Source organism: Chitinimonas arctica (assembly GCF_007431345.1).
GTDB classification, from domain to species: Bacteria; Pseudomonadota; Gammaproteobacteria; order Burkholderiales; family Chitinimonadaceae; genus Chitinimonas; species Chitinimonas arctica.
Window position 1 is genome coordinate 284,945 of the sequence record NZ_CP041730.1, and the last position, 115,343, is coordinate 400,287.

Annotated in this window: 100 protein-coding genes, 1 other RNA gene and 6 pseudogenes (1 of these 107 cut by a window edge); 47 read left to right on the forward strand and 60 right to left on the reverse strand. The window is 58.4% G+C overall.

From position 1 onward, the window contains the following. Position 1: 1 nt before the first annotated feature. The 7 genes and pseudogenes from FNU76_RS01290 to ftsB all read right to left on the reverse strand — a co-directional run bounded on the left by FNU76_RS01290 (position 2) and on the right by ftsB (position 5,983). The gene (locus FNU76_RS01290; protein ID WP_143856020.1) at positions 2–475 is read right to left on the reverse strand and encodes a hypothetical protein; all 474 of its coding nucleotides are present in this window, start codon (positions 473–475) and stop codon (positions 2–4) included. Positions 476–478: 3 nt separating this feature from the next. Next, on the reverse strand, positions 479–793 hold the full coding sequence (locus FNU76_RS01295) for a hypothetical protein (RefSeq protein ID WP_143856021.1): 315 nt from the start codon (positions 791–793) through the stop codon (positions 479–481). Between the two features lie 11 nt (positions 794–804). Further along, positions 805–1,446, reverse strand: a complete 642-nt coding sequence (gene leuD, locus FNU76_RS01300) for a 3-isopropylmalate dehydratase small subunit (protein ID WP_143856022.1) — start codon at positions 1,444–1,446, stop codon at positions 805–807. A gap of 17 nt (positions 1,447–1,463) precedes the next feature. Next, positions 1,464–2,870 (reverse strand): 3-isopropylmalate dehydratase large subunit, encoded by a 1,407-nt coding sequence (gene leuC, locus FNU76_RS01305; RefSeq protein ID WP_143856023.1) that lies wholly within the window; start codon positions 2,868–2,870, stop codon positions 1,464–1,466. Positions 2,871–3,034: 164 nt separating this feature from the next. Continuing rightward, entirely contained in the window at positions 3,035–3,616 is a 582-nt protein-coding gene (gene pgsA, locus FNU76_RS01310; protein WP_143856024.1) for a CDP-diacylglycerol--glycerol-3-phosphate 3-phosphatidyltransferase, read from the reverse strand. 27 nt (positions 3,617–3,643) lie between these two features. Beyond that, positions 3,644–5,460: pseudogene (uvrC, locus tag FNU76_RS01315) on the reverse strand (excinuclease ABC subunit UvrC). Positions 5,461–5,473: 13 nt separating this feature from the next. Continuing rightward, on the reverse strand, positions 5,474–5,983 hold the full coding sequence (ftsB, locus tag FNU76_RS01320; protein WP_143856026.1) for a cell division protein FtsB: 510 nt from the start codon (positions 5,981–5,983) through the stop codon (positions 5,474–5,476). Between the two features lie 342 nt (positions 5,984–6,325). On the opposite strand from ftsB, the gene FNU76_RS01325 reads away from it, so the two are divergent. Further along, positions 6,326–6,847, forward strand: coding sequence for an Rpn family recombination-promoting nuclease/putative transposase (locus tag FNU76_RS01325; RefSeq protein ID WP_143856027.1), 522 nt, complete (start codon positions 6,326–6,328; stop codon positions 6,845–6,847). A 146-nt stretch (positions 6,848–6,993) separates the two neighbouring features. Here FNU76_RS01325 and eno read toward each other — a convergent pair whose 3' ends face one another. The 4 genes from eno to ppsA all read right to left on the reverse strand — a co-directional run bounded on the left by eno (position 6,994) and on the right by ppsA (position 13,533). After that, the gene (gene eno, locus FNU76_RS01330) at positions 6,994–8,292 is read right to left on the reverse strand and encodes a phosphopyruvate hydratase (RefSeq protein WP_143856028.1); all 1,299 of its coding nucleotides are present in this window, start codon (positions 8,290–8,292) and stop codon (positions 6,994–6,996) included. 115 nt (positions 8,293–8,407) lie between these two features. Further along, complete coding sequence (gene kdsA / locus FNU76_RS01335) at positions 8,408–9,259, reverse strand: 3-deoxy-8-phosphooctulonate synthase (protein WP_143856029.1); 852 nt, start codon at positions 9,257–9,259, stop codon at positions 8,408–8,410. A 113-nt stretch (positions 9,260–9,372) separates the two neighbouring features. Then, on the reverse strand, positions 9,373–11,025 hold the full coding sequence (gene pyrG, locus FNU76_RS01340) for a CTP synthase (RefSeq protein ID WP_143856030.1): 1,653 nt from the start codon (positions 11,023–11,025) through the stop codon (positions 9,373–9,375). A 123-nt stretch (positions 11,026–11,148) separates the two neighbouring features. Beyond that, positions 11,149–13,533 carry a phosphoenolpyruvate synthase gene (gene ppsA / locus FNU76_RS01345; RefSeq protein ID WP_143856031.1) on the reverse strand — a complete coding sequence of 795 codons (2,385 nt, stop codon included), beginning with the start codon at positions 13,531–13,533 and terminating at the stop codon, positions 11,149–11,151. A 282-nt stretch (positions 13,534–13,815) separates the two neighbouring features. On the opposite strand from ppsA, the gene ppsR reads away from it, so the two are divergent. Next, on the forward strand, positions 13,816–14,640 hold the full coding sequence (gene ppsR, locus FNU76_RS01350; protein WP_143856032.1) for a posphoenolpyruvate synthetase regulatory kinase/phosphorylase PpsR: 825 nt from the start codon (positions 13,816–13,818) through the stop codon (positions 14,638–14,640). On the opposite strand, the gene FNU76_RS01355 is transcribed toward ppsR, so the two are convergent. The 3 genes from FNU76_RS01355 to FNU76_RS01365 all read right to left on the reverse strand — a co-directional run bounded on the left by FNU76_RS01355 (position 14,637) and on the right by FNU76_RS01365 (position 17,325). After that, the gene (locus FNU76_RS01355; RefSeq protein WP_143856033.1) at positions 14,637–14,876 is read right to left on the reverse strand and encodes a hypothetical protein; all 240 of its coding nucleotides are present in this window, start codon (positions 14,874–14,876) and stop codon (positions 14,637–14,639) included. The genes ppsR and FNU76_RS01355 overlap by 4 nt on opposite strands. Then, a complete protein-coding gene (locus tag FNU76_RS01360) occupies positions 14,873–15,511 on the reverse strand; it encodes a hypothetical protein (RefSeq protein ID WP_143856034.1) in 639 nt (212 codons plus the stop codon). The genes FNU76_RS01355 and FNU76_RS01360 overlap by 4 nt, the downstream gene beginning before the upstream one ends. Before the next feature lie 113 nt (positions 15,512–15,624). Then, positions 15,625–17,325: an ABC1 kinase family protein gene (locus FNU76_RS01365; RefSeq protein ID WP_143856035.1), complete on the reverse strand. Its 1,701-nt coding sequence runs from the start codon at positions 17,323–17,325 to the stop codon at positions 15,625–15,627. 257 nt (positions 17,326–17,582) lie between these two features. On the opposite strand from FNU76_RS01365, the gene FNU76_RS01370 reads away from it, so the two are divergent. Further along, positions 17,583–18,242 (forward strand): C40 family peptidase, encoded by a 660-nt coding sequence (locus FNU76_RS01370; RefSeq protein WP_143856036.1) that lies wholly within the window; start codon positions 17,583–17,585, stop codon positions 18,240–18,242. 70 nt (positions 18,243–18,312) lie between these two features. Here FNU76_RS01370 and FNU76_RS01375 read toward each other — a convergent pair whose 3' ends face one another. From FNU76_RS01375 to FNU76_RS01385, 3 genes are all read right to left on the reverse strand, one after another. Further along, entirely contained in the window at positions 18,313–18,744 is a 432-nt protein-coding gene (locus tag FNU76_RS01375; RefSeq protein WP_143856037.1) for a hypothetical protein, read from the reverse strand. Positions 18,745–18,848: 104 nt separating this feature from the next. Beyond that, entirely contained in the window at positions 18,849–21,392 is a 2,544-nt protein-coding gene (gene mutS, locus FNU76_RS01380; RefSeq protein WP_143856038.1) for a DNA mismatch repair protein MutS, read from the reverse strand. Positions 21,393–21,964: 572 nt separating this feature from the next. Continuing rightward, a complete protein-coding gene (locus FNU76_RS01385) occupies positions 21,965–22,555 on the reverse strand; it encodes a leucine-rich repeat domain-containing protein (RefSeq protein WP_143856039.1) in 591 nt (196 codons plus the stop codon). Positions 22,556–22,919: 364 nt separating this feature from the next. Between FNU76_RS01385 and FNU76_RS24275 the strand changes: the two genes are divergently transcribed. Then, positions 22,920–23,819, forward strand: coding sequence for a PEP-CTERM sorting domain-containing protein (locus FNU76_RS24275; RefSeq protein WP_223879182.1), 900 nt, complete (start codon positions 22,920–22,922; stop codon positions 23,817–23,819). A 73-nt stretch (positions 23,820–23,892) separates the two neighbouring features. Here the strand turns inward: FNU76_RS24275 and FNU76_RS01395 are convergent, their stop codons facing one another. After that, positions 23,893–24,672: an inositol monophosphatase family protein gene (locus tag FNU76_RS01395; protein ID WP_143856040.1), complete on the reverse strand. Its 780-nt coding sequence runs from the start codon at positions 24,670–24,672 to the stop codon at positions 23,893–23,895. A gap of 166 nt (positions 24,673–24,838) precedes the next feature. Between FNU76_RS01395 and FNU76_RS01400 the strand changes: the two genes are divergently transcribed. The 4 genes from FNU76_RS01400 to FNU76_RS01415 all read left to right on the forward strand — a co-directional run bounded on the left by FNU76_RS01400 (position 24,839) and on the right by FNU76_RS01415 (position 28,531). Next, positions 24,839–25,594: an RNA methyltransferase gene (locus FNU76_RS01400; protein WP_143856041.1), complete on the forward strand. Its 756-nt coding sequence runs from the start codon at positions 24,839–24,841 to the stop codon at positions 25,592–25,594. A gap of 192 nt (positions 25,595–25,786) precedes the next feature. Further along, on the forward strand, positions 25,787–26,281 hold the full coding sequence (locus tag FNU76_RS01405) for a hypothetical protein (protein ID WP_143856042.1): 495 nt from the start codon (positions 25,787–25,789) through the stop codon (positions 26,279–26,281). Positions 26,282–26,565: 284 nt separating this feature from the next. Beyond that, the gene (locus tag FNU76_RS01410) at positions 26,566–27,366 is read left to right on the forward strand and encodes a hypothetical protein (RefSeq protein ID WP_143856043.1); all 801 of its coding nucleotides are present in this window, start codon (positions 26,566–26,568) and stop codon (positions 27,364–27,366) included. A gap of 283 nt (positions 27,367–27,649) precedes the next feature. Next, the gene (locus FNU76_RS01415) at positions 27,650–28,531 is read left to right on the forward strand and encodes a hypothetical protein (RefSeq protein WP_143856044.1); all 882 of its coding nucleotides are present in this window, start codon (positions 27,650–27,652) and stop codon (positions 28,529–28,531) included. Positions 28,532–28,652: 121 nt separating this feature from the next. Here FNU76_RS01415 and astE read toward each other — a convergent pair whose 3' ends face one another. From astE to aotJ, 12 genes are all read right to left on the reverse strand, one after another. Beyond that, positions 28,653–29,630, reverse strand: a complete 978-nt coding sequence (gene astE / locus FNU76_RS01420; RefSeq protein WP_223879183.1) for a succinylglutamate desuccinylase — start codon at positions 29,628–29,630, stop codon at positions 28,653–28,655. Between the two features lie 5 nt (positions 29,631–29,635). Further along, entirely contained in the window at positions 29,636–30,982 is a 1,347-nt protein-coding gene (astB, locus tag FNU76_RS01425) for an N-succinylarginine dihydrolase (RefSeq protein ID WP_143856046.1), read from the reverse strand. Positions 30,983–31,008: 26 nt separating this feature from the next. Then, positions 31,009–32,475, reverse strand: a complete 1,467-nt coding sequence (gene astD, locus FNU76_RS01430) for a succinylglutamate-semialdehyde dehydrogenase (RefSeq protein WP_143856047.1) — start codon at positions 32,473–32,475, stop codon at positions 31,009–31,011. A gap of 42 nt (positions 32,476–32,517) precedes the next feature. Beyond that, positions 32,518–33,537 carry an arginine N-succinyltransferase gene (gene astA / locus FNU76_RS01435; RefSeq protein WP_143856048.1) on the reverse strand — a complete coding sequence of 340 codons (1,020 nt, stop codon included), beginning with the start codon at positions 33,535–33,537 and terminating at the stop codon, positions 32,518–32,520. Between the two features lie 34 nt (positions 33,538–33,571). Beyond that, entirely contained in the window at positions 33,572–34,579 is a 1,008-nt protein-coding gene (gene astA / locus FNU76_RS01440; RefSeq protein WP_143856049.1) for an arginine N-succinyltransferase, read from the reverse strand. A gap of 83 nt (positions 34,580–34,662) precedes the next feature. Then, complete coding sequence (locus FNU76_RS01445; RefSeq protein ID WP_143856050.1) at positions 34,663–35,874, reverse strand: aspartate aminotransferase family protein; 1,212 nt, start codon at positions 35,872–35,874, stop codon at positions 34,663–34,665. A 132-nt stretch (positions 35,875–36,006) separates the two neighbouring features. After that, positions 36,007–36,996 (reverse strand): GlxA family transcriptional regulator, encoded by a 990-nt coding sequence (locus FNU76_RS01450; RefSeq protein WP_308418592.1) that lies wholly within the window; start codon positions 36,994–36,996, stop codon positions 36,007–36,009. A 22-nt stretch (positions 36,997–37,018) separates the two neighbouring features. Beyond that, on the reverse strand, positions 37,019–37,834 hold the full coding sequence (locus tag FNU76_RS01455) for an ABC transporter ATP-binding protein (RefSeq protein ID WP_143856051.1): 816 nt from the start codon (positions 37,832–37,834) through the stop codon (positions 37,019–37,021). A 15-nt stretch (positions 37,835–37,849) separates the two neighbouring features. Then, on the reverse strand, positions 37,850–38,968 hold the full coding sequence (locus FNU76_RS01460) for a succinylglutamate desuccinylase/aspartoacylase family protein (protein WP_143856052.1): 1,119 nt from the start codon (positions 38,966–38,968) through the stop codon (positions 37,850–37,852). Between the two features lie 3 nt (positions 38,969–38,971). Continuing rightward, positions 38,972–39,685, reverse strand: a complete 714-nt coding sequence (locus FNU76_RS01465; protein WP_143856053.1) for an ABC transporter permease — start codon at positions 39,683–39,685, stop codon at positions 38,972–38,974. Then, positions 39,685–40,386, reverse strand: coding sequence for an ABC transporter permease (locus FNU76_RS01470; RefSeq protein ID WP_143856054.1), 702 nt, complete (start codon positions 40,384–40,386; stop codon positions 39,685–39,687). Before FNU76_RS01470 ends, FNU76_RS01465 begins: the two co-directional genes overlap by 1 nt. Positions 40,387–40,543: 157 nt before the next feature. Then, on the reverse strand, positions 40,544–41,320 hold the full coding sequence (aotJ, locus tag FNU76_RS01475; RefSeq protein ID WP_143856055.1) for an L-arginine-binding protein AotJ: 777 nt from the start codon (positions 41,318–41,320) through the stop codon (positions 40,544–40,546). A gap of 587 nt (positions 41,321–41,907) precedes the next feature. Here aotJ and FNU76_RS01480 point away from each other — a divergent pair. Together FNU76_RS01480 and FNU76_RS01485 are read left to right on the forward strand one after the other, a co-directional pair. Further along, positions 41,908–46,671, forward strand: coding sequence for an NAD-glutamate dehydrogenase (locus FNU76_RS01480; RefSeq protein ID WP_143856056.1), 4,764 nt, complete (start codon positions 41,908–41,910; stop codon positions 46,669–46,671). 46 nt (positions 46,672–46,717) lie between these two features. Continuing rightward, positions 46,718–48,070, forward strand: coding sequence for a leucine-rich repeat domain-containing protein (locus tag FNU76_RS01485; protein ID WP_179958304.1), 1,353 nt, complete (start codon positions 46,718–46,720; stop codon positions 48,068–48,070). 32 nt (positions 48,071–48,102) lie between these two features. On the opposite strand, the gene FNU76_RS01490 is transcribed toward FNU76_RS01485, so the two are convergent. Further along, positions 48,103–48,861 (reverse strand): leucine-rich repeat domain-containing protein, encoded by a 759-nt coding sequence (locus FNU76_RS01490; protein WP_179958305.1) that lies wholly within the window; start codon positions 48,859–48,861, stop codon positions 48,103–48,105. Between the two features lie 454 nt (positions 48,862–49,315). On the opposite strand from FNU76_RS01490, the gene FNU76_RS01495 reads away from it, so the two are divergent. After that, complete coding sequence (locus FNU76_RS01495; protein WP_143856059.1) at positions 49,316–50,527, forward strand: leucine-rich repeat domain-containing protein; 1,212 nt, start codon at positions 49,316–49,318, stop codon at positions 50,525–50,527. Positions 50,528–50,608: 81 nt separating this feature from the next. On the opposite strand, the gene FNU76_RS01500 is transcribed toward FNU76_RS01495, so the two are convergent. Then, positions 50,609–52,174, reverse strand: a complete 1,566-nt coding sequence (locus tag FNU76_RS01500; RefSeq protein WP_179958306.1) for a leucine-rich repeat domain-containing protein — start codon at positions 52,172–52,174, stop codon at positions 50,609–50,611. Positions 52,175–52,418: 244 nt separating this feature from the next. Between FNU76_RS01500 and FNU76_RS01505 the strand changes: the two genes are divergently transcribed. The 14 genes from FNU76_RS01505 to FNU76_RS01570 all read left to right on the forward strand — a co-directional run bounded on the left by FNU76_RS01505 (position 52,419) and on the right by FNU76_RS01570 (position 77,361). Then, a complete protein-coding gene (locus FNU76_RS01505) occupies positions 52,419–53,969 on the forward strand; it encodes a response regulator (RefSeq protein WP_179958307.1) in 1,551 nt (516 codons plus the stop codon). Positions 53,970–53,972: 3 nt separating this feature from the next. After that, the gene (locus FNU76_RS01510; RefSeq protein WP_143856062.1) at positions 53,973–58,337 is read left to right on the forward strand and encodes a response regulator; all 4,365 of its coding nucleotides are present in this window, start codon (positions 53,973–53,975) and stop codon (positions 58,335–58,337) included. Further along, entirely contained in the window at positions 58,334–61,240 is a 2,907-nt protein-coding gene (locus tag FNU76_RS01515; RefSeq protein WP_143856063.1) for an ATP-binding protein, read from the forward strand. Before FNU76_RS01510 ends, FNU76_RS01515 begins: the two co-directional genes overlap by 4 nt. A 198-nt stretch (positions 61,241–61,438) precedes the next feature. Then, positions 61,439–62,551, forward strand: a complete 1,113-nt coding sequence (locus tag FNU76_RS01520; protein ID WP_143856064.1) for a response regulator — start codon at positions 61,439–61,441, stop codon at positions 62,549–62,551. Positions 62,552–62,611: 60 nt separating this feature from the next. Continuing rightward, a protein-coding gene (gene prfB, locus FNU76_RS01525; protein WP_143856065.1) for a peptide chain release factor 2 occupies positions 62,612–63,716 on the forward strand; the annotation gives its coding sequence in 2 pieces (ribosomal slippage) (positions 62,612–62,692 and positions 62,694–63,716; 1,104 coding nt in all). A 113-nt stretch (positions 63,717–63,829) separates the two neighbouring features. Continuing rightward, complete coding sequence (lysS, locus tag FNU76_RS01530; RefSeq protein WP_143856066.1) at positions 63,830–65,335, forward strand: lysine--tRNA ligase; 1,506 nt, start codon at positions 63,830–63,832, stop codon at positions 65,333–65,335. Positions 65,336–65,497: 162 nt separating this feature from the next. After that, entirely contained in the window at positions 65,498–66,598 is a 1,101-nt protein-coding gene (locus FNU76_RS01535) for an ankyrin repeat domain-containing protein (protein ID WP_143856067.1), read from the forward strand. Between the two features lie 10 nt (positions 66,599–66,608). After that, the gene (locus FNU76_RS01540) at positions 66,609–67,262 is read left to right on the forward strand and encodes an ankyrin repeat domain-containing protein (RefSeq protein WP_143856068.1); all 654 of its coding nucleotides are present in this window, start codon (positions 66,609–66,611) and stop codon (positions 67,260–67,262) included. Between the two features lie 333 nt (positions 67,263–67,595). Further along, positions 67,596–68,204, forward strand: a complete 609-nt coding sequence (locus FNU76_RS01545; protein WP_143856069.1) for an FxDxF family PEP-CTERM protein — start codon at positions 67,596–67,598, stop codon at positions 68,202–68,204. A gap of 99 nt (positions 68,205–68,303) precedes the next feature. After that, the gene (gene mnmC1 / locus FNU76_RS01550; RefSeq protein ID WP_143856070.1) at positions 68,304–70,163 is read left to right on the forward strand and encodes an FAD-dependent 5-carboxymethylaminomethyl-2-thiouridine(34) oxidoreductase MnmC1; all 1,860 of its coding nucleotides are present in this window, start codon (positions 68,304–68,306) and stop codon (positions 70,161–70,163) included. 165 nt (positions 70,164–70,328) lie between these two features. Next, a complete protein-coding gene (locus FNU76_RS01555) occupies positions 70,329–71,882 on the forward strand; it encodes a hypothetical protein (protein WP_143856071.1) in 1,554 nt (517 codons plus the stop codon). A 13-nt stretch (positions 71,883–71,895) separates the two neighbouring features. Then, positions 71,896–72,780, forward strand: coding sequence for a hypothetical protein (locus FNU76_RS01560; protein WP_143856072.1), 885 nt, complete (start codon positions 71,896–71,898; stop codon positions 72,778–72,780). A gap of 366 nt (positions 72,781–73,146) precedes the next feature. Beyond that, positions 73,147–76,236 carry a response regulator gene (locus tag FNU76_RS01565; RefSeq protein ID WP_143856073.1) on the forward strand — a complete coding sequence of 1,030 codons (3,090 nt, stop codon included), beginning with the start codon at positions 73,147–73,149 and terminating at the stop codon, positions 76,234–76,236. Positions 76,237–76,248: 12 nt separating this feature from the next. Next, positions 76,249–77,361 carry an HD-GYP domain-containing protein gene (locus FNU76_RS01570; RefSeq protein WP_143856074.1) on the forward strand — a complete coding sequence of 371 codons (1,113 nt, stop codon included), beginning with the start codon at positions 76,249–76,251 and terminating at the stop codon, positions 77,359–77,361. 26 nt (positions 77,362–77,387) lie between these two features. Here FNU76_RS01570 and FNU76_RS01575 read toward each other — a convergent pair whose 3' ends face one another. Next, positions 77,388–78,098, reverse strand: a complete 711-nt coding sequence (locus tag FNU76_RS01575) for a TetR/AcrR family transcriptional regulator (RefSeq protein WP_308418594.1) — start codon at positions 78,096–78,098, stop codon at positions 77,388–77,390. Between the two features lie 265 nt (positions 78,099–78,363). Between FNU76_RS01575 and FNU76_RS01580 the strand changes: the two genes are divergently transcribed. Then, positions 78,364–79,029, forward strand: a complete 666-nt coding sequence (locus FNU76_RS01580) for an O-methyltransferase (protein ID WP_143856076.1) — start codon at positions 78,364–78,366, stop codon at positions 79,027–79,029. A gap of 136 nt (positions 79,030–79,165) precedes the next feature. Here the strand turns inward: FNU76_RS01580 and FNU76_RS01585 are convergent, their stop codons facing one another. From FNU76_RS01585 to FNU76_RS01600, 4 genes are all read right to left on the reverse strand, one after another. Next, positions 79,166–80,518 carry an alpha/beta hydrolase family protein gene (locus FNU76_RS01585; RefSeq protein ID WP_143856077.1) on the reverse strand — a complete coding sequence of 451 codons (1,353 nt, stop codon included), beginning with the start codon at positions 80,516–80,518 and terminating at the stop codon, positions 79,166–79,168. Positions 80,519–80,557: 39 nt separating this feature from the next. Further along, the gene (locus FNU76_RS01590) at positions 80,558–81,181 is read right to left on the reverse strand and encodes a hypothetical protein (protein ID WP_143856078.1); all 624 of its coding nucleotides are present in this window, start codon (positions 81,179–81,181) and stop codon (positions 80,558–80,560) included. Positions 81,182–81,329: 148 nt separating this feature from the next. Next, the gene (locus FNU76_RS01595) at positions 81,330–81,836 is read right to left on the reverse strand and encodes a porin family protein (protein WP_143856079.1); all 507 of its coding nucleotides are present in this window, start codon (positions 81,834–81,836) and stop codon (positions 81,330–81,332) included. A gap of 242 nt (positions 81,837–82,078) precedes the next feature. Continuing rightward, positions 82,079–82,666 (reverse strand): molybdopterin-dependent oxidoreductase, encoded by a 588-nt coding sequence (locus FNU76_RS01600; RefSeq protein ID WP_143856080.1) that lies wholly within the window; start codon positions 82,664–82,666, stop codon positions 82,079–82,081. Between the two features lie 380 nt (positions 82,667–83,046). On the opposite strand from FNU76_RS01600, the gene FNU76_RS01605 reads away from it, so the two are divergent. Beyond that, positions 83,047–84,354: a hypothetical protein gene (locus tag FNU76_RS01605; RefSeq protein ID WP_143856081.1), complete on the forward strand. Its 1,308-nt coding sequence runs from the start codon at positions 83,047–83,049 to the stop codon at positions 84,352–84,354. Positions 84,355–84,413: 59 nt separating this feature from the next. Here the strand turns inward: FNU76_RS01605 and FNU76_RS01610 are convergent, their stop codons facing one another. From FNU76_RS01610 to FNU76_RS01620, 3 genes are all read right to left on the reverse strand, one after another. Continuing rightward, a complete protein-coding gene (locus FNU76_RS01610; protein WP_143856082.1) occupies positions 84,414–84,986 on the reverse strand; it encodes a cysteine hydrolase family protein in 573 nt (190 codons plus the stop codon). A gap of 68 nt (positions 84,987–85,054) precedes the next feature. Then, the gene (locus tag FNU76_RS01615) at positions 85,055–85,249 is read right to left on the reverse strand and encodes a hypothetical protein (RefSeq protein WP_143856083.1); all 195 of its coding nucleotides are present in this window, start codon (positions 85,247–85,249) and stop codon (positions 85,055–85,057) included. Between the two features lie 33 nt (positions 85,250–85,282). Continuing rightward, positions 85,283–85,660: a hypothetical protein gene (locus FNU76_RS01620; protein WP_143856084.1), complete on the reverse strand. Its 378-nt coding sequence runs from the start codon at positions 85,658–85,660 to the stop codon at positions 85,283–85,285. 384 nt (positions 85,661–86,044) lie between these two features. On the opposite strand from FNU76_RS01620, the gene FNU76_RS01625 reads away from it, so the two are divergent. Continuing rightward, positions 86,045–86,737: a hypothetical protein gene (locus tag FNU76_RS01625; RefSeq protein WP_223879184.1), complete on the forward strand. Its 693-nt coding sequence runs from the start codon at positions 86,045–86,047 to the stop codon at positions 86,735–86,737. A 522-nt stretch (positions 86,738–87,259) separates the two neighbouring features. Here the strand turns inward: FNU76_RS01625 and FNU76_RS01630 are convergent. Beyond that, a complete protein-coding gene (locus FNU76_RS01630; RefSeq protein ID WP_143856086.1) occupies positions 87,260–87,748 on the reverse strand; it encodes a hypothetical protein in 489 nt (162 codons plus the stop codon). Between the two features lie 125 nt (positions 87,749–87,873). Here FNU76_RS01630 and FNU76_RS01635 point away from each other — a divergent pair. The 5 genes and pseudogenes from FNU76_RS01635 to FNU76_RS01655 all read left to right on the forward strand — a co-directional run. After that, positions 87,874–88,416 (forward strand): annotated as a pseudogene (locus FNU76_RS01635) (IS110 family RNA-guided transposase); the annotation flags it as partial. Positions 88,417–88,727: 311 nt separating this feature from the next. Beyond that, a complete protein-coding gene (locus FNU76_RS01640; protein WP_143856087.1) occupies positions 88,728–89,312 on the forward strand; it encodes a hypothetical protein in 585 nt (194 codons plus the stop codon). Positions 89,313–89,715: 403 nt separating this feature from the next. Beyond that, on the forward strand, positions 89,716–90,063 hold the full coding sequence (locus tag FNU76_RS01645) for a hypothetical protein (protein ID WP_143856088.1): 348 nt from the start codon (positions 89,716–89,718) through the stop codon (positions 90,061–90,063). Between the two features lie 176 nt (positions 90,064–90,239). Then, positions 90,240–90,713 carry a DUF6985 domain-containing protein gene (locus FNU76_RS01650; RefSeq protein WP_143856089.1) on the forward strand — a complete coding sequence of 158 codons (474 nt, stop codon included), beginning with the start codon at positions 90,240–90,242 and terminating at the stop codon, positions 90,711–90,713. Positions 90,714–90,968: 255 nt separating this feature from the next. Further along, positions 90,969–91,190, forward strand: coding sequence for a hypothetical protein (locus tag FNU76_RS01655; protein ID WP_143856090.1), 222 nt, complete (start codon positions 90,969–90,971; stop codon positions 91,188–91,190). A gap of 188 nt (positions 91,191–91,378) precedes the next feature. On the opposite strand, the gene FNU76_RS01660 is transcribed toward FNU76_RS01655, so the two are convergent. The 3 genes from FNU76_RS01660 to FNU76_RS01670 form a co-directional block, all read right to left on the reverse strand. Continuing rightward, positions 91,379–91,666 carry a hypothetical protein gene (locus tag FNU76_RS01660; RefSeq protein ID WP_143856091.1) on the reverse strand — a complete coding sequence of 96 codons (288 nt, stop codon included), beginning with the start codon at positions 91,664–91,666 and terminating at the stop codon, positions 91,379–91,381. Between the two features lie 434 nt (positions 91,667–92,100). Then, positions 92,101–92,391, reverse strand: a complete 291-nt coding sequence (locus FNU76_RS01665; protein ID WP_143856092.1) for a hypothetical protein — start codon at positions 92,389–92,391, stop codon at positions 92,101–92,103. Between the two features lie 59 nt (positions 92,392–92,450). Continuing rightward, positions 92,451–93,188 carry a hypothetical protein gene (locus FNU76_RS01670; protein ID WP_143856093.1) on the reverse strand — a complete coding sequence of 246 codons (738 nt, stop codon included), beginning with the start codon at positions 93,186–93,188 and terminating at the stop codon, positions 92,451–92,453. Between the two features lie 244 nt (positions 93,189–93,432). Between FNU76_RS01670 and FNU76_RS01680 the strand changes: the two genes are divergently transcribed. Both FNU76_RS01680 and FNU76_RS01685 read left to right on the forward strand, forming a co-directional pair. Next, the gene (locus FNU76_RS01680) at positions 93,433–93,867 is read left to right on the forward strand and encodes a transposase domain-containing protein (RefSeq protein WP_143856094.1); all 435 of its coding nucleotides are present in this window, start codon (positions 93,433–93,435) and stop codon (positions 93,865–93,867) included. Positions 93,868–93,930: 63 nt separating this feature from the next. Then, positions 93,931–94,521 (forward strand): annotated as a pseudogene (locus FNU76_RS01685) (IS4 family transposase); the annotation flags it as partial. 348 nt (positions 94,522–94,869) lie between these two features. On the opposite strand, the gene FNU76_RS01690 reads toward FNU76_RS01685, so the two are convergent. The 5 genes and pseudogenes from FNU76_RS01690 to tnpC all read right to left on the reverse strand — a co-directional run. Then, positions 94,870–95,361 (reverse strand): hypothetical protein, encoded by a 492-nt coding sequence (locus FNU76_RS01690; RefSeq protein WP_223879185.1) that lies wholly within the window; start codon positions 95,359–95,361, stop codon positions 94,870–94,872. Between the two features lie 302 nt (positions 95,362–95,663). Then, on the reverse strand, positions 95,664–96,047 hold the full coding sequence (locus FNU76_RS01695) for a hypothetical protein (RefSeq protein ID WP_143856097.1): 384 nt from the start codon (positions 96,045–96,047) through the stop codon (positions 95,664–95,666). A 240-nt stretch (positions 96,048–96,287) separates the two neighbouring features. Beyond that, positions 96,288–96,755 carry a hypothetical protein gene (locus tag FNU76_RS01700; protein ID WP_143856098.1) on the reverse strand — a complete coding sequence of 156 codons (468 nt, stop codon included), beginning with the start codon at positions 96,753–96,755 and terminating at the stop codon, positions 96,288–96,290. Between the two features lie 954 nt (positions 96,756–97,709). Further along, on the reverse strand, positions 97,710–98,288 hold the full coding sequence (locus FNU76_RS01705; protein WP_143856099.1) for a plasmid pRiA4b ORF-3 family protein: 579 nt from the start codon (positions 98,286–98,288) through the stop codon (positions 97,710–97,712). Between the two features lie 2 nt (positions 98,289–98,290). Further along, a pseudogene (tnpC, locus tag FNU76_RS01710) lies at positions 98,291–98,884 on the reverse strand (IS66 family transposase); the annotation flags it as partial. Between tnpC and FNU76_RS24280 the strand changes: the two are divergent. Then, positions 98,876–98,989: pseudogene (locus tag FNU76_RS24280) on the forward strand (IS1595 family transposase); the annotation flags it as partial. The pseudogenes tnpC and FNU76_RS24280 sit on opposite strands and share 9 nt — an antisense overlap. 41 nt (positions 98,990–99,030) lie before the next feature. On the opposite strand, the pseudogene FNU76_RS24285 reads toward FNU76_RS24280, so the two are convergent. Then, a pseudogene (locus FNU76_RS24285) lies at positions 99,031–99,368 on the reverse strand (transposase); the annotation flags it as partial. Between the two features lie 105 nt (positions 99,369–99,473). After that, positions 99,474–99,989, reverse strand: a complete 516-nt coding sequence (locus tag FNU76_RS01720; RefSeq protein ID WP_143856102.1) for a hypothetical protein — start codon at positions 99,987–99,989, stop codon at positions 99,474–99,476. 339 nt (positions 99,990–100,328) lie between these two features. Between FNU76_RS01720 and FNU76_RS01725 the strand changes: the two genes are divergently transcribed. From FNU76_RS01725 to FNU76_RS01760, 7 genes are all read left to right on the forward strand, one after another. Next, the gene (locus tag FNU76_RS01725; protein WP_143856103.1) at positions 100,329–101,120 is read left to right on the forward strand and encodes an ATP-binding protein; all 792 of its coding nucleotides are present in this window, start codon (positions 100,329–100,331) and stop codon (positions 101,118–101,120) included. Then, positions 101,117–101,521 carry a NinB/YbcN family protein gene (locus tag FNU76_RS01730; protein ID WP_143856104.1) on the forward strand — a complete coding sequence of 135 codons (405 nt, stop codon included), beginning with the start codon at positions 101,117–101,119 and terminating at the stop codon, positions 101,519–101,521. The genes FNU76_RS01725 and FNU76_RS01730 overlap by 4 nt, the downstream gene beginning before the upstream one ends. A gap of 127 nt (positions 101,522–101,648) precedes the next feature. Further along, positions 101,649–101,801: a hypothetical protein gene (locus tag FNU76_RS01735; RefSeq protein ID WP_179958308.1), complete on the forward strand. Its 153-nt coding sequence runs from the start codon at positions 101,649–101,651 to the stop codon at positions 101,799–101,801. A 235-nt stretch (positions 101,802–102,036) separates the two neighbouring features. Beyond that, positions 102,037–102,477: a RusA family crossover junction endodeoxyribonuclease gene (locus FNU76_RS01740; RefSeq protein WP_143856105.1), complete on the forward strand. Its 441-nt coding sequence runs from the start codon at positions 102,037–102,039 to the stop codon at positions 102,475–102,477. Continuing rightward, a complete protein-coding gene (locus FNU76_RS01745; protein WP_143856106.1) occupies positions 102,474–102,692 on the forward strand; it encodes a hypothetical protein in 219 nt (72 codons plus the stop codon). Before FNU76_RS01740 ends, FNU76_RS01745 begins: the two co-directional genes overlap by 4 nt. After that, positions 102,692–102,985 (forward strand): hypothetical protein, encoded by a 294-nt coding sequence (locus tag FNU76_RS01750; RefSeq protein WP_143856107.1) that lies wholly within the window; start codon positions 102,692–102,694, stop codon positions 102,983–102,985. Before FNU76_RS01745 ends, FNU76_RS01750 begins: the two co-directional genes overlap by 1 nt. A gap of 669 nt (positions 102,986–103,654) precedes the next feature. Further along, positions 103,655–104,167 (forward strand): hypothetical protein, encoded by a 513-nt coding sequence (locus tag FNU76_RS01760; RefSeq protein ID WP_143856109.1) that lies wholly within the window; start codon positions 103,655–103,657, stop codon positions 104,165–104,167. Between the two features lie 195 nt (positions 104,168–104,362). Here the strand turns inward: FNU76_RS01760 and FNU76_RS01765 are convergent, their stop codons facing one another. Next, positions 104,363–105,229, reverse strand: coding sequence for a PEP-CTERM sorting domain-containing protein (locus FNU76_RS01765; RefSeq protein ID WP_223879186.1), 867 nt, complete (start codon positions 105,227–105,229; stop codon positions 104,363–104,365). Between the two features lie 558 nt (positions 105,230–105,787). Between FNU76_RS01765 and FNU76_RS01770 the strand changes: the two genes are divergently transcribed. Both FNU76_RS01770 and FNU76_RS01775 read left to right on the forward strand, forming a co-directional pair. Then, positions 105,788–106,147 carry a hypothetical protein gene (locus tag FNU76_RS01770; protein ID WP_223879187.1) on the forward strand — a complete coding sequence of 120 codons (360 nt, stop codon included), beginning with the start codon at positions 105,788–105,790 and terminating at the stop codon, positions 106,145–106,147. A gap of 357 nt (positions 106,148–106,504) precedes the next feature. Next, entirely contained in the window at positions 106,505–107,584 is a 1,080-nt protein-coding gene (locus tag FNU76_RS01775; protein ID WP_144280546.1) for an IS630 family transposase, read from the forward strand. A 7-nt stretch (positions 107,585–107,591) separates the two neighbouring features. Here FNU76_RS01775 and FNU76_RS01780 read toward each other — a convergent pair whose 3' ends face one another. Together FNU76_RS01780 and FNU76_RS01785 are read right to left on the reverse strand one after the other, a co-directional pair. Then, entirely contained in the window at positions 107,592–108,041 is a 450-nt protein-coding gene (locus FNU76_RS01780; protein ID WP_143856110.1) for a zinc metalloprotease, read from the reverse strand. A gap of 10 nt (positions 108,042–108,051) precedes the next feature. Further along, positions 108,052–108,849 (reverse strand): hypothetical protein, encoded by a 798-nt coding sequence (locus FNU76_RS01785; RefSeq protein WP_143856111.1) that lies wholly within the window; start codon positions 108,847–108,849, stop codon positions 108,052–108,054. A 129-nt stretch (positions 108,850–108,978) separates the two neighbouring features. Between FNU76_RS01785 and FNU76_RS01790 the strand changes: the two genes are divergently transcribed. Next, positions 108,979–109,677, forward strand: coding sequence for an SOS response-associated peptidase family protein (locus FNU76_RS01790; RefSeq protein ID WP_223879188.1), 699 nt, complete (start codon positions 108,979–108,981; stop codon positions 109,675–109,677). A gap of 370 nt (positions 109,678–110,047) precedes the next feature. Here the strand turns inward: FNU76_RS01790 and FNU76_RS01795 are convergent, their stop codons facing one another. The 5 genes from FNU76_RS01795 to FNU76_RS01815 form a co-directional block, all read right to left on the reverse strand. After that, positions 110,048–110,809 carry a hypothetical protein gene (locus FNU76_RS01795; RefSeq protein WP_143856112.1) on the reverse strand — a complete coding sequence of 254 codons (762 nt, stop codon included), beginning with the start codon at positions 110,807–110,809 and terminating at the stop codon, positions 110,048–110,050. 413 nt (positions 110,810–111,222) lie between these two features. After that, positions 111,223–111,585: a transfer-messenger RNA gene (ssrA, locus tag FNU76_RS01800) on the reverse strand. Positions 111,586–111,616: 31 nt separating this feature from the next. Continuing rightward, positions 111,617–112,279 carry an HAD family hydrolase gene (locus tag FNU76_RS01805; RefSeq protein ID WP_143856113.1) on the reverse strand — a complete coding sequence of 221 codons (663 nt, stop codon included), beginning with the start codon at positions 112,277–112,279 and terminating at the stop codon, positions 111,617–111,619. Further along, complete coding sequence (gene ubiG / locus FNU76_RS01810; protein ID WP_143856114.1) at positions 112,276–113,001, reverse strand: bifunctional 2-polyprenyl-6-hydroxyphenol methylase/3-demethylubiquinol 3-O-methyltransferase UbiG; 726 nt, start codon at positions 112,999–113,001, stop codon at positions 112,276–112,278. The genes FNU76_RS01805 and ubiG overlap by 4 nt, the downstream gene beginning before the upstream one ends. A 40-nt stretch (positions 113,002–113,041) precedes the next feature. Continuing rightward, positions 113,042–114,364 (reverse strand): TRZ/ATZ family hydrolase, encoded by a 1,323-nt coding sequence (locus FNU76_RS01815; RefSeq protein ID WP_143856115.1) that lies wholly within the window; start codon positions 114,362–114,364, stop codon positions 113,042–113,044. Between the two features lie 116 nt (positions 114,365–114,480). Between FNU76_RS01815 and FNU76_RS01820 the strand changes: the two genes are divergently transcribed. Continuing rightward, on the forward strand, positions 114,481–114,678 hold the full coding sequence (locus tag FNU76_RS01820) for a hypothetical protein (RefSeq protein WP_143856116.1): 198 nt from the start codon (positions 114,481–114,483) through the stop codon (positions 114,676–114,678). Here FNU76_RS01820 and FNU76_RS01825 read toward each other — a convergent pair. Next, positions 114,675–115,343: the 3' end of a hypothetical protein gene (locus FNU76_RS01825; RefSeq protein WP_179958309.1), read on the reverse strand. 1,758 nt of this gene lie beyond the right edge of the window; the window shows 669 of its 2,427 coding nt (coding positions 1,759–2,427); the start codon falls outside the window, past its right edge — the gene reads right to left on this strand; its stop codon occupies positions 114,675–114,677. The genes FNU76_RS01820 and FNU76_RS01825 overlap by 4 nt on opposite strands.

Here is a 115,343-nt window from a genome sequence, read left to right on the forward strand (position 1 = left end):
GCTAGGGATTTGACTGGTCGAGCATGGCGAGTGCAACTCGATAGCAATCTTCGATATGGTCGTTTCCCAGGCGGGCAACGACGCGGTAACTGAGGGCGGCGGCCACCGCCTGGCCGGCCAGCGGCACAAAGCGCAGCGCGGCCTTGCCCAGGAGCTTGGTCCCGACCTTTTTCAATACCAACTTGGCCAGTTGGCGGGAAATCATCTGGCCGATCAGGTCGCTGCCGACCCGGCCGGCGGCCAGCAAGACATAATTGCGCTTGGCGGGTTCCAGCTCGGCCAAATTACGCTGCGATAGTCCGAAACGCTGGCTGATGCTCTCCAGCAGATTGGAAAACACCATCATATCGGCCAGCATATCCATGCCCGGCACCGGTATCATCGCCGCGCCGGCCGACAGCCGGGCGCGCTGGCGCACCATCGCATGGCACTCGTCGCGGATGGTTTCAAGCTCGGACAGATTGGCGGGCAACATCGTTCACTCTCTTTCCGGCGGGCGGGTCAGACGGTCTACCAGCAGCTTCTCGCAACACTTGAAGCCTACCCAGGCGGCCAGCGCCGCGTAACTGAGCGCCAGCAATTGCAACAACTGTTCCAATGCGCCGTCTTGCACGACCTGCCAGCCGTAATCCCAGAACAGTTCCAGGTTGGCGCGCAGCAGGATGGCCAGATTGAACGAGCTGACGCCGAAGCCGAGGAAGCACAGGCCCATCAGCAGAAAACTGAGCAGGGGATGTGCCTGCAGCAAGGACAAGGTGGCGGAGCGTAGCCGGGATAGCCTGATCCGCCGCATGCCGTCTACGCCTACTCGCTGAACAACCAGGGTTGCTGCGTGCGCCGCGCGGCCTCGAAGGCACTGATCCGGTCCGCATGCTTGAGGGTCAGGCCGATCTCGTCCAGGCCGTTCAACAGGCAGTGCTTGCGATGGTCGGTGATCTCGAAGCCATGGCTATCGCCGCCGGGCGTACGCAAGGTCTGCGTCGCCAAATCCACGGTCAGGCGATAGCCTTCGTTCGCCTGGGTAGCCTGGAACAGGCCATCCACCACCTCGGCCGGCAGGACAATGGGCAGCACGCCGTTCTTGTAGCAATTATTGAAGAAGATATCGGCGAAGGATGGCGCGATCACCACCCGGAAACCGTAGTCCTCCAGCGCCCAGGGAGCGTGCTCGCGTGAACTGCCGCAGCCGAAGTTCTCCCGCGCCAGCAGCACCTGCGCGCCGGCATAGCGGGGGAAGTTCAACACGAATTCGGGATTGAGCGGGCGCCCGCTGTTATCCATGCCCGGCTCGCCATGGTCCAGGTAACGCCACTCGTCGAACAGATTGGGGCCGAAGCCGGCCCGCTTGATCGACTTCAGGAACTGCTTGGGAATGATCGCGTCGGTATCGACATTGGCGCGGTCCAAGGGACAGACCAGGCCGTTCAGGGTAGTAAAGGCTTGCATGGGTGTTTCCCCGTCGCTCAGGCGAACGTTCTCACATCGACGAAATGGCCGGCGATCGCGGCCGCGGCAGCCATCTCCGGACTGACCAGGTGGGTACGACCGCCCTGCCCTTGGCGTCCTTCGAAATTGCGGTTGGAAGTGGAGGCGCAACGCTCGCCCGGTTCCAGCCGGTCGGCATTCATCGCCAGGCACATGGAGCAGCCGGGCTCGCGCCATTCGAAGCCGGCCGCGACAAAGATCTTGTCCAGACCCTCGGCCTCGGCCTGCACCTTGACCAGGCCCGAGCCCGGCACCACCAGGGCCAGCTTGACGTTGGCGGCCTTGTGATGGCCCTTGGCGACCGCGGCGGCGGCGCGCAAGTCCTCGATGCGAGAATTGGTGCAGGAGCCGATAAAGACCTTATCGATGGTGATTTCGGCAATCGGCGTATTGGCCTGCAAGCCCATATAGCTGAGTGCGCGCTCCATGCCGGTCTTGCGGGTGGCATCGGTCTCGGCGGCCGGGTCGGGCACGCGGTCATTGATCGTCACCACCATTTCCGGCGAGGTCCCCCAGGTGACCTGCGGCGCCAGCTGATCGGCCTGTAGCTCGACCACGGCGTCGAATACCGCGTCGGCATCCGAATGCAGGGTGTGCCAATAGGCAACCGCCTTCTCCCACGTATCGCCCTTGGGCGAGAATGGACGGCCCTGCAAATAATCCACGGTGGTCTGGTCCACCGCCACCATGCCGGCCCGGGCACCCGCCTCGATGGCCATATTGCACAGGGTCATGCGCCCTTCCATGCTCAAGGCGCGGATGGCGGACCCACCGAATTCGATGGCGTAGCCGTTACCGCCGGCGGTACCGATCTTGCCGATCACGGCCAAGGCGATGTCCTTGGCGGTGACGCCCCGTCCCAACTGCCCCTCCACCCGTACCAGCATGGCGCGCGACTTCTTCGCCACCAGGGTCTGGGTGGCCAGTACATGTTCCACTTCCGAGGTGCCGATGCCATGGGCCAGGCAGGCGAACGCGCCGTGGGTGCTGGTATGCGAATCGCCGCACACCACGGTCATGCCGGGCAGCGTGGCGCCTTGCTCCGGCCCCACCACGTGGACAATGCCCTGGGCCTTGTCCTTGAACGGGAAATAGGCCAGCGCACCGACCTCGCGGATATTGGCGTCCAGGGTCTCGACCTGTTGGCGCGAGATGGGGTCCTTGATGCCTTCGTCCCAGTGGTCGGTGGGGGTATTGTGGTCGGCGGTAGCGACGATGGAAGAGATGCGCCAGGGCTTGCGGCCGGCCAGTTTCAGGCCTTCGAACGCTTGCGGACTGGTCACTTCGTGGATCAGGTGGCGGTCGATATAGAGCAGTGCAGTGCCATCGGCCTCTTCATGCACCACATGGCTATGCCAGAGCTTGTCGTAGAGAGTCTGTGCCATTTTTTGCAACCGGTTGCGATATCGGGGGGTATCGAACTTATCACGCGCCGACGCGCGTCGGCAACCGGATGGCGCACGCCGCCAGGCGCGAATGGCCGCGCCTATACGCTTGCCGAGCACGCCCTGCTATTGGAATCGCGCCGGTCGCCTAGCGGATGGTGACTTCAAGTCAGGTCACGGGGTGGGTTCAACTGCGGCCAGGCCATGCGCAGGTAGTAGCCCATTGACCAGAGCGTCAACAAGGCGGCGACAAATAGGCAGACCGAGCCCAGCTTCTGGGTGTTGAGCCCGGGAATGAAATTCTCGTGCAGCAGCAGGACGGTGATGGCCACCATTTGCGCGGCGGTCTTGAACTTGCCGATAAACGAAACCGCCACGCTGCGGGCGGAGCCGAGCTGGGCCATCCATTCGCGCAAAGCGGAAATGGTGATCTCGCGGCCTATGATGATGGCGGCCAGCCAGGCGTCCACCCGCTCAAGCTGCACCAGCAAGATCAAGGCAGCGGCCACCATCAGCTTGTCGGCCACCGGATCGAGAAATGCACCGAAGGCGGATAGCTGGTTCCAGCGCCGCGCCAGGTAGCCGTCGAACCAATCGGTGACGGCCGCCAGCATGAACAAGGCGGCGCTCAGCAGATTCTTGGCCATGGGATGCAGCCAGCTATCGGGCAAATAAAATACACCGAGAATAAGCGGGATCATCATGATCCGCGCCCAGGTAAGGATATTGGGAAGATTAAGTGGCATCAGGCCTATGAACCAGCTGGTGAATTTTCAGTGTAGTGCGTTATAGATTTTTTCGGCCAGGGAACGGTTGATACCGTCCACCTGGCAGAGATCGTCGAGACTGGCGGCCTTGACGCCTTGCAGTCCGCCGAAGCGGCTCAGCAGCTTTTGCCTGCGCTTGGCGCCAATGCCGGCGATGTCCTCAAGGCTGGACGAAACCCGCGCCTTGCCACGCCGGGCCCGGTGGCCGGTGATGGCAAAGCGGTGCGCTTCGTCGCGGATGGTCTGGATCAGATGGAGGGCGATCGAATCGCGCGGCAATTGTAGCGTTTCGTTCCGGGACGGAACAACGAGCTGCTCCAGGCCCGGCTTACGGGTTTCGCCCTTGGCCACGCCGACCAGCAAGGCATCGCTCAATCCCACTTCCTGCATGACCTCGACCGCCACGCCGATCTGGCCTTTACCGCCGTCGATCAAGATGACATCAGGCACGACGCCATCGCCTGCCGCGATTTTCTCATAACGGCGAGTCAGCACCTGGCGCATGGCGGCATAGTCGTCGCCCGGCGTGATGCCGCTGATGTTGTAGTGGCGATATTCCTTGGGCTGCATGCCCAGCTTGTCGTACACCACGCAGGACGCCACGGTGGCCTCGCCCATGGTATGGCTGATATCGAAGCATTCGATGCGCTGGGCCGAGTCGGGTAGTTGCAGTGCCTCCTGCAAGGCCTGCAAGCGTCCCAGCTGGGTGGACTCCAGCGACAGGCGCTGGCCGATGGCCAGCACCGCGTTCTTCAGCGCCATCTCCAGCCAGACGCGACGCTCGCCGATGGGGTTGGCGACGATGGCGATCTTGCGGCCGGCCTGCGCACTGAGCAATTCGACCAGGATGGCATTGTCGCTGACGCTGTTGCAGACGATGACCGGCGGGATATCGCGGTCCAGATAGTGCTGTACCAGGAAGGCTTCCAGGGCGCCTTGCGTGTCATAGTCCTCGCCATGGGCGGGGAACAGCGACTTGTCGCCGACATGGCGGCCGCCACGGATCATCACCAGGTTGACGCAGACCACGCCGTTCTCCACCGCGCACGCCACGATATCGGCATCGGTTTCGCTGGCGTTGCTGGAGACAAACTGCTTTTCCTGCACCTTGGCCAGCGCCTGGATCTGGTCGCGGTAGGCGGCGGCCGCTTCGAATTGCCAGGCGGCGGCGGCCACGTTCATCTTTTCGTCCAGCAGGCGCAGCAACTCATTGGCCTTGCCTTGCAGGAACTGGCTGGCGTGGCCCACGTCGCGGCGATAGTCCTCGGCGGAAATCGCATCGACGCACGGCCCGCTGCAGCGCTTGATCTGGTGGAGCAAGCAGGGACGGGCCCGGTTCTCGAACACCGAATCCTCGCAGGTACGCAGCTTGAACACTTTCTGCAGTATCTGGATGCTTTCGCGCACCGCCAGGCCGCTGGGGAACGGCCCGAAATATTGATGTTTTTTGTCCAGGGCGCCACGGTAATAAGCCAGCCGTGGCGAGCGATGGCCGCTCAGCATCAGATAGGCATAGCTTTTGTCGTCGCGGAACAGGATGTTGTAGCGCGGCGTCAGGGCCTTGATCAGATTGTTTTCCAGGATCAAGGCTTCGGCTTCGGAACGCACGACCGTGGTCTGGATATCGGCGACCTGCGACAGCATCAAACGGATGCGCGGCGATTGATCGTTCTTCTGGAAATAGGAACTTACCCGCCGCTTCAGGTCTATTGCCTTACCGACGTACAGCACGTCGCCCTTGGCGGACAGGAAGCGGTATACCCCGGCAGATTGGACAGACTGGCCAGGATGGGCTTGGGGTCGAACGGCGGGCTGTCCGTCATGCTGACAACAGCCTCACGGCCTTTCGGCCGTCGAAGTGGCAGGCTCGGCTACCGGCGCAGGCTGGGCGGCTTCGTGCGGCGCGGCGGGCGCTTCCACCGGCTTGGGCGCGGCCGGCTTAGGCGCGGCTGGCTTTGGGACGACCGGATCGGCTTCCGGCGCGACGGCACGGCGTTCGGCCGGCGCGGGCGCGTCCTCGCTTGGCGCAGCGCTGTCCGGCGGCGTACTTTCCGGCGGAGCGGGCGGTGTCGGCTTGGTATCCAGTATCTGGAAGAACACTTCATCCTGGCGCAGCATGCCCAGCTCGTTGCGGGCGCGCTCCTCGATGGCGTCGGTGCCGGTCTTCAGATCGCGCACTTCCGCATCCAGCGCACCGTTGCGTGCCTGGAGCTTGTCGTTTTGAGTACGCTGGTCGGCCAGTTGCGACTCGATCTGCCATACCTTCAGCCACGAACCCTTGCCTATCCATAAAGGCCATTGGAGCAAGACGATACAGGCGGCGAGAATGACGGCAAGAAGGCGCATGGGCGCGATTGTATGGGCGGAGGCCTTACTAGGGAAGCTCTGCCAGGGTTATTAGTCTGAGTCAGCGGCATATCTGCCCCAAAATCTCCTGATTCGCACTTGTGCCAACAGGAGTAGACAGTGATGCCCAAGCTGCGATTGGCACCTAGCTCCACATCTCTCGGGGTAGGTAACGGTTGCAATATACCTGCGTGTGCATATGCGTTTAGCGTGAGGATGATTCAGGCTTTTACCTGATGGGAAGTTGACGGCGCTATGCGTTAAAAAGCTCCGGCGCACGCTTGGCATGGGCTAGGCGAACCTTTAAGGCCCATACTCCCCTGACAACCCGCGAAGGCCACCATGAGCCCATATGACGCGCTGTTCGAACAATTCGAGATCACCCCGACTAAAGCCAGAGACTTCTTGGAAGCTCACTTGCCGCCAGTGGTACGCGAGCAAATCGACTTGGACACACTGCATTTGGAACCCAGCTCCCATCTCGATCCGGGTATGCGAGTTTATTACTCGGACACCCTATATTCGGCGAAAACCGTTGGGCAGGATGGGTATAAAAGTCTGCTGATCTATATCATGAAAGAAGAGGGCAACGACATTCCCGAAGTTTTATTGAAAACCTTGGCGCGTGGCTCACCACAGTGCGAGGAGCTTGTAATGCCCCTCATCCAGATGGTTGAACAGCGCGGTGAAAAGCGCGGCCTGAAATTGGGTGAACAGCGCGGTATGGAACGCGGAATAGAGCTGGGTCGCACAGAATATTGGCAAAAAATGAAACAAGTCGCTCGCGCCATGGTGGCAAACGGTATGGACAAAGCCACGGTGATGCAGATAACCAGGGTTGGCGAGTTGGCCTTCAAAGAGTAGGCCATTGTCGCCCAGCGCTTGCTCCAGTCCACACCTCCCCCCCCCCAAAAAAAACGTGCTTGTGGGCCGCCGGCAGAACCCGCCGACGACCCACAAGCACTCGCTACTCGTTGCGGTTGCTTTCACCACAATGAGCGCAGAGAGATTTACCGCGGCCGAATCTGGTAAAACGCGGCACGACCCGGGTAGTAAGCCGCATCACCCAGCTCTTCTTCGATGCGCAGCAACTGGTTGTACTTGGCCATACGGTCCGAACGGCTGAGCGAGCCGGTCTTGATCTGCATGCAGTTGGTCGCCACGGCCAGGTCGGCGATGGTGCTGTCCTCGGTCTCGCCGGAGCGGTGCGACATCACCGAGGTGTAGCGATTGCGCTTGGCGAGGTCCACAGCCTGCAAGGTCTCGGTCAAGGTACCGATCTGGTTGACCTTGATCAGGATGGAGTTGCAGATACCCTTCTGGATGCCTTCGGCCAGAATCTTGCTGTTGGTGACGAACAGATCGTCGCCCACCAACTGCACGCGCTCGCCCAGGCGCTGGGTCAGCAGCTTCCAGCCGTCCCAATCGCGTTCGCCCATGCCGTCTTCGATCGAAATGATCGGGAAGCGGTTGGCCAGGCTTTCCAGGTAATCGACCATTTGCGCCGAGCTCAGCTCGCGCTTGTCGCTCTTCTTGAATACGTACTTACCGGTTTCCTTGTTGTAGAACTCGGAAGCGGCGCAATCGAGGGCGATCACGATATCTTCGCCGAAACGGTAACCGGCCTTTTCCACCGCGGCGCGGATCAGCTCCAGCGCGGCTTCGGCATTGGCCACGTCAGGCGCGAAACCGCCTTCGTCGCCCACTTGGGTAGGCAGATGCTGGTCGTGCAGGATCTTCTTCAGATGATGGAAGATCTCCGCGCCATAGCGCAGCGCTTCACGGAAGGTGGGCGCGCCGACCGGAACGATCATCAGTTCCTGGAAATCCAGGCTGTTGTTGGCGTGCTCGCCGCCGTTGATCACGTTCATCATCGGAACCGGCAGCGCCATCGGGCCGGAGCCGCCGATATAGCGGTACAGCGGCAGACCCGCTTCTTCGGCAGCCGCCTTGGCCACCGCCATCGACACCGCCAGGATGGCGTTGGCGCCCAGGCGGCCCTTGTCGTCGGTGCCGTCCAGTTCCAGCATGGTGCGGTCGATAAACGCCTGCTCGGACGCATCCAGGCCGATGATCGCTTCGCAGATTTCGGTATTGATATGCTCGACCGCCTTCAGTACGCCTTTGCCCAGGTAGCGGCTCTTGTCGCCGTCACGCAGTTCCAGCGCTTCCCGCTCACCGGTGGAGGCGCCGCTGGGTACGGCGGCACGGCCCATGACGCCGCTTTCCAGCAGCACATCGGCTTCAACCGTGGGGTTGCCGCGCGAGTCCAGAATCTCGCGGGCGATGACTTCTACGATAGCGCTCATCGTTGTTTCCTTGGATGTCGTTGGGAATGTCGATTCGAGCATGCCGGCGCCGGCCGGTGCCCCTCATTGCAAGCAGGGCACGGGACCGCGAGGGAAAGGCCGGCATGCGGGCGGACTACAGCGTGTTTTCGTGCAGTGGCTGGCGCTTGACCAGACTGTCCAGTTCGCGCAGCACGGTCAGCAATTCTTTCATGCGCGGCAAGGGCCAGGCATTGGGGCCATCCGACATGGCTACGGCGGGATCGGGATGGGTTTCCATAAACAGGCCGCTGATGCCGACGGCGACCGCCGCACGGGCCAGCACCGGCACGAATTCGCGCTGGCCGCCGGATTTGTCGCCTTGTCCGCCGGGCAGTTGCACCGAATGGGTGGCATCGAATACCACCGGGCAACCGCTTTCGCGCATGATGGCCAGGCTGCGCATATCGCTGACCAGATTGTTGTAGCCGAAGCTGGCGCCACGCTCGCAAGTCATGAAGTTGTCTTCCGGCAAGCCGGCTTCGCGGGCCGCTTCGCGGGCTTTATCCATCACGTTCTTCATATCGCCCGGCGCCAGGAACTGGCCCTTCTTGATATTGACCGGCTTGCCCGACTGGGCGCAGGCACGGATAAAGTCGGTCTGACGGCAAAGAAAAGCCGGTGTCTGCAATACGTCCACGACGTCCGCCACCGGCTTGATCTGATCGATTTCGTGGATATCGGTCAAGACCGGCACCCCTACCTGCTCCCTGACCTTGGCCAGGATACGCAGGCCTTCGTCCATGCCGGTGCCGCGAAACGACTTGCCGCTGGAGCGATTGGCCTTGTCGAAACTCGATTTGTAGATAAAAGGAATGCCCAACTCGGTGGTGATTTCCTTCAGCTTGCCGGCGGTATCGATGGAGAATTGTTCCCCCTCGATCACGCAAGGGCCGGCAATCAGGAAGAAGGGCTGATCCAGCCCGATGTCGAAGCCGCACAATTTCATGGTGGCGTCCCATACAGGGTGGGCCGGGCGCCTGGCACGGCCCACGTATTAACGAACACTGCTCGGCGAGGGGGATCGCGGTCCGATGGACCGGCCCCTCCCTCTACTTGCAATCAGCAGCTCAGGCCTTCGCGGCCATGCTCTTTGGCATAGGCGATTGCCGCTTCCACGTAGGCCTCGAACATCGGATGGCCATCGCGCGGGGTCGAAGTGAACTCGGGGTGGAACTGGCAACCGAAGAACCAGCGATGATCCGGCAATTCGATGGTTTCGCACAGATGATTGGGATCGGTGGACCGGCCGCTCACCTTCAAGCCGGCGGCTTCGAGCCGTGGCAGGTAGTGGTTGTTCACCTCATAGCGGTGGCGATGGCGTTCCACGATGCGATTGGCGCCGTAGACCCTGGCGGCCAGCGAACCCACTTCGAGGTCGCACTCCTGGCTGCCCAGGCGCATGGTGCCGCCCTTGTTGGAGTTTTCGTCGCGCACTTCCACCTTGCCGTCGTGGTTGACCCACTCGTCGATCAGGGCCACCACCGGGAAAGGCGATTCCAGGTTGAACTCGGTCGAATTGGCGTCGGCCATGCCGACCTTGTGGCGGGCATATTCGATCAAGGCCAGCTGCATGCCCAGGCAAATGCCCAGGTAAGGCACATTGTTTTCGCGGGCATACTGAATGGCGCGGATCTTGCCTTCCACGCCACGCTTGCCGAAACCGCCGGGCACCAGGATCGCGTCCATATCATGGATCTGCGCCAGGTTGCCGCCTTCCAGCTCTTCGGAATCCACAAAGTGGATCTTGACTTCGCTCTGGGTGTGCATGCCGGCATGCTTGAGCGCTTCGATCAGGGACTTGTAGCTTTCGGTCAGATCGACGTACTTGCCCACCATGGCGATATTGACGGTCTGCTTGGGGTTGTCCAGCGCATCGACCAGGCGATCCCACACCGCCAGATCGGCACGCGGCAGATCCAGCTGCAACTGCTTGCAGATGATGTCGTCGATATGCTGTTCGAACAGCACGCGCGGGATCTTGTAGATGGAGTTCATGTCAGGGCAGGACACCACGGCCTTTTCGCTGACATTGGTGAACAAGGCGATCTTCTTGCGCTCGTCGTCCGGCACCATGCGGTCCGCACGGCAGATCAGTACATCGGGCTGGATACCGATTTCACGCAATTCCTTCACCGAGTGCTGGGTCGGCTTGGTCTTGATCTCGCCCGCGGCCGCGATATAGGGCACGTAGGAGAGGTGGACGTAGCAGGTATTCTCACGGCCCAGCAATACGCCCATCTGGCGGATGGCTTCCAGGAAGGGCAGCGATTCGATATCGCCGACCGTACCGCCGATCTCGATCACCGCCAGTTCGGCATCGCCGGCACCCTGGTCGATAAAATGGCGGATCTCGTCGGTGATATGGGGAATGACCTGCACGGTCTTGCCCAGGTAATCGCCGCGGCGCTCGCGCTTGATCACCGACTCGTAGATCTGGCCGGTGGTGAAGTTGTTGGACTTCTTCATCTTGGCCTGGATGAAGCGCTCGTAGTGCCCCAGGTCCAGGTCGGTTTCGGCACCGTCTTCGGTGACGAATACCTCGCCGTGCTGCATGGGGGACATGGTGCCCGGATCCACATTGATATAGGGATCGAGCTTCATCATGGTGACCTTGAGGCCACGCGATTCGAGGATAGCGGCAAGTGAAGCGGCGGCGATGCCTTTCCCTAGTGAGGAGACAACGCCGCCGGTAACGAATATGAACTTGGTCATGGAAGAACCACCCAGTGGTAATTCCGTATTTTACTCTGCTACCCCCCTCTCCCTCAATGTTGACGACACTAGTCCCCTAAAGAAAAAGGCACCCGAAGGTGCCTTTTCTGTGCTGGGCCTATATCAGGCCGCCATTTCACGGGCCAGGTACAGCCAGGTTTCCACTACCGTATCCGGATTGAGCGAGACGGTTTCAATGCCCTGCTCGACCAGCCACTTGGCAAAATCGGCATGGTCGGACGGACCCTGGCCGCAAATGCCGATGTACTTGCCTTGTGCCCGGCAAGCCTTGATGGCCATGGACAGCAGCGCCTTGACCGCCTCATTGCGCTCGTCGAACAGCGAAGCGATGGGGCCGCCGGAATCGCGGTCCAGCGCCAAGGTCAGCTGGGTCATATCGTTGGAGCCGATGGAGAAGCCGTCGAAGTATTCGAGGAACTGATCCGCCAGCAAGGCATTCGACGGGATCTCGCACATCATGATCAGGCGCAGGCCGTCCTTGCCACGCTCCAGGCCGTTGTCCTTGAGCAGTTCCACCACCTTGGCGGCTTCATCCAGGGTACGCACGAAGGGGATCATCACCTCGACATTGCCCAGCCCCATCTCGTTGCGCACTTTCTTCAGCGCGCGGCATTCCAGCTCGAAACAGTCGCGGAACGATTCGCTGATATAACGCGAAGCGCCACGGAAACCGATCATGGGGTTTTCTTCGTGCGGCTCGTAATTCTGGCCGCCGATCAGGTTCGAATATTCGTTCGACTTGAAGTCGGACATCCGCACGATGACCTTCTTCGGATGAAAGGCCGCCGCCAGGGTGGCGATGCCTTCCACCAGCTTCTCGACGTAGAAATCCACCGCCGAAGCATAGCCGCCGATACGCTCGTCCACCTGCTGCTTCAGGTCCCAAGGCAGGTTCGGGTAGGCCAGCAAGGCTTTCGGGTGGATACCGATCATGCGGTTGATGATGAACTCCAACCGTGCCAGGCCCACGCCTTCATTGGGCAGATGGCTGAAATCGAAGGCCAGCTCGGGGTTGCCGACGTTCATCATCAGCTTGACCGGGCTCTTTGGCATGGAATCGAGCTTCAGATCGATGATCTCGACGTCGAGCTTGCCGTCATAGATATTGCCGGTATCGCCCTCGGCACAGGATACGGTGACATAGGCGCCATTGGTCAAGGCCCGGGTCGCGTCGCCGCAACCCACCACCGCCGGAATGCCCAGTTCGCGCGCAATGATCGCGGCGTGGCAGGTACGGCCGCCACGGTTGGTCACGATGGCGGCGGCCCGCTTCATCACCGGCTCCCAATCGGGATCGGTCATATCGGTAACCAGCACGTCGCCAGGCTGGACCGTGTCCATCTCGCTGGCATCCTTGATCATCCGCACCACGCCTTGGCCGATCTTCTGGCCGATGGCACGGCCGGAGGCCAGTACGGTGGACTTGCTGTTGAGCCGGTAGCGGCGCAGGGTATCGACGCGCGCTTCCTGCGATTTCACGGTTTCGGGCCGTGCCTGCAGGATATACAGCTTGCCGTCCACGCCATCGCGGCCCCACTCGATGTCCATGGCGCGCTGGTAGTGCTTTTCGATGATCAGGGCGTAGCGGCCCAGCTCTTCCACCTCGGCATCGGTGATCGAAAAGCGCTGCTGCTCGACCACCGGCACATCGACGGTACGCACCGACTTGCCGGCGCTGGTGTCGCTGGTGAATTCCATCTTCAACAGCTTGGAACCCCGGTTACGGCGCAGGATGGCCGGCCGCTCGGCGGCCAGATTGGGTTTGAATACGTAGAACTCGTCCGGATTGACCGCGCCCTGCACCACCGTCTCACCCAGGCCGTAGCTGGAGGTAACGAATACGACATCGTCGAAGCCCGATTCCGTATCGATGGTGAACATCACGCCGGCCGCGCCCTTGTCGGAGCGGACCATGCGCTGGATGCCGGCCGACAAGGCGACATCGGCGTGCTCGAAGCCTTTGTGCACGCGGTAGGAAATGGCGCGATCGTTATAGAGCGAGGCGAACACTTCCTTGATGGCGTGGAGGACATTGTCCACCCCGACGATATTGAGGAAGGTTTCCTGCTGGCCGGCGAAGGAGGCATCCGGCAGGTCTTCCGCCGTGGCGGAGGAACGGACCGCCACCGACATGCCTTCGCCTGCCTCGGCCATCATCTTGGCGTAGTTGCTGCGGATTTCCGCGTCCAGCTGCGGCGGGAAGGGGGTATCCACCACCCATTGCCGCACCTCCTTGCCGACCCGGGCCAGTTCGGTGACGTTTTCCACGTCCAGCGCCGTCAGCGCCGCATCGATCTTGGCAGAGAGGCCGTTATGCGCGAGAAAGGCGCGATAGGCATCAGCCGTGGTGGCGAAACCACCGGGAACGCGCACGCCCGAGGCGGCCAACTGGCTGATCATTTCGCCGAGCGAAGCATTCTTGCCGCCTACACGCTCGACGTCGGTCATGCGCAGCTCGTCGAACCAGATGACGTAGTTCTCTGCCATTTTTGTATTTCCTTGCGGGATTTGGGGAATCTGAATGCCCGATTCTAGCCTGTTTAGCGGGGATGGCGCAGCCACTCGCGCTATGTAACCAAGCACTGATTTATTGCAATGCAACACATGGCAATTTTTCACTTCCCCGAAAAATGTAGTCGAAATCACGGGACTACATGATTATTCGGGCAAAACCATCGCTTTCCCTTATGTTGCGGATGCACAACCGGCTGGCAGGCCCGGTCCACGCTGTGGCAACATGGTCCGAAGCCCTATCGAAGAAAGCCCGACATGTCCGCGCACCGCACCGTCTTCTTTGTCTCCGACCGCACCGGCATTACCGCCGAGATGCTGGGACACAGCCTGATCACCCAGTTCGAGGGGATAGAGTTCAAGCGCATCACCCTGCCCTTCGTCGATACCGAGGAGAAGGCGCAACTGGTGGCGGAACGCATCCGCCAGACCTACGCCGCCGACGGTGTGCGACCGCTGGTGTTCTCGACCTTCGTCAAGAATGAGGTGCGCGACCTTATCCATATCCCGGAAGCGCATATGGTCGACTTCTTCGAGGCCTTTATCGAGCCGCTGGAAGCCGAATTGGGCCAGGACTCCTCCCACACGGTGGGCAAGAGCCACAGCATCGAGAATTTCCATGAGTACAACACCCGCATCGAAGCGGTGAATTACGCCCTGGCGCACGATGACGGCATCAAGCCCGCCGACCTGGACAGCGCCGATATCGTGCTGGTCGGCGTGTCCCGCTCGGGCAAGACGCCGACCTGCCTGTACCTGGCCTTGCAGTACGGCATCAAGGCCGCCAACTACCCGCTCACCCCGGACGATTTCGGCCAGCCGGGCCTGCCCAAGGCGCTACTACCGTTCAAGCACAAGCTGTTCGGCCTCACCATCGTGCCGGAACGGCTGGCGCAGATCCGTGCCGAACGCAAACCGGACAGCCGCTACGCCTCGGTGGACAACTGCCGCTTCGAGGTGGCGGAAGCCGAGGCCATCTACCGCAGCGCCGGCGTGCCGCATCTGAACACGACCAATAAGTCCATCGAGGAGCTGGCCTCGACCATCGTGCATAAGACCAATATGGCGCGGCGGATCTATTAAGGCCATACCGGCGGGCTGATCTCCCTGGGGCGGAACGCTGCCCTATCGTCGCGGATGCGAGCCAGCAGCGCGGCCAGGCTGGCCGGCTGCGCTTGCACCGCCTGCCGCTCCTGCTCCGTCAAACGGACGCTGAGATCATGCTCGACCGCACCGCTGTGCAACATCAGCGTCAGTATCCATTCGCCGTCGCGCTCCAGCAGCACATGCGACCACGGCTGTTCCGCGATGATTTTCATGGCTTGGCCATCGCCTGGCTAATTGCGGTCGATAGCTCGGTTTCGGTATAGCTGCCGGCCGGGATGGCGTTCACCACCGCCTCCAACTGGCCGGTCGGCAGGCGGCCGCCGGGAATCCATAAAGCGTTGGCGGCCGATTCGTTCCCCGAGGGTATCCGCACATCGAGCGCCTGCGGGCGGGGAATATCGATCCGCATAAAGGCCTTGCCCTGCCACTCGCCGGCCGGAATCCCCAGTTCCTTTTCGATCATGGCCATATCGCCATGGGTGCGGGCCAGCATATCGTCCACTTCATAGGACGGCGAGACGAACTGGCCGTCGGTGCGCCCGACCGGATCGCGGCCCCAGCGGTCCAGCGCCGCCTTGGGCACCAGATAGGACGCCCCACAGGCAAAAGCCTGCTGGTGCCGGGCAACATAGTTGGCGGGCAGATAGCTGGCCGGCGGCGGACGCCGGCCCTGCGGTATGGCCTTGATGCGATCGATTTCGGCCGTCGAAATCGGTACCAGGCTGGCCGGGACGGCCGTACGGCAATCGGCCGATACGGTAGTGGTGACGGGCTGGCTGGCGCAAGCGGCCAGGCAGGCGAGCAGAACGGCCGTGCAGGCCGCCTTCAGGGCGTGGATAGGGGTCATGGCTTCCTCCGGGGATTATCGGTATGGCGGTAAAGCGGGCTTCTATGGCCCGCTGGCAGCAATATAGATAGTCGAGCGAAAGGATTCCTGCAAACGGGATCGAACGGTATGAATCATCCATTACCGTTAAGACTAGCCCGCTTGCCGGCACGCCAGATCGACCAGATCAGCCAGATGCTGTTGAAGAAAGCGATCAGGAAGCCAATAAAGCCGAAAGCGGGTAGTCCAAAGATGCGCGGCCCGGCCGGCACGGTCATGACGATGCTGGAGCCGATGATCAGGCAGCCGGTGACGATGCCCAGGGTCAGGCGGCTGGCGGCACGGTCTATCTGCTCGCCGAAATGATCGAGCCGCTTCAGGTCCAGGTCTATTTTCAGCTTGCCGCGCCGGGCCGCCTTGACCAGGCGGGACATATCGCGCGGCACGCCACCCAGCAGGGTCAGGACTTCCCAGAGATTGCGGCGGCCCTTCCTGGCCAGCGCGCGCGGCGAATAGCGGCTCATCATGACCTGGCGCACAAAGGGCGTCAGGTGCGGCACCATCTGGAAATCGGGGTCGAGCTGGCGCCCCAGGCCTTCCAGGGTAATCAGCGCCTTGAACAGCAGGGTCAGATCGGCCGGCAAGGTAATCGCATGCTCGCGCATGATGCCGATGATGTCGTTGAGCAACTGGCCAAAACGAACATCCTTCAAAGCCAGGTTCTCGTAATTGAACATGAACTCGGCCAGGTCGGCGGCCAGCTTTTCCTCATCCACCGGCACATCGGCGGTCCAGTCCAGCAGCACGTTGAGGATGCCCCGTTCATCCCGCGAGGACAGCGCCGCCAGCAGATCCACGATCTCGTCGCGGCGCGGCGCCGGCAGGCGCCCCACCATACCGAAGTCGATAAAGGCAATGCGGTTGCCGGGCAGGTAGATCACATTGCCCGGGTGTGGATCGGCGTGGAAATAGCCGTCTATCAGGACCATCTTCAGCACCGCATCGGCGCCTCTTTGCGCCAATACCCGCCGGTCCAGCCCGGCCGGTTCCAGCAGTTCCAGCTCATTGCCGGGTACGCCGCCGATATAGGCCTGTACATTGACGATCTCATTGGTGTGCTCCCAGAAGATTTCCGGGATGACGATATTGGGATCGGCGGCGAAATTCTCGGCGAAGCGGCGATGGTGGTGGGCTTCCTGGGCCAGGTCCAGTTCGCGCCGCAAGGACTTGGCGAACTGTTCGACGATGCGGACAGGCTGGTATTGGCGGGCATCGGGAAACTCGAACTCCACCAGGCTGGCCAGGTGATGCAGTACCCGCAGATCGGCTTCGATCTTCGCCACGATATTCGGCCGCCGCACCTTGAGGATAATCAGCCTGCCGTCCGGTAGCGTGGCGCGGTGCACCTGGGCGATGGAGGCGGAACCGATGGGCACTTCGTCCAACTCGGTGAACAAGTCGCGTGGCGAGGCGCTCCAGACGCGGGTCAACTCCGCTTCCAGCTCTGAAAATGGCAGGGAAGGCACATTGGACTGCAGAATTTCGAACTCGGCGATCCATTCCGGCGGGAACACGTCCACCCGCGTCGCCATGACCTGGCCCAACTTGATAAAGGTCGGCCCCAGCGCCTCCAGCGCCCGCCTGGCCCGCACGGGTGCCTCCAGATCCAGGCGGACTTCGTCCTCTGGCAGATCCAGCGACTCGCCGGCGCGCTCGAAAGTGCGCTGCACATTCAAACGCCGAATCAGGTCGCCAAAGCCATGCCTGGTCAGCACGCCGATGATTTCGCGGATGCGCGGCAAGTCGCGCATCAGGCTGATGGTCTCTTTTAGCATGGTCGAAACTCGGAAAAGCGGCTCTTAAGGGTAGCGTAGATTGACACGGTGCCAACGGCGGAAATCCTTCGATCCAAGGGGTTCCCGCAAAAAATCCGTTCGTTTGGCGCCTAGTACAGGGCTACCTTTAGGTGATTGATTCAAGAAGCTAAAATTTTTCGAGGTTTCAGTGGTCATACGCGGCCTGGCAGTATCACAAAACGCCGCCAGGGATTGCGGCTTTACAGCCTCCCCTTATTGCTTTTAGAGTGCCGACCATGACGTTTACTTGCCGACACCTTCTTCTGCTGTTGCTGCTACCGCTAGTCCAACCAGCTTTCGCCGTCCCCAAGGAAAATCCGCCCACCGTCAGCCAGTCCGAGGATGCCAAGGCGCTGGCCGAGAATGAATCCGGTTCGCGCTTCGCCCAGGACATCATGCTGCAGGCTTTGGGCCTGATTGGCGTGACCTATCGCTGGGGCGGCGCCTCGCCGGAAAGTGGCCTGGATTGCAGCGGTTTTATTAAATATGTGTTCCAGCAGTCCATGAACATCGCCCTGCCCCACAATGCGTTCGCCATCAGCCGGCTGGGCGAAGATGTGGAGAAGGAAGCCCTCAAGCCGGGCGATCTGGTGTTCTTCAATACCCTGGGCCGCCGGTTTTCCCACGTGGGCATCTACCTGGGTGACGACCGCTTTATCCATTCGCCGTCAAAGGGTAGCAAGGTACAGGTGGTACGCCTGTCCGATGCCTATTGGGCCAAGCGCTTCACCGGTGCCCGGCGGGTAACGCAGGAAAGCGTGGCCGAGCGTACGCCGCAACTTTCGCAGCCGATGAGCGACGTGCGGGAAGTGAAGAGCAGCGGCAAGAAGTCGCGCAAGGGCGGCAAGGCACCCAAGAAGCAAGGAAAAAAGAAGGCGAAGAAGAAGAAACGCTAGGCTTTCGCCTGCTGTGCTGCCGGATGGAGCGGCGACCGGGGACACCGGTCGCCTTGTGGTGTGAACTACCTTATGCGGCAACCGCCGTGGTGTAGAACGCCAGCGGGCCGGTGCTGGTCAGCCCGATATTGAAGTGCTGGCCGCAGGTGGTGCCCTGCCCGGCCAACTCGGTGTTGCGCACGATCTCATGCAGCAACTCCAGTTCCTTGAATTCCTCGACCAGTTCGCCATCGCCATTGAGCAGAATCTCGATGCGTTCGCGATCGGGATGGCTGCCCACTACCTGGATGCGGCTTCCTTCACTCCACCACTGTAGTTGCACCGGCGGCGGTACGGGCACCGCCTGGCCTTCCAGCAGCGTGGCCAACGACTTGCCGTAATTAGCCAGATTCGCCGCCGCCTTGCCACGAATCGCATCGAGTTGCACACCGGCCATATCGGACGAAATGCCAAAAATGCGCGCCAAACCTTCGTCCAGCCGATTGTCCTTGAGCGCCACCATTTAATTACTTCTCCCTGGAAATAAACACTGCCGGCACGAGATGCCGGCCTAGTTATTCATCGAGTCGTTATAGACGGACTGATGATCTTTACCGATTGAATTTTTCAATCCTCCCTGGCCAGTCGACTGAGTTCGTAAAGCAGTTCGTGTGCTTCACGCGGCGTCATCTGGTCGGGATCCACCAACGCCAGCCGTTCGACAAGCGGGTTGGGTTCGAGTTCCGGTTCAACCGCCTGCGGTAAGGAAAAAAGATCTCCTTGCCCGCCCTGGGTGGCGCGCTGGTTTTCCAGTTCGGTCAGGTAGCGCTTGGCCTGGCGGATGGTATCGCGCGGTACGCCGGCCAATTGCGCCACCTGCAAGCCATAGCTCTGGCTGGCCGGACCTTCTTCCACGCTATGCAGAAAGACGATCTTGTCCTTGTGCTCGACCGCGTCCAGGTGCACGTTGGCCACCTGCGGGTAATCCAGCGCCAGGCGGGTCAGCTCGAAATAATGGGTGGCGAACAGCGTATAGCTGCGATTCTTCTCGATCAAGGCCCGGGCAATGGCCCAAGCCAGGGCAAGACCGTCGAAAGTCGAGGTGCCGCGTCCCACTTCATCCATCAATACCAGCGCATGGTCGCCGGCATTGTTGAGGATATTGGCGGTCTCGGTCATCTCCACCATAAAGGTGGAGCGGCCGCCGGCCAGATCGTCGCTGGCGCCGATACGGGTGAAGATGCGGTCCAGCCGGCCGATCACAGCCCGCTTGGCCGGTACGAAGCTGCCGATATGGGCCAGCAGCGCAATCAATGCCGCCTGGCGCATATAGGTCGACTTACCGCCCATGTTCGGACCGGTGATCAGCAGCAGCTTGCGGCCGGCATCGAATTTCAGGTCGTTGGCGATAAATGCTTCGCCGGAACCATCGCGCAATTGCTGCTCCACCACCGGATGGCGGCCCGCTTCGATCTGCAGGAGGGTCTCGTCGCGGAACTCGGGCGCCACCCAGCCCTGCACCAGGGCCCGATCCGCCAGCGCGGCCAGCACATCCAGCCCGGCCACCGCCTGGGCAAGCAGCTGCAGGCTGGCGACGAAGGGCGCCAAGCCGTCCAGCAGCCCTTCATACAACGCCTTCTCCAGCGCCAGGGATCGCTCCTGGGCGGACAAAGCCTTGTCCTCGAAAGCCTTCAGCTCAGGCGTGATATAGCGTTCCGCGTTTTTCAGGGTCTGGCGGCGGCGGTAGTCGTCCGGAATCTTGTGGCCATGGGAATTGCTGACCTCGATATAGAAACCGTGCACGCGATTGTATTCGACCTTGAGATTGGGAATACCGCTGCGCGTACGCTCGCTGGCTTCGAGGGCCAGCAGGAAATCACCGTGGTTGGTCTGCAGTGCCCGCAGCTCATCCAGCTCGGCATGGAAGCCTGCCCGTATCACGCCACCGTCGCGTATCACCACCGAGGGCTCATCCATCACCGCACGTTCCAGCAACTCGACGGCCTCGGCGGGCGGCTGCAATTGCTGCCCCAGCTCGGCCAGCAAGGCGTTCGCCGGCAACAAGGGCAGCAATTGCGGCAAGGCCAGCAGGCTGTCGCGCAGGCTGGAAAGATCGCGTGGGCGGGCCGAGCGCAGCGCCACCCGGGCGGCGATCCGCTCGATATCGTGGATGGCGCCCAGCCGTTCACGCAGCCCCTCCAGCCCGGCCGAATCGGCCAGGGCCCCGACCGCATCGCGTCGCCGGGCCACCTTGGCCTGGTTGCGCAGCGGATGGTGCAGCCAATGCCGCAACAGCCGGCTACCCATCGAGGTGGCACAGACATCCAGCAAGGAGAACAAGGTGGGCGAGGCTTCGCCGCGGATGGTTTCGGTCAGCTCCAGATTGCGCCGGGTCGCGCCATCCAGCGTCAGGTATTGCCCGACATGCTCCAGGATCAGGCCGGTGATATGCGGCAACGCGCCGCACTGGGTCTGGCGGGCATATTCCAGCAAGGCGCCGGCGCTGCCCACGGCCACGCCGGCCTCTTCGATACCGAAACCGCTGAGGTTTTGGGTCTGGAACTGGCGGGCCAGATTGCGGGCGGCGGTTTCGGCATCGAACTGCCAGCTGGCCACCCGCTTGACAGCATAGCCGCTGGCGGCCGGCAGCTCCAGGGCCAGATCGTCGGGCAGCAGCACCTCGGCCGGCTTGAGCCGCTCCAGCTCGGATGCCAAGGTCTCGGCGGCCGCTTCCATCAGGCGGAATTCGCCGGATGCCAGCGACAGCCAGGCCAGGCCCAGGCGCCCCTTGATGGCGTTCACCGCCAGCAGGATATTGTCGCGCTTGTCGTCGAGCAGGGCGGCATCGGTCAAGGTGCCGGGCGTGACGATACGCACCACCCGCCGTTCCACCGGCCCCTTGCTGGTGGCCGGATCGCCGAACTGCTCGCAGATGGCCACCGATTCGCCCAGTTTGACCAGCTTGGCCAGATACTGTTCGGCGGCGTGGAAGGGTACGCCAGCCATCTTGATCGGCATGCCGGCGGTCTGGCCACGCGTCGTCAGCGTGATATCCAGCAGGCGGGCAGCCTTGACCGCGTCGTCGAAAAACAGCTCGTAGAAGTCGCCCATGCGATAGAACATCAGCTTGTCGGGGTGCTGCGATTTCAGCCCCAGGTACTGCTGCATCATCGGCGTATGGGATACGGTGTTGTTTTTACTGGTCGATTTGTCCAATTGTCTTAAACCGTTCTAAAAGCTTATCGGAAAGAATCGGTAATTATCACATGCGCCCGCCGCTACGGCAGCCAGGCTGCGCATCGGGCCGACGGATATATTGCCCCCATCATCCGGAAGGTGGTTCCGGCAGCAAGCCCGGCCAAGCCCGCGCACCGCGCAACCGCCCCAATGCAGCTGGCGCTTGCAGGCATGAACGTCCGCCAGGGCGGTTGGACCGGCGATCCGCGCAGCGCGACTTCCCATCCCGCCCACTGGCCGTGAGCTGCGTCATGCTGAGACGGGTAATGTGGACGAGCGCGCGGGCCAGTTCCCTACAGGCAAGCGATGGCAGTTGTCGCCTGACTATAGTTTTAATGAATAGCCATAGGCCAATGTATAAATACGTCCGTCATACCATCCTTGGCACCAGTGGTTCGCGTAAATTTTCATATCGCTTACTAATACGTGGTGCTGCTCCCTATAAATGCCAATATTGCGATGCTGCCTTAGTAGCAAGCACCCTTGCCAATACCTGGGCTCCGCTGTCACCAATCTAGTTTCTGGTACTGACTAACGCAGGTGACGCGGGCTTTGCTGCCAAGTACCCTCAAAGCTTGCGCGTCGCTGTCTCCGATCCGGTTCGTGCCCAGATCAAGATAGCTGAGGCGGGTATTGCTGGCGAGGGCCTCTGCCAATGCCTGTGCGCCGCTGTCACCGATCTGGTTACTGCCCAAGCTGAGCGTAGTGAGGTATTTATTGCTGGCGAGCGCTTTTGCCAGGGCCTGCGCGCCGTCGTCACCGATCTTGTTATTGCCCAGATAGAGTGCGGCGAGGCAGGTATTACCAGCGATTACATCAGCCAGTGCCTGCGCTCCGATGTCGCCGATCTGATTCCAGCGCAGGTCAAGCTGAGTGAGGCAGGTATTGCAGGTAATCGCTTCGGCCAGTACCCGCGCGCTGCTGTCATCGATCTGGTTATCGCCTCGCATATCGGACAGATCAAGATTGGTCAGAGTGTAGTCATTCGCCCGCAATCGCCGGATCGCTTCACGCAGCTTTTGATTGCTGATGCCGGCAAGGCTGGCATTGGGTATCGTACCAGGCATTTTCACCCCCCCAACATTGCTTGCAATCAATCTTCCGCACTCCTTTGGTGGGCAATCAGATGACGGTTTGGAGCATCCATATTCTTGGCACTCAGCATGCACACTCACACAAAGAGTCCTTATGCGACTTCGGTGTCGAGCGCTGTAATCTTCATTATCATCAGGCTGTCCAACCCAGCTGTGGCAATTGCTGCATGACTGTGGATTTTTTCATTGCCTGGCAACACTCAATTGCAATTTCCGTATCACAACCGCTTCGCAATAGTTCCAATGGGCCATTGCCCGCAGGCCGTGTTGCCTGGAAGATCGCGCCCGATTCAAAATTTGTCCAATACGCAAAAAAACTAATTTGTCCAATACGCAAAAAAACTGAAGATCTCGGGTATCCACACGCATGAAAGTTAGCAAGATCGCAATGCAACTGATCACCAGCGGCTTGTTCGCCATGGCATTGGGCACGGCCCAAGCCGCCAATGTCTCCACCACGGTTTCCTACGATACCGCCGGTTTGGACCATACCAGTTGGCTGGTCCCAGCCACTGCCACAAGCACCGGCACGAACGAGACCTGGATCGACACCAAGGATCTCCCCCCCATCCCCGGCCCGGGCTATGATCTGCGTCATACCACTTATATGTCGATGGGTGCCTGGGCGAACGAGCGTAGCGAATTGTCCGCTTCGGTCCGGGATCTGCGTGCAGGCGGCATCGCCACCAGCAGCGCGAACTGGAGCGACAGCTTCGTCAACAACAGCGGCAACAGCCAGAACTACAAATTCAATCTATCGCTCCTGGGCATGACCGCCCACATGGGCGGCTGGACAGGCAACCTGGCGCGGCGCGACTACCAAGCCGGCTTCGTCGCGGATGTACTCGTCAACGGCGTGTCGGTATGGCGCTCAGCCCAGACTTTCAACTACCAGGCGGGTTTGGCTTCGGTCGTCAAATCGGGGTTCGATCTAGGCGATGCGGTCATCTACGCCGATGGCGATGAGCACAGGCCGGTGTTTTTCGCTCTGGATAGCTATGCTGGCCAAGTGGACCTGGGTACCTTCGCCACCGGCCAATCAGCCGATGTCAGCTACACGATCTCCTCTTTCGCTCGCTGGAGCGATCCGGAAGGCTGTTCTTATGAATGCGGCAGTATTGGCGTCAATATTTTCGACAATCGCGGTGCCATTGGCCAGCGCATCGTCTCGGCACCGGTACCCGAGCCGGAAAGCTACGCCATGCTGCTGGGCGGGCTGGGCCTGATCGGCGCCATCGCACGTCGTCGCATGGCTGCCGCGAAGTAAGCGATAAGCCCGGTCGAAAAACGCAAAACGCCACTCGCACGAGTGGCGTTTTGCGTCAATGAACCCTGTCTATCTATTTATGCGCTTGCAGCGTCTGCAGCAACTGGGCGAACACCTTGGGCGTGCCGGCCACCACGTTGCCGCTTTCCATATAACCGGTCTCGCCATCGAGGTCGGTGATCAGGCCGCCGGCTTCCTGCACCAGCAGGCTACCGGCCGCGATATCCCACGGTTGCAGGCCCAGTTCCCAGAAACCGTCGAAACGGCCGCAGGCGATATAGGCCAGATCCAGCGCCGCGGCACCGGGACGGCGCACGCCGGCCGACTTCTGGATCACGTCCTTCAGCATATGCACATACATATCGAGCTTGCCGAAGGTGGTATAGGGGAAGCCGGTACCGATCAGGCCATCGGCCATTTCCTTGGTCTTGGAAACACGGATACGACGGTCATTCAGGAATGCGCCGCCGCCGCGCGTGGCGGTGAACAGATCGTTATGGTTGGGGTCGTAGACCACGGCCTGGCTGATCTGGCCGCGATGTTCCAGCGCGATGGAAATACAGTACTGCGGTACGCCATGCAGGAAATTGGTGGTGCCATCGAGCGGATCGATGATCCAGGTATATTCGCTCTCCCCTTTGGCGCCGCCCTCTTCCGCTAGAATAGCGTGGCCCGGGTAGGCATCCAGCAGCGTCTGCACAATGGCGGCTTCGGCGGCACGGTCGACTTCGGTGACGAAGTTGTTGTGGTCCTTGGTCTCGATGCGCAGGTGATCGATATTGCTGGAAGCGCGCTGGATCAGCGAAGCGGCGCGGCGGGCTGCCTTGATGGCGGTGTTGAGCATCGGGTGCATGGATATTCCTTCGGCAACGATTGAGCTTCCTGCCGAGGAAGAATAGACGAAGCGAGCGACCGAGGGGTCGCGGCACACGATGCGGCAGGAAGCAAAGAACAATAGAAACGGCGTCGGTCGGAACCGGCGCCGTTGATTTTCACAAGATTTTACGCGAAGTCGGCCAATGAATAAACCTGAAATAAACTGTCTGCAGCGAGTCCGCGTCGTGCTCTCGCATACCAGCCTGCCGCGCAATATCGGCTCGGTGGCCCGCGCCATGAAAACCATGGGCCTGAGTCGCCTCTATCTGGTCAACCCCAAGCGCTTTCCGGACGACGAAGCGGTCACGCTGGCATCCGGCGCGCACGATATCCTCGACCAAGCCATCGTGGTCGGCACGCTGGAAGAAGCCTTGGCCGGCTGTACCCAGACCGTGGCCACCTGCCCCCGCGTGCACGAGCTGAGCGTACCCCGCCACAACCCGCGCCAGATCGCGCCCATCCTGATCGAGCGCACCCTGCTCGGCGAGGAGGTGGCCCTGGTGTTCGGTACCGAAATGTCCGGGCTCAGCAATGAAGAAGTGCGTAGCTGCAACCGGATGGTGACCATCCCCACCAATCCGGACTACTCCTCGCTCAATCTGGCGCAGGCCGTGCAGATCCTGGCATATGAGATGCGCTGCGCCGTGGACGACGATATCAGCCACCTGGAAGAGCGGCCGCAATTGGCCGCCCATGATGATATCGAGCGTTTCTATGTCCACCTGGAGCAGGCCTTGATCGGGCTGGAGTTCCTCGATCCCGACAACCCCAAGCGGCTGATGCCGCGCCTGCGCCGCATGTTTGGCCGGATCCAGCTGGAAAAGCTCGAAGTCGATATCTGGCGGGGAATATTGCGGGCAGTACAGGAGGGGCCGCGCGGGAAGCAGCCGCACGACTAGGCCGGTGAGGGAAGTTGCCGAGCGTCGCGATACGGTACGCCGCCATTCGCGGCCTTATCTCCGTTGGACAGCGCCGCGCAAGACTCCATGAGCGAATCACAAATTTTCCTGCGGATTTCGGAAGACTCTCCGCTCCATTCGATATCGAATTGACGTTTATCCACTCAAGCTCACTTGGCACGGATACACGACATGCTTAATCCTCCCAGCCCCACCGCCAGCCCTAGATATATTTCCAATCCGCCCACTGACCAGCCTTCAATACCAATCTGGAGCAAAATAGGTTCGCCGTCCTACCCGGCCTTTCTGTCTCCACCACGGGTCGCTCCTGTACTTGAGCATCTCGACGAGTATGTCGAAATTGAAAACTACGGCGAAAAGAATCTGGCAGCGCAAAGGCATGGCGTCAATGTCACCAAGAAGAAATTTATCGCTTCAGCCAGCGCTTGCGCCTTGGCAGCCATCATTACTCTTGGCGGCCCGCAGTTAATTCACCATGTAAAGGAGCATAAGACAGCCAGGGTGGCAACGTTTCTTTCGGGGCTCGTTTTATTATTCATCACCGGCTTTCTTTCCTTCCACTTCCTTTTGACGTGGCGCCAATGGAAGTTGAACACTGACCGTTTGGAATTCAAGAAAAGCATTTTCGAATCCAGGCAATTTTTTTACGGCGGCAATATACAGTAACCCGATATACCCGCGAGCATATCAAGCAACCGAAAGCCTGCTTTCAGTGCGGCAATCGTTCATAGGCACGGACATCCCGCCGCGCGCTCGACCACCAAGCGTGGTGACCAGGGTCGCTTCCGGAAGGCGCCCGATAAGCTAGCCATATTTCGACAGTTTACCTCTCGATTCGAAAGTGTTTTAGTGGCCATCGCTGTATATTAAATTACAGCGTTAGTTTTTAAAGAAAAATCCAAGACTACAGCCGAATCGCTTTTATTAAATTCCACCCTCAAGGTCTTTGCATGGTAAATATGCACCGCATAAGTGATTCAGCCAATGGACTGCCAGCTTCTGCTTTGCCTGAAGATCGAACCATTGGCAACCTAAATGGACAGCAAGTTACTCACTCACCGGCACTTCCATTAACCTTGATTCGCAACGATAACGCCAGCGCTGCAAAGCGTATATTTCGGGATTATTTTGGAAAGGTAGACGTACTAAAAATTACAATAAAAGGGGGCGGTCCAGACCGTCACTACAGCGCCACCATAAAGCAGCGCCGCTTTCTCTGGATAAAACTACCCGGCTGGGAAATTGCGGTAAAACGGATCAAACGCCCCCCCAACAAAACTGCTACTGGCTTGTTCTATAGTGCTTTGCGCAGAGTTTTTAATACAACCAATGCACATGAAATAGCCAAAGAATTCAACAACCTCGAAAAGAACGACCGCAGGATGGATGGGTTCATACTCGACCTAAAAAAATACATCGAAGACAAAAATTTATCAATAGCGCTAGATATTGCTAGTAAGAAAGCAGAACGAGACTTACATGACAGCACACATCACATAAAAGAGGAAGCTACGTCTTTACAGCAAACGCAGAAAGAGGATGAAATCAAGCTCATGGAGACATTGAAAAGTCACCTTGGCTATATTATTCGGAATATGGATAGACTAAGGCGCAAAATTCCAGCCACACACGGAGGCAATGATGCAATAATAAGAAAACTATTATACGACCAAGATGTAAATAAATTATGGTGCGCTCGGCAAAAGATCGAGGCTCATGAAATTTTGAGTAAAAAAACCCCTAGAAGGTAGCGTTAGTTTGCTCGGTGGCCCGTTGTAAGGTGCGCTCCCTCCGCTACTGGCTCCGGAAGTTACGCAGCAAAAGCGGCCCGCACACTTGGCGCTTCGCCTTATCCACTCAGCGGTCGCTCGCCAGCGCCAGAAATGGCTGTCCTATTTCGACAATTCAAACCTCTCTTCGAAAGCCAATGAATAAACTTCCGTAGCAAACTAACTTATAGGGATATTTTTATTTCACAAAGCCGCAGCAAGCATATAAATCCATTCTGCGCAATTCAGGCCCGAGAGCTTTTATATGTTCAATACCATACATACAAACAAGCGAGTAAATAGACTGGATTCACCCCCGCCTGACCAACCTAAGGTCGGCAAGCTTAATTCGTTCAAAATAATTGTACTAAGAGAAAGAAAAAGTGAAAGTGAACGGTTCGAGAATTGCGACGCTGTTGCGAACCATTTGGCATGCCAGGTCCGCCTTTCCCCTAGTGAAAACATCAAAATAAGTTTCAGAATTGGTAAGCCAACCTCAACCCGCTGCTACAAGGCAGTTATAACAAAGCGCCGCTTTCTTTGGATAAAATCACGCGAATGGAACATAAAGATAACAAGCAAAATCGTGGATGGCTTGGATGACGTAGCTGGCGTAAATGTCAGGAAAAAAAAGTCACTTGCCCGCCGGTTTTCCAGTGCTCTACGCAGATTTTTTTTCTCGACCAAAGCAAGTAGAATTGCCAAACAATTCACAGCGGACGAAAAGGAGGCCCCCAAGTCTATAACCAGAATAAAGGAGCAACTACAAAGAAATATAGACTCGCTACTATCAGATTACAACAATATTCTAGCGCAGTTGGCCCTGATGAGAACAACGTATAACAGCCAAAAAAACTTAATAAGCAAAGCAGACCGAAAAAAAATGGAGGAAACGTACAAGGAAAAAATAAATGAAGCTCAATCCCTGGAAAATCTGCGTAATCATATGAAATATTTTAACCATATCACATATCGCTTAAGAGAAAATCCAATCACCCGACATGCACTCAATGAGCACTTTAACGAAACAATAGCAGACTTATTAGGCAATCCGGATGTATTATTAGCCGATCCATTATTTTATGCATTAGCAGATCCAAATTTAAAACAGCTATGGATCAAGCGATGCTCAACCGCGAATGCGTAAAATTGCGCGTCAAAAAACTCAGCAAGAAGCACACCTATGCTTAAAAAATTGGCACAAAAATGAAGCACGATACATAGCCACCATCGGCAGCTATGTATCCACAGCCCATCCGCCAAGCCGACTAAAGCACAGCCGGCACAACCAACAACCCAGCCCGCAAGCCATTCTTGACCTTGCTGTTGGGAAAGACGATACGGGCGCCCTGCTCCGCCACCACGAAGCGCTCATCGCCGTCCTCGGCCAACACATAGCCAGGCGCCAGCTCGGTAAAATTCTCCACCGCGTCAGCGAGATGCAGTTTGAAGGCATCGGTTTGTTTGATCACTTCGCGGGCGACGCGGAACAGCTTCGGGTGCGCGGTCGAGACGGCATAATCGCGCTTTTCGCCACCTATCAGCCGTCGCAGTTCCGCTTCCAGCAAATCGAGATTGACCGCCTGGTTCTGCCCAAAAGGCCGGGCCTTGCCCAATTCCAGGGTAAAGCCATGGGCGCCGCAGTGTTGGCGGCTGAAATAGGAGAATGTCGGCGAGGGCTTCGATTGCAGCAGCACCGCCTCGATACCGCAAGCAGCCAACCTGGCAATTTCGGCCGGGTCGAACGCCTGATCGCCGGGATGAGGATAGATGGCGAACTTCTCTATTTGCGAACCACGGATGGCGGTGTGCAGATCGTAGTGCAATCTCCAGCGCGAACCGGACACCGCGAAGAAATCCTCTACCGCGCGTTCCAGCTCACGGGCCCGCACGGCGGCCGGACCGCTGCCGCTCTGTTCAGCCGGTTTGCCGAATAGACGATTCAAGTCGTCGTCCAGATAGCGCTTGTTGCTACGCAGGGCGGCCGGGTTGCCGAAGGCGAACAGAATGCGCGCCCGCGCCGGCAAGCTGCCGTCCAGTACGGCCTGCAACAACCGCGCCGCCAATTCGACCGGCGCGGTTTCGTTGCCATGGATGCCGCTGGAAAGACATAGATCGAAAGCGGCATCGGCCGGTTCGACTACCAGCAACCCTTCACCTGGCCGGCTGATCCGGGTGCCGTCGGGTAGGCTGTCCGGCCATGGCCAATCAGTCCGGGCGGCGAGCAGATGGGCGAGGTAGTTCATGCTGATCATGCCAGCTGGAAGGGATAGACCGAGCCCAATTGCAGGATCTGCGTCAGCTGGTCCAGGGCGGTCCGGCATTCGTCCAGCAAATGCGGGTCGGCCAGATCGGCAGCATCCAGACGGTCGCGATAGTGCTTGTTCACCCAGGCGTTCAAGGTGGCGAACAATTCCTCGCTCATCATCACCCCCTGGTTGACCGCCGCCAATTCGCGCGCCGACATCGCCACCCGCAGACGCAGGCAAGCAGGTCCGCCGCCGTTCTGCATGGATTGCTTGAGATCGAACACCCGTACTTCATCGATCGGCCCGCCACTGCCGGTCAAGCGATTGAGGTAGGCCCACACCGGTTCGATATGGCGGGATTCCTCGGGCACCACGATGATCTGCTTGCCGTCGGCCTTGCTCAGCAATTGGCTGTTGAACAGGTAGGACTTGACCGCCTGCTCGACGCTGACTTCCCGCTCAGGTACCTCGATGGCGACCAGTTGCGCACCCACGGCGGACAGCTTGCGTGCAATTTCCGCCAGCACCTCGGCCTGGTTCAGGAACGATTTTTCGTGATGGAACAATACATTAGCGTTGCCCACCGAGATCACATCGTTATGGAACACCCCCTTGTCGATGGTCTCGGGGTCCTGCTGGGCAAATACCACCGCCTCTTCCCGCAGGCCATGCAAGCGCGCGATGGCCTGGCTGGCTTCCAGGGTCTGGCGGGCCGGGAAGCGGCTGGGCTTGGGTGGCCGGCTATCGAAGGCGGACTGGCCATAGACAAAGAATTCCACGCCGGGGCTATCGTAGGCAGCGCAAAAACGGGTGTGATTGGCTGCGCCCTCGTCGCCGAAATGCATCTGCGCCGGCAAGGCCGGATGGTGGGCGAAACAGCCCTCATCGCGAAACATCGCTTGCAGGATACGGCCCGTCGTAGGGTGCTCGATGGCGCGATGAAACTTGTTATTCAGATTGGCCGGCGTGAAATGGATGCGGCCGTCGGCCGTGTCCGCGCCGGGGCTGACGGTGGCGGCGTTGGCGGTCCACATGGTGGAGGCCGAGGAACTGGCCGCCAGAATGGCCGGTGCTTCCTTGGCGGCGCGCGCGATCACTTGCGCGTCGCTGCCGCCGAAGCCCAGCTGCCGCAGGCTGGCCACGCTGGGACGTTCATGCGGCGCCAGTACGCCCTGCTTGAATCCTGCATCGTGCAGGGCCTTCATCTTGGCCAGCCCCTGCAGGGCCGCCAACCGTGGATTGGCGACGGCATTCTGGTTGCCGGTCGAAGCGACATTGCCGAAGCTGAGGCCGGCGTAGTTGTGCGTGGGGCCGACCAGACCGTCGAAATTGGCTTCAAAAGCTGTCATTGCATATTCCCCGAATAAAACACTTGTCATTCAAACCGCATGCCGACCGGCAGTTGCGCCGGAAGCGCCGCGGTGGGGGTTTCCAGACCGGCCACCGGATAGCTGCAATAGTCGGCGGCGTAATAGGCGCTGGCGCGATGATTGCCGCTGGCGCCCACGCCCCCGAAAGGTGCCGCGCTGGAGGCGCCGGTCAGCTGCTTGTTCCAGTTGACGATGCCCGCACGCGATTGCTCCCAGAAGCGCTCGTACAGGTCGGCGCGATCCGAGATCAGTCCCGCCGCCAAGCCATAGCGCGTGGCATTGGCCAGTTCGATGGCCTGGTCGAAACTGTCGTAGCGCTGCAGCTTGAGCAGCGGCCCGAAATCTTCCTCATCCGGCAGCTTGCCGATATCGCTGACATCCAGGATGCCGGGCGACAATAGCGCGGTGTTCGCTTCCAGCTGGCGCATTTCCAGCAAGGGCTTGGCGCCGCGGCCGAGCAGGTCGGACTGGGCCACCAGGAGGCGATGCGCGGCAGCCAGGGAAATCACCGAGCCCATGAACGGTTCTTCGGCATCGTCCCAGCGCCCCACCTTCAAACGCTGGCTGACGGCCACCAGCCGCTCCAGAAAGGCGTCGCCCGCCGCGCCACGCGGTACCAACAAGCGGCGGGCACAGGTGCAACGCTGGCCGGCCGAGATAAAGGCCGACTGTATCGTCTGGAAAACCGCCGCATCGAGGTTGGCGACATCCTGCACGATCAAGGGATTGTTGCCGCCCATCTCCAGCGCCAGGATCTTGTCGGGATGTCCGCCGAACTGCTTATGCAGCGCGTGACCGGTGGGCGAGGAGCCGGTGAAGAACAGCCCGTCCAGGCCCCAGTTGCCGGCCAGCGCCACGCCGGTTTCCTTGGCGCCTTGCAGCAGATTGAGTACACCCGCCGGCAAACCGGCTTGCTGCCACAGTTCAACGGTCTTTTGCGCTACCAGCGGCGCCAGCTCGGACGGCTTGAACAGCACGCAATTGCCGGCCAGCAAGGCGGGGACGATATGGCCATTGGGCAGGTGGCCAGGAAAATTGTAGGGGCCGAACACCGCCACCACGCCATGCGGCCGATGCCGCAGCACCGCCTGGGCATCGCCCATGGTGCTTTCCTTCTGACCGGTACGCTCGGCATAGGCCTTGACCGAAATATCGATCTTGCCGACCATGGTCTGCACCTCGGTCAGCGCTTCCCAGCGTGGCTTGCCGGTCTCCCGCCCGATGGCTTCGGCCAGGCCGGCCTTGTGTTCAGCCAATAGCTCGGCGAACCGGCGCACGATGGCTTCGCGCCCGGCGAAGCCCAGCTTACGCCAAGCCGGGAAAGCATCCCGCGCCGCCCGTACGGCGATATTGACCTGCTCGCCGTCGGCGCTGCGCCCCTGCCATACCGGATGCTGGCTGACCGGGTCGCGTGATTCGAATGCCTCGCCGTGGCCCGCATGCCATTCGCCGTTGATGAAATGGTGGCTCATATCTGTTTGCTCCTTGATGCTCGCGACCGCTTTCGGCGCGAATCAGTTCTTTGACGACAGCAGCACGGCCCGTACGCTGTCGCCGGGCGCGATGCCCAGCTTGGCGATCAGTGCCGGCGTCAGCGGCAGCCCCATGGGGGTCGGCTCGGTCTGGGCCAGGCAGACGCGGAAATCGTCCAGCCGGCGATTGGCCACCATCCATGTCCGTCCCTGCGTTTCATCTTCCGGTTTCGCCGTCAGCACCTGGCTATCGCGTACCGCCCGGATATCCGGCAAGGGGCACTCGATGGTAGGACCGGCATCGAAGATATCGACCGAATTGTTATAGCGAAAACCTTCGCCTTCCAGCATGACCAAGGCCGGCAAGGTGTTGTCGTGCACCTTGCCGATCACCGCGCGCGCTTCGTCGCTGAGGAAGGCGGTATAGACCGGATGCTGCGGCATCAATTCGGCGATAAAGGATTTCTGGCCGATGCCGGTCAGATAATCGGCTTCGGAGAAATCCATCTTGAAGAAATGCCGCCCCAGGCTTTCCCAGAAAGGCGAGCGGCCGTTCTCGTCCGACACGCCGCGCATTTCGGCGATCACCCGGCGATCAAAGCGCTCGGGGAATTCGGCCAGGAACAGGAAGCGGCTCTTGGACAACAGGCTGCCATTGCCATCGCGCCGCCATTCGGGATGCAGGAACAGCGAACACAGTTCGGCCGCGCCGGTCAGGTCGTTGTTCAGGAACAAGGTATCCAGCCGCCGGTACACGCCAATCTCGCGCGAGGTATGCACGGCGGTGCCGACGCGGTAGGTGTACCAGGGCTCGGTCAGCCCCACCGACCCTTCGATACCGCAGATCCCCACTACCTGGCCGGCCTGCTCGTCGTTCTCCAGCACAAACACAAAGCTGGAGTTGGCCGGATCGGGGGCGGCCGCTTGCGAGGCAACCGAAGCGGCGATGCGGCGGGTCAGCCGCTCCTCGTTGGCGGGTAGCGTGGTCACGCCCACGCCGCTATCACTGGCCAGCGTCATAAGCGCATCGAAATCGGTGGTACGGATGGAGCGAATCAACATGGGAGTCTGCCTATCAGATAAATCAGCGCACACCCTACAGCGGCGCAATACGGACCAGGTCGCCCACGCTCAGACCCAAGCGGTCCAGGACCTCGCGGGACAGGGTGATCCGTTCGCCATCGGCCGCGGCGGTCACCACCGTGGCGCGGAAGTCGTCCCGGCGGGTGGTAGCCAGCAGCCAGTCGCCCTGCCCGCCCTCGCCGGCGGCCACCTGTACCAATCGGCTTTGCGCAACGCTGCGAATGGCGCGGGTAGCGCAATGGAGGGTCGGACCGCCATCGAAGATATCGATGTAGTTCTCGGCCTCGAAACCTTCCCGGGTCAGCACCTCGTAGGGCACTTCCGAGTCGGGATTCACCTGCCCCATGGCCGCCTGGGCATCATCGGCAAGGAGCGGGACATACAAGGGGTGATGCGGCATCAGCTCGGCGATGAACTTGCGGCCGTTTACCCCGCAGTGGTATTCCACGTCCTGGTAGTCGATGCCGAAAAAGCGCCGGCCGACCGAATCCCAGAACGGGCTGCTGCCGTCCGGCCGGGTCACCCCCATCATCTCGGAGACGACCGAATCGGCAAAGCGCTCCGGCCATTGCGCGATAAACAAGAGCCGCGCCCGCGACTGCAGATCGCTCCAGCGGCTGAAGCGTAGCGCCGGCCGGACATGGAAGGAGGCCAGCAGGGTATTGCCGGTCAGGTCGTGGCAAAGGCTAAGGGCATGGATCTTGTTATGGATGCCCAGGCCGGGCGAGGCATGGATAAAGGTCTCGTTGCGATAGCTATAGAAGGGCTCGTTGAAGCCGGCCGAGGCAACGATGGCCGATACACCGACCAGTTCACCGCTGTCGGTATCTTCTTGCACGAAGAAATAGCTCTCTTCGCCATGGAAGCCGATATCGGCGGCCAAGGAATCGATGGACGATTGGATCTTGCCCGCCAGGGTGTCGCGACTCTCCGGCAGGGAGGTCACGCCCACCGGGCTTTCCCGGGCAAGCAATTCGACGCCGGGCAGATCCGACATCCGGCTGGAACGAAGCACGAACACTGTTTTCCTCCAGTGGCATTATTTTCGTGAGGCCCGTCACCCCGGCTTGCGCCGGCATGACGGAGGTGCGCGCAAGCGGCAGACTACTGCCCGATCACCGCCCGTACCGCCCGCTCGAAGCGGTTCAAGCCCTCGTCGATATCGGCATCGGGAATAATCAGGCTGGGCGCGAAACGGACCACGTCCGGACCGGCCTGCAACACCATCACGCCCTCGCGGGCGGCGGCGGTCATAAAGTCCTTCGCTTTGCCCTTGAACGGTTCCGCCAGTTCGGCGCCGATCAACAGGCCCATACCGCGCACGGTGGCGAATACACCGGTCTCGCTTGCCAAGGCCTGCAAACGGGCCACGATGCGCGCATGCTTGGCACGGATACCGGCCAGGGTCTCCGGGGTGTTGACCACGTCCAGCACCGCTTCGGCGACCGCGCAAGCCAAGGGGTTGCCGCCATAGGTCGAACCATGGGTGCCCACGCCGAAGTGGCTGGCGATATCGGCCGTAGTCAGCATGGCGCCGATGGGGAAGCCACCGCCCAGCGATTTCGCCGAAGTCAGGATATCGGGCGTGACGCCGTATTCCATATAGGCGAACAGGGAGCCGCTACGGCCCATGCCGGTCTGCACTTCATCCAATACCAGCAAGGCCTTGTGCTGGTCGCACAGCGCGCGCACGCCGCGCAGATAGGCCGCATCGGCCGGCAGCACGCCGCCCTCGCCCTGCACCGGTTCGATGATCACGGCGGCGGTCTTGTCGGAAATGGCCGCCTTGAGGGCGTCCAGATCGTTGTAGGGGATATGGCGGATCCCGGTCGGGCGCGGGCCGAAGCCATCCGAGTACTTGGGCTGGCCGCCGACCGTCACGGTGAAGAAGGTACGGCCGTGGAAAGAGTTGGTGGTAGCGATGATCTCGTACTTGTCCGCGCCACCGGTATCGATGGCGAATTTGCGGGCCAGCTTGAAAGCCGCTTCATTGGCTTCGGCGCCCGAATTGCAGAAGAACACCCGCTCGGCGAAGGTCGCATCGACCAGCTTGCGTGCCAGCCGCAGCGCCGGTTCATTGGTCAGCGAATTGGACACATGCCAGACCTTGCCGGCTTGCTCGGTCAAGGCCGCTACCAGGCCGGGGTGGGCATGGCCCAGCGCATTCACGGCGATACCGCCGGCCAGGTCGACATATTCGCGGCCGGCCTGGTCCCACAGGCGCGAACCCGCGCCGCGCACCGGGATATAGTCGGCCGGCGCGTAGTTGGGAACCATGACCTGGTCGAAATCGGCGCGAGTAACGGTCTGGGGCATGATGCAATCCTTTCAGTACGATGTTTGCTGGATATTCTAGGGATGTCGGCCGGACTTGGATTTCCGTATTGCGACATCTTTGTAGTGAGTTCGGGCGCGGCATGGCCACGCGAGTACCGCCCCGAAGCAGTCTCAATCGACGGCTTCGGTCCGTACCGTGCCGCGCTGGCGATCTTCGCGCGGGGTGATCTTGAAATGATTGCGGTAAGCACTGGAGAAATGCGGACCGCTGGAAAAACCGCAGCTGAGGCCGATCTGGATAATGGACTTCGAGGTCTGCCGCAGCATCTGGCGGGCCCGGTTCAGGCGCAGAGCCAGGTAATACTGGGATGGCACATGTTCGAGATGCTGCATGAACAGGCGCTCCAGCTGGCGTCGCGAGACGCAGACATGGCGGGCGATTTCGTCCGTGGTCAACGGCTCTTCCAGATTGGCTTCCATCAGGGTGACCGCCTGGACCAGCTTGGGTTGGTTGCTGCCAACCCGGTTCATCAGCGGAATGCGCTGGCGGTCGTCGCGGCCGCGTATCCGCTCCAGCAGCAGATTCTCCGCCACCGAGGCCGCCAGGTCGGCGCCATGGCGGCGGGCGGCCAGATGCAGCAACAGGTCGGCAACCGCCAGTCCCCCGCCGCAGGTAGCGCGATCGCGGTCCACCTCGAACAGGGCGGCGGAAACAATCACCTGCGGATAGCGCTCGGCAAAGGCTTCCTGCAGGGACCAGTGCAGGGTGGCCCGGCAGCCTTTAAGCAGGCCGGCGGCCGCCAGCCAGAATGGCCCGGCATGCCAGCCCCCCAGCAGACAGGGGCCGCGTCCCAGCTCCGCCAGCGCGGCCACGGTCGGGTCGCTGGTGGACAAGGCGCGCGGGAGTTCGCTGGCCGCCACGAACAGGATAGGCAGGGCCGCGGCCGGGTCCAGTACGCCATCCACCGCTTGCGTTCGGCCGTGGGCGCCCATGACGGCGGCGCCATCGGCCGACAGTAGCCGAACCTGGTAGCAGGTCCGCTCGGCCAGCCGGTTGAGCGCGACGACACAATCGAACAACAGGCCCAGCTCGCCCGGCGCGAAACCCGGCAGCAGCAGCACACCGATGACTTGGCCGGCAGGTTCGACGGGATCGAGCATGGCCAGCCCTAGACCGCGCCGTTCACTTCAAGCTACCCGACAGAAATTGCTTGAGCCGTTCGCTGGACGGCGTCACCAGCACCTGCTTGGGATCGCCCTGCTCTTCGATCACGCCCTTGTGCAGGAAGATCACATGATTGGACACCTCGCGGGCGAACGCCATTTCATGGGTGACCACCACCATGGTGCGGCCTTCTTCGGCCAGCGCCTTCATGACGCGCAAGACTTCGCCCACCAGCTCCGGATCCAGGGCCGAGGTGGGTTCGTCGAACAGCATCACTTCCGGCTCGACCGCCAGTGCGCGGGCAATGGCCACCCGCTGCTGCTGGCCGCCCGACATATGGGCCGGGTACTTGTCCTCGACGCCGCTCAGGCCGACCTTGTCCAGGTACTTGCGGGCCCGTTCGACCGCTTCGTGCTTGGCCACGCCCAAGACATTCACCGGTGCTTCGATGATGTTCTCCAGCACGGTCATATGCGCCCATAGATTGAAATGCTGAAACACCATGGCCAGCTTGGCCCGCATCATCTGCAGCTGGCGCTCGTCGCCGGACTTGTACATCCCGTCGCGCGCCTTGACCAGCTTCATTTCCTCGCCGGCCACGGTGATGGTGCCGGAGTGCGGCCGTTCCAGCATATTGATGCAACGCAGGAAGGTACTCTTGCCCGATCCCGATGAGCCGATAATGCTGATCACATCGCCGGCATGGGCAGTCAGCGATACGCCTTTCAATACCTCATGGCTGCCATAGCTCTTGTGCAGATTTTCGACTTGAAGCTTGATGCTCACGGTGTTCTCCGTAACAAATTGGGTTGCAACGCCGCGGCCTCGGGGCATGCGGCGGTAAGGTGTTCAGGCGCTGAGCAGATAGCCGCTGCGGAACGGCACCTTGCCGGCGATCTTGCACAGATCCATGCCGGCCGAGGCATAGCGCAGGATGCTGCGGGCGAACAGGACGCCGCTCACGCCAGCCCGCATGGTGGTCACGCTATCGGTAAAGGGGTCGATCAGATCGAGCACCGCCTCGCCGGCCGCCACCTGGTCGCCAGGCTGTTTGAGAAAGACGATCACGCCCGGCCGCTCGGCATGCAAGGTCTCCGCGCCGGCCAGGGGCGTGGCTTCGCAGCGGGCTACCGGCAGGGCCGGCGCGGTGCCGGCCAATACGCCGCGATGCCGCAGGAAAGCCAGCAGATTGTCCGCATCGCGTTCAGCCAGCGGGTGGTACACCTCGGTTTCGCCGCGCAATTCAACCGTTGCGGACAGGCAAGCCAAGGGAATGGGGAAACGTTCGCCGAAACGCTCAGCCAGTTGCCACCAGCAGCCGCTCATGGCTTCGTCGAAGGAATTGCCGCCGGACCCCTTGGCCAGCAGGACCGCTTGCGCGCCGAGATAGCGGCTGAGCGGTTCGGCCTGTTCCAGGTAGGGGGTTTCGGTATAGAGATGTAGAACGGCTTCGAAGTCGCAGTGCAGATCCAGCACCACGTCGGCATCGCAGGCCATGCTTACCAGGGTATGGCGTAGCGACTGCAGCTCGGTGGCCGGCTTCATCTCGGCCAGCGCCGCCAGCATGGCAGCGCGGATCACGCGCTTATTGCTTTCGGCGTCCGCGGTCAGCAGCTTGGCGACGGTATCGCCGATCAGGGTGGCGAAATCGGGATAGTGCCGATTGAAATTCTCGGCGCTGGCAAACTCGAAGCGGCCCAGATTGGCATGCATCAGGGTCTGGTCCAGGCCGATGGGATTGGCAACCGGCACCACCACCACTTCACCGCGAATTTCACCGCTGGCTTCCAGCGCCGCCAAGCGGCGCTTCAGATGATGCAGGACCAGCATGCCGGGCAACTCGTCGGCATGCAGGCTGGCTTGCAGATAGACCTTCTCGCCGCTGCCGGGCTGGCCGTAATGAAAGCTGAGCAACTCGCGCTGGGTGCCCAGGCTGGGCGACAGCAAGGGATGTCGACGAATTTGCATGGCTCAGGACTTTCGCGGTTGCAGATAGGCCAGCCAGCGCCGCTCCGCCAACCTGAACAAGCCGACCAGGCTGAAGGTCAGCACCAGGTAGATGATCCCGGCCGAGATAAAGGCTTCGAACGGCAGGTAATAATCGGAATAGATGCTGCGGGCCGCCCCGGTGATATCGGTGATGGCCGGCACCACGCTGGCCAGCGACGTGCCCTGCAACATCATGATCACCTCGTTGGAATAGGCCGGCAGGGTGCGGCGCAAGGCCGAAGGCAGCACGATGCGGCGCATCATCAGCCACTTGCCCATGCCCATGGCGCGGGCGGCCTCGATCTCGCCGTGGTTGGTATCGCGGATGGCCCCGGCCAGCATCTCGGTGGTATAGGCGCAGGTGTTCAGGGTGAACGCCAATACCGCGCAGAACATCGCGTCCTTGAACGGCTTGAGCGCGGCGACGGTATCCCAGTTGGCCTGCACGTACTCGATCTGGGCGATACCGTAATAGATCAGGTAGACCTGGATCAGCATGGGCGTGCCGCGCATCACATAGGTATAAAGCCATACCGGCGTAGACACCCATTTATTGCGCGAAACCCGCATGATGGCCATGGGAATGGACAGCAGGCCGCCTATCACCACGGAAAACACGGTCAGCTTCAGGCTGGTAACGATGCCCAGCCAGAACAGTTGCAAGGTGGCCGGCGTGAAAATGATATCGAACTGCATCAGAACTCTCCCCGCCGCACGCCCATCGAATACTTTCGGTCCAGCCGCTTCAGAATCATCAGCGATACGGTCGTGAACACCAGGTAGATCAGGCCGCAGAACAGGATAAACAGCATGGGCGCCAGCGGTGTGATGCCACGCCCGGCGGCCGAGGCCTGCTTGGCCAGCATGGTCATATCGGGCAAGCCAAGGATGGACACCAAGGCGGTGGACTTGATCAACACCAGCCAGTTATTGGTAAAGCTGGGCAGTGCCAGCCGTATCATCTGCGGCACGGTGATATGGAAGAAGACGCGCAGGCGGCTCATGCCGAAGGCGTAGCCCGCTTCCATCTGGCCCTTGGGAATGGCCATGATGGCGCCGCGAAAGGTCTCGGTCATATAGGCGCCATAGATGAAGCCTATGGTGAGCACGCCGGCCGCGAAGGGATTGATCTCGACATAGCTGTCGTTGCCCAGCGCTTCCAGGAATTTATTCAGCAGGATCTGCCCGCCGTAGAAGATCAGCAGCATCAGCACCAGGTCGGGAATACCCCGGATCACGGTGGAATAGACGCCCGCCAGGAACTGCAAGGGCCTGCTGGGTGAAAGTTTGGCGGTCGCGCCCAACAGGCCAAGCACGATCGCCACCAGCAAGGAACCCAGCGCCACTTCCAGGGTGAGCACCGATCCCTTGAGGATATTTATTACGTACTCTTCCATCTTCAATCTCTTTGCCGCTTGAATGCGCGGCTTTCAGGGTAGGTAACACGATTACCCTAGCCAGCATGGCCGGCCAGAACAAGCAAACGGCGCGATCGATGGATCGGATCGCGCCGCTCTATTCAGCATCCGCAATGGTGCAGAGCACGCCTGGAAATCAGCTGCCCCAGATTTCGAAAGTGAAATACTTGTCGTTGATCTTCTTCCAGGTGCCGTTGGTACGGATGGTCTTGATCGCCTTGTTCAGCGCATCGCGCAGATCGTTGTCGCTCTTGCGGATGGCGATGCCGGCGCCTTCACCGAAGTACTTCGGCTCGTTCAGGGTCGGGCCGACAAAGCCCCAGCCCTTGCCGTCCGGCGTCTTCAGGAAGCCGTCGGTGACTTCCACCACATCGGCCACGGTACCGTCGAGGCGGCCGGACTTGATATCCAGGTAAACCTGATCCTGCGCTTCGTAAGGAACGACAGCGGCGCCGGCTTTTTCCAGCTCGCCGCGCGCATATTTCTCTTGGGTGGAACCTTTCAGCACGCCAATCTTCTTACCCTTCAGGTCGGCGGGCAGCTTTTTGATCGTACCGGCCTCTTTCACCACGAGACGCGAAGGGGTGTTGTAGTACTTGGTGGTGAAGTCGACCGCTTTCTTGCGTTCTTCGGTAATGGACATCGAGGAGACGATGGCGTCGTATTTCTTGGCATTCAGGCCGGGGATCATCCCGTCCCAGGCTTGCTCGACAAACACGCACTTGGCTTTCAACTCGGCACAGAGCGCGTTGGCGATATCCACGTCAAAACCGGTTGGCTTGCCATCGGGCGTCTTGTAGGTGAAGGGCTTGTAGGTCGCGTCGATACCGACGCGGACTTCCTTCCATTCCTTGGCCGAAGCGGCCACGGACAGCGCCAGCGCGATAGCACCAAACAGCGCGGTTTTCTTCATTGCCTTACTCCTCGTTCTAGGATGAGTTTGGAACCCGGCGAAGCCGACAGCGGCTTCGGGAAACCGGTACCGACGGTGATTGTAAACCCGCCGTCCAATATCAGACATTGCCGGAATGCGACATCTTCGTACAGTGCCATTTCCACTCATTTCTCATTTGTGCAACGCAAAAAACACCATTTTCACTACCATTGGCGGCGTTTTGCGGCTGTTTTCAACCCCATGTCATAAATGTTCCGGCGCGGTGCCCACTAACGGACACCCACCATGCGCTATACATCAAACGCGGCTTGGGAGCGGGCCCTGCCTTGCCAGCCGGGAAAGCCCCTCCAAGACAGCACCAAAATGGTGCGCGGCGCACAAAAACCGCCTCGAATTGCCCTGCAATAGGGCGCCGCTATAACAAAGTGTCGCATCCCCTAATACTTGTAGCAGGCCCGTCGGCGCTACAATGCCGTCGCAATCGCCGCCGAGGCATTCGGGCCTCTATGCGGCACGCAAGGCGAAAGGGCACTCAAAAAGTGTCCATTCGTGCACGGATATGGTGTGTGGCGCCATGTCCGTTAGCCCAACAGGAGACACGTCAGATGCAAACCATCCACGCCAGCCTTATCGCCGACATTCAGCGCCATGCCGATGTGCGTGAGGCCGGACCGGTCAACCTCGCCAAGCTGATACATACCTACTACGCCGATACCGACGCGCACGATCTCGCTACCCGCGACGCGCAAGACTGGTACGGCGCAGCCTTGGCCCACCTCAAGCTGGCCGCCACCCGCAAGGGCGGCGAAGCGCTTGTACGCGTCTACAACCCCAGTTTCGACGATCACCGCTGGCAATCGAGCCACACCATCATCGAGCTGGTGAACGACGACAAGCCCTTCCTCGTCGATACCGTCAGCCTGGCATTGAACCGGCTGGGCTATGGCATCCACCTGATCATCCATCCGGTGCTGCCTATCGAACGCGACAAGGCCGGCAAGCTGGGCGAAATCGGCACGGGCCAGGCGGAATCGTGGATACATCTGGAAATAGACCGGGTCAGCGACAAAGCCAAGCTGGAAGAGATCAAGAGCGAGCTGCTGCGCGTGCTCGGCCAGCTCCAGGATTGCGTGGAAGACTTCACCGCCATGTCCCGGCAGATGGCCGCCGTGCGCGCCGAGTTGGGCAAGCTCAAGCCGACCGTGGACAAGGCGCAGTGGACCGAGGGCCTGGCCTACCTTGACTGGCTGCAGGACGACCACTTCATCTTCCTGGGCTATCGGGACTACGATCTGACCGATAGCAAGGAAGGCATCCAGCTGACCATCGTCAAGGGCTCCGGCCTGGGGCTGTTGCGTGGCGAAACCAAGGGCGCCCACTCCGCCAGCTTCGCCGCCCTGCCGGCCGAAATCCGCGCCCTCGCACGCGACAAGACCCCCCTGCTGCTGACCAAGACCAATTCCCGCTCCACCGTGCACCGCGGCGCCTACCTCGATTGCGTCGGCCTCAAGCGCTACGACGCCAAGGGCAATGTGGTGGGCGAGCGCCGTTTCCTGGGCCTTTATACCGCCAAGGCCTACAACACCCCGCCGCACCAGATCCCGGTGCTGCGCCGCAAGATCGACGCAGTCATGGCCGCCAGCCAGGTGATGGCCGGCAGCCACAAGGGCAAGACCCTGCTCAATGTGCTGGAGACCTATCCGCGCGACGAACTGCTGGAGATCAGCGAAGCGGCGCTGAGCGAAATCGCCGGCGGCATCGTCAACCTGCAGGAGCGCAACCAGGTCCGCGCCTTTATCCGCGAAGACCTGTATCGCCGCTATGTGTCGGCGCTGGTCTACCTGCCGCGCGATAACTACACCACCGATGTGCGCATCAAGATGCAGCAGTTGTTGGTGAATACCTTCAACGGCACCTCGGCCGAATTCAATGTGATGCTGTCCGACTCGCTGTTGGCACGCATCCACTTTATCGTCCGCACCACCGCCGGCTCCACCCTGCCCGACTACGATCCGCGCGAGATCGAGAACCAGATCGCCCAGGCCGCCCGCCGCTGGACCGACGACCTGCAACTGAACCTGGCCGCCCACGCCGGCGAAGAACGCGGCATGGCGCTGTACACCAAGTACGCCAAGGCCTTTGCCGCCGCTTACTACGCCGACTACGACGCCCGCACCGCCGTGTCGGACATCGATCGGATCGAGCAGGCACTCGAATCGCAGCGCCTGACCATGAAGCTGATGGATGCCAGCCTGGCCGACCCGCTGCAGCACCGTTTCAAGATCTTCCGGCAAGATCCCATCGCCCTGTCCGATAGCCTGCCCGTCCTGGAAAACATGGGTGTCCGGGTCATCGAAGAGCAGCCGTATTCGCTGAAATTCAGCGACGGCAACCGCGCCTGGGTGACCGATATCGCCGTACGCCTGCAGCAAGCCGGCCTGCTGGATGACGAAATCCGCCGTGGCGCCTTCCAGGACGGCTTTGCCGCCACCTTCGAAGGCCATGCCGAGAATGACCGCTTCAACAAGCTGATCCTGCTGGCCGGCCTGCATTGGCGCGAGGTCGTGCTGCTGCGCGCCTATGCCAAGTACCTCAAGCAGATCGGCCTGAACTACAGCCTCGACCATATCGCCGACCGGCTGGCCCATTTCCGCGAGATCGCCCGCGACCTGGTCGATCTGTTCCTGATCCAGCAAGATCCGAAGCAAAAGCAGATCAAGCAGGCCGATGCCCTGGCGACCAAGATCAAGGAAGCCTTGGCGCAGGTGCCCAGCATCGACGACGAGCGCATCCTGTCGGGCTTCTTCCACACCATCTCGGCCACGCTGCGGACCAACTTCTTCCAGCCCGGCCCCGATGGTCAAGCCAAGGACTATGTCAGCTTCAAGTTCGAAAGCGGCAAGATCCCGAACATGCCGCAGCCGGTGCCGCTGTATGAGATCTTCGTCTACTCGCCGCGCGTGGAAGGCATCCACCTGCGCTTCGGCAAGGTCGCCCGTGGCGGCCTGCGCTGGTCCGACCGCAAGGAAGACTTCCGCACCGAAGTGCTGGGCCTGGTCAAGGCGCAGCAAGTGAAGAACACCGTGATCGTGCCGGTCGGCTCCAAGGGCGGTTTCGTGCTCAAGCAGGCGCCGACCGAGCGCGAGGCCTACCAGGCGGAAGGCATCGCCTGCTACAAGACCTTTATCCGCGGCCTGCTGGACCTGACCGACAACCTGGTCGAGGGCAAGGTGGTACCGCCCAAGCTGGTCCATCGCCGCGATGCCGACGATCCCTATCTGGTGGTGGCCGCCGACAAGGGCACCGCGACCTTCTCCGACATTGCCAATGGCGTGTCGCAGGAATACGGCTTCTGGCTGGACGACGCCTTCGCCTCGGGCGGATCGGTCGGCTATGACCACAAGAAGATGGGCATCACCGCCAAGGGCGCCTGGGAGTCGGTCAAGCGCCATTTCCGGGAAATGGGCCACAACACCCAGACCCAGCCCTTTACCGTGGTCGGCATCGGCGACCTGATGGGCGACGTGTTCGGCAACGGCATGCTGCTGAGCGAGCAGATCAAGCTGGTGGCGGCGTTCAACCACCTGCATATCTTCCTCGACCCCAACCCGGATACCGCCAAGAGCTTTGCCGAACGGCAACGCATGTTCGCCCTGCCCCGCTCCAGCTGGGAAGACTACGACAAGAAAACCTTGTCCAAGGGCGGCGGCATCTATCCGCGCAGCGCCAAGTCCATTCCGCTGTCGCCGGAAATGCGCAAGGTGCTGGATGTCAGCGACGAGGCCATGGCGCCGAACGACCTGATCCGCGCCATCCTCAAGGCCCCGGTGGACCTGCTGTACAACGGCGGCATCGGCACCTACTTCAAGGCCAGCACCCAAAGCCACGCCGAGGCCAGCGACCGCAGCAACGATGCGCTACGCATCGACGGCCGTGAAATCCGCGCCAAGGTGATCGGCGAAGGCGGCAATCTCGGCTTTACCCAGCTAGGCCGGGTCGAGTACGCCATGCATGGCGGCCATATCTGCACCGATGCCATCGACAACTCGGCCGGCGTGGATTGCTCCGACCATGAGGTGAACATCAAGATCCTGTTCGGCCGACTGGTGCAGAGCGGCGATATGACGCTCAAGCAGCGCAACACCATCCTGGCCGAAATGACCGACAACGTCGGCGACCTGGTACTGCGCGACAACTACCTGCAGACCGCCGCCATCAGCCTGGAATTGCAGCAGTCCAAGTCGCTGTTGTCGGTACACAGCCGCTTTATGCAAAGCCTGGAAAAAGCCAGCCGCCTGAGCCGCCGCATCGAATACCTGCCGAACGACACGCAGTTGGGCGACCGGCAAGCGGCCGGCCTGGGCCTGACCAGCCCCGAACTGGCTGTCCTGCTGGCCTACGCCAAGCTGGGCCTGTACGACCAGCTGTTGGCCTCGCCGCTGCCCGGCATGCCGGAATGGGACGAACTGCTGGGCGCTTACTTCCCGGTCAAGATGAGCACCAAGTTCAAGGCGCAATTGCCCAGCCATCCGCTGCGCCGCGAAATCGTCGCTACGGTGCTGACGAACGAGTGCGTCAACCGCATGGGTATCAGCTTTGTGTTCCGCGTCGCCGAGGAAACCAATGCCAGCCCTGCCGATATCGTGCACGCCTGGAGCCTGGCTTCGCGGCTGGTCCAGGCCGACAAGCTCTGGTCCGAGCTGGAAGCCCTCGACAACAAGGTGCCGACCCATACGCAATACACCTTGATGCTGGAAGTGCGTAAGCAGTTGGAACGCGTGGCCCGTTGGGTCCTGAACGTGCAGCTGACCGAAACCGATGCGGCGGCCCGCCTGGCCCAGCTGACCGACGAAATTCCGTCGCTGCTGCCCAAGCTGGACAAATGGCTGGCCGACAAGCCCACCTTCGCCCGCGAGCGCGAGCGCCTGGCCGGTGCCGGCGTCAAGCCGGAACTGTCCGCCCGCGTGGTCAACCTGGACGCCCTGCTGGCCTTGCTGGACATCGCCCGCCTGGCCCGCACCAGCAAAACCTCGGTGGAAGACGTCGCGCAGGTCTACTTCAAGCTGGAAGGCGCCCTGCAGCTGGATTGGCTGCGTGGCATGGTGGACGGCCTGCCGCGCGACAACCGCTGGCAAACGCTGGCCCGCATGGCCTTCCGCGACGAGCTGTACCGCGAGCATGCCCACCTTACCGCCCGGGTACTGCAGGAAAGCGGCAGTATCGCCAAGAAGGTGGACAGCTGGCTGAAGTCGCGCGAGACCGCGCTTGAGCATTGCGGCCGCATGTTCGAGGAGCTACGCGTGGCCACGCCCGACCTGGCCATGATCTCGGCCGCCATGCGCGAGATCCGCAACCGATTGGCGGCTTAATCCTGCCGGCATGCCCTTCGCGGGGCATGCCGCTCGAAGCGCCTTGATGGCCGGCATCGTTGATGCCGGCCATTTTGTTTTTAACCGCGATTGCAGGGATATTCGAAAGACCGGACAAGTAAAAAGGGCAGGCTCACGGTCAGGGATTGGGACTAGCCTGTCCCTCGCCATTCCAAAATACCCTGAAAGAATCGCCGTGATAAATCCAATTCCATACGCCCCAGCCGATATCACCCGCGCTGCCGGCAACCAGGTGCCCCCCGCGTCTTTCGTACGCGAGCTGAATATCGACGGAATGCTTGAACGATTGCTGACCAACGATGCAAGCTTCACACGAATTGAAGTGGATGTCCGTGCGTTAGCTACAAATCCTGTAATCGTCGAAACCGATGTCATCAAGCTGGCTCAGGCGCTAGGCAAGAACCGCTACCTGACCGAACTTCATCTAAGAGCCAACAATATCGGCGATATCGGTGCAAAAGCCCTGGCACAGGCGCTTGAACAGAACAGCAGCCTTCGCATGCTCGACCTGCAATACAACCAGATCAGCAAGGCCGGTGTGCGAGATCTGGCCTTGGCGCTTACTCGGAACAATACTTTGTCCGCACTCTATCTAAGCGCCAATCAGTTAGGCCAAGCGGGGGCGCGCGACTTGGCCAATGCACTCGCGCGGCAGGATAGCCTCACCTGTATCTGCCTTAGCGACACCGCGATCAACAGCCACGACCTGGCGGCATTGGCCAAGGCACTCAAGCTCAACAAACGTCTAGCCCACCTGCATTTAAGTTTGAATCCGCTAGGTTCGCAAAACGCGCATGTGTTGGCTGATGCGCTTGAGCACAACGCCAGCCTGTCCGAGCTCAATCTATACGGCACGGAGCTCTGTGCACAAGGCGTGCAGACGCTGGCGAGGGGATTGAAGTGGAACATCGGCCTGAGAAGGCTGGATCTTGGACACAACCCGATCGGAGATACCGCCGCTGCGGACTTGGCCGACGTGCTACGGAGCAACAAACACCTGACCATGCTGAGCTTGTGGGACTGCGGACTTGGCGAACCCACCGCGTCTGCCTTGGCCAGCGCTTTAACGCATAACACCAGCTTGACCACACTCAACCTGGGCCAAAACAAACTTGGCGATTCCGCTGCCCGGATGCTTGCCGACGCATTGCGGCAAAACAGCAGCTTGACCGACCTTAATCTGCGCAACTGCTCGATTAGCGAAACAGGCTGGCAGGCTTTGACCGACGCCCAGCGGGAAAATACCCGGCTGACCTTGCTGGGAGCCACTATCATGCCTTCGTTTTCAGCTTGGACGCCGCCATCGAGACCTCACTACGGCGCTACCGGCCAACAGCCGGCAACCCAGCGCAGGGTATCAGGCGGGCAGTTGGCTTGATCAGTGTGCTGTATAGCTGTCGTTGCTTTCCTTCAAACACAAATCAAGCGCGGCCAACGTCGCATCATTGTCCACCGAGCCTTGGATAACTTGGTCAAGCGCGGTTTGGATGAGACTTCGCTCCTCGGCATTGATGCCCAAGCATGACGCCTGCCGAAACTGCTCCTTGGCCAGCTGATACTCTCCCTCGGCGGTAAATTGCTGCTCACGCTCTCCAACCGGGTAGCCTCGCCTTGGGGCGATACGCGAGGTACGGCGGTAGGCCGCTGGACAAGCTGGTCAAGCGCGGCTTGGATGAGGCTTCGCTTTTTAGCCTTGCCGCTCAAGCGTAGCGCCTCCCGAAAATGCTCCTCGGCTAATTTGCACTTGCCCCTGACGGCAAATTGCTGGCCGCTCTGGTACAGGGATTGAGATTTGGTGTGCGCGGCAAGATGAACGCGCTGTAACAGGGTCTTGCATTCGGCGTGTGCGGCTTGATAGGCGCGCTGGAACTCGGTTTTAGATTCGGTGTGCGCTGCTTGACGGTTACGCACCAACGAGGCGTCGATGGCGGTGCGTACCTTGAACCCGACCTTGCTTCCGCTCAGGCCAAGCGTGGTCAGGCTGGTATTCCGCTCCAGCGCACCGGCCAGTGCCTCGGCGCCTCGGTCACCAATCTGGTTGTAGCCCAGGTTGAGCGTGGCCAGGCTGGTGTTCTGCGCCAGCGCATCCACCAGCGCCCCCATACTGCTGTCGTCGATTTTCCTGTCGTTCAGGTGAAGCCATGCCAGTGTCCGGTCATTGTTCGCCAAGCGTTCAATAGCTTGGCGAACATCCCGATCGCTAGCGCCCTCCGTCTGGGGAGCCCAGTCCGGGGGTGATACGCGAGGTACGGTGGTAAGCACAGGCAGCATGATTCCCTCTCATTTATGTAGAACACGAACGTGGCTTGCTCGGCAAACACATCGAGGGAAAAGGCTGTCCGCGCTTGGTATAGCGCGCCTTACGGGAAGACCGCTCGCTTGTTGCTTTACGAACGTTTGGTTTGGCGGAGAGAAATCCACCATGGGCCGGGAAGGGGCGTAACCGGCTGGCGGTAGGCAATCCAGCACTTCAGGCATCAGCGATGTCGGCCGTTTTACTTTTTGCTTGGCTCGGCTGGCTTTTTACGAAAGCCCAGGGAAGTTCAAGGGGCTCAGGCTCTTGGTTAGCCATGGGGACCAGCCGGTCCCTTACCATGCCAAGATCCCTGGAGAAATCGCAGTGATGATCCCTGTTTCAAACCTATCCGCCCATCCTGCCCGTGCAATCGGCAACCAAGGGGACCGCGCGGGTCATATCGACTCGGAGATTGAACGTGTGCAGGCCAACGATGCGAACCAGACCCAGCTTCTATTGAACGGCTTCCAGCGTGCTCGGGAGTTTGGCGAAGTCCCTGCAATCGCCGGAGGCCAGGCAATCGAAGAAAGCGACGTAAACCGGCTAGCTCGGGCACTAGGCCAAAGCCGCTACCTGACGGATCTTCAACTACGGGGCAACAATATCGGCGATATTGGCGCGAGCGTCCTGGCCGAGGCGCTTAGGGAAAATCGCAGTCTTCGCACGCTAGACCTTCATTTCAATCTGATCGGCAGATCCGGTGCGCGCGATCTGGCCTCGGCGCTTACCCACAACAATAGCCTCTCCACGCTCAGTCTCAGCGCCAATCGATTGCGCGCATCGGATGCCGTGGAACTGGCCGACGCACTCGCGCCTAACGATGGCCTCGCCTCGCTCCACCTGAGCAGTAATGCGCTCGACTGCCACGACCTGGCGGCGTTGGCCAAGGCACTCAAGCACAACAATCGCCTGACCCACCTCAATGTCTGGGGTAATCCGCTAGGTTCTCAAAACGCGCATGTGCTTGCCGATGCACTGATACACAACACCAGCCTGGCCGAGCTCAACCTATATCGTACCGGGCTCTGCGCAATTGGCGTAAAGACGCTGGCGGTCGGACTGAAGCAGAACATCGGCCTCAGAGAACTCGACCTGGGCGACAACCCGATCGGTGATACCGCCGCTTCGGATTTGGCCGAGGTGCTACTGAGCAACAAACACCTGACCATGCTGAGCTTGTGCAACTGTGGACTCGGTGAAACCACCGCGCGTGCCCTGGCAAGCGCCCTATCGCTTAACACCAGCCTGACCACCCTGAACTTGGGACAAAACAAGCTTGGCAGTGCCGCCATCCTGGTGCTTGCAGAAGCATTGCGACACAACAGCAGCTTGACCGAAATCGAGTTGACCGAATGCCCGACGGACGACACGGGCAAGCAGGCCCTGTGCGACGCGCTGCGGCAAAATACCAGCCTGACGTCGCTGGGTCGGCTGCACGACGCCGACTACGTGCAAAACCCTAGCACCCTGGACCTCGCCATTCAGACTGCGCTTCGTCGCAACCGGCTAGCTGCAGGTAATCAAGCGCGGGACGTTTAACCCGTACTAATCACCGTGTGCCATTTACCCTGCTGATGGCGGAATCCGGCCGCGACTGCACGCCAGCGCATCGACCAGCGCTTACGCATCGCTGCCGTCGATTTCCTTTAGGCACAGATCAAGCGCTGTCAGCACCGCATCATTGTCCGCCAAGCCTTGTATGGCTTGGTCAAGCGCGGTTTGGATAAGACTTCGCTCCCCGGTATCGATGCCCAAGCGTAGCGCCTGCCGGAACTGGTCCCCGGCCAGCTGGTACTCGCCCTCGGCGGCAAATTGCTGGCCGCGCTGGAACAGGGTTTGAGATCGGGTTCGCACGGCTTCGAGGTTGCGTGCCAATGCGGCGTGGATGGCGGTGCGTTCGCGGACCGCGACCTTGCTTCCGCTCAGGCCGAGCGTGGTCAAGCTGGAATTCTGCTCCAGCGCCTGGACCAGCGCCCGCGCACCAAGGGCGAAGTTCCTGTTTTTGCTCAGGTCGAGCGAGGTCAGGCTAATATTCTGCTCCAACGCATTGGCCAGTGCCTGCACACCTCTGCTGCCGATCCGGTTGCCGTTCAAGTCGAGCGCGGTCAGGCTGCGATGCTGTGCCAGCGCCCCGGCCAATGCCTCGGCGCCAGGGTCGCCGATCTGGTTGCAGCTCAGGTTGAGCATGGTCAGGCTGGTATTCCGCGCCAACGCATCGACCAGCACCTGCACATCGCTGTCGCCGATTTTCTTGTCGTTAAGGTGAAGCTTGGCCAACGTCAGGTCTTTGTCCGCCAAGCGCTGAATAGCTTGGTGGACATCTGGGTCGCTAACGCTCTCCAACTGGGTAGCCCCGTCTGGGGGCGATACGCGAGGTACGGCGGTAGGCCGCTGGACAAGCTGGTCAAGCGCGGCCTGGATGAGGCTTCGCTTTTTAGCCTTGCCGCTCAAGCGTAGCGCCTGCCGAAACTGCTCCTCGGCCAATTTGTACTCGCCCCTGGCGGCCAATTGCTGGCCGCTCTGGAGCAGGGTTTGAGATTCGGAGTGCGTGGATTGATGAACGCGCTTTAACAGGGTCTGGAATTCGGCGTGTGCGGCTTGATGGGCGCGCTGGAATTGGGTTTGAGATTCGGTGTGCGCGGATTGATGGTTACGCACCAACGCGGCGTGGATGGTGGCGCGTTCGCGAACCCCGACCTTGCTTCCGCTCAGGCCGAGCGTGGTCAGGCTGGTATTCCGTTCCAGCGCATGGACCAGCGCCTGCGTACCAAAGGCGAGGCTCTTGTTTCTGCTCAGGTCGAGCGAGGTGAGACTGATATTCCGCTCCAGCGCACCCGCCAGAGCCTGCGCACCGCTGGCGCCAATCTGGTTGTCGTTCAGGTCCAGCTCGGTCAGGATACGATTCCGGGCGAGTACGCTGGCCAATGCCTCGGCGCCACAGTCGCCGATCCGGTTGTAGCCCAGGTTGAGCATGGTCAGGCTTGTGTTCTGCGCCAGTGCATCGACCAGCACCCGCACACCGCTGTCATCGACTTTCCTGTCGTTCAGGTGAAGCCATACCAGCGTCCGGTCATTGTTCGCCAAGCGTGCAATAGCTTGGCGGACATCCGGATCGCTATCGCTCTCCGCCTGGGGAGCCCAGTCCGGGGGCGATACGCGAGGTACGGCGTTAAGCACAGGCAACATGGATTCCCTCTCCTTTTTGTGGGGACACGAGCGTGGCTTGCTCGGCAAACACATCGAGGGGAAAGGCTGCCGGCGCTTTGCAAAGCGCGCCTTACGAGAATACCGCTCGCCTGTTGCTTCACGAACCTTGGTCATCGACCCATTGCCCCGCACGGCGCTTCCGCCTCAAAACGGCCACCATCAACGATGTCGGCCGTTTTTTACTGCTAAACTCGTTGCAAAACGAAGCTGGCGTGTGCACCGCATGGAAAAGACCATCAATATCCTGATTGCCGACGACTACCACCAGATGAGGCTGGCGGTTCAGCACGTGCTGTCCAATATGGAGTTGCACAATCTGCACCAGGCCAGCCAGGGTCTGGAAGCACGGCATATCCTGGAGTCGGTGCCGATTTCCCTGATCATCGCCGACTGGAACATGCCCGGCATGAGCGGCTATGAGCTGTTGTGCTGGTGCCGCAACGATCCGCATTATCGCAACGTGCCGTTTATCCTGCTGACGGCGGAATCCGGCCGCGACTCCCTGGCCCAGGCGATCGCCGCCGGCGTCAGCGACTATCTGGTCAAGCCGTTTACCGCGGCCACTCTGCGCTCGCGCATCGTCAAGCTGATCGGCGGCCAGGCCGAGCAGAAGCCCCTGCCCCCGCCCAGCCTTCCGCGCGTGTCGGATACCCCGCTGCTAGGTATCGATGCGCCCAGCGAAGAGCGCTTGTCGCGCGCTTCGGTGCTGGTGGTGGACGATGTGGCCACCAATATCGAAGTCATCGCCGGCATCCTGAAAAGCGAATACGCCATCAAGGTGGCCATCAGCGGCCGCAAGGCGCTGGAAATCGCCAACGGCAGCACCCCGCCCGATTTGATCCTGCTGGACGTGATGATGCCGGAAATGGACGGCAACGAAGTGTGCCGCCAGCTCAAGTCCCAGCCAGCCACCCGCGATATTCCGGTGATCTTTTTAACCGCGCGCGACCAGGTCGACGACGTGGTGGATGGCCTTGCCCTGGGCGCGGTGGACTACGTGGTCAAACCGGCCCAACCCGCCATCCTCAAGGCGCGCATCCGCACCCACCTACGCCTCAGCCAGGCACGCCGAGACCTGCTGCGCCAGAATGCGGCGCTGGCGGACAATGCCCGCCTGCGTGAAGACATCGAGCGTATCACCCACCATGACCTGAAGAACCCGATCAGCGCGATAAGCCATACCGCCGAACTCCTGCTGCTGGAAAGCGACTGGCCGGACACGCAGCGCGAGCGCTTGCAGTTACTGGACGGCGCCGCCCGCCAGGCCCTGGACCTGGTCACCCTTTCGCTGACCCTGTACAAGATCGAACAGGGCCAGTTCCGGCTGGAAAGCGCGCGCATCAACCTGGGCAGACTATTGGAAACCGTGGTGCAGGAAATCAAGGTCCAGTTCGCCTGGAAGCCGGTCGAGATCCGCCTCGACATTCCGGTGGCGCAATCCGCGCTGGGTGAGAACGCCTTGTGCCGCTCGGTGTTCGCCAATCTGCTGAAAAACGCCGTGGAGGCCTCGCCGGACGAGACCGAAGTGCATGTCCAGCTACTCCGTGCCGGTGGCGAATGTACGATCACCCTTCGCAACCACGGCGTGGTGCCACTCCTTATCCGCGAGCACTTCTTCGACAAGTATGTGAGCCATGGCAAGTCGGACGGAACCGGCCTGGGCAGCTATTCGGCCAAGCTGTTGACCGAAGCACAAGGTGGCCGCATCAGCCTGGCCTGCGACGACGATGCGGCGCAGACCTGCCTGACCGTTTACCTTCCGGCCGCGGACTAGGGCATGCCGCAATCCGTCCGACTCTATCTGCTGCGCAGTCTTGTCGTTACCGGCGTGTTCTGGCTGGCCGCGCAACTGGGCTTCGCCTTCGCCCACCAGGGTTATCTGACGCCGGTCTGGCCGCCGGCCGCGGTAGCCGCAGCGGTCGCGCTGCTGTACGGCCCGCGCTATCTGGTGTGGATCGCGCTGTATGTCTTCTACGACTTCGTCGCGGTCGATTTCACCCAAACCAGCCGCTACCTCAAGGGCCTGACCGAACCTACCGCCATGCTGCTGTCGGCCATTGCCCTGGCCCATGCCGCCCGTCATTGGCAGCTGGACCTCAGCTTGACGCGGGTCCGCGACAATCTCTTGCTGATGGGGCTCGCGCTGTTCTACGCCGCCATGAACGCCGCCCTGACCACGGTGGGCTACTGCGGATTCGCGCGGTCCGTTCGCTGTGTACAGGATGGCTGGTTGGTGCATTGGGCACAGGCGGGCATCGGCGACCTGTTCGGCCTGTGGATCTGCCTGCCCGCGCTGATTTCCTGGGGTTTGCGCCTGGACAGCGCCAGCAGGGCCCGCTTGCCCATGCCCGAGCGCTATCGGCCCATTCCCTTTCGCTTTACCCGCCAGCAGCTGGTCTATATCGTCGTGGCCGCCTGCTGCGCCGCGCTGGCCTGGTGGTATACCCGCTACGCCGCCTTGCCGGTCCAGGTGGTGGGCTTCCTGGCCCTGCCCTTGCTGGTATGGGGCGCCTTGCGTTTCCCACCGCTGTTTGTCCATTCCGCTATCCTGATCGTTGGCCTGGTCACCATCAGCCTCCAATTGACCGCCCACGCCCAGATGTTCGGCGACACCCCCACCCACCTGGCCTCGCTCTTCCTGTTCCTGCTTTGCCTTTCCACGCTCACCCAATTGGTGACGGCGGTGGTGCAGCAGCAGCGTGAACTGGCCACCAGCCTGGCGCACCGCGCCGAGCAGGCCCGTACCGAAATCCTGCTGGCCGCCGCGCCGGAGGCCATTATCAGCATCGACGGCCAAGGATTGATCAGCTACTGGAACCCGGCCGCCGAACGCATTTTCGGTTATGCCCGGGCGGAAGCCATGGGCCGCCATATCAACAGCGCGGACTTCCTGGTGCCGGCCAAGTTGATCGAACTGGCCAAGGCCGGCCTGGCCCGCTTCCACCAAACCGGCCAAGGTCCGCTCGATCAAGTGGTGGAGGCAGAAGCCCGCCACGCCGATGGCCATCTGGTGCCCATCGAGCTGGCCATCACCGGCTACCGCCAGGAGCGGGAGTGGCATGCCACCGTTTTTGTCCGCGATGTCAGCGAACGCAAGCGCCACGAAGCGGCCCTGGTCGCCGCCGAGGTCAAGGCCCGCGACCTGACCGACAAACTACCGCTGGCGGTTTTCCAGCTGCGCTTCGTGGACGGCAAGCCGGTCGTGACTTTCGCCAATGCCCAGTGGCAGGAATTCGGCAGCGCGCCGGAGGCCATCATGGCCAATGCCGACGAAGCCTTCGGCCTGATCGTGGAACGCGACCTGGCCGGTGTGCATGCCGCCATGCGCGAAGCCGTCGCCGCCAGCCGGCCTTGGGAACAGGCTTTCCGCATCCGCCGCAGCGATGGCCAGTTGCGCTGGATCTGGGGCGAAGCCAGGCCCAGCATCGTGGCCGGCGGCGAGATGATCTGGAACGGCTACTGGCAGGATATTACCGAGAGCCAGGAAGCCCGCGCCGAACTGTCCGCCGCCCGCGACCAGGCGCAGGATTCGCGCCGCCGCCTGATCGACCTGTCGGACGCGCTGCCGCTGGCGATCTTCCAGCTGCGGCTGGAGCCGGACGGCCGCCTGCACTATCCCTTCGCCAGCGCCAAGGTCAAGGACATCCTGGGCATCGACTATGCCGACCTGCAATCCGACCCGGCCGCCCGTTGGCGCCATGTCCTGCAAGCCGACCGCGGCCGTGCGCAAGGCATCGTGCGGCGCGCCATCGCCGGCAAGCAAAGCACTGATTTCGAACACCGCGTGATGTTCCAGGGCGAGCTACGCTGGGTGCAGGTGCGCAGCGTCTGCAGCCCGCAGCCGGACGGCGCCTGGGTCTGGAACGGTTTCTGGATGGACGTCACCGAAGCGCGCAAGCAAGCCGAGGCGATAGGCCTGGCCAAGGAGGAGGCCGAACTGGCCACCCAGGCCAAATCGATGTTCCTCGCCAATATGAGCCACGAAATCCGCACCCCCATGAACGCCGTTATCGGCATGGCCCATCTGGCCCTGAAAACACCGCTCTCGCCGCGCCAGCGCGACTATGTGGAAAAAATCCATACCGCCGGGGTGTCCTTGCTGGGGGTGATCAACGACATCCTCGATTTTTCCAAGATCGAAGCGGGCAAGCTGGATATCGAAGCCATCGACTTCGATCTGGACGAGGTGCTGGCCAATGTGGCGGCGGTGACCGGCGGACGGGCGCAGGACAAAGGCCTGGAATACCTGTTCGATATTCCCGGCGACGTGCCGCGCCGGCTCAACGGCGACCCGCTGCGGCTTGGCCAGGTACTGATCAACCTGGTCAACAACGCCGTGAAGTTCACCGAAGAGGGTGAGGTCAGGTTGACCGTGAGCGTGCTGAAGCAAGACCCGTCCGGTGTGGAAATCAATTTCGAGGTAAAGGATACCGGCATCGGCATGAGCGACGAACAGACCGCCCAACTATTTCAGGCCTTTACCCAGGCCGACGGTTCGACCACCCGTAAATTCGGCGGCACCGGCCTGGGCTTGAGTATCTCGCGCCGCCTGGTGGAAATGATGGGCGGCGAAATCAACGTCAGCAGCGTGCCCGGCCAAGGTTCCTCTTTCCGATTCTGTACCCGCCTGGGCCTGGGCAGCCAGGCCGGTACCGCCACAAGGGTATTGCCGGCGGCATTCAACAATATGCGCGTACTGGTCGTGGACGATAATGCAGTGGCCCGCGAAGTCCTGGTGGGCGCCTTGGACGATATGCCCTTCCGGGTCGAAGCGGTCGAATCCGGCGCCGCCGCCTTGGCTGCCATTCGCGCAGCCGATGCCGACGATCCCTTCAAGGTGGTGCTGACCGACTGGCAGATGAAGGGCATAGACGGCATCGAGCTGACCCGCCAGGTAAAGAACGACCCGGCCCTGGGCGCCGGCCCGATGATGGTGCTGGTGACCGCTTTCGGTCGCGAGGAAATCCGCCATCGCGCCGAACATGCCGCCGTGGACGGCTTCCTGCTCAAGCCGGTCAACCGCTCCACCCTGGTCGATACCCTGGTGACCTTGATGGGCAGCGAAGTGGCCGATATCGGCACGGTCAGCGTGGTGCCCAGCGGGCGGACACTGGACGGCTCCCGCGTGCTGGTGGTGGAAGACAATGAAGTGAACCAGCAAATCGCCCGCGAGCTCCTGCAGGGCCTGGGCTTGCGCATCGATATCGCCGAGAACGGCCAGGAAGCGGTACAGCAGCTGCTGGCAGCCGGACCGGATCGCTACGCCATGGTATTCATGGATCTGCAGATGCCCATCATGGACGGCCACGAGGCCACGCTGGCCATTCGCGCCGATCGGCAATTCGACCATCTCCCCATCGTGGCCATGACCGCGCATGCCATGGTCGAAGAAAAAGAACGTTGCCTGCGCGAAGGCATGCAGGACCATATCAGCAAGCCCATCGAACCGGAGGCGCTCTATGCCTGCGCCCGCCGCTGGATCGGCGGCGAAGCGCCCAAGGCGCAGGCCGATACGACGGACGAAACCGGACTGCCGAACATAGACGGACTGAATGTCCACGAAGGCATCCGCCGGGTAGCCGGCAATCAGCAGCTGTATCTGAAGTTGCTGGGCCAATTCGGCGACCGCTTCTCGCAGAGCCCGGACCGGATTAGCCAGTGGCTGGCGCATGATCGCGCCAGTGCCGAGCGCGAAGCGCATTCCCTACGCGGGGTCGCGGCCAATATTGGCGCCACGGAATTGCAGACGCTGGCCGACCAGGTGGAGCAAGCCATCCGGCGCGGCGATGACGACGGCGATATCCGGGCGTATCTGCAATCCCTGGAGAAATCGCTGGCGCGCTTCTGCACGCAACTGCGCCATAGCCTGGCCCCGCAACCGGCGGCCAGGGTCAGCCAGGTGCCCTTGGCCATCCTGCTGCCCAAGCTCAGTCAGCTGCTGGTGGACAACGATGGCGACGCCCTCACCCTGGTCGAGCAGCACAGCGGCGACTTCCACCAAGGCTTGGGCCCCTCTTTCGCAGCGGTTGAACAAGCAGTGGCCCAGTACGACTACGATGCGGCGCAAGTGCTGCTTGGCGTACTGAGCAGTCGTGCCGGCTTGTCGCTCGATGCGCGCGAACCCTCCGAGTCTTCCTCATGAACGATGCCATGGACAAGCTGACGGGCAATTGGCGCCGCGACTTCGAGCAGGCACTCAGCCTGATGCGCGATAGTCCCGCGGCTGCCCGCCGGCGCGGCGACAACTTGATTGCCTTGGGGCAGCAACGCGGCCAGCCCTTGATCGAGCGCTATGGCGAACTGCTGCAATCGCTCAGCGACTATTTCGATGACCGCAACGAGGCCACCGAAGCGAGCTTCTTTGCATTGGACCAGGCTTTTGCCGCCGGTAACGAGCGCGAAGGCCAGTTGCTGAGCCGCTTTGGCATCCTGGCGGTTCGGCGGGTACAGGGACGCATCGAGGAGGGATACCGATTCGGCCAGGAAATGGTTGTACCGATACTACCGCCCCACCCTACCCTGGGTAGCGCGCTCGCCCTCAATACCCTGGGCATCCTTGCGCAGGAATACGGCTTGACCGATGAAGCCCTGCGACATTTCTACGCCGCGCTGGACGCCGCCCGCAGCCTGGGCCAAAAGGCGCGCGAGGCGCAGATCACCTGCAATATCGGCGAACTGTTCTATATCTGCGGCAATGCCGAAGATGGCGAAACCATGCTGTGGCAGGCGCACGAGCTGGCGCTGCATGCCGAGGAGCGCTGGCTGCTGCCCTTCGTCAGCCTGGTATTGGCGCTGTGCAAGCTCTCGCGTGGCGACAGCGCCGCGGCCTACGAGGTGATCGAAGGCTTTTTGGACGACCACGTCGATATCCTTAATTCGTCCGCCTCCAATCGCGGCTTCTTCCATGCCGTGGCGGCATACACGCTGGCAGAGCGAGGCCAGCTGGAGCGCGCCGAATCGTTCTGCCAGCGTGCCCTGCACGATATGGACAGCTACGAGGAAAAACATCTGCGCCCCTACACCTGGTGGGCCAGCGGACATATCCATCACTTGCGCGGCCGCCATGCGGAGGCCATCGCCCACCTCAACCGCGCCATCGACGAAACCGGCGATATCGGCTACGTCTTCATGCCCATGCGTGCCACCCAGGAGCTGGCCGACATCCATGCCAAGTGCGGCAATTGGGAAGCCGCCCTGACCGATTACAAACGTCACCACGACTACTTCGAACGAGCCCAGGGCCAGGCCACCCGCACCCGCCTGCAAGTGCTCAGCATCCAGAGCGAATTGCGCGAGGCCGAAGCCGATCTGCGCCACGCCGAGGAAGCCACCCGGGCGAAGTCGATGTTCCTGGCCAATATGAGCCATGAGATCCGTACCCCGATGAATGCCATCATCGGCATGGCCCACCTGGCGCTAAAGACGCCGCTATCGCCCAAGCAGCGCGACTACGTGGAAAAAATCCATACCGCCGGCGTCTCGCTGCTGGGCATCATCAACGACATCCTCGACTTCTCCAAGATCGAAGCCGGCAAGCTCGATATCGAGTCGGTCGATTTCGATCTGGACGAAGTGCTTGCCAATCTGGCCGCCATCACCGGCGGCCGCGCGGCCGACAAGGGCTTGGACTACCTGTTCGATATCCCGCCCGAAACCCCGCGCCGGCTGAAGGGCGACCCGCTGCGGCTGGGCCAGATCCTGATCAACCTGGTGAACAATGCGGTCAAGTTCACCGAAAAGGGCGAAGTCAGGCTGCTGGCCTATGTCGAACATGATGGTCCGGATGGGCTGGTGCTGGCCTTCGAAGTCCGCGACAGCGGCATAGGCATGAGTGCCGAGCAGGCTGGCAGGCTATTCCAGGCCTTTACCCAGGCCGACGGTTCGACCACCCGCAAGTTCGGCGGCACGGGCCTGGGGCTGACCATTTCGCGGCGCCTGGTGGAAATGATGGGCGGTCAGATCCGGGTAGAAAGCAGTCCGGGCCGTGGCTCGAACTTCCTCTTTACCGTGTGCATGCAACACGGCGCGCCTGCGGCGGCAACAGGCGGCAGCGGTAATATCCAGATCTTGCCCAAATTCAAGGGCGTCTCGGTACTGCTGGTGGAGGACAACGAAATCAACCAGCAGATCGTCGTCGAGCTGCTGCAGGCGGCCGGCGTGGCGGTGGAAGTCGCCGGCAACGGCCGCGAAGCGCTGGACCTGCTGTTGCTGCACGATACGCCGCCCTACGATATGGTCCTGCTGGATGTGCAGATGCCCATCATGGACGGCTATGCCACGGTCCGTGCCATTCGCGCCGAGCCGCGTCTCAGCCAGCTACCGGTCGTCGCCATGACCGCCCATGCCATGCATGAGGAGCGTCAGCGCTGTCTGGATTCCGGCATGAACGGCCACCTGTCCAAGCCGATTTCACCGCAGAACCTGTTCGACACGGTAGCGCACTGGACCAGCATGCGCCCCCGTACGGTCAGCCAGGCCGCTGCGGCCGGACAGGCCACGCTGCCGCAGCTGCCGGGGCTGAACGTGGAAAGCGGCCTGGCGCGCACACTGGGCGACCACGCCCTTTACCTGGCCCTGCTGGACCGCTTCGCGCAGGAACAGGAAGGCGTGCTGGATCGTATCCGTGCCGCCTTGCCCAGCGATACCGCCACCGCGCGCCGCCTGGCCCACACCCTGAAAAGCGTGGCAGGCCTGATCGGCGCCGGCCCGGTCCAGACGCTGGCCGGCGAGGTGGAAGCCGCGCTGGAAAGCGGCGGAACCGGCGTAAGCCCGGCCCAGCTCGACCAGTTGGCCACCGAACTGGATACCCTGCTGATCGGCCTGGCCAACTTCAAGCCGGTTCAACAGCCGGAACAAGGCGCGGCCGCCAGCCTGACCGAACTGATCACCCTGCTGCGTGCGCAGGATGGCGAAGCACTCGACTACTTCGACCAGCACCGCGACGCCCTGGTGCAGGCCTTGCCGGAAGGCCTGTTGCAAAAGGTCGAGCGGCAGATACGGCAGTATGATTACGATACGGTGCTGGCGTTGCTGGAGGGGTCGTAGGGCCAAAAGCCAACCGTATCAAAGGGCACCCTTTGCGTTCGCCCCTCACGCATTTCGACCGCAGCGACAAATGCCGCTAACGGGGGCACGGGTTAGGCTTTACTCCCCAGCTACGACTACGATACAGAAGCGCGGCCGCAAACCTGCGTGGCCGCGCCAGCAGAACCGTGGATCGCTACTGTCGGGAGGAGCCGGTACATGAACGAGTCCCCAGCCAGGCAAACCGTGTTGATCGTGGACGATACGCCCGACAACATCCAATTGCTGTCGGCGCTGTTGCGCGACCAGTACAAGACCAAGGTCGCCACCAGCGGTTACAAGGCCATCGAGATCGCCCAGTCCAGCCAGCCCGACCTGATCCTGATGGATGTGATGATGCCGGAACTCGATGGCTACGACACCACCCGCCAGCTCAAGCAAAACCCGGCCACCGCCGATATCCCGGTGATCTTCCTTACCGCCAAGAGCCAGGTCGAGGACGAGGAGCTGGGCTTGGGGATCGGCGCCGTCGATTACATCATCAAGCCCATCAGTCCGCCCATCGTCCTGGCACGGGTCAGGACCCATCTTGCCTTGAAGAGCGCCCGGCAATTCCTCAGCGACCAGAACCAGCACCTGGAACACCTGGTGCACGAACGCACCAACCAATTGATGCAGATGCAGGACGCCACCATCCTGGCCATGGCCAGCCTGGCCGAAACCCGCGACAACGAGACCGGCAACCATATCCGCCGCACCCAGAACTACGTCGCCGCGCTGGCCCGCGCGCTACAGGCGCACCCCCGCTTTGCCGCCGTGCTGAGCGATGAGAATGTCGCCTTGCTGTATAAATCCGCCCCCTTGCACGATATCGGCAAGGTCGGCGTGCCGGACCGCATCCTGCTCAAGCCCGACAAGCTCGACGAAGCGGAGTGGGAAATCATGAAGCGCCATACGATCTATGGCCGCGATACCATCCTGCAAGTGGAAAAACATCTGGGCGGCAGCAACAGCTTTCTTACCTTCGCCCGTGAAATCGCCCACTACCACCAGGAGAAGTGGGACGGCTCAGGCTATCCCGAAGGCTTGCGTGGCGATGCCATCCCGATCTCCGCCCGCCTGATGGCGGTGGCCGATGTCTATGACGCACTGATCTCCAAGCGGGTCTACAAGCCGGCCTTCCCGCACGCGCAGGCGGTAGCGATGATGCGCGAGGGGCGTGGCAGCCATTTCGACCCCGATGTGCTGGACGCCTTTCTCGCCATCGAGCAGGAATTCCTAGCCATCGCCGATCGCTTCCGCGACCTGGAAACCTCGCCGGCCAGCCACTAATCCATCGGGTATAATCGCCGGTTCTGCAAGCACGACCGAGCCCTACCAGGAAACCGACGCATGGAAGCCGAACGCCTCAATCAGATCGAAAACAGCATCGCCGACCTCGCCGCCCGCGGCGACGAACTTCGGAGGTATCTTTGACTACCCTGGCAAAAAAGACCGCCTGGAAGAAGTCAGCCGCCTGACCGAAGACCCCGAGCTGTGGAACGACCCCAAGCGCGCCCAGGAAATCGGCAAGGAAAAGAAGCTGCTGGAGTCCGTCGTACTGGGCCTGGATGAAATCGGCCAGATCGTCGTCGATAGCCGCGACCTGTTCGACATGGCCAAGCCGGATGGCGACTGGGACACCATCGAAGCGGTTGCCGCCGACCTGGCCAACGCCGAAGCCAAGATCGCCGAGCTGGAATTCCGCCGCATGTTTTCCAATCCGATGGACCCGAACGCCTGTTTCGTGGACATCCAGTCCGGTGCCGGCGGTACCGAGGCACAGGATTGGGCAGGCATGCTGATGCGCATGTTCATGCGCTACGGCGAACGCAAAGGCTTTACCGTCGAACTGATGGAAGAATCCGAAGGCGAAGTGGCAGGCATCAGCAGCTGCACCATCAAGTTCAGCGGCGAATACGCCTATGGCTTCCTGCGTACCGAAACCGGCGTGCATCGCCTGGTCCGGGTATCGCCGTTCGACTCGAATGCCCGCCGCCACACCTCGTTCTCGTCCGTGTTCGTCTATCCGGAAGTGGACGACAGCATCGAGATCGAAATCAATCCGGCCGATCTGCGCATCGATACCTATCGTGCCAGCGGCGCCGGCGGCCAGCACATCAACAAGACCGATTCGGCCGTGCGTATCACCCACAATCCCAGCGGGATCGTGGTGCAATGCCAGAATGACCGCTCGCAGCACCGCAACAAGGACGAAGCGATGCAGATGCTGCGCGCCAAGCTCTACGAAGCCGAGCTGCGCCGCCGCATGGAAGCCCAGCAATCGCTCGAAGCCGGCAAGTCCGATATCGGCTGGGGCCACCAGATCCGCTCCTATGTATTCGACCAGAGCCGGGTCAAGGACCTGCGCACCAATATCGAGGTCGGTAACGTCAAGGGCGTAATGGATGGCGATCTGGACATCTTTATCCAGGCCAGCCTCAAGCAGGGCGTTTGATATTTCCCAAAGAAGCGCAACGCAATTGTCGCTACTCGGCAAATTGCGTTAGCGCTGTCTTAACCCATTAGCCTGGCGCGGCCGCGCGCCACCCATTCAAGACGAGCCCTACCATGTCCGAGCAGCAAGCCCCCACCCCCCAAGACGAAAACCAGCTGATTGCCGAGCGGCGCGCCAAACTGGCGGAACTGCGCAAACTCGGACCGGCCTTCCCGAACGACTTCGAGCGCAAGCACCTGGCCGCCGGCCTGCACGCCGCCCATGCCGAAAGCGAAAAGGAAGCCCTGGAAGCCGGCAAGATCGAAGTGTCGGTTGCCGGCCGCATGATGCTGAAACGGGTGATGGGCAAGGCCGCGTTCGCCACCATCCAGGACGGCTCCGGCCGCATCCAGCTGTTCGTCTCGCTGGACAAGGTCGGCGAAGCCACCCTGGCCGGCTTCAAGACCTGGGATCTGGGCGATATCGTCGGGGCCAAGGGCACCATGATGAAGACCAAGACCGGCGAGCTGAGCGTGCAGGTCAGCGAAGTGCGCCTGCTGGCCAAGTCGCTGCGTCCGCTGCCGGAGAAGTTCCACGGCATGACCGACCAGGAACAGAAATACCGCCAGCGCTATCTTGATCTGATCACCAGCGACCAGAGCCGCGATACCTTTATCAAGCGCTCCAAGGTGGTCCAGAAGATCCGCGACGTGATGGTGGGCGAAGGCTATCTGGAAGTGGAAACGCCGATGATGCACCCCATCCCGGGCGGCGCGGCGGCCAAGCCTTTCACCACCCACCACAATGCCCTGGATATGCCGCTCTACCTGCGCATCGCGCCGGAGCTGTATCTGAAGCGCCTGGTGGTGGGCGGCATGGAGCGGGTTTTCGAGATCAATCGTAATTTCCGCAATGAGGGGATGAGCACGCGCCACAACCCCGAATTCACCATGATGGAATTTTACGAGGCCTATTGCGACTATCGCCGCATGATGAGCCTGACCGAGGAAGTCATCCGCGAATCCGCCCGCGCCATCCACGGCCATGCCGTGCTGGAGTACCAGGGCAAGCTGGTCGATCTGTCCAAGCCCTTCGCCCGGCTGACCGTGGTGCAGGCCATCATGCAATACAACCCGCACTACACCGAAGCGCAGCTCAACGACCGGACCTGGCTGAAGACCGAGATCGAACGCCTGGGCGGCAAGCATTTTGCCACCAGTGGTGTCGCCGGCCTGCAGTTCAGCCTGTTCGAGGAAACCACCGAAACCCAGCTGTGGGACCCGACCTATATCATCGACTATCCGGTGGAAATCTCGCCGCTGGCCCGTGGTTCGGACAGCCGCCCCGGCATTACCGAACGGTTCGAACTGTTCGTGGTCGGCCGCGAACTGGCCAACGGCTTTTCCGAACTGAACGATCCGGAAGACCAGGCCGAGCGCTTCCTCGACCAGGTGCGCCAGAAGGATGCCGGCGACGATGAAGCCATGCACTATGACGCCGATTATGTCCGCGCCCTGGAATACGGCATGCCGCCCGCCGGCGGTTGCGGCCTGGGCATCGACCGGCTGGTGATGCTGCTGACCGATTCCGCTTCGATCCGCGATGTGATCCTGTTCCCGCAGATGCGCCGGGAAGACTAAGGGCAGCAGGAAGGGGCGCGGCATGGTCCACTCCCCTTCGCTTGCCTGGTCGCAGGCACGACGCCGTAAATATTCCCCCGGTTCGAAGCATCGATCCCTCCGGCAGCCGCGCTGCCGCGTGGGTATGATGTTGCGTTACTTGGCAACCGGGCTTGTGCATCCATGCTTTACCGCAGTAAGAAAACCCATCCCCTGCTCACCCTCTCGGCCCTGTTCTGGCTGGGCGTGGGCCCTTACGCTTCGGCCGAATCCGTCAAGGCCGCCATTGCCCGCACCGAGCAGAAAATCATCAGCGGCCAAGTGGATGTCGCCAACGATATCGCCCCGCTGCTGCAGCGCCTGAGTGCGACCGATAGTGATAGCGAGGCGGAAAAGCTGATTATCGCCATCGCCGATATCGGCGACAGCGAAGGCAACTCGCCCGCCGCCGTAAAGGTGTATCTGCACGAAAAGGCGCCTCCCGTCCTGCTGGAACTGGTCAAATCGCGACGAAACAAGGATGTGCGTAGCGAGGCCATGATCAGGCTAAGGACACTGAATGCCGACCGCGAGATCATTCGGCAAGCCAAGGAAGCCGGCGAGGCAGATACTGGCCCGGATAAGGGCTGGATGCACGGCCGGGCCGGTATGTTGCGAACCTGGCTGGAAGGTGACGGCTCGAACCACACCGACCCGCGCAAGCTGCATCCCAAGGATGCGCAAAGCGAGCACGCCGGATTGAGCTATCTGCGCGAGCATGGATTGAATGCATCGGTCCATAACCTGATCAACGCAGCGCACCAAGCAAACGTCCCCGCGCTCCAGGCCCTGCTACAGGTGGGTTTCGACCCGAATAGCGGGATCGGCTCCAGCCGCGCGCCCCTGGAGGAGCTGTTCGTGGGCTGCAGCGCGGATGCGCCGGACGATACAAGTAAAAGCGCCCAGCGACTCGAAGGCTTGGCCTTGCTGCTCGCCCACGGCGCCGATGCCAAATTCATCGACCCACAGGGCAATACCTTGCTGCACAGCGTCGCCCAGTTCTGCGTGATGCCGGCGGAGATCAAGGCCTTGCTGGCGGCAGGCACGCCCTTGGCCCACAAGAACAAACAAGACTTCAGCGCGCTGGATATCGCTTTGACATCGGGTCGCTGGCCCGTCGCCAGAACCCTTATCGATGCCGGCGCACGCACGTCGAAGAAGCGCATCGGCGAAATCTTTTTCGAACCACCCACCGATCCGGAGATCGTCAACTTGCTCCGCGATGCCGTATCCAAGAAAAAATAGGCCCCGACTCATGCTCAAATCCAAGTATTCCGCCCGGTCCCTGCTGGCCTGCCTGCTGCTTTCCCTGCCCTTGTCCGCCCTGGCGGACAATGCCGCCGTCGATTTGCAAGCGCCGAAGATGAGCAAGGAACAAGCCGAGAAATTCCTCGACGACAAAGGCCTGAGTGTCGCCCCCGATAACCTGCCCTCGCTACTGATGAACGCGCATGTCGAAGAAGTGGTCGCGATGCTGGAAATGGGGATCGATCCCAACGGCAAGATCCTGAATATGCCGCAAACTTCGATCGAGTTCGCCGCCATGGCCTGCCAGGACAAGTCGGTGGAAACCCGCCGTGTCGTCCAGGTCATGGATGCCCTGCTCAGCCACGGCGCCAACCCCAACCAGCCCGGCATGCAAGGCCTGGGACCCATGCTGACGGCCGCGCAGCAGTGCCCCGGCATGGTGGTGGAGCGGTTGGTCAAAGGCGGCGGCGATATCAATAGCCGAAGCTACCAGGGCTTCACTCCCCTATCGATGGCCCTGGCCGTCAAGAACTACGATGCCGCCGAAACCCTGGTGCGGCTGGGTGCCCGCCTCAAGCCGGAAACAGGCAAGAAGTTCCTGGAAGGTACGGAAGTCGAAGCGCGCATGAAGAGCATCGTCGGCAAGGCGATCGGCAAGTAAGGCCTGCCGCGCAATCCAGCGTTCGTCGGTGTGCCGATGAAACGCGCTGGATTGCGCCGATTGTGTCAGTAAAATATTTCAGATATTCCCTATACCCGGCTCGCTTAATATTATCTAGGGCTAATGGATCTAGTGTATTTTTTCGCCCTTTGTCCACTATTACCCTTTTATTGAATAATTAAAAAGCAAATAACAGAACACGCATTTTTATAGTACGTCAGCATATTGCGAAGCCACCGCGCTTATGCAACAATCCGCTCGATGCGCTTGGCATAACCCGCCCGCCAGACTCACATACCGCCATTTATCTGCATTTTCCATTGGAAAGATTCCATGAACCTCGTCAAAAGCCTGGTGGCTTCCTGCATCCTGTTCGGCAGCGCGCTGAATGCCGCCGCCCTGACCCTGCCCGCCCCCGAACCAGTCAATCTGGCAGCCGGCGCTGTTGCCGGTAGTGGCCTGCTATTGGACAATTTCGATACGATTCCAAATATTACCAATGGCGATATCGCCTACGAAGTAAATCGTTATTCGCTCGGCAATCAACTGAGCGGCAACTACCTGCTGTCGCTGACAACCTCGCTCAGCGGCTGGAATAGCACTTCCGGCCCCACGATGGGCCTGCTGCTGACGACCGACCGCAATGACGGCCTCTACAACTCGCGCAGTTACTTCGACGGTTCCTTGACCGGCCTGGTCAAGGGCAGCGAAACCAGCCTGGGCGAGCAGACCTCGTTCAGCTTCAATGCCACCCCCGGCGTCGAATACTTCGCCATCGTCGGCGGCATCGTCTGGCCAGGCCAGGGCGCCGGTACGGCCAACTACCAGCTGTCCTTCAACACAGCGCCCGTGCCGGAACCGGAAACCTACGCCATGCTACTGGCCGGCCTGGGCATCGTTGCCACGGTCCTCCGCCGCCGCAGGTATAGCCAGCACTACTGACACGCTACCGTGCATACCCCGGGTTTCTCCCATATCGGCTATGCTCGGCACTAGCGTAACCAGTTCCAAAGCGCGGGAAACCGCGCTTTTTCTATTGCCATGCCCGATATCGCCGTCCCCACCGTCCCATTCGATTGCCCAGGCACTACTCCGCCTTGGGCCGCCATGGCGATGGCCCGCGACCAAGCCATCAGGCAGACCCGGGATATCTGGCTGAGCGGCAACGATCTGCCGGCACGCTGGCAGGGCAAGGCCCATTTCTCGATATGCGAAACCGGCTTCGGCGCGGGTTGGCGCTTCCTTACCACCTGGGCCGCCTGGCGCAACGATCCCGATAGTAGCAAGCGCCTGCACTTCATCAGTTGCGAAGCCCAGCCCTACTCCTCGACCGATCTTGCCGCCATCCACGCCCAATTGTTGCGGCAGGACACGGAATTGGCCGCACTGGCCGCCGAACTGCTCGCACAATGGCCCTTGCCCGTCAGCGGGTTTCATCGGTTGGAACTGGATCGGGGGCGGGTCATCCTCACCCTGCTGCTGGGCGAACCGCGTGTCTGGCTGCAAAAATTGCTGGGCCGGCTAAACGCCTTCTTCCTCGACTCAGGCGCTTTCGAGCAAGGCCTGCTCAAACAGTTCACTCGACTGGCCGCCAATGATGCCACCCTGGCCAGCCCGGACGACGGGACCATCGGATTGGAAAGCATCTCGGCGGCTGGTTTTATCGGTGAAGCCAGGCAGGGCAGATTGATCGGCCGCTTTCGCGGTCGACGCGAGCAAGCGACAGCGCCGAGCGAACGTCACGCCATCGTGCTCGGCGCAGGCTTGGCGGGCAGCGCGGTGGCGGAACGGCTGGCGCGGCGTGGCTGGCGCATCACCTTGCTGGAGCGCCACGCCAGCCCGGCGCAAGGCGCTTCCGGCAATCATGCCGGCGTCTATCGGCCGGTGATTTCCAGCGACGACAATCTACAAGCGCGCCTTGCCCGGGCCTGCTTCCTGTATGGGCAGCGGCGCATGGCCAGCCTGCCCGGCCTGCTCTGGCGACGCTGCGGTACCTTGCAACTGGCGCGTGACGAAGCCGAAGCAGCGCGCTTCGAGCTAGGCGCACGCCAAGCTATCTTCCCTCCCGCTTACCTGGAATTCGTTGACCGCGACCGCGCCAGCCGGTTGGCGGGCCAGACCGTCGCCACTTCCGGCATCTTCTTCCCCCAAGGCGCCGTCATCCATCCTCCCAGTCTGGTCGATGCCCAGCTGTCCGCAGGCGGAAGCGCCGTATATAGCCATTTTGGCGTGGAGGTAGACCGCCTGGCCCACACGGACGGGGCTTGGCAGGCGCTGGCCTCGGACGGCAGCGTATTGGGCCAGGCGCCCGTGCTGATCCTGGCCAATGCCGCCGACGCGGCGCGATTCGCACCCGAACTGGGCCTAAGCAGCGAATCGCGCTATGTCAGCTACCTGCCGCAGCACACCGCCCCGGCCATCGCCACCGTGATCTGCCGAGGCGCCTACCTGACGCCTGCGCTAGCCGGGCTGGCCTGTCTAGGCTCGTCCGCCTGTTCAAGCGAGGCAGAAGAAACCACCGCACAAACCGCCAACCGGGGCCTGCTCGGACAGATGCTGCCCGACAGCACCCTTCCCACGGGCGACTGCGCGCCTGCCGGCCGGCGCTGTAGCCGACCCAACACCATCGATCGCATGCCCCTGGCCGGCCCCCTCGCCGATACCCGCCAGTTTCAACCCAAACATGCCGGCAGCCTGCATTTGGCGCCACGCCGGAACGGCCTCTATATATTGGGCGGCTTTGGCGCCCGTGGCCTGGTCTGGAGCGGCCTGATGGCCGAGCTGCTGGCCAGCCAGATCGAAGGCGAACCGCTGCCGGTCGAGCGCGAACTGGTCCTGGCCGTCGATCCGGCCCGGTTTCTGTCCCGACATGGGCTGGGACAGGGGCATGAGCCCGAATAAGGGCCGGCCCAGCCCTGGATTCGCGGCATTCACGCCATCCGGCGCGCCAAGCCGAGTGCAAATTCGGAAGTCTTCACCGCTTTGCGGTAGCACGGCGCGAAATTGAGCGTTTAATTGCGTCATGATTAATTAGAACCCAGACATATTACGGTGCAGGAGTCCACCATGGGTAATTGGTTTAGCTTTCTTCGTCCTGCTACGGCGCAAATCAATGCCCCTGATAAACCTTTGCCTTCGGCCCCATCCACCTCGTCCGATGTAAACACCCAGACCCGGAATTTCTGGCTATTTACCACCTGGACAACTATTTCACTCGCCAGCCTCGGCCTCAAGGTCACCTCGCAAATCGTGGGTGCAGCTACCCCGGTGACTGACGTTGAGGTCGGCCCGAAAGGCGGCGGTGGCATATGCTCGCTGATCGAGGTTGTTTTCTGCTTGAAGAGCGCTCGCGAATATTACAATGAAGGCAAGGAAATCGCCGAACAGAAGGTGCTCCTCAGCAAAGGAGCAGAGGCGTTCAAGGAATCCATAGACAGAACCAAGGCCAAATCAAAGTCAATAGAATTGACGCCTAATCAAAAATTCGAAAGGGCCAAAAATGCATCGCTCTTTGTGAAACTCGGCAATTTGGAAAGAAAGGAAAAAAAGCACCGCGAAAAGAGAATGTCCACCTTGTTCTCATTTTTCAGGGATGGCCCACTGGTGCAGATGGGCAGCACTGGGGTGCGCGGTGCCTCGATGGCGAAAACGATAGGCGACATTGCCGGCACAACCGTACAGGTTTCCGCGCCGGCAGCAGGTATTGCCGCCTCCATCTTTGGCATCATCAGCAGCCTGTTTCAAATCGCGCAGGGCATTCATGAGTATCGCCAAAACTCGAAAGACCTGAAGGAAGTTGGTGAAATAAGCGAACAGCTGAATACCAGCCTGAACGACCTCAAATTCGCCAATTTCGATAAATTCAGATCAGCCAATGAATCAAACGAAGTCACAAAGCTCGCCGCAAATATACGTGAATTAAAACAGAACCCCGCCACCAAGGTCGAGGCCGAGCATCTCGAAGCATTATATGGCCACGTAATGAACCGCGTAGATGAGAATCACGATAAAGCGAACAAGGCGCTGGGGAAACTAAAATACCAATCCAAACTCCGTGTCATATTAGGCACTTCCACATTTTTGCTCGCCGCCGTTGGCTTGGGATTGACCATATCGGGCGTAGGGCTTGCGATAGGCGTGCCCACTCTGGCATCCGTCGGAGCGGCGATCGGACTCGCATGGCTGGCACGCACCGCACGGAATGCATGGATCGCTCGTCGAAAATTGAACGCGGCGGATAATTTGAAGCAAAATCAGCTAGGGGAAATCAAAGCGCTGCCTTACATGTCTTTGGCTGACTTGGAAATATTGCAATCGAAAGATAAAAATCCCTATGTGACCGTTGAAATGCTGATACGGCATTTGCAAGCAGGCAAGACAGATGCCTCGGGAAACATATCCACAGCCGGATTAAAGGCAAGAAGAATGGCCGCAGGACGTGCGTTAGAAACTGCGGGAATGCCAGCCGAAACGGTAAAGGCCTTGAAGCAGATGCTCGCGGTCGACGGCCAAAATTTACAGAATTATCGCGATACAGTATTTAAAGAAATTGAGAATTTTGTAATAGGCGACGCTGGAAGAGTGTTATTTAAATTAAATACAGATAGTGCCATTGTTTAACAGGAGTTGTATCATGCTTAGCAGTCTTACCACAATGCATTTCATCCATACGGCATCACAATGCGGTATCGATTCGTCAAATCTTGCCAGCGAGGACGGCAGGTCGCTTTGTGAATTACCACATTTAAATTTAAATGAACTCCCCGCGCTATCGCAGAAGCTAAAGTTACTTCCACACTTTGGAAAATCGCTCGAAACACTTGACAAATATATCGGCAACATAAGGCGCATTAACCACAAATCGAACAAGCAATTGAACCTACTTTTCGAATTGCTGCTTACGCTGCCTTTCGATCCTGGCAATGGGCCCAAACATTTTGGCAAGGATTTGGTGCATCTCGGATTATTCGACGAAGTCACTTACAACGCCTGCTCCGTTCCTCTCTTGGAAATTCTTTGCCAACCCGATATTTTACTTTATGCATTTGAACGCTCCAATAAGCTTCGGACAGTTGACGACTTCAGCAAACATTGGGTGAAATATGATAGCGAAAATTATCGTAAAGCCTACAGTTTGGGTAAAGATGCCTACAACCTTGCCCTGAAGTACACAGAACTGGACCATGTCCTTTTACATTTTTCCGATCGAATTGCGGAAAAAGGTTTTATAACGTTACGCCTGGCTCAACGAAACAAGGAAAATATAATTTCCAAGAAGCTATTTAAAGACCCTAACCCCAGCCCGGACGGCGAACCCAGCTATGACTTCAGCCCCAGGCAAGTTAAAAATTACCCGAAGCTTTTAGGGTCTTCCTTTGAAAGATTTATGTCAAAAGAACAACTAAAAATCGCCAGGATCGAGAAAAAATCTCCCTGGAAGGAAAAATACATGACCAATGGCGCTTTTTACCAACTCGCATTCAAGAAGCATAGCTACCGCCCCTGCACAATCATTTAAGCGTTCGCACCCCCGATTTGACCTTGCTCTTTGATACGCGTTGACGGTGAGCTTCGGCATGATTGCCAACCACCTTATTGGATGCCTGGTCATATCCCCTTCCTTGGCATCGCAGGAGCCTGTAGCTATTGCTGTCAGGCTCTTTTTTTTACTATTCGCATAGTAAGCGCGGGTACCCCCAACCAGCCTTGCATCGCCTCTGCCGCTCGTCGGAAAGTGTTTTTGGCAACACCATTTCGCAGCCGCTTTCCCCCATATGGATGATGTATCCCCATTGACTGTTGCAAAAAATAAAGGAGGAGGTCCCCTGGGTAACGGTTTCACCTGAAAGCCGGCCAGGACCAAGTCGAAAGGCTATCCCCTACCATGGCCCGACAGATACCAACGGCGAGCGGGCGTTTCGAATTTCTTCCCACACTGCCGGCAAGCCGTGGCCAACGCCGCCTTGCCTTGGCGACCGTCGTGCTGTCCGCAGCCGTGTTTGTCGTGGTGGCGCCGTTCGCCAAGGTTCCGCTGGTCAAACTGTGGGCCTTTATTCCCGTCTACCAATCTGCCTTCTTCGTTAACGACCTGATTACCGCGGTCCTGTTGTTTGGCCAATTCCTTATCTTGCGGGATCGTTCGCTGGCGGTACTGGCAAGCGGCTACTTGTTCACCGCGCTGATGGCGGTATCCCATGCGCTTAGCTTTCCAGGACTGTTCGCCCCAACCGGTTTGATGGGGGCAGGACCGCAGACCACCGCCTGGTTGTATATGTTCTGGCACGGCGGCTTCCCGCTGACGGTGATCGGCTATGCGCTGCTTGCCGACCATCGCCCTGCGACGACCCGGCCAATGCCTAGCATCATGGTCGTGCTGCTGTGCGCCGGCCTGGCTTTGGCGGCAGTGTGCGCGGTCACTGCGCTGGCGACGCAAGGCCAGCACCTGCTTCCTCCCATCATGGCGGGCAGCCACTACACGCCCATCATGCTGATCGTCGTTTCCAGTGTATGGCTGCTTAGCCTGATCGCCCTGATCTTGTTGTGGCGGCGGCGTGCCAATACGGTACTCAATCTCTGGCTGATGGTCGTCATGTTTGCCTGGCTATGCGATATCGCCCTCTCGGTCATGCTCAATGCAGGCCGCTTCGATCTCGGCTTCTATGCGGGGCGCATCTACGGCCTGATGGCAGCCAGCTTCGTGCTGGTGGTGTTGCTGCTGGAAAACGGCATGCTGTACGCACGTCTTGCCGAAACCGCCGATGCGCTGAGCGATGCCAAGCAGGTCGCCGAGGAAGCCACCCGTGCCAAGTCGATGTTCCTGGCCAATATGAGCCATGAGATCCGTACCCCGATGAACGCCATCATCGGCATGGCTTATCTGGCGTTGAAAACCGAGCTGACGACAAAGCAGCGCGATTACGTCTCCAAGATCCATAACGCCGGCACCTCGCTGCTAGGCATCATCAACGACGTACTCGACTTCTCCAAGGTGGAGGCCGGCAAGCTCGAACTCGAAACGATCAATTTCCGCATCGATGATGTGCTCGGTAATGTATCGGCGCTAGTCGCGCAAAAAACCGGCGAGAAGGAATTGGAGCTGTTATTCGACTGCGGCCGGAATGTCCCGCAAAGCTTACGCGGCGATGCGCTGCGACTTGGGCAGATCCTGATCAATCTCGTCAACAACGCGGTCAAATTCACCGAAAAAGGACAGATCCTGGTTGGCGTGCGCGTGTTGCAGCATATCGGCGACAAAGTGCAGTTGCAGTTTGGGGTGCACGATACCGGCATCGGCATGACGGAGGAGCAGGCAGCTCGCCTTTTCAAGCCCTTTAGCCAGGCGGATGGCTCGACCACGCGCAAGTACGGCGGGACTGGCCTGGGCCTGACGATCGCGCAGCGGCTGGTGGAGTTGATGGGCGGCTCCATCCAGGTTGAATCGGCCCCGGGCTGGGGTAGCTCGTTCGCATTCAGCACCTGGTTCGGGGTATCCACCGTCATCGATGTGTGCTGCAAATCATTGCCGGAAGCAATGCGCGGCCTGCGTGTGCTGGTGGTGGACGACAACGCGTCGGCACGTGAGATTCTCTCCGAGCAGCTGCGTTCGCTCGATTTTTCGGTCAGCACCTGTGCATCCGGACGCGAGGCGCTCGCTGCGGTGCGGCAGGCGGAGCTCGATCACCCCTTTGATGCCGTGTTCATCGACTGGATGATGCCGGAGCTCAATGGTATCGAAACAGCCAGCCTGATCCGCACCGCCGCCCCCTCGTCCCGCCAGATCATGGTCACCGCCTTTGGCCGGGACGATGTGCATACCGATGCCGAAGCGGCCGGCATCGATGCCTTCCTGGTGAAACCGGTCAGCCAATCCTCTTTGCTGGACACCGTACTGAGACTCTTTGGCCCGCAAGGGAGCATCGCACCAGCGTCAACCGAGGTAGGAGAGGCCCTGCCAAAGCTGACCGGCGTGCGGATACTGCTTGCCGAAGACAACAAGATTAATCAGCAAATCGCGGTAGAACTGTTGGAAGGTGCCGGCGCCGCCGTCACGATCGCCAATAACGGCCGCGAGGCGGTGGATATCATCTCGGCGGCGGGCCCGGAAGACTTCGCGGTCGTCCTGATGGACTTGCAGATGCCCCTGCTGGATGGTTTCGAAGCCACCCGCCTGATACGGGCAAACCCGCAATTTGCCGCTGTACCCATCATTGCCATGACCGCGGACGCCATGCAGGAAGAGCGGGACAGCTGCATGACCGCCGGCATGGTGGACCACATCGCCAAGCCCATCGATCCGCACACGATGTTCCAGACCCTGCTGCGCTGGGTTCAGCCAAGCGCCGAGCAAGCCGCACCCCCAGCGTCCTCATCGCCGACCGATGAGATTGTTCTGCCGGTGATTGCCGAGCTCGACGTGGTTGCCGGGCTGCAACGCGTGTCGGGAAATCGCGCGCTTTACCTGCGCCTGCTACGGCAATTCGTGGCTGAAGAAGCGGATGCCGCCGCACACATTGCCGGCGCGCTAGACAGCGAAGACTACCTGACGGCAGAACGCGTCGCCCACGCCTTGAAAGGCGTGGCGGGCAATATCGGACTAGCCGACCTGCAAGCAGCGGCCCATATCCTGGAGCGTGCCATCAAGGCCCGCGAGGGATTCCGGGCGGCGTGGCCAGCCGTCGAGCGAGAATTGACACGCAGCGTGACCGCGCTGAATGCCGCCCTGCCCAGCGCCCCGCCCCCCGAAGTCGCCGCATCGGCAGCGACCCCGGCGCATGTGACCCATCTCTCCACCTTGCTGGCGGCGGGCGATGGCGATTCGGTGAGTTACTTCCTGGCGCACGCCGCCGACATTCGCTCGGTATTCCCGGACGGCAACTACGGTGGCTTCGAACGGGCGGTCACCACGTTCGATTTCGTCGCTGCGCTTGATGACCTGCGCCGCGCCGCCACGGCCCAAGGCATCGGCGCCTCATAAGAAGGACAGACCATGGACGACGCCCGCAACCCGACAGATCGCCAGACCGTGCTGGTCGTCGATGACACCCCGGAAAACCTGACGCTCCTGCACGGACTGCTGCAGGGCAGCTATCGGACGCTGATTGCAAACAGCGGCGAACGCGCGCTGCAGCTACTGGATGGCGATATCCTGCCGGACCTCGTGTTGCTCGACATCATGATGCCGGGAATGGGCGGCTATGAGATGTGCCGGCGCCTCAAGAGCGACCCGCGCACCGCCGATATCCCGGTGATCTTTCTCACCGCCAAGTCGGAAGTCGAAGACGAGCAGGCGGGCTTTGCCGCCGGTGCGGTCGATTACATCACCAAGCCCATCTCGCCACCCATCGTCCTGGCGCGGGTGCGCACCCAGCTGAAGCTCAAGGCCGCTGCGGACTTCCTCGAAGACAAGGCGGACTATCTGCAAGCCGAAGTGAAGCGCCGCACGCACGAAGTGCAAGTGATCCAGGACGTCACCATCATGGCCCTCGCCTCGCTCGCCGAGACCAGGGATAACGAAACCGGTAATCATATCCGGCGCACGCAACGCTATGTCCGCCTCTTGGCCAACCGGCTCAAGGCCCACCCTAAATTCCAGGCACTGCTGGACGACGAAACGATCCAGCTGCTGTTCAAGTCGGCCCCCTTGCACGACATCGGCAAGGTCGGCATTCCGGACAGCATTCTCTTGAAACCCGGCAGGCTTACGCCGGAAGAATTCGAGATCATGAAGACCCATACCACCCTGGGACAGAAAACCATCGCTGTCGCCGAAAAGCTGCTCGATGCGCCCAGCAGCTTTCTACGACTCGCCCGCGAAATCGCCTATAGCCACCAGGAAAAATGGGACGGCAGCGGATACCCCGATGGCCTTGCGGGCAATGAAATCCCGGTGTCGGCCCGCTTGATGGCGGTGGCGGATGTCTACGACGCACTGATCTCCCGCCGTGTCTATAAACCGGCTTTGTCCCACGCCGAGGCGGTCGACCTTATCCGCGAAGGACGCGGCCACCATTTCGACCCGGATGTGGTGGATGCCTTTATGCAGATCTCCGAGGAATTCCGGATCGTTGCCGAACAATTCAGCGACAGCGAGTCGAAATAAGCCGTGTCCTCAATGCCAGGACACGCCTAGTCGCGCGCCGGCTGCTCAAGATAGGCGCAAAACATATCGGCCATCGCATCGGCATAGGCTGCAATCTCTTCGTTCGTGCGAGGGCTTCCGGAAAAATGCTGTCCCACCGAGCTGAGCGTCGTAAGGAGCAAGTCGCAGTGCAGTGCGCGGGTGGCTGCCGATGCAGCGGGCTGCACTTCCTCGAGAAAGGCCTGAAAGGCTTGATCTACCGTGCCCCGTGCCTCGTGCGCCTCAGGCGCGTCGCGATATAGCGGGGCGGCATCGCTGAGCGCCCCCCGCATCTCTGCCTCTTCGCATTCCGACCGGATAAATGCATGGACCAGCGTCCGCAGCCGCACCAGCGGCGGCTTGCTCGCGTCCACCAGGATGCGTAACAGCAATTCGGCGGTCTCGCGCCATTCGTCGGCTTGCAGTCGAAAGAGAATAGCCGCCTTGTTCGGGAAATATTGATACACCGAGCCGACACTGACACCCGCCTTTTCGGCGACCCGTGCCGTAGTAAAGCGGGTGACGCCCTCCTGCGCCAGAACCTGGATCGCAGCCTGCAGGATGGCCGCCACCAGTTCGGTGGAGCGTGCCTGTTGCGGCTCTTTTCTTGAGGAAATCTGGGGGCGGCGACGAGTCATGGCGGCGTGTGTGCGAATTCTGTAGCGAACAAGGCAATCCTGGAATTCCGCGCAATTCAGAATGCGACGGATTGCTCGCATCTTAGCCTGGCCACCGTAAAGCACTCAAGCCGCAATACCCGGAACTACAGCTCGTTCCTGAACAAGAACGTGAGCCATCGATTGCAGCTCGGCCTTGGAAACCTCGTAGGACTACGTTGCAGCGGGGTGAAAGAGGCGGTGTCTGGCGGATTGAAATGCGAACCCCAATGCGAATAGAAAATGTGACGAAGTAATCGTATTCTGCAATGCGACGAATGCGTCACATTCTGAGCGCAACGAAGCGCTCACCTTCCCAGGAAACCCCATGACTACGATGACCACCACGCCTTTGGTCGCGCTGCTGGAACGCCTCTTCGACGAGTGCGCAGCGGCTTCGCCTCTAAGCAATTCGGCACTGGCCGCACTATCCAAAGAAGAGATAGACCGCCTGCTGCGCAGCAAGCACGACTACCTCGGCTTATACGGCAAGCTGAAAGAAACTCCCTTGGCCGTGTCGCGCGAAACCGGGCAATTGCTCTACATGCTGGCCCGCAGCTGTCGGGCGCACAGTATCGTCGAATTCGGCACCTCGTTCGGCATCTCTACCTTGCATCTTGCCGCGGCCCTGCGGGACAACGGCGGCGGCAGGCTGATTACCAGCGAATTCGAACCGTCGAAAGTGGCACGGGCCCGCGCCAACCTGGCGGATGGCGGGCTGATCGACCTGGTGGAGGTCCGTGAAGGCGATGCCCTGCAGACACTGGCCAGCGATCTTCCCGCCGAGATCGACCTGCTTTTGCTCGACGGCGCCAAGGCGCTGTATCTGGATGTGCTGACGCTCGTCGAAGCACGGCTCAAACCAGGCGCCCTTGTCATTGCCGACAACACCGACTACTGCCCGGACTACCTGGCCTACGTGCGGTCGCCAGGCAATGGCTACCTATCCGTTCCCTTCGGCCAGGATGTCGAACTATCCATGCGGTTTGGATGAAGCACAGGTTAAACCGAATGCGGCGTCAGGCGGCAGCCGTCGAGAGCATGATGCACGTTCTTTAAAAGCCAGGAGCGGTGCATCGCCAGATGCGCCGCTCCGTATCTAGCAAATGGAGCAAGGGACCGACGTGATTTCAAGGCGCCTGCTTCAGGTTGCGTTCCAGGAAGGACTCGACCTTGCGCCAGAAGTCGAATCGGGTCTTCTCCAGGTACCAGCCGTGATATTCGCCAGCATAAACCACGTACTCGACATTGGGATTATGCGCTTTCACGGCATCATGGAACTTGGCGCCATGGGGCAAGGGTACGCGACGGTCGTCCGCACCGTAGGCCATCAGAAGCGGCTGCTTCAGACGATGGGCCTGCTCAAGCGGAGAGAACTCCTTGAGGGCTGCGGCATCCCGTTTTTGGTCTCCAATCATTTCAGGCATGCCATATTTGAGCCAATTGTTCGAGAAATCGCTCCAGCTGATGTCGTACATCAGGTTGATGTCCGACACGCCTACCCATTCGAAACCGCATCGAAAGATATCGGGATGCTTGATCAGGCCCATAAGCGTCGCATAGCCGCCATAGCTGGCGCCGGCAATGGCAATCCGCTTGCTATCCGCCAGGCCTTGATCCACCGCCCATTTGGCGGCATCGGCCAGGTCATCCTGCATGGCTTGGCCCCATTGTTTCCAGCCCGCTTTAAACAGTGCGTTACCATAGCCGGTACTGCCGCGGAACTCGGGTTGAAGCACCAGGTAACCTCGCGACGCCATAAATTGCGCCTCGGCATCCCATTCCCACGAGCTACCCCGTATATATGGGCCGCCATGCACGAGTACGACCGTGGGCCAGGGACCTTTCCCCTGCCCTGCGGGCTTGGTGATATACATCGGAATGGACAGACCGTCACGCGCAGCGAAACGTACGAAATCACGGCTCCCCATCCGGCGTGGATCGATATCTGGATACTTTTGGCCCAGTACGGTGAACTCATCCGTCGCAGGGCGGTACAAGAGATACAGATTCGGCTGCTTGTCCGAGCTCGCGGTCACCAATACGACGGGGCTGCCAAGGCAATCGCCGCAATCAATCGAATTGAGGGTCGTGGTCAGCTGGGCATCGATACGCTCCTGCATGGCCTTCATCGTTGGATGCCGCCAATAGCTGGATATGGCATCGGATTGATAAGCGATTCCCAGCAATTGCTTCGCTTTATAATCCCATATCGGTGAACCGTCGACATCGAATCCTTCTACTTTCATCCATGGCTGCTCCTCGGGGCTCGCGCTCTCATCGCGGAACTTGTATAGGGCCGAGAAGCCTTTCTTGTCGAGCTGGGAAACATACAACTTCCCCTCGAAGTCGACGAACTCGGGCTCATAGCCGTCGAACGCGAAGGTTTGGAATTCCGCCAACTTGCTCCATAACTTACTGGTCTTATCGTAGCGATGGTAGGTCGTCACGCCCTTATGCGAGGCAAGGCCCAGCGCGGGCATTCCATCGGTATCCAACACCCAGCTGACCAGGTTTGCGGGCTACCCAGCTTCGATAAGATGGGTCAGCAAACGTGTTTTCGTATTCAACCGATAAAGACGCGATGAGGTAATCGTATAGTCGATTTTGCTATAGGTATTTTTCTTTACGATGATGTCGTCCGAACCATCGTGCAAGGACGTGTAATAGCTGTAGTCCCAAGGCAGGACACGCTGCTTGATATGGCTGCCAATAGCTTCCTGGACGTATTGGTATTCCTTGGTCATCAACTGCGTGCGCTGACTTCCATCGCGATTGACGGCAAATGCGCTGCCGGGAATTTTATTCGACTCGTCCTTGGAGTCTTCGAAATCGAAGTAAAGCCGGTTATCGTTGATCCAACGGACATGGTCCACATCGATATTGGTATATGCCGCAACGATGACAGGCTGCAGCGCGGCAGCGGATTTTTTTTGGAAGTTATCGGTTTCGAACACTCCCAATGCCATGCGCCCATTTTCGCCTCGCACCCGCATCGCAAGGTGTTTACCACTAGGCGAGAGGATGGGATGGTCCAATTGTGGGTTACTGAAAAATGCCTCGACTTTTGGTGGCTCGCTTTCGGCCGCAACAGCAAGTGTCATTGCCGCCAATAGCACAGTTCCGAAAAAATGCTTAACGATCATAATCAATCACAGTAAGTTTAAGATAGGGGAATTGCCCCGAAATAACGTAACGACATACTTCTTGCACCGGAAAAACAGCAGGGAGGGGGAACGACCGCCCTCCTCCGTCCAGCCCCGGTGCAATATTCAAAAGCCTGTAGGTATCGCCTTAGAACCGATAGTCTACACCAACCGTCAGCATGTCGATTTCGCTCTTGTCGAGCCGGCTGAGTTCCGCCCGCACGCCAAACTGCTGGCTGATGGCATAGCGGCCGCCTACGCCATAAATGGCTTCATCTTGATGACCGCTGGCCTTGCTGCCATGCTCCCACTTGCTACGGCCGTAACCCAATCGACCATAGACGTCAAACTTCGGGCTGAGGGGAAGACCCGCCAGTACCGATAGGCCGAAATGGCTAAATTCGTAACGGGTATCAAAATAATCGAAAATGACGTCAGCTTGATTGCGGTAGCTACCTTCCAGCGCAAGATTCTCGTTAAAGCGGTAGCCACCGAACAGCGTGTAGCCATTGACATGCGTGTCCTGTTCCATTCCACGCTTGTCCAGGAACGAAAGCTTGCTACGGCCGAGATCTGCGCCGGCATAAAAACCCTCTGCGAATGCGGGGGCAACCAATAATACGGCCAAGGCCAATAGTGGGAATTGCTTTTTCATGACACAGTCCTAATATTTTATTATTCCAGCCCGAATTGAGCAGCGGCATGCTAACAGGGGGTAAAAGCCGGGTGCATCTATCGGTATTAATTCCGGAATTTGTGCTGCTTATTTGTAACATATGGTGAATATTAATATATTCACGGTCGCGAAAAATATACTTGCGCTGGCTCAGGCATGAAAATGGCCACCCCTCGGGGTGGCCAGGACATGCACTGCTTTTTTACACGCTCAGCCGCCCCTCAGCCTGCCTGCACGCCAATGTGATAGACACCCCAAGGACTCAAGGCAAAGCGCTCTTTCAGGGGTTTGCCGGCCAGTTCGGGAATCCGGTCCGCGTCATAGACCGCCCAGAGCGGGCCGAGCCCACCCAGCGGCAGCGGCAGTCCGTCGCGTTCGGTGGCGAGGATAAAGTCGTACTGCTTGATCTGGGCCGGTGTCACCACCACGGCATAGCCATCGATCGCCTGGAGCAATATGCGCACCCCGTCATCCGGTACCCCAGCCACCTTCAGTACCTGGCTGAGGCGTGGTCCCCGCAGGATGTGCGGCTTGCCGTCGTATTCCAATGTGGGCTTGATGGTCACGGCAGGCAAGGCAGTCAACATCGCATAGTCGAAGCTGTACGCGCGCTCGAAGCTGACCTTGTGTTTACCGAGCATCTGGTCGAAAGCCGGATCGAAGGCCGGCCGGTTGCTTTTGCCCACGGCGCCGGTCAAGGTCAGTAATACTGGACCGCCTGGGGTCTTGGACGGCTTGGCCGCATGGCCAGGCAAAGCCGCGGCACCGAGGCCCAAGGCGGCGGTGGAGAGGAATTGGCGTTTATTCATTGCAGTGCTTTCTAGTTAGGGCGACAAGGGAATACGGGCAAAACGTCCGTCTGGTGGCGTGAGCTGCCTATAAGGCTCACCTACCGATAACGAGTTCATTTCCAAGCCTATCCGCCAGGAAGGGCGGGCCAAAACGGTTCCATCCCTACCTTTGCGCGGTGCAATCTCGATAGCCCGCTTATCGGCAAACCGCCCACCCTCCCCTAAATGAAGGATGTCGAAGCCAAGCTCATCTGCTAGATCGGAAAGGCATATGGTACGGGTAAATCCATATAAATATAAGCGGCATTGCAGCGCGCGGACAATGGGGGACGAAATCGATTCGTAGGAGGCATGAAATGGATGCAAGCCAAATAGAAGGCATAGGCAAGCTATCCGATATGGCGAAGGCGAATGGGCCGTTCTTCTTCGCCGTATTGATGATAATCATTTCCATCTGGGCAATGACGAAACTGATTACCCTGACGAAAGGCAAACCTACCCTTATCGCCGTACATTATGCCGTGATGACATTTTGCGTCATTACCTTGATCGGTGGATTCCTTGTCTCCTGGCGAGCAAGTAGCTGGTGGTTTGCCGCGCAAGATGTTCCATTTGGACGTTATGCGACAATCTTGCGTATTCCCGACGATATCAGCGTCTGGTCCGACGCGGCCGAACTTTATCAAAAGCGTGTAGACAGCAAGGATACGCGGTCGCACTCGATAAAACTGGCCATCCTTTCGAAAGCACCATGCCAGGACGCCGGCCGATTGATCATTCAGTTGCACCGCGCCGGCATGAAACAGCCGGATATTTTCCCGATCGAATGTAATTCGCTCGATAGCAGCTGGCCCGACAAGACCAGTTTTAATTTCGATGTCGATATCAAATCCGGCAATCTCGTTTTGATCAGCAATAGCAAATCGACGAAAATCGCGACCAATCCCTTGCTGCCCCTTGCCTTCGCTGACGAGCCTGAAATCCAGTTTACGATTCAATCCAATACGCAACGCAATTACGCACCCGTAAGCAGTGTCGATCAGGTCAAGGCACTGGCGAGAACGCTCCAGAGCGAACAAGCCAAGCCCGGTGAAAAAGTCGATGCAATCAACCAGTTGGGCGGCGCGCCGCTGCTGGCGAGCAAGATGACCAGCCCTGGTTTGAACGCCGGTCTGTCCGAACCACTGTATGCCACCTTGCTCGATCTGCAACGGCATAGCGACAAGCAATTGGCGACGAAGGCCAGGCAATTGACCGCACGGCTGCCCATTGCGAAAGACCTGGCCAAATTGGCCAAGTCCTCGGATGCGCGTGACATGGCTATGCTCAAAACGATTGCCGCTAGCACTTCCCAGCAAGATCGCGCCTTATTCAAGGATCCTGGCGATTTTGACGCCATCCTGAATCGCGGAAGCAAGGGCACGCCCGCTTCCGGCGAAACGCCACCCATACCGACTTATACCAGGGAAGGCGATCGATTTTTCATACGCGCCAGCTGGGACAACAAGGACGAGGCCATGGTCGGCTGCGTGGGCAAGGCCTTTTTCGAGCTCTGGGGAGGAACGAGCTTGGCGCAACAAGTCGAACTGGCCCGTACGGTGAGAACCCGCATGGTCTTTTATACCAAAGCCTGGGCAATCAGCATGCACGACCGACTCCGGCAATGCCAAGCCAAGGTCGCTTATGTCACCGGCTATACGCAATAAAACACCAGGTGGCGCTAAGGCGTCCCATGAAAGTCGGCACTGGCGGTCTCAGCAGCAAATCATCCATCCGACCGCACAGCGAACCTATCGAGCAGGTCCTGTACATCCGTAATGCTTGCGTATTCGCCCGCAAGGTTCGCCAGCGCCATCGCATGCACCTCAGCCGGATGGCGATGCACGCCGGCATAGTCAGTTTGGGCAAAAGCAAAGGTGGCATCAGCTACCACCTGCGTTTCAAAACCCAAATTCCCGGCGGTACGAGCACTGGCTTCCACCGAGTTATTTGTACTGACGCCGACGATGACGAGGCGTGAAATATCCCGAACCCGGAGCCAGCGTTCCAGACCGGAGTGAATAAAGGCATCGGGTACATTCTTCTCCAGCACATGCTCCGATGGCAAGGGCATGAGCGATTCCTGAAATTCGACGCCGGCCTGGCCCGGCCAGAACGGTGAACCTGGCGTTCGGGAAATGTGGCGAACATGCACGACAGGTGCGGCAACCCGACGCCAGGCTTGTAGCAACCGGGCGATGTTGTGCTCTGCCTCCGGATTGTTACGGGCGCCAGCGGCCTGGGTTGCCATGCCCTTTTGCATATCGATGATGAGTAAAGCTGGAATATTTGTTTGCACCGCCAACCTTCCTGGCCAAGCCACTAAAATATTATGGGCAGCCGCAGGCCAGTCCCTTGACCGAGAAGTTAGCACCCACTCGGTGCAGAAGGCGACTCCGACAGAATGGGTTGCCAGGACTTGAACCACTCAGTGGCTTCGGACTCCTGGCCGTCGCCGCGGTTGAAGACATAGCTGTTGTCACTCCTGGCCACCGTCGAGCGGTCATTACCGCCGCCCGTGAGTGCATTATGGGCGCTATTGCCGATCAGCGGGTTGGCCAATGCGTCGCCTTAGGCGGCCAGACGAATGAAAACTCAGGTGTCGGCCGCGTATTCACCCGCGATGGGTGGGCCGCATTTGTTGGCGGCGTACCCCATCTGAATTGCATTCAAAATCGATTGAATTGCCCATTCCAACTCATCTTGATTGCACCAGTATTCTTCAATATGGCCATGAATCTTATAGTGGGAAATATTGAACCCATCTTCGACGTCGTTAAACCAGAGGACGAAATCACCAATCAAACCAACGACCCAGAATCCTCCGCCCTCGTCACCCCACGGTGTTTGCTGCCACTTGGATGGCAAGATCTTGATCCATTCCCACAGGCGGGACTGCTCTGCGTTCATGCGCGATTCCGCAAGAAGGATTTTTTCCCAGATTGCCGTTTCGCTAATCGGTGTCCAGTCCATTTGCTATGCCCCTAACAGCCGCAAAAAAAACAGTAGCTGGCGCTGCGCATCGGCGCAGAAACTATGTGCTGCCATGGGCCACCAGTTTACCAAAGGCTCAAAGTTAACGCCGAAAGACATGTGGCTGCAGGTGCCGCGCGCCTAGCCTGTGCGCCTATCGCGTAAAGCACGGGCAGTCAGCTGTACTTCGGGGGATGCGGTCACCGGACGGGGCCTGTCATTGCGTATGCTCTCAGAGGGTTGGCAATGGGTAGCTGCTGAGAATTAATTAATTCAGTGTCGTGCAGGCAGTGTACAAAATCTGCCGATTTATACTTTTGTATAATTGCCGAGTTCCATTCTCTCTGTATAGTCGGCATGGTGGCTGTCTTGGGATGCCAGGGGATGCCAGGGGATGCCAATTCAGAATTATTCCATTCCAGAGGGTTGGTCAATATGGGCTTTTACTCAAAGAGCGACGTGCGGGCTGGTGATTTGGTTTACGGCTTATGCGATGAGCGAGCTGAATATTTCAACACAGGCAAGCCATTTCAAAGTCTCCTCTCAGAAAATGGTAAATTTGTAGATGACTTTCGTGTTTTATTCGACGAAGCAGATGATACTTCAGAGTATTACAAAGAACTGGTTGATGTCACTTTAACCAGTTTTTTGCGCCATCATGGAAAATACAAGACTGCCCTGGGGAATGTAGATAATGAAAATTCTCGAATTCGTCGGAAATGCAAGGGTGGGATTGCTTGGGCCGTAAGTAATAGCCGAACCATTCATTTCGTATTGGATGGTTTGGAAATGCAAGAAGTTTGTGAGAAAAGTTACATAGGCAATGGCTACGATGAAACCAACGGAGCCCTCCCTAAGAAGCGATCAATAACAGGCGCCGAACTAAGGTGGGTTTACAGAAATAGTCATGGCGAAAATGAAGCGCGAAGGAATGATATTGTAAAAAGTGTTCAATTCTGGAAGGATTTCAAGCGCTGTAAGCCGCCATGGGAGGATGCTGAATTCAGGCATTATTTTAGTGCTTACAAGCCGCTCCTTCCCGTTGGCAGCAAAAAAAGCGGCTGCAGTATTATGTGATTCTCCTGATGGTAGGCGTGAGATCGGCACCTGGCCAGCGGTTCTGGCTGGGTGCCTTGGCTTGCAGGTACTGCAATTGCTAAGGACGATAGCCCGGGCTATAGCGCAAAGTTCTACATTCCTGAGCCGTAGCCAATTTACGATTACAAACGATCGGTCTGAAACCCGCGTAGTTGCTCACTCTCTCCTGCTGACTGGTCAGGAGCAAAACAGAGAATGGCGGGAAAAAAAATTCTTGAGGGAATAGCAGCGTTTGGTCTTTTAGTCCCATGGTGGGCCCGCAGGCAATCTAGTATCGATTGATTGATACACGGTGCTTGCCACCGGCATCTACGCTATCGCTTTGACTCAATGTTGGGCCTTACGCTTTGCAACAAGGACGTGAAAATCCCTTTAAAATTTGCCTGCGATTTCGGCAGACATGAATTTTTGGTTTGGAGCAGGAATTGGAGCTTGCATGTGGCTTACAGCGCAACGAATCAATGAACTAAAAAGCTAAACTCACAATTGTGAATCAATTACTTAGCTAAATAAAAACTTAAGGCCACACCCTACTTCCTCAATTACCGGGGGAGCATTATTGCAAAGGGTAATTTTCTCCAATTTCCCTGAGGTGGAGTTATCCAGGAATGCGCTGTACTTACAATCTTCCATTTCCGGAGTATGCCAGATCCCGTCAATGTCTTCCATATAGGGCTTTAAGCACAAAATAACTTTACGAAACGCTGGAGATGTCCTTTCAATTAGATCTGACATCTGGGATAAGGTTGTGATTTCAGGAGCCAGTTCAGCGAGTACTAGTTTAAATATTTCATCGCTGGAATTTGGAATTAGAACAGTACCGTTTATTTTGCGAAATGTGCATACTCTCATGGTATGGAGAAAGACGTCACACTTCCAAGTGGCAAGCCGTCCTGCGGTGAATCGAACCGACGAATCTAAGTTCACTGGTTCCGCAAAATAAGCCTCTGCAGCCTGCTTTTCTTTCTTTGTCAATTCCAAACTGCTCATTCGGGAACCGTCCCTAACGAATAAAAGGGACTTCCCCGTCCCAGATGAGCGGCGAAGCCGCAACGGCACCGCAATGCCACGATGGAGTTTCCACACTGCGTCGACATCATCGAAAGGGAAAGTCCATGATCATTATCACCATCGGGATCGATCTCGCCAAGAACGTTTCGCCTTACACGGCATCGATGAAACCGGCAAGCCGGTACTCATCAAACCTAAGGTGCAGCGCGCCGATTTACGTCCCTTGATCGCTCAATTGCCAGCCTGCCCAATCGGCATGGAGGCCTGCTCCGGCACCCACCACTGGGCCAGGCTGTTCCAGCAGCATGGCCACACCGTCAATCTGATCGCCCCCCAGGTTCGTCACGCCCTACCGGATGAGCGGCAAACGCGGCAAGAACGACGCGCCGATGCCGCCGCCATCTACGAAGCCGTCACTCGGCCGAAAATTCACTTCGTCCCGATCAATGGATACCTACCAGCAAGCCGTGCTCTGTCTGCACCGTACCCGACAGGGCTTCCTGGAAGAGCGCACCGCCAGCTACAACCGCATTCGTGGCCTGTTGGCCGAGTTTGGCATTGTGCTGCCGCAGAAGGTGTCGCAGCTACGACGGGAGATACCTGCATATATAGAAGACCTGCCTGCCTGGGCCAATCGAGCAGCCAGTACTGGCATGGGCTTGCTTGGCTGCGCCTGTGGCACCATTGAGGCCGGTTTAAGCCTGTACGACATGAACACTATCTGCGCGCGCTCAAGCGCGCAGGCAGACGTCGATCGATTGGCGTGCAGCCGTTTCCCGAGCCCCATCGCATCTCGGTTGAAGAAGTTCACATTAGGTGGGCTTTTTCGTTTCCGTTTTCGGGATATGAGAAGAGGTGGCAGGCACCGTGCTGTGTACGCCTCAACGCCTTTCCAGTAGCCTTCGCAAGATCCGTGCGGTGGTCGGCCCAAGCGTGCGCGGGCACGGCAGCCTGGGCGATGAAATATTTTCTGGGGCTGCAAATCGGTTCAACAATTGAAGGCGTCATCACAAACCGTGGTAGGGAAACCATGTTGATCCGAGATAGTGAAACTCACTGTGCTTTGCATAGTACGCCATTACTGCAAGATGTCGTGCTTATCAAATACGGGTTATACCGCTACGAATCGGAATATCGTACTGCGCATAATACACTATTCCCAAAATCGCATTTTTATATGCTCGGCGGATGCATGCGAGGTGAGGCGCTATGGCGTACCGTTCGGTATTGCCCGGAATGCCGAGCGCAACACCTGGAATGGTGCACGATGCATGCATGCACTACGGGTTTGCCTCCTACCCGAATGGAGTTGGAGAGCCTATTCAAACGACACTTTGGACAGAAAAATTACGAGTACACCACACCACCAGAAGTCCATCGATTGCTATTGGAAGGGGGGGATGTACGCGCAATCAAGATGTTAAAAACTGCTAACCCGGATGTTGAAATAGCCGACTTACGATTGTATGCAACCTACCTTAGAAAAAAAGCGGCGTATGAGAAGGCCCTGTTAGAAATAAATTCAATTAGAACCTTGCCATGAGTGCGGATCTGCGGATCTGCTGACCTACGGAGCAATGAATCACCTTAGTATATTTTGCGCTGTACCATCCAGCCCTTGGTAGAGCACGGTGTCGGGTGTGCTCATTTCAGTCAACCTGAGTAAAGATGTTGATCATATAATAATAGCTCACTGGCCCTCAACTTGGGTGGACTGCCTAGTCACATATGCTGACCTCTTTGGGAAAGGTTAGACAAAGTGTGTTTGAAAGCGACAGAAGTTTGACGGCAGTGTTTGGACACGAATATTACGAAATTAACGGGCTATTCAGCCGAGGGGCTGTGCCCTATCGAGCTGTTAGCGGCGCTATTTAGTCTCTCCACAATGAGGCAGTCAACTTTGGTGACGACCTAGTCAAAATGATGATTGAGAAGGGATTGTAAGCATGATTTCTAATGAACTCGCTGCGGAGTTGAAAGAGCGGTGCTGCCTTTGGCAAGAAGGTGTGCTTCCGGATACTATGTTCGAAGCCTTCGTCTTGACGGCCCTGTGTGACATAGACGCCACAGGATACAAGATAAGCGACTACTTTAACGACGATGCAATTTCTCTATTATTAGCACATGGAGAGCAGCAGCTGAAAAGTGAGGGCGTAGGCGGAATGAGAGTAATTAGCGCTGGTCGTGAGGTTAATATTTCGTATTTTGCACTTCAATATCGAAAGCTGTTTGACCAGTGGGCCCGCCGTGGTTGGATTGAGCTTAGTAATGAGAATTCAGTACGGCGTTGCTAAGGTCAATCCGATTACAGCCTATTTGTAAATACACGAAGTGCATTTGACCTTTCCCCATCCAGGTCTACCAGGAATTAGTTTGCATGAAGGGCAAAGAAGCCCCTCATGAGGAAGTCCAGATTCACTGAAGCGCAGATTATCGCCTATCCGCTGACTCCCACTTTAGGCATCTACGAATGCAAGCACTTATCCAGAACGTTTCATCTGAAGGCGATTGGCCTCTCCAAGGGGAAGCCTTTTTGGTACTCTTTGATCGGTATATACCATTTGCGGTTGAGGACGCAGCCCACGTCGATTATGTTGAGAAATGCGTGGAATACTTCAACAGCCTCAACCATTTGATCATCGACACGCTATATCAGTCTTGTATTCGTTATTGCAACGACTTTCTCGAGATGACAGGAGAAACCCCAAAGCAATTCAGCTCGCCGCGAGAAGTATTGAATCTTATATCGCCCAGCATGCTTATTATTCCAAACGAAGAAATTTTGGGCGAACCCGTTGTTCATATGGAACTCAACTGTGCATGGGAGCCTGAACATGGTATGGAGTGGGTAATCAGAGGCACAAGCGTTCTCTATGTGGGTGGCTTTAACGGAAGTGATCCATGGGGCGAATACCTTGAGAAGACAAGTTGGAACTATGCGTAAATTCTCATCCCGCTGCACAGCCAAAAACCGCACTGCAGGCTCACTCTGATGCGACGCAGCTTCGAGTGGCGGTATCTATGCAAATGGTGCTTTGCGATTCGACTTTACGTCCGAGGATGATGCATTTCAAATCTACCTCGAAGAAATCGAAGTACGCCGTTTTGGCATATGCCAAATATGCGGGAAATCCAATTAAGAAAATATCATCGATAATTGGAACTCGTACATTCTTTAACCGAGAAGGGGGTTAGAACCATGGCATTTGAAACGCCTCTTGATTATTATGAAGCGATTGCTGGTGAGTTGGGGCAGATTTTTCCTCAACCCTGGTCTAGTGTCTGGGTGGAGGCGGAACGATTTGCTGATGCAATAGATCTGCAGATCGTTTATTCTGGGCCAAATGGCATGAGAGAAAGTAATGTCGATCCAATCATGGTGCCGGACTATTTGATTGAGCTCAGCATCCACTTCCATTAGCAGCTTTTCCAGGCTCCTTGGTGTGGTGGCATCAACGTAAGATTCCGCAGCCAGGAATGAATCAAACATCGGCACTAAGCTGTTCAGGCGCGTAAATCGCCCGACAACATAGCGACCAAAGTAGCTCGAACCTTGAATCTCATTCACGAACCAGCAGCCGCCATACTTTTTCCTTAAGTTAATATGGATCAGGAATCCATTGAAACAATCCTATTCCACAACCGTTCCTTGATGTACTCCTTTGCTTCTTCTTCGGAGTAAGCCGGAAAGACACAATAGCTTTCATTGTCGAGCAGGCTCATCCAAGACAAATTCTCATCAAAAAATGCAGCCTCTAACTCATGACGAAGTTTCTGACGATACTCCCCATTTGCCAAAGAAGCCGCCAAAGCTGCTTCCTCGCGCTCCTCCGACAAGCCGACATCTACCGACATGATGGAAACCAGTAGATTCTTAAGAATTGGATATTGATTCATTCGTCATCTCGCAGGGAAGATTGTCACAGGTTCCCACCGATTGGTGAGCGGATTGAACCCATAAGTAGCCTGAACGCTTCTAAGGTTGTCGATCAACTTTGGTGCCCCTTGCAACGCTGGGTTATGCCTACTGCCACCGATACGTGCATAACCTCGGCCCAAGTTGTACCCAAGATCACCAACGTCCGCTGGAGTTAGCGTTACATACTGCGCACCAGGGTTTTGGGCGATCTTTGTAGCCAAAGTACCATTGCTCCGAATTGCATTATCGGCGTAAGCCAAGAGTTGATCGGAATGGAATGCGGAAGACATAGGGAGCAGGATGACCCTACCGCTCTGTCCGTCAATCTTCACATGCCCATCGGGTGCCACCCCGGTTAGCGATCTATGCATTAACTGCGGATCGGTAACTGCGCCTCCGTGACGGTGACCCCTTACTTGTAACCCTTCTCCCTGGCTAACCAGCTCTTAAGTTCAATTAGACGGGGGGATATAGCCTCATTAGAGCCTGTCGAAACGTTATATAAAACAACAGTCTCGTCGCAGCTCTTTAGAAAAATCCATACCGCTGATTGTGCCCAGTCGGGCATGCCACTCCATAAACCGATGAAATCAGGCGAGCTGGCTAATATCTCAATCATTGCGCCAACTGCCTCATCCTTCGTATAAATACCTGAATGATAGGCATCCGTGTACCTGCACAGTTTTTCATCACTATTGCTCACGGCGTCCCTCCTCGCATTAGCAACACGATCTCATCTGCATAGTCCCAAGCTTGTGAATGTCAACTATCCTGAAAACCGCCCAACTCCGGCGACGCCGTCTGTTGCACGAACTTTCGCCGATTCCAAGTGGCTAGCTGTTCAAACTGCGCTAATTCGTAGAATTCATGCGAGATATATGCCACGGCCGCCTCGTCACTCGACAATAAGGTTTTATTGAGCCGGATGGGGATTTTCCCATTTATGTTCTTCATTCCATTCCATGTCATGGTTTTTGACAAATCTAGCCCCTGATATGTACCAGTCTGCCCATACTCCGCCAACGCGCCTACTTGATTCGAGAGCAATGCTGGGTCCACAAACATGATACGTACGCCATCAGGGATATACACTCCCAACTCTTGCGCACGGTTGATCATATACTCTTCCGTACGTACGACGAGATTCGCGTTTTGTTCATAGCGGACTTTGGGTTTTTGTCTCGTACCAAGCAACGCTTGCTTACCGATATTTTGTTGATAGTCAGCTGCTCTACCCAATACTAACGGTGATCGCAGCCCTACTCCTTCGAATGCACCGTCCATCGATATCGGGGTTGCAAAGCTGGGCTTGTACGTCAGTGGATTCTGCCAAATCACCTCACGCCCGCCGTATTCCGCGAGCGTATTCAGAACCAGGAACCGTTCGCTAGCCAGGCTCCATCCAGAACTGAGGGTGTCCGTTCCCGACCTAAGGAATGCACGTGTAGAAGCAGAGAAAGCCCCACTGCCCGGTACTAGGACGGAGGTGGCATGGGCCATGGTCGGCCACCCGCAGCAGGTGGCCGGCGGCGTCCCAGCTGCGGTGGATATCCTTGCCTAGCGCGGTGCTCGCGGATCTGCTGGCCCAGGCCGTTGTATTCGTAGCGAGTGCTCAGGCCGGCTTCATCGACGCTTTCCAGCAGGCGGTTGAAAGCGCCGTAGCGGGGTCGTGGGGTCAGGTCTCAATACTGTTTGGTTAACTGCCTTTGATCTATACTGCGCCATCTTCCTGCAGGGAGCGGCGATGGCGCGAACCAAGGCAGTCCTCGGTCGCGGAGCACGGCTTAGCGATCATCTCAGCACCAGCCTTCTGGCACGGGTCTATCCTGCCGCCCAGATCAATCAGATCCTCGACCAGCATGGTCGCAACAGCCAGCGGGTCCGCCGCTTTCCCGCGCTGGCTGGGGTCTACTACTGCATGGCTCTCAGCCTCTATCCCGAAGCCAGCTACGAAGCTGTGTTCTCGGTCGTGGCCCAAGGCTTAGCCTGGGCCGAAGCCCGGCCCGAACCACCGCAGGTCAACAAGTCCTCCATCAGTGAGCTGCGCAGCAAGCTCGGTGCTGCACCCCTACAGGCACTGATGACGCCCGTTGGCCGACCCTATACAGCATTCCCACGCCTTCTTTCGTGCATTACGGCTGGTCGCCATCGACGGCAGCAATATCGATCTACCCGATGAGGTCGAGAATGCAGCCGTGTTTGGTTATCCCGGCAGTCGTACCGGCCAGGCCGGCTTTCCCAGGCACAGTGCGCAGTGCTGGTCGAATGCGGCACCCATGCCATCTTTGCCGCCCATCTCGGCCCCTATCGCAGCGCCGAGTGGGATATCTGCCAGCCAATGCTGGCAAGCCTGCAGCCCGGCATGCTGTGCCTAGCCGATAGGGGCTTCAATGGCTACTCGCACTGGCAGGCTGCCCAAGCCACCGGCGCCGACCTGCTCTGGCGTTGTGCCCACAATCGCCGCCTGCCCGTCGTCTCGGCCTTGCCGGACGGATCTTACCTGAGCATGATCTACCCGGACGACAAGTCCCGCCGACAAGGGGTGGGCGGCATCTCGATGCGGGTGATCGAGTACAGCTTGCCCAAGCTCAGCGGTGAGGCAACCCGCTACCGCTTGATGACGACGTTGCTATCGGCTGATGCGGCACCAGCGGCAGAATTGGCTGCGTGCTATCACGCGCGCTGGCAGATTGAAGCGGTGTTCGATGAATTGAATACGCATCTACAGCAAGGACGCCGTACGCTACGCTCCAAGACACCCGAGCTGGTAAAGCAGGAGTTCTACGGCTGGGTACTGGCGCACTATGCGGTGCGCTGGCGATGCACCAGGTAGCGAGCGAACATCAAACCCGGCATGAACAACTCTCGTTTATGGGGCATGTGCAGTTATTGAGGCGAACCCAGCCGCAGTCCGGGGCCTTTCCCCCCAGTGCTGGCGGGAGGAAAGCGCTGGCTTTGTGAATGGCTGGCGGCGGGGGCGCGCTTGCGGGCCGTGCGCAGTGTGGGGCAGCGAGCGCCGAGGCAGGTGAAGCGACGCAATTCGCCATACGCACCGCACGATCATCACTACCCGCGAAGGCAGAAGGGGGATTGGTCGATACAGGTACTGGCTACGGATAGGCCGAAATAGACCTAACCAAACAGTATTGCGACCTGACCCTTGGATATTCACCTTCACCACCTAGGGAAGAGTCACTTGCCAATCAATACCATAGTCGCTAGCTAGGATCCGCATCCCGGACAAAACCACCTTGTACGACCGGTTATTGAGTAGATCGCCTGAACGTATCTCCAAAGCGTGCAATGCGGAAGCTTCTCTTAAGAAGCTTGTCGCTAAATATTTTGGTAGCCAATCTAATTCAAATTTAAATGGAGAAGAGTTTTCACGCTCATTTATCATTTCTATATAAAAGCATTGATGTGCACAGAAGACGCCGAGCGCGTCTGTGCACATGTCCTGCAGTGCTTTTTCAAATTTGTCTTGAATGTAGGTAATGCCATATTCATGAGCCAATGGGTATAGAGCATGTTTCAGTAATTCGCAATGATCTGTCGGAAGCATGTCATCGTTGATATGTGCTGGCGTAGAGTACACGCAGCTATCTCCTCGAAGAACGGCTGATAGTGCCCCGGAGTTAATTTGCTTTAGTACTTGAGATGCTGATGGATTCATTGTAGCACCCTAATGTTCGTATTTGTAGATGGAGATGGAAGCTGATTTGTTTCCTGCAGCAAGCTATAAGGCCGCCTTCACTTTATTTAAGAACATTGCGGATGATTGACCGCTATAGCCAAATTTCTCCCGGAGAAATAAGCTTGGCTTGCGATCACGAATTTTACTAATCAAACTTTGCCGCCCCCTTAATTGCTTTTAGAGCTTAATTTTTCGTTAGTCTCTCCGTAAGCATAAACATGCTGTTTATTGCTGGGGCATGCTACGTCGAGCGGTTAACCCGGGAGTTTACGAAAGGAAATTTATCCTTTCCAATCACTCATGGGGATTGCAAAGCTATCCACAACAACCTCACCCTTATGTATACCGATACTCCCGCCCGCTTCAAGAATTTTCACCAGCGGTTCAAATATATTTGGATGCTCAGTTGCTAGGCGCATATTCGAATCAAGTGCATGACACCAGACCAAATAATTAATACAAATGGCCATGTTGTATACATTCTCCAGGCGACCACGTTTTGCACGAAGCATCTGTACAGTTTTTTCAATATTAGCCCCAAACCCTAGCACATCTTTCGCTAAGAAAAATGGTGAGGACAGGCCAAGTCCCTCCGCGCGGCTTATGGATGCAACACCATGCAAATAGCTGGTCATCAATCGAGCGTATTCATCTCCGTCGGCCATGCCGACATAGCTCCAATCGACATCTAGCAGTCTTCGCTTCCCATTTTCAAGGTGCGAGATTTCAGAATGCATTTTTCAATAGCCAATCAGAGAAGTCATGGAAAGTCCATATGGCTGGGAAGGAGCCATCTCGTAAGCACATGGCGGAATTTGTCCGAAGCCTGTTTGCGAGTTGTAAGATAGCGGATTTCGATATGGCACTCCTTAAGCCATGAATTTTAGCTCGGAAAACTTATGCGTTTACGTAAAGTATATACCTGCATCTCTTTGCAGCGCATTCATTGCGGCGGATGTCAAGCGCAATGGTGCGTCTGGAGGATCGTAATTGTTAAGTCTTACGAAAAGTAGCTCCTTTTCATATTTCTTGAACTGCTCGCCAAGAAAGCGTGGTAACACAAGACGGTCTATATTGAAAGGAGATTCCTTTTCCCTCTCTGATATTATCTGAATGTAATAACATTGAACCGCACAGTAAACACCTAAAGCATCTGAAGCTGCATCCATTAGGCCGGTTTCTAAGCAATGCCGTATATTGTCATTACCTAGTTCGTTGCAAAGGGGGTAAATGCCTTTCGCCAAAAATTCATTATGATCGGTTGGTTGCATTTTCGCATTAGTTTCAAAAGATGTTTTAAATATAAACTCCTCCCCTCTAATTACTCTGCTTAGGCGGCCGTCTATAATAAAATTTTTTAATTCTTCTTTCACTTTTACTTCCTCGGCATCGAAATTAGTGGATCAATGGTTGGGGGGGGTATCGGATTTGTCGACATTTCTGGTAATCCTAATCAGCCTTCAGTGTAGACCATATGCCCACCAGGAATCCAATTAGAATTGGCACCACTTGAATCGCTCCGGTTTTCCTAGACACATACGAGCCTCTTTAAATACTGCCGTTTGTACCCTACCGGCGACAACCCATAGCTGAAACTGTGACGTCGCTTCGGGATATAAAACATCTCATGTAGTTGAAACATCTTTGGTTCGTGCCATCGCCGCTCCCTGCTGGAAGACGGCGCAGTATAGATCAAAGACAATTTAACCAAAAATTATTGAGGCCTGAACCCGTGTTTCCCGACTCGAATTACCCCTTTTCCTCGCAATATTCTGAGGGTAATGGTAGTAGGGGCGCTGTTATGAACGCCGAATAGGGCTCAAGGGGCCAATTTGTTAGCTCTTGCTGCTCAGTACTCAAATTTAACCGTATATTTCCAGCTTCCATCCTCCCGCAGGCTAACTGAGTACAAAGCACGGCTCCAAACTTTTTGGTACTCTCGAAATAAGTCAGAAAGCCTATATAGGCAGGAATATATTTCATCGGTTGGCCCTACAATCTCTCTATGACCCTCAGGGCTTGAAATAGAGATCGCCATTTTTTCCCGTCCCTGGCTCTCCTCGCGCTCCACGAGCATCTCAGCAGAACGCCATGATTCCGGAGTTGCCATTATCAAAGCGTTGGCTACCTCTAGATCTATTGGCGCCTGTCTGTCAATTAATGAATTCATCTTCAATCCCTCCGCTTCGGCTCGTCACTGACTTAACACGGAAAGAGCTCTCACGAGATTTCCATCCTGAGTTATGTAATAAGTGGAAGCAAACAGCCTATATTTTCCCGTGTTTCGGATCGGTTGGTAAGCGTACGCCCAGCACCCGCTTGACGAATCAGACCTTGATCTCTGCCAGCAGCCGATCAACAGCGGCAGTGTCGAAGCGCTTTGCATCGAACGAACCTCCACACCATTCCAGCATTGCGTCATGCTCTTCATGTGCTGGGTCGGCGATGATTTCAAGGAGTTCGCCATAGCCCCACGGGCCGCCGACGTCCTCTGGCGGACACGCATTCTCACCGCCCAAGCAGATGGCCTGCGTCAAGGCTGGATCGCGTGGAACAGCCCTGCGGACTCGCATCGAATGGGTCCATCCGTCCCCGAAGTCATGCAAGTGGGTGAAGTTCTTGGTCCTGCCTAGCGCCCGTTTCAGCGTCACACGACTTTCGGCGAGGACGGCGCCACCCCAGTCCGGGTCAGGCGTGCCGTAGGATTCGTCCACGAACTGGAATTCGTGCATATGGCAGCCACACCATCCCATCGCATACTGCAAGATCATGTGCAGTTTGGGTAAGGTCACCGTCTCGGGCACCGCTACTTCGCGCCATACCTTGGGCTCGACATCGTCGAGTTCAACATGCAGAAATAGCATTTGGGTTGCTCGCGGCGCGAGGGTATAGATCTTTGCGGTCATCGTCAGGCAGCCAATCGTGTGCGCTGTTCTTGTTGGGCCCAGTGCCACGGCAGTAGCTTGTCGATCTGATTGACGGGATGGTCGGTGATACACGCCAGGATATCGCGCAAATAAGCCATCGGATCGAGCCCATTCAATTTGGCCATGCCAATCAGGCTGTACATCGCTGCCGCGCTTTCGCCACCAGCGTTCGAGCCGGGAAATAGGTAATTTTTTCGCCCCAACGCTACCGCAGGCAAGGCACGTTCCGCCGCATTATTGTCGATCTCAAGCTCGCCATCGGCGAGATAGCGCGACAGCGCTGTCCAACGAGCCAGGGCGTAGCGGATCCCACCCGCCAGTTCGGACTTGCTCGATACCTGGATCAGCGTCTGATACAGCCAGTCATGCAGGTCATTGACGATCGGCAGAGCATGTTGTTGTCGGGTCTGCCGCCTACTACCCGGCGGCTGGCCTCGAATCCGGCTCTCAACCTCGTACAGTGCGGCAATACGTGACAGGGCTTCGGCGACGATCGGGCTGGCTTGTGCCACATGAATTTCATAGAACTTGCGGCGGACGTGCGCCCAGCAGGCAGCCTCGTGAATGTGGCCGGCACCCATCATGCGTTCAAGTTCTCCAAGTACGCAGCGCGCTATCTTGCCAAAGCACAGTACCGCTTCAATCGACGCGCTGGTCTGAAATCCATCGTGCCGCGTCTGCTAATTGAATCGTCGTCGCGAAGCCATGCCCACGCGGACGCACAGGCCCGCCGCTCGGAGATGCCATGCCGCTCAATCAACTGCCTGGCTGCGGCACACCTTGCTGCGGGCCGAATCAGTTTTTTCCTAGCACTTCCTTGAGCATGTCGATATCCAGCGCCTGGTTGGCGACCAGGCGCTTGAGCCGGGCATTCTCATCCTAAAGCTGTTTGAGTCGCTTGGCTTCGGACACATCCATGCCGCCGAACTTGTTCCGCCAGTTGTAGAACGTCGCATCCGAGATGCCGTGTTTGCGGCAGAGCTCTGCCGCCGTAACACCAGCTTCTGCTTCTTTCAGGATGGCAATGATCTGCGCTTCAGTGAATCGGGACTTCCTCATGAGGGGCTCCTTTGCCCTTCATGCTAACTAATTCCTGGTAGACCTGGATGGGGAAAGGTCAGCACAATAAATAAAAGTATGCTTCACTTGCTAAAAGATACGCACTCAACGGGAGTGCTTGGGCACATAGAGGGACATTGCAGTAACAACTGCAGCAGAGCCTTCCTTGTCGTCTGCGAAGGCCCCAAACGCTCTACCGTGTTCCGACCTATTTCGATCGTCCAACATCCTGAGGTCATCAAAGGTCAATAGATCTTTTTGGCCGGATTCAATCACTAAGACCATCTTCTGCGAGAGTAAAATACCTTCTCTCGACGTCCAGGCCGCTATGGCTTGAAGTGCAATATCTTTCGATACATGACGCTTAAGATAAGGCAGTGCTGCGGATTCAATAATTTCGTTGGGAATAGAATAAAGTTTCGGACACACCAGCCTGTAATACTTACTTAAAGACAATGCACTGCCGCCTTTGCAACCGGGCACAAAGCCTGCCTTGACAGTGGCGGCGTAGTTGATCGAACGGAGCGCCTGCAACCAAACGTCCGGCTCTTTCTTTGCTTGGCCCGAAGCCGTGATGCCAATAAGGACAAATGCGAAAAGCGGCAAATGAGTAAGTTTCATGGCGAGCCTCAACGTTGAAGTGGTGGCATCCAGTGTTGCGCAGCAGCTTAAGACAAAGATTTGGATAGTCCATTTAAATGGATAGGCGGATTTTTCCCAGTTGCCCGCTGTAATTTTCGTTTTTCAAAGTAATAATAGTCGATCAAACAGGGAAAAAATCCATCAATGACAGCGCCCGACTTTCCGGGTGGTCAGCAGCTTAAGCCGAGTTCGCCAAGGCGGCGATGGCTGGCAGAGCTTCGAGGCCAGCTGGTTGCGTCCTGCCGCGTCTAGCGCTGCACCCGCTACGGCCCGTATCAACCAACTCCCGACGAACTACGGCCAAGGAGGGCTGCTGTGATGCTGGCGACGAAATCGACCCTTGCCCACCTGCTGCAGATCCATGAGCCACCATTGGAGTGTGTGGACCACTGCCCGCAGCACGGCCAGTTTCTGGCCAGGTGCCACATCGGCAGCAAGTTCGGAACATGCCCGACCTGCACGGCGGAAGCCAATGCGGCCAAGGAAGCCCGTGAACGCCAGGAAGCCGAGCGCGAAGCGCAACTGCGTTGGCAGCGCCAACTAGGCTCGTCGGGCATTCACGAGCACTTTCATGACCGAAAGATCGGGAACTACCACGTCACCCACGAGGGCCAGCGACGGGCGCGTGCCTTCGCTGAAGCCTATGCGGAAGAGTTTGCTGGTAAGCACTCGGGTCGTTGCGCGGTCTTCGTGGGGCAAACCGGTACCGACAAGAACCACCTTGCCTGCGGTATCGCCATGCGCATCATGGCGCGTTACCAGCGCTCGGCAATGTTCACCACCGTATCGTCCATGATCATGCGCATTCCGGAAGCGAAGCGTTTTGACTCGGAGATGCGCCAAAGCGAAGCCATTGCACTCTTCACCTACCCCTCGCTGCTGATCCTGGACGAGGTGGGGGTGCAATCCAGTACCGACTCGGAAGCGCGCGCGCTATTCGACGTCTTGAACGGCCGCTACGAGCAACGCAAGGCGACCATCCTGCTGAGCAATCTGGATGTGGCGGGCGTACAGAACGCCATTGGGCCACGCCTATTTGATCGCTTGCGCGAAGACGGCGGCGAAGTGGTGCCGTTTGACTGGGCGGGTGGACGGGGGACGCTGGCATGAGAGATTTTTACGAACAGGCCTTTCTGCTGCGCAATTCGACGATCAAGCAGCGGTGCTGGGAAGCCATCAAGGGGCTATCCAGGGATGGCAATCTGCTGGAGGTGATCGTTCGCCCCTATCGCCAGCACCGCAGCATAGGGCAGAACCGCCGCTACTGGCTGCTGGTAAACGTGATTGCTGACGACACCGGCAACGATCCCCAGTACCTGCACGAAATGCTCAAGTTGCGCTTCCTGGGTGCGGTCGAGGTGGTCGTGGCCGGGCAGTCGTTCACCGTGCCGAAAAGCACCACCACGCTGAATATCCAGACATTCGGCGAGTACATGACACGCGTCGAAGCCTGGGCCGCAACCGAACTGGGTTGTGCCATTCCTGCGGGGGCTTGGTATGGCTACCGCTGACAAGACGCGCTATGTACGCTCGAAATCGATTCGCCGGGCTGCCAGGGGCATGCCCTGCGCCTATTGAGGTCGCAACGATGGCACCACGGTATGGGCGCACAGTAACCGCCAGCGCGATGGCAAGGGGATGGGTATCAAAGCCACAGATACAGCTGGCGCTTTCCTCTGCCATGGCTGCCACCACGAACTGGATGCCGGCGGCTTGGCAGCCGATGAAGCGTGCGCCATGTTCGACGTGGCCCGTGAACGCTCCGCTGCCTGGTGTAAGGCGCTGGCATGAAGCCGGATTGCCGACGTTGCGCGCACCTGTCCGTGTTCGCCAACTGTGGGGCGGTACTGCAGGGCCGGGTTAGAAAGGTGGATGGCACGCCTTATCTGCCTGGCGTGCTCACTGGCCCATCCAACCCCACCGCCTGGGCAGCCCGGTGCGGCGCATTCAACGATAAGGGCTATGCGGCCAGCCTCCCGAAGATAGGGCCGCAATGGACATGAACCCGATAACAACAGAAAGCAATATGGAACTAAAGACACTGAGTTTTACCGTGCCCGGCGAGCCGCAAGGCAAGGGGCGCGGGCGCATTGTGCGCTGGGGCACCAAGGCCGGCATCAAGACGCCGGAAAAGACCGTCGCCTATGAGGGCTTGGTCGCCCATAGCGCTGCACAGGCAATGGATGGCGTTATACCCATAGAAGGAGCCGTCGCCGTGACCATGCGCATTACCGTCTCGGTACCGGGTTCCTGGCCCAAGCGTCGCTGCGAGCAAGCCCTCGCTGGTCGTGTGCTGCCGACCACCAAGCCAGATATCGACAATGTCGAGAAGGCGATCTTTGACGGGCTAAACGGCGTGGCCTGGTGCGATGACGTGCAGGTGGTTGAAGTCCGCAAGCAGAAGCGTTACGGCGAGCTGCCCGGTGTGGTTGTGTCCATCCAGACGCTGGAAGTGGGGGCCGCATGAAGATCCCCCACAACTCTATCCGCAGCAGCCTGGCTAAGCACGCTACGACCGGCCCGGCCGGCGATGCCGAACTAAAGCAACTACGCGCAGCCGTGTGGCACCAGCAAGGCATCGTCATTGTGCGACTGGATGATATTCCGGACGACTGGGACCGCCTGCACCTGGCGAACATCGCCACCCAACTTTATGGACAACGCACCAAGGAGGCCCGCTAATGGCAATTTTTAAGAGCGTGCCGCAAGCACTGCATTGCGCCTACACCATCCAGGCTTACGAGATTGGCGCCGAAAGCGCCATGACCAAGGCACTGCGCCGCATCATGATGGAACTTGGCATTTGGGAGGAACCCGGCGCGACGAATTCATCGGTGGACTTCAGTGGCCTTGACCGCATTGAAGTCCGCGCCCAATGCGCCATGATTCGCCAGATGGTGGACGATCATCTGCCGTGGGCAGAGCGCTGCGCCATCGTGGCCCGCTATGTGGCTGAGGAGGCAGCAACGGTGTGACAGTGAGTTGGCCTTGCGCAGGAAATGCGGAGGGTCAACTTAAACACGAGTGCAACGTAAAGAAGCAACCTTATTCACGTAATTGTCCATGGGTATTAATCGCATTGTTGCGCGCTTGCGTTAATTGCGCAATTAAAAGCACCTCATAAACGCCGTAATAAACGCCGTAATAAACGATATAGTAAACGATATAGTAAACGATATAGTAAACGGAATAATAAGCGACGTTATAAACATCTTCGGAATATTCCTAGTCACCACTATGGCAGGCTTCCAGAAAACCACAGGGTATTAAAATTAGTCGCGAGCTAGGAGGGTGTTGACAGAGGGGGTGAACTACACTACCTTTCACCCAGCTGGCAACTATATTGGGGCTCAGGAGTTTGTAATCCCTATTTTAATAACTGATGCTTCTTTAAAGGGGTAGTCATGAAGACGTGTATGATATACGGGGATATGTCATCGGACAGAGCCGGTGAGCAATATCCTAGCGTGCCAGTTTGTGATAAGTGCGCTTCCCATGTAACGGCTAATCGCGAAAGCTCATGCATTGTAAATATGTGGGAATATGACCCAAGTCTAGGAGATGCCTGTGAGTTTTGTGGCGAGACCATTGAGGACGAGGCAACGGGGAATTGCAACTAGGAACAATGCTCCCAAGGAGGAACTATGAAAATAATCGGTTGCTTAATTTGGCTGGGGCTCTTGGTGTTTTTTTTGTTATTCCCTGAGTGGCGAGGGCGAGTTGTATTTTTCTTCCAATATGACGTCCCAAAATTTTTTAGGGCTCTTTATGGGGGTGTATTACTGTCTGTACTCCGCGTTGGCCGCTTTATGGTCTTATGTTTGGCGGCGGGTTCAATATCGATATTCGCCAACGAAGTCGCGGCTATTTTTGGTTTGGCGCCGTTCTTTTCTGGAAGTAGCTATACGGCACTTTTGGGATTGTTCAGTGAGAAATCCACTTGGGCTGTAGTCACGACCATTGTTGCGACTACTGTGGCAATGAGTAATACCCGAAAATTGGATATGGATGACTTTGATTTTGAACTAAGAAAGCAAGAGCGCCGGCAGAAAGCGGAAGAGAAGCTAGAAGAGCGGGTTGGGAGAAGATCGGTACCGGTGGTTAGGCCAAGCTGGAGGAAAAAGGATTCAAGAAGTGGATTTGCTCGTAATTTTTAGTGGGAAATGAATCCTTTTGCTTTGCTGATTCGTACAAAAAAGGTATAGTTTTGCTACTTTCCGAAGGAATTTGCGTCTAGGCCCGCTCAGTTCACGCTGCGCGGGCTTTTTCGTTTCCGTTTTCGGGGTATGAGAAGAGGCGGCCGGCGCCGTGCTGTAACACGATGCCGACCACTTCTACGCACAAATTACAGCTTACTTCGCGGCAGCCTTGCGACGACGGGCGATGGCGCCGATCAGGCCCAGGCCGCCCAGCAGCATGGCGTAGCTTTCCGGTTCGGGCACGGGTGCGGAAATGATGCGTTGCTGGTTCACCCCGGTTTTTTCTGCCGCCGCGAAAACTTCGGCACAAAAAATTGTACAGTCCCTCCGCTTGTCCAAGTAGGTAAACTGACTGAACCGGTAGGTTACGGTTGCGGTTTGGCCCGCGGCAAATGTGCCGAGATCAACCAGGCCGCGATAGCCCGAATGCTCATAACTAACTTGGGTGGCGAGGTCACCAAACTCAGTGGCATCACCCATATCAAAACCTTCGCTGCTGCTACTGTTACTTTGGCCTTGTCGTGCGAACGTCTGTGCCGAATGCCAAACTGACACGCCGTTGACAAGCACATCGGCCACGAAACCGGTTCTAGCATTCATAGGACTGAAGCTGGCCATACGGAAAGACATAGGCGCCAATTCCACGTTCAGCTTGTAGTTCAAGCTATTCCCGGATTGATTACTGAATGTATCCTGCCAACTGATCAAATTTTGGGCAAAACCGCCATCGAATATGACCATTGCTGAGTTGCTCACGCCATTCGCGTTTACGTTCGCATATTGCCGTACGTGGTCCCCCCATACAAAGGTAGGATCAGGCGTAGGCATATCGGTTAGCCACGAAATCACAGCGGCTTGCGGATCCGTGCGGGCGAGATTGACTGGGTAAAGTGAGCTGGTATTTGCTACCATTGGTTCGTAAATGGTGCTGGCGGTAACGCTGGCAGCATGGGCATAAGTCAAGGACATGGACAGCACGCAGCCGGCCGTCAGCGAAATGGCGGATTTAACGAAATGCATTTTTATGGGGTTTTCCCTGATAAGACAAGATGGCTATTTCAAGATTATCCATTAGTTGCAATTCAAATTTCAATGGAATTGTTGCCACGCCTCCCGTCAAGCCACTTCGTGCGATCGTCTAGCGCGGGATGCTGCAGGTATGCGATCGTTCTTCGCCATCTATCCAGTGAAATAGACCAAACTCCCCCGATTTCCGCATCTTCATTCGTTGTTGCCATGCGGTCCGTCTCCAGGTGTGCCTGTTGTACTGACAATTGCTTACCGGTCTTCGTGAAGACGGCCAGCATCCGGCCTGTCTCTTCGACTATGCGTTCGGCTTCGGCGATGATATCCGAATTCGTTAGCCCAACCAGGCGTGAAGCCAGGTCGGCACAAGCAATTTTTTGATGCTTCGGGCTACAACTATGGCAGGTATGTGGGATTCGCGGTGGAGTGATCCAGGGGTTCCGCGCAACGTCGTGTAGTCGTTGCGCGGGTGATCAAGCCCCGCCGCCCAACAGCATGGAGCGGCTCCGTTGTACGCATACGCTATAACAAGTCATCGAGGAGGAGCGTGCAATGGATCTGCGAGCAAAGTATGGTGACCAGCAGCTTGAACACATCATCGACCAAGCCATGATTTATCAGTGCGCCTGCCCGGCACAAGTCGCCAGGCTGATGCTGGCATTGCGTGAAGTGAACGCTTACGAGCAAATGTGCCTGAGCCGTGACGATGCCCCCTTACGTGAGACCCACCACCTGATCGCGAATGCGACCGAGGAGGCGCACGCAAGATTGCAGGAATGCCTTGATTGCGTGATGGATTTGGAAGGGTGGGATAAATCACTGATGACGATGCCGGAAGCGTTACGCAAATTACAGGGTCAGGAGCTTCGTCGCTGGCTAGATGGTCGTCGCAGTGGTAACGAAGGTAGATAGGAAACGTTCAGCGACTCGCTGCACAGTCGCAGGTGGTATGAATGCCGATAGGCAACGCAAGGCTGTCAACGCACCAGGGCGCCGCACGCTGATTGTCGATCCTTCGGGTTACAGCTATGGTCGGTATGTGGGATTCGCGGGGGAGTGATTCCCTGGGTGCCGCGCAATGTCGATGTGATCGCTGCGCGGTGGGTGGAGTACATGGGGTGCGAGCCGGTTCGTATGCCCGGCTGCCCTGGCATGAGTAGTTGGAGCAGCCAATAAAAAACTTCAACGCTAGTGTGGTGTCTCAAAAGTAGAATTAATTAAATATTTGGTATAATTGTCGTAGTTCAATAGCTCATGGAGACTATGACGATGACCAGAACGGGCCGCCCGATCAAGAAGCTGGAACTATCCGAAGAGCAGCGCAGAGAGCTGAATGCACGTTTGGCGCTGCGCAAGGCGCCGGCCGATGAGAAGCTACGAATTCAGATTGTGCTCAGTTGTGCTGACGGCGAAGGAGGCAAAGAGATCGCGAAGCGGCTGGATACCACTGCGCAGACCGTCTCAAGGTGGCGTCGTCGGTACGAGTCGTATGGTCTGGCAGGGCTGACCGATGCACCGAGGTCGGGGCGGCCTCGCACGGTGCTAGACGAACACGTTCAGGCGGTGATTGATCGTGTCCGGAACAGTAAGCCTACTGACGCGACGCACTGGAGCGTGCGCACGATGAGCAAGGCAACAGGCGTGTCGGCGTCCACAGTGCAGCGCATTTGGCACGCGTTCGGGCTCAAGCCCCATCGGCTGGAGACGTTCAAGTTTTCCACCGATCCGAATTTTGTCGATAAGGTCCGCGATGTGGTGGGCTTGTACCTCGCCCCGCCGGATCGTGCCTTGGTGCTCTGCGTGGATGAGAAGAGCCAGATTCAGGCACTGGATAGAACGCAGCCTTCACTTCCGCTTACGTTCGGCAAAGCAGAAACCCGGACACACGATTACAAGCGGCACGGGACGACTTCGCTGTTCGCAGCTCTGGATGTGGCCACTGGCAAGGTCATTGGCCAACTCAAACGTCGCCACCGGAGCGTCGAATTTCTGCAGTTCCTCAATACCATCGACGCAAGCGTACCGGCAGACCTGGATATCCACCTGATCATGGACAATTACGGGACGCACAAGACGGAGAAGGTGCGTGCCTGGTTCGCCAGCAGGCCACGCTACCATCTGCACTTCACGCCAACTTCGGCCTCCTGGCTCAACCTTGTGGAGCGTTTTTTCTCACAAATCAGTGAGAAGTGGATCAAGCGTAGTGCCCACAGCAGCGTCGCCGATCTAGAGCAGTCAATCCGCCACTACTTGGACATCCACAACACCAACCCGAAGCCCTTTGTATGGCGCAAAAGCGCAGATTCAATCCTTGAGGCCATTGCTCGTGCAGGCAAAGTTATTAATTAATGCTATTTCAGGTACACCACACTAGAGCGTGCAAAACTTCGTGAATGACCGCTTTATACCAAAATTGTTGATTTGCACTCCACGGGTAACCAGAAAGCGTGGGCTCAATCAAAATATTTTGATGGTGAAAGCCGAGGGAATCGTTCACTGTGTCCATAACACCTACAGCCGAGTCAGGAACTCCTGGCACCAACTTCAGTACAGATGTTCCTAGTCGGATGTCCGCATCGCTACCACTTGTCTGAACAAATGTAACGTTTATGTACTTTGAAATGGTAGTGAGCAGCTCATTGGTGGCAGCGATTTGCTGAGCTGTAAATGGTGCAAATTGTGCACGCTCATATGGCTCCCCATTGTAGCGATACTCAAATGGCAGACTGCTCATAAAGCTGTATTTTATGACGGCGCCCGGCTGATAATTGGGCTCGAAATGGTTGAATTCATGGAATGGAGGCATGACAACTATCCTAGAGTGCAAAAAGCTTAATTTCTTTATTCAGACGGCCGAGATATTGCTTGCAGTCTCTCTTTTGACCGGCGTTATCTTGCTTCGCCAACTCGTTTACAATTTCGCTTTTTTGCTTGATTGGAAGGGTGCCATACCAAAAGGGTACGCTAAATTCAAAGTATTTGAATTTTTGTTTGGTGCCATTGGGTTCAGAAATCCAGCCGTCAGCTTGTTTGTCACCTAGGAAATAAACCTGTTTTTTTTCGTAAATAGCCTTAAATGGCGACATGATTTTTTCATACGTTGGGAATCCACCACTTCTGGGGAGTCCCCGCTCTGCATAGCGCAGTGCCGAATATGGTATTTTCAGAGTGACTTCATCACCTGATTTAATTGCATCTGCGCGTAGTGCCTCTAATACTTTAAAACGGGCATAGACTATTTCTGGTTCTGATGGAGAGTAATCGTCGGCGGCGCCTTGTTTTTGCTTGTCAATAGGTTCAATCACCTCTAACATTTCTGCGTAAATGACATTTTTGGAACAAGAGACTCGCTCGGCGAGCGTGGGAATTGTCTTCGGAGTATCACCGTTGCTATTTAAGTAATCTATCGAGTCGTTGCTGGAAGGGGTAGAGCTGGCGTGGAGAAGCGCAGACGAAGCTGATAGCAATATCATTGCATTCGCTTTCATAAAACGAACTATGAGCGGATTAACAACTTTGCTTTTGTTTAATGGTGACACTTTTCTCTCCTGTTTCATTTTATGAGTGATCCAGCTTTGCACTTCCTCAATTCTAAAGAGAAATGCGCGGAGCATGATACCTGCTGCCGCGCATTAGGGAAATCACCACTATCTAAGTATTTGCTTATTTTATGCGAGATTTCTTTAACAAGCTTCGGTAGTAGCTAGACCAGTAAACTTCGAGCGGGGGCTGACACACTGTAATTGGTCGAAGCATCTTCTATCCTTCTTAAGATGTGCGGCCGCTACAACGTCATCGACAATCCTCATGTGCGTGAACTCTGTTCAACGCTGGGTATCAAGCTTTACCCTGGCACGAGGACGAACATTTGCCCTGGTGGGCAAGGACAGTTTGTTGTGGAGCGAGACGGACAGCGCCTACTTCTAGATGGCATGTGGTCGGCATCAGTTCAGCCCAAGCCAGATGGCAGCGGCTATCGGCCTCACCCCGATTTCAAGACGTTCAACGCTCGAAGTGACCGGCTGGGCACCAGTAAGCTATGGCGCAGGCTGTACAGCTCCCAGCGCGCCATTATTCCAGCAAGCGGCTGGCATGAATGGGTTGGCAAGCAGTGCTACGAACTGAAGCCCGCAGCAGGGGCGCTGGCCTTGGGTGGCTTGTATCAGGTGTATGCATTTGGCGACGAAGTTGTCCCGGTCTTCACCATCATTACGTGCCCACCGCATCCTGATCTGATGCACATTCACGACAAGAGTCTCCCGCTTATCTCACAGCCGGCCGACTTTGATGCGTGGCTGGACCCAGCATGGAAGCATCCCGAAATTTTTCAGTCTCTAATGCAGCAGCCCATGGTAAGGGCGGAGTTGCAGGTCATTCCCATCGATTCGCCGAAGACACTTGTGCCTGTTGGACGGATCGAGATCGTAGGAGCAGACCAGTAGTGCGGTTGCGTCTAGCGTCGGGCGGGCTTTTAGGACGTACGGCCGAAAGGCCGATTTCACGTGTGACTAGCGTGTGAATACACAAGCCATTTGAAGCCTTCCTAAGCCGCCAGGTCACGCAATAACTTTCGATAAATCGTTGATTATGCATGGTTTGTGGCGGCTTGGAGCGGCTTGGAGATGGCGCCTCCGACAGGAATCGAACCTGTAACTGCCCGGCTCAAAGGGCGTGCGTGACAAGTTTTCAACTTCCGAGCGGTAAAAGGCTGCACCGGAAATGTCCCATTAATCATATAGGGAGGTGTCGCCGATTGAAGAGTATTAAATAGGAAATTTTGGTATGAGTCTGGAAATTTCTAATCAATCTGCACTAAGGAAAGACCCGCAGAAGCAATGGTGATAACGTGCTGGCAATGGTGGCGGCTTTTTCTCCGAAACTCGCAATCTTGTCTAGATTGTCGCAAGCTTCTGCTGTATTACGCAAAAAATCGAACACTCTGTTGAGTATATTTTTTGTGGAAGCATCTGCGTTCTCATACTCACGCTCCACCTTTACCCGTTCGACTGAATATGCACCCACGACCTTATGTAGGGCATCTGTAAGCGCCTGCGTACCTTTAATCTCGTAATCTAAAAGGGCATGGCGAATCGCAGTAATTTGTTGCTGAATAAACTCTCGTAGTTCACGAGTCATTACTGTATCGTGCAAAGCACTTTGCAATGACTCCAGCTCCATTCGGAGGGCCTTCAATTCTTCCGCAGGTAAATCTGCTTCATTTTCTTCTTTTAGTGCCCATGCAGCCCATTCGAACACCTTCCTGCATTCTGGTGCCTCGATATTGCCTTTATGATCATTCCAAGATGAATGTAACTTCCCGGGAGATGCCACTTGTTTCAGTCGCTCAAAGCCCGGGTTTGTAAGCTCCACAGGAATGCCATGCTCATCTAAGCGAGACCTGGTGAAATCAATTTGCTGACGCAGCGACATAAGCCGGGCAGTTACGTCATCTTCAAGATTTGGATCGCTCGCACTGAGGTCAAAAACAATTGCCCACTTTTCCAGAAGGCGATCATTTTGTTTGTTACTAACGAGCCGGTCATAGAAGTAGATAAGTCGCTCGGCGGCATTCATATTTGCTAGTGATCGGTGCAAGGGAAGATGCCTCGAAGCTAACACGAGTTGCCGCACAAGCCAACTTACCTGACGCAGTCTGTTGCGAAGGCATCGACTGCTAATTTTTACAGCCCCCCCGTTCAACTGTCCCAAGGTGTGGCACTGGTGCAGTCACAAGGGGAAGGCGGTTGACCTATCTTTAGGTCGGCATCAAGTTCTCGGGCGGCCTCATGTCGATATGCTAGGCCATAACGCATGCCACGTAGAGAGCCCGCACCTGGCAATCATCCCGGAAATGAAGAAGCCCCGACCGAGGTCAGGGCTCCAAAAATGCTGGCATAAATGCTGGCATAACCCAGGCAAAACAGGGCTAAAACAGTCACAAAAATGCCACTCTCAAAAATCTAACCTATTGATTTTTAAGGATTTATTGGTGGAGACGGCGGGAATTGAACCCGCGTCCGAAAGCACTCCACAGAGGGATCTACATGCTTAGTCTAGCCATTTGGTTTTAACGGGTGCAACGCCGACCGACAGGCTTTACAACCGCGAGCCACCTAAATTTAACTGCCCGACAAGTAGCCCGCCGAACAGCGATCTCATGTAAATAACGCTGCTGCCGGTTTTACCCGGCCTGACCCATGAGCAGATCAGAGCAGCGACCAACCGGGATTAAGCGGCTAGTGCGTAGTTTTCGTCGTTTGCGACTAAATCGATTCAGTGTTTAACGGGGGTCTGAGATCCCGGCATGCCCCCATCCGCTTTGCCACCCCCGTCGAAACCATGTCGTCCCCGTGGGTCATACAGTACAGATGAAGAAATTCATTATACCCGTAGCCTGGACAGATGGGCCAGTAATTCCATTGGCGTAGCGATGCGTAGGTCGGCACCCCAGCTATCCGGCTGGTCATGATCGGCGATGTAGCCGTAGTCGGCCAAGACAGTGGTCATCCCTACCGCCTTGCCGGCCATGATGTCGCGCTCGGCATCGCCCACATACCAGCAGGATTCGGTAGGCAGGCCCAGTATGTCGCACGCGTGGCGCATGGGACGTGGATCGGGCTTGGCGATGCCGACGGTATCGCCGGACACCACGACCGATGGCGGTACGCTGAAGCCCAAGGTGGGGATCAGCCGGTCGGTAAATCGCATCGGCTTGTTGGTGATGATGCCCCAGTCCAGGCCTTGCTTGACCAGTGCTTCCAGCAGCGGATTGATCTCGTCGAACAGTGTGGTCTGCTCGCAAAAACAGTGCTCGTAATGATCGAGAAAGCGCAGCCGCAAGGCGTCGAAGCCGGCGGCCTCTCGCCCAAGGCCAAAGCCCAGCTCCACCAAGCCGCGTGCGCCATGGCTGGCGATGGGGCGGACCCGTTCATACGGAACCGGTGGGCGGCCCTCCTCGGCCAGCAGACGGTTGAGTGCGCCGCCCAAGTCAAGGGCGGTATCGGCCAGCGTACCGTCGAGGTCGAACAGGATGGCGCGGATCACGCTGCGATCTTTCGACAAGCCAGCAGATAGTTGACGCTGGCATCGTCATTCAGATGAAAGGATTTGGCGATCAGATCGTAGCTCATACCCTTTAGCTCGACCGCATCCAGGCCGTTTCCGCGCGCCATGCGTGCAAGCTCGGAGGGCTTGATGAAGCGGGAATACTCGTGCGTGCCGCGTGGTAGCAAACCCAGCAGGTATTCCGCCCCCAATACCGCTTGCACATAAGCCTTGGGATTGCGCGAGATGGTGGAAAAGAAGACCCAGCCACCTGGCTTGACCAGGCGGCTGACCGCCGCGACCACACTGGCCGGCTCCGGCACGTGCTCCAGCATTTCCATGCAGGTCACCACATCAAAGGCGGCAGGCATGGCTTGCGCCAACTCTTCCACCGCCTGGCAGCGGTATTCGACTTTCACGCCCGATTCCAGGCCATGCAGACGTGCCACCTGCAAGGACTTTTCGGCCAGGTCCAGTCCGGTGACCGTGGCCCCGGACTGCGCCATGGCTTCGGCCAGAATACCGCCGCCACATCCAACATCCAGCACCACCTTGCCGGCCAGCCCCGCATGGCGGTCGATAAAACCCAAGCGCAATGGATTGATATCGTGCAGCGGTTTGAACTCGCTGTCCTTGTCCCACCATTTGTGGGCCAGTTCGGCGAATTTGGCCAATTCGGCCGGGTCGACATTGGCTTGGGAGAGTTCCGGGGTCATGGTCATTTCAGTCAATCGATGATCGGTTCGGGAGCGGCGGCCGCGTTCAAACAACCGGTACGGCCTTGATGCGCGACTGCCACCAACGGGCTTTGGCCTTCAGCTGGTCCTGGTCCAGGGTGGTCAGCTCGCCTTGGCGCAGCAGGCAACGGCCGGCTACCCAGACATGACTGACCTGCTCGCGCCCGGCAGCGTAGACGATTTGCGAAATAGGGTCGAATAGTGGCTGAGTTTCCAAGGCCGACAGGTCAATGGCTATCACGTCCGCCTGCTTACCCACCACCAGGCTGCCGATGCGATTGGCCTGACCCAACGCACGTGCGCCAGCAAGGGTAGCGGTTTCGAGCGCCGCTGCCGCGTTCAGCGCGGTTGGGTTCGCCGATTCGGCCTTGGCAAGCAGCGCGGCCAAGCGCAGGTCGCCCAGCAGGTCGAGCCGGTTATTGCTGGCCGCGCCATCGGTCCCGATGCCGACATTGATCCCGGCTTGCTGCATGGCGGTCACGCGGGCAAAGCCCGAGGCCAATTTCAGGTTGCTGGCCGGATTGTGCGCGATATGTACCCCGTGTTCCGCCAGCAGCGCGATTTCGCCATCGTCGGCATAAACCATATGGGCTGCGATCAGGCGGGGGCTCAGCAGCCCCAGCGCACGCAGCCGTTCCAGCGGGCGTACACCGTATTGCTTGAGACTTCCGTCGATCTCGTCGCGGGTCTCGTGGATATGGCAGTGAATGCCCATGTCGAATTGATCCGCCAAGGTCACGATCTTGCCGAAGGTCTGGTCGGATACCGTGTATGGCGCATGCGGTGCCAGCATGAAGTCGACCAGGGACTCGCCACGGAAAGCCTCGCGTGCGGTCAATGCCTTGCTCAGATAGTCGTCGGCATGCAGGCCATAGGCGGTGGGAAACTCCAGGATGGAACAACCTACGACGGTACGCATGCCGGACGCGATGCCGGCTCGGGCGACCGCCTCATGATAGAAATACATATCGTTGACGGTGGTGGTGCCGCCCCGCAGCATCTCCGCCATGGCGTGCAGGGTGCCGTCGTAGACGAATTCATCCGAGACATGCTGCTTCTCGGCTGGCCAGATATGCTCATTCAACCATTCCATCAGCGCCAGATCGTCGGCCAGGCCACGCAAAAGGCTCATGGCCGAGTGGGCGTGGAGATTGATCAGGCCAGGCAGCAGGGCATGTTCCGGCAAGGCTAGCTGTTCCGCAGCCGGGAATTGTAGCCGGGCTGATTCGCTAGGCAGAATGGCAACGATGCGCTCGCCTTCGATAACCAAGGCATGGTTTTCCAGAACAGTGCCACGTGGTTCGACAGGGATAAGCCAACGGGGATGCAGACAGATAAGTGCGGACATTGAGTGAAAGCCTGATTCGACAATGCGTGATTCTAACAGGCGCGGCGTGGAACTTCCCCCCACTCCAGCAGCCGAGTCCGAATACGGCGAGCTGACGTGGCGGCACAAGGCTCAGCATGGAGCGCAGCCTGATCGGACAACTGCTGCTGCAGTTGGATCAGGCGCTGCAGCCGGTGGAACGGGTGCCGCTGCTGTTCGACGGCACCTTCGAGAACGCTTTTCCGGCAGGGACGATGCGCTTGCCGATCAGCGACTTCCGCCAGCCGGGCCACGACTACCGTGACCTGCGCAGGAATAACGAGAAAGCAGATTAATCTCCCGGCACCGCTTTGCCTGCCTCGCGATACTGGGCATAGGTCGCCAAACCATCGGGTGTCCAGCCGTTATCGCCCAGCAGTGAAATGCTTGATCCGACAGCGCCTTTATATTCGCGTATCAGGCGCTGCCTGATCCCTTCGACCTCGGCCTCGAAATCCGGATGATGAGGATTCAGCATTTCCAGGCTTAGCAAAGCGGAATCCAATCCACCCTCCCGGATTTTTGCCGACTCGCCGGGCTTGCTACCGGCGGGATGCTTATTCCTTTCATTCTGCTGATGTTCCGCTTCACCCTCCAAGACCCTCGCCACGTCGGCGATGTAGCGGGCATGCTCGGCTTCATCGACGAGCGGCATAAATCCTTCCAATGCTCTGAACAGAGGTTGAATCTCCCGCGCCCATTGTTGTGAATCGAGCCTGCCGTTCCGCACATCGAATTGCGCCGCTGTTGGCCGGTCCAGTTTGGCCAATTCGGTTTCCAGCTTGTCCAATGCGCTTTGTTGCGCTGCCAGGAATAGCGCCGTATAGGTTCGCGGGTGACCCACAAGACTGCGCTGTTCCAGCAGGAATTTCCGCCGTTCGCTGTAAATGGTATATAGCGCGCCGTGCAGGATCGATCTCTCGATCTGGCCGCCCTCCAAAGCCGAGTAGTACAAGGCGTT

Coding starts and splice junctions, on each gene's coding strand:
- FNU76_RS01360 (WP_143856034.1), bottom strand. CDS start 15,511: ATGACCCCTATCCACGCCCTGAAGGCGGCCTGCACGGCCGTTCTGCTC.
- FNU76_RS01405 (WP_143856042.1), top strand. CDS start 25,787: ATGCTTAATCCTCCCAGCCCCACCGCCAGCCCTAGATATATTTCCAAT.
- FNU76_RS01500 (WP_179958306.1), bottom strand. CDS start 52,174: ATGTTGCCTGTGCTTAACGCCGTACCTCGCGTATCGCCCCCGGACTGG.
- FNU76_RS01560 (WP_143856072.1), top strand. CDS start 71,896: ATGCTTAGCAGTCTTACCACAATGCATTTCATCCATACGGCATCACAA.
- ppsA (WP_143856031.1), bottom strand. CDS start 13,533: ATGGCAGAGAACTACGTCATCTGGTTCGACGAGCTGCGCATGACCGAC.
- FNU76_RS01505 (WP_179958307.1), top strand. CDS start 52,419: ATGGAAAAGACCATCAATATCCTGATTGCCGACGACTACCACCAGATG.
- FNU76_RS01735 (WP_179958308.1), top strand. CDS start 101,649: ATGGGTATCAAAGCCACAGATACAGCTGGCGCTTTCCTCTGCCATGGC.
- FNU76_RS01410 (WP_143856043.1), top strand. CDS start 26,566: ATGGTAAATATGCACCGCATAAGTGATTCAGCCAATGGACTGCCAGCT.
- FNU76_RS01695 (WP_143856097.1), bottom strand. CDS start 96,047: ATGGCCGACGGAGATGAATACGCTCGATTGATGACCAGCTATTTGCAT.
- ftsB (WP_143856026.1), bottom strand. CDS start 5,983: ATGCGCCTTCTTGCCGTCATTCTCGCCGCCTGTATCGTCTTGCTCCAA.
- ppsR (WP_143856032.1), top strand. CDS start 13,816: ATGTCCGCGCACCGCACCGTCTTCTTTGTCTCCGACCGCACCGGCATT.
- FNU76_RS01620 (WP_143856084.1), bottom strand. CDS start 85,660: ATGGACTGGACACCGATTAGCGAAACGGCAATCTGGGAAAAAATCCTT.
- FNU76_RS01625 (WP_223879184.1), top strand. CDS start 86,045: ATGCCAGGGGATGCCAATTCAGAATTATTCCATTCCAGAGGGTTGGTC.
- FNU76_RS01645 (WP_143856088.1), top strand. CDS start 89,716: ATGATTTCTAATGAACTCGCTGCGGAGTTGAAAGAGCGGTGCTGCCTT.
- FNU76_RS01325 (WP_143856027.1), top strand. CDS start 6,326: ATGAGCCCATATGACGCGCTGTTCGAACAATTCGAGATCACCCCGACT.
- FNU76_RS01290 (WP_143856020.1), bottom strand. CDS start 475: ATGTTGCCCGCCAATCTGTCCGAGCTTGAAACCATCCGCGACGAGTGC.
- FNU76_RS01745 (WP_143856106.1), top strand. CDS start 102,474: ATGAAGATCCCCCACAACTCTATCCGCAGCAGCCTGGCTAAGCACGCT.
- FNU76_RS01580 (WP_143856076.1), top strand. CDS start 78,364: ATGACTACGATGACCACCACGCCTTTGGTCGCGCTGCTGGAACGCCTC.
- leuC (WP_143856023.1), bottom strand. CDS start 2,870: ATGGCACAGACTCTCTACGACAAGCTCTGGCATAGCCATGTGGTGCAT.
- FNU76_RS01450 (WP_308418592.1), bottom strand. CDS start 36,996: ATGCTCGATCCCGTCGAACCTGCCGGCCAAGTCATCGGTGTGCTGCTG.
- FNU76_RS01680 (WP_143856094.1), top strand. CDS start 93,433: ATGGCGCGAACCAAGGCAGTCCTCGGTCGCGGAGCACGGCTTAGCGAT.
- FNU76_RS01730 (WP_143856104.1), top strand. CDS start 101,117: ATGAGAGATTTTTACGAACAGGCCTTTCTGCTGCGCAATTCGACGATC.
- FNU76_RS01415 (WP_143856044.1), top strand. CDS start 27,650: ATGTTCAATACCATACATACAAACAAGCGAGTAAATAGACTGGATTCA.
- FNU76_RS01670 (WP_143856093.1), bottom strand. CDS start 93,188: ATGGCCCATGCCACCTCCGTCCTAGTACCGGGCAGTGGGGCTTTCTCT.
- FNU76_RS01690 (WP_223879185.1), bottom strand. CDS start 95,361: ATGAATCCATCAGCATCTCAAGTACTAAAGCAAATTAACTCCGGGGCA.
- FNU76_RS01370 (WP_143856036.1), top strand. CDS start 17,583: ATGACGTTTACTTGCCGACACCTTCTTCTGCTGTTGCTGCTACCGCTA.
- FNU76_RS01720 (WP_143856102.1), bottom strand. CDS start 99,989: ATGAAACTTACTCATTTGCCGCTTTTCGCATTTGTCCTTATTGGCATC.
- FNU76_RS01495 (WP_143856059.1), top strand. CDS start 49,316: ATGATCCCTGTTTCAAACCTATCCGCCCATCCTGCCCGTGCAATCGGC.
- FNU76_RS01555 (WP_143856071.1), top strand. CDS start 70,329: ATGGGTAATTGGTTTAGCTTTCTTCGTCCTGCTACGGCGCAAATCAAT.
- FNU76_RS01460 (WP_143856052.1), bottom strand. CDS start 38,968: ATGCAAATTCGTCGACATCCCTTGCTGTCGCCCAGCCTGGGCACCCAG.
- kdsA (WP_143856029.1), bottom strand. CDS start 9,259: ATGAAATTGTGCGGCTTCGACATCGGGCTGGATCAGCCCTTCTTCCTG.
- FNU76_RS01820 (WP_143856116.1), top strand. CDS start 114,481: ATGGAGCGCAGCCTGATCGGACAACTGCTGCTGCAGTTGGATCAGGCG.
- FNU76_RS01520 (WP_143856064.1), top strand. CDS start 61,439: ATGAACGAGTCCCCAGCCAGGCAAACCGTGTTGATCGTGGACGATACG.
- FNU76_RS01815 (WP_143856115.1), bottom strand. CDS start 114,364: ATGTCCGCACTTATCTGTCTGCATCCCCGTTGGCTTATCCCTGTCGAA.
- FNU76_RS01775 (WP_144280546.1), top strand. CDS start 106,505: ATGACCAGAACGGGCCGCCCGATCAAGAAGCTGGAACTATCCGAAGAG.
- pgsA (WP_143856024.1), bottom strand. CDS start 3,616: ATGCCACTTAATCTTCCCAATATCCTTACCTGGGCGCGGATCATGATG.
- FNU76_RS01480 (WP_143856056.1), top strand. CDS start 41,908: ATGCAAACCATCCACGCCAGCCTTATCGCCGACATTCAGCGCCATGCC.
- FNU76_RS01400 (WP_143856041.1), top strand. CDS start 24,839: ATGAATAAACCTGAAATAAACTGTCTGCAGCGAGTCCGCGTCGTGCTC.
- FNU76_RS01785 (WP_143856111.1), bottom strand. CDS start 108,849: ATGCTCCGCGCATTTCTCTTTAGAATTGAGGAAGTGCAAAGCTGGATC.
- pyrG (WP_143856030.1), bottom strand. CDS start 11,025: ATGACCAAGTTCATATTCGTTACCGGCGGCGTTGTCTCCTCACTAGGG.
- mutS (WP_143856038.1), bottom strand. CDS start 21,392: ATGATGCAGCAGTACCTGGGGCTGAAATCGCAGCACCCCGACAAGCTG.
- FNU76_RS24275 (WP_223879182.1), top strand. CDS start 22,920: ATGAAAGTTAGCAAGATCGCAATGCAACTGATCACCAGCGGCTTGTTC.
- FNU76_RS01575 (WP_308418594.1), bottom strand. CDS start 78,098: ATGCGAGCAATCCGTCGCATTCTGAATTGCGCGGAATTCCAGGATTGC.
- FNU76_RS01640 (WP_143856087.1), top strand. CDS start 88,728: ATGAAATATTTTCTGGGGCTGCAAATCGGTTCAACAATTGAAGGCGTC.
- FNU76_RS01725 (WP_143856103.1), top strand. CDS start 100,329: ATGCTGGCGACGAAATCGACCCTTGCCCACCTGCTGCAGATCCATGAG.
- FNU76_RS01445 (WP_143856050.1), bottom strand. CDS start 35,874: ATGCCCCAGACCGTTACTCGCGCCGATTTCGACCAGGTCATGGTTCCC.
- FNU76_RS01795 (WP_143856112.1), bottom strand. CDS start 110,809: ATGAATGCCGCCGAGCGACTTATCTACTTCTATGACCGGCTCGTTAGT.
- FNU76_RS01765 (WP_223879186.1), bottom strand. CDS start 105,229: ATGCATTTCGTTAAATCCGCCATTTCGCTGACGGCCGGCTGCGTGCTG.
- FNU76_RS01740 (WP_143856105.1), top strand. CDS start 102,037: ATGGAACTAAAGACACTGAGTTTTACCGTGCCCGGCGAGCCGCAAGGC.
- FNU76_RS01470 (WP_143856054.1), bottom strand. CDS start 40,386: ATGGAAGAGTACGTAATAAATATCCTCAAGGGATCGGTGCTCACCCTG.
- FNU76_RS01760 (WP_143856109.1), top strand. CDS start 103,655: ATGAAAATAATCGGTTGCTTAATTTGGCTGGGGCTCTTGGTGTTTTTT.
- FNU76_RS01605 (WP_143856081.1), top strand. CDS start 83,047: ATGGCGAAGGCGAATGGGCCGTTCTTCTTCGCCGTATTGATGATAATC.
- FNU76_RS01510 (WP_143856062.1), top strand. CDS start 53,973: ATGCCGCAATCCGTCCGACTCTATCTGCTGCGCAGTCTTGTCGTTACC.
- FNU76_RS01570 (WP_143856074.1), top strand. CDS start 76,249: ATGGACGACGCCCGCAACCCGACAGATCGCCAGACCGTGCTGGTCGTC.
- FNU76_RS01770 (WP_223879187.1), top strand. CDS start 105,788: ATGGATCTGCGAGCAAAGTATGGTGACCAGCAGCTTGAACACATCATC.
- eno (WP_143856028.1), bottom strand. CDS start 8,292: ATGAGCGCTATCGTAGAAGTCATCGCCCGCGAGATTCTGGACTCGCGC.
- FNU76_RS01485 (WP_179958304.1), top strand. CDS start 46,718: ATGGCCGGCATCGTTGATGCCGGCCATTTTGTTTTTAACCGCGATTGC.
- FNU76_RS01365 (WP_143856035.1), bottom strand. CDS start 17,325: ATGCTAAAAGAGACCATCAGCCTGATGCGCGACTTGCCGCGCATCCGC.
- FNU76_RS01630 (WP_143856086.1), bottom strand. CDS start 87,748: ATGAGCAGTTTGGAATTGACAAAGAAAGAAAAGCAGGCTGCAGAGGCT.
- FNU76_RS01375 (WP_143856037.1), bottom strand. CDS start 18,744: ATGGTGGCGCTCAAGGACAATCGGCTGGACGAAGGTTTGGCGCGCATT.
- lysS (WP_143856066.1), top strand. CDS start 63,830: ATGTCCGAGCAGCAAGCCCCCACCCCCCAAGACGAAAACCAGCTGATT.
- leuD (WP_143856022.1), bottom strand. CDS start 1,446: ATGCAAGCCTTTACTACCCTGAACGGCCTGGTCTGTCCCTTGGACCGC.
- FNU76_RS01600 (WP_143856080.1), bottom strand. CDS start 82,666: ATGAATAAACGCCAATTCCTCTCCACCGCCGCCTTGGGCCTCGGTGCC.
- FNU76_RS01545 (WP_143856069.1), top strand. CDS start 67,596: ATGAACCTCGTCAAAAGCCTGGTGGCTTCCTGCATCCTGTTCGGCAGC.
- astE (WP_223879183.1), bottom strand. CDS start 29,630: ATGAACTACCTCGCCCATCTGCTCGCCGCCCGGACTGATTGGCCATGG.
- FNU76_RS01585 (WP_143856077.1), bottom strand. CDS start 80,518: ATGCCCGCGCTGGGCCTTGCCTCGCATAAGGGCGTGACGACCTACCAT.
- FNU76_RS01660 (WP_143856091.1), bottom strand. CDS start 91,666: ATGAATCAATATCCAATTCTTAAGAATCTACTGGTTTCCATCATGTCG.
- astA (WP_143856048.1), bottom strand. CDS start 33,537: ATGTTGATTCGCTCCATCCGTACCACCGATTTCGATGCGCTTATGACG.
- FNU76_RS01355 (WP_143856033.1), bottom strand. CDS start 14,876: ATGAAAATCATCGCGGAACAGCCGTGGTCGCATGTGCTGCTGGAGCGC.
- FNU76_RS01750 (WP_143856107.1), top strand. CDS start 102,692: ATGGCAATTTTTAAGAGCGTGCCGCAAGCACTGCATTGCGCCTACACC.
- FNU76_RS01540 (WP_143856068.1), top strand. CDS start 66,609: ATGCTCAAATCCAAGTATTCCGCCCGGTCCCTGCTGGCCTGCCTGCTG.
- FNU76_RS01535 (WP_143856067.1), top strand. CDS start 65,498: ATGCTTTACCGCAGTAAGAAAACCCATCCCCTGCTCACCCTCTCGGCC.
- FNU76_RS01395 (WP_143856040.1), bottom strand. CDS start 24,672: ATGCACCCGATGCTCAACACCGCCATCAAGGCAGCCCGCCGCGCCGCT.
- FNU76_RS01465 (WP_143856053.1), bottom strand. CDS start 39,685: ATGCAGTTCGATATCATTTTCACGCCGGCCACCTTGCAACTGTTCTGG.
- FNU76_RS01595 (WP_143856079.1), bottom strand. CDS start 81,836: ATGAAAAAGCAATTCCCACTATTGGCCTTGGCCGTATTATTGGTTGCC.
- astD (WP_143856047.1), bottom strand. CDS start 32,475: ATGAGCCACCATTTCATCAACGGCGAATGGCATGCGGGCCACGGCGAG.
- FNU76_RS01650 (WP_143856089.1), top strand. CDS start 90,240: ATGCAAGCACTTATCCAGAACGTTTCATCTGAAGGCGATTGGCCTCTC.
- aotJ (WP_143856055.1), bottom strand. CDS start 41,320: ATGAAGAAAACCGCGCTGTTTGGTGCTATCGCGCTGGCGCTGTCCGTG.
- FNU76_RS01295 (WP_143856021.1), bottom strand. CDS start 793: ATGCGGCGGATCAGGCTATCCCGGCTACGCTCCGCCACCTTGTCCTTG.
- mnmC1 (WP_143856070.1), top strand. CDS start 68,304: ATGCCCGATATCGCCGTCCCCACCGTCCCATTCGATTGCCCAGGCACT.
- FNU76_RS01705 (WP_143856099.1), bottom strand. CDS start 98,288: ATGACCGCAAAGATCTATACCCTCGCGCCGCGAGCAACCCAAATGCTA.
- astB (WP_143856046.1), bottom strand. CDS start 30,982: ATGACAGCTTTTGAAGCCAATTTCGACGGTCTGGTCGGCCCCACGCAC.
- FNU76_RS01780 (WP_143856110.1), bottom strand. CDS start 108,041: ATGCCTCCATTCCATGAATTCAACCATTTCGAGCCCAATTATCAGCCG.
- FNU76_RS01455 (WP_143856051.1), bottom strand. CDS start 37,834: ATGCCCCGAGGCCGCGGCGTTGCAACCCAATTTGTTACGGAGAACACC.
- FNU76_RS01655 (WP_143856090.1), top strand. CDS start 90,969: ATGGCATTTGAAACGCCTCTTGATTATTATGAAGCGATTGCTGGTGAG.
- ubiG (WP_143856114.1), bottom strand. CDS start 113,001: ATGACCATGACCCCGGAACTCTCCCAAGCCAATGTCGACCCGGCCGAA.
- FNU76_RS01565 (WP_143856073.1), top strand. CDS start 73,147: ATGGCCCGACAGATACCAACGGCGAGCGGGCGTTTCGAATTTCTTCCC.
- FNU76_RS01515 (WP_143856063.1), top strand. CDS start 58,334: ATGAACGATGCCATGGACAAGCTGACGGGCAATTGGCGCCGCGACTTC.
- FNU76_RS01590 (WP_143856078.1), bottom strand. CDS start 81,181: ATGATCGTTAAGCATTTTTTCGGAACTGTGCTATTGGCGGCAATGACA.